This window comes from Pseudomonas sp. J452, assembly GCF_024666525.1.
Lineage (GTDB): Bacteria > Pseudomonadota > Gammaproteobacteria > Pseudomonadales > Pseudomonadaceae > Aquipseudomonas.
On the sequence record NZ_CP088294.1, the window covers coordinates 2,720,864 to 2,836,206 of the forward strand.

Below are 115,343 nucleotides of genomic sequence, written 5' to 3' on the forward strand. Positions count from 1 at the left end.
CAATCGCGCGGGTGAACAGGCCGCCATCGAGCTGCAGCAGCGCATGGCCCTGGGCGACCCGGAAGCTGCCTGCCACGCCGCGCAGCAAGGCCTGGGCATCACCCTGGTGAGCACCGCGCATGCCTTGCCCTACCTGCAGAGCGGCGCGCTGCAGCGGGTATTGCCGGACTGGTACGTGGACAGCGGGGCAATATCGATCTACTTCTCCGGGCACAAACTGCTGCCGCAGAAGACCCGGGTGTTCGTCGACTTCATCGTCGAGCAGTTCCGCCGCCAGGGCCTGGCCGAGCAGTTTTCCTCACACTGAAAGGATGCCGTCATGTGCCCGATTACTGCATGGATAGAGAGCTGCCGCGCTTGTACGTGAGCTGGGTCAGATCCAGGCGCAGGTCGTAGTACCAGATGCAGTCGACGACCTGGCCCTGCAGTTTGATCAGCGCCAGTTGCTCGCCTCTGGGTACCAGCAGCAGGCTGGGCGGCTGGCTATTGCCCCTGTTGTAGAGACGGTTGAAGCCTTGCAGGCGATCGGCGAGTCGCGTGCTGGACAGCGGTGTACCGTCGCTGGCGATGAACAGCAGACTGCCGTCGGAAGTCCAGGCCGCGTAGCGATCGGCCAGTTCATCGTAGGCCAGCGAACTGATATCGATATTGTCCAGTGAGCGGAAGTCCAGCCATTTACCGTTGTTGGCATCGAAACGGTAAAGGAAGCCTTCGCCCCCCAGCGAGGCAAGGGTGACGTAGTGGCGTTTGCTGTCGTAGGCCACATCCATGGGCCAGGACAGGCTGGGGAAGTTGCTGGGCATTTCCAGCAGGGTCTTCTGCCGAGTCTGCGGATCGATCACGTGCAGCTGGTGGCTGTCTATCTGGTAGATGCGCTGATCCTGCATGGCCTTGACCGCCTTGTCGCTCGCGATGGCAACCTGTAGCTCGGGCTCCACGGGGCCTTCCAGCGACCACTGGCTCTTGCCGTAGTCGCGGGTGGTCAGCTCGAACTGCAAGGGTTTGAGCGGCGCCTGCGGCATGTCGCCAGCCAGGGTCAGGTCCTGCTGCGGCTGGTCTGGTTCGGTCACGACAATGGCATTGGGCAGGGCATATTCGCCGCGAAAAGCGTCTACCTGCTGAATGCCGAACAGGTCGTGCAAGCCCTTGAGCAGGGCGACGAAGTTGCCGCTGTCCTTTTCGTAGCTGTAGGGCAATTGGCTCAGGAAACCCTGGGTAGCAAAGCTGCTGTACACGCTGGGGCGTTCGTAACCGGAGACGAGGATGCCCTTGACCAGGGTGTCGGCACTTGCATCCACCTGCCAGGCAATCTTCTCGTAGCTAGTCAGCACCAGTAGCACCGCTTTGCCCGGCCGATCGATCGACACCTTGACCCTGGTGCCCTGGCTGGCCTGGTTTGCCGCCTCGTATCCGGAAATCACGATAACTTCCGCGTTCTCGGCCAGGTCGGCCGGTGGCCGGGACTTGCTCAGCGGCAGTTCGCTGCCCGTCGGCATAAAGGCATCCGCTCGAATGGCAGGGGCCGGGTTGCTGATTGGCGCTGCGGGAGTGCGATCGCGTTGGCTCAGTAACACCTGGTTCAGGTGCTTTTCCTGGTAATACAGCGTCCCCAGGATTGCGCTCGCGCTGGCCAGCACGATGCAGCCGAGCAGAGCGAGCCATAACAGGCTGTTTGCCGGGCGCGGCTCGCTCGGGCTGGCTGGTTCGACCGCGATGATGCTGGCCTGTAGCTGCTGGGTAGTCTTCAGCGCCTGCTCGACCTTGGCATAAATGGCGCCGCAGTTCGGGCAGGCGTGGGTCGGCAAGTCTTCGGCAAATGCTTGTGCATGGCCGCACTTCAAGCAGGTTTTGTTCATCGCCACATCCTTGTGTTGTTTGTGGGAAAGATCCATTCAACGCTAGGAATAGCCCAGTCGGCTACACCACTTGGCCCAGGCTCAGCAGCGGCAGATAAACCGCAACGATCTGCAGGGCAACCAGGAGCCATGCCACCAGGCTCGCCAGCAGCAGGCCGACATGGGCCCAGCGCTCGCGCACTGCAACCCACAGCAGCAACCAGGCCAGTTGATGGGCCAGGCCGCCGCGCAGGACGCTCCATACCGCTTGCGGGTAATCCACGACCAACTGGGTCAGCAGGGGTAGCTCGGCACCGAAGCTGCTGAAAACGTCGGCGAAAGCCGGCAGGCTGGACCAGAAGCTGTAGGCCACCAAGGCCGCTGCGAGTAGCGACAGGCCATGCAGCACCAGCTTGAGTTTGGACAGGGCAGGACGAGTGGCAGGTGTGGCGGCGGGTGATTGCGCGTGCATCGCAGGAACTTCCTTGTGGCTTGCAGTGGTCGGGCGCAGTTTCCATGGCGTGGCAGGTTTTGAATAGTGAATTTCTGCCAGTGTCGGGCAGCGGGATTCCGTTTGATGGCGTTGGTTTTGGCTGCCGCTCGGATGACTGGCAAGCCTAATACTTGGCCGATTCAGTCGGTATAGCGGGCGTAGCGCGCCTGGATACGTGCCACTTCGCCGGACGCCTGCATCAGCTGCAGGCGCCGGCGCAGGCGCTCGACCAGGTCCGGGTCGCATTCCAGCGAGCAGGCCAGGTAGAGGTCGTTGCTGACCAGGGGCGGGCTGCTGAGCAGTTCGTGCTTGCCGACCTTTTCCCAGAAGTAACGCGCTTCGGGGATGCCATTGAACCAGGCATCCAGGCGGCCCATTTCCAGCATCAGCGCCGGGTTCTCATCGATCTTCAACACCAGCAGCTGGTCTTCGCGAAAGCCGGCGTCGAGCAGTTGCTGGTGCTGCGCGCTGCCCAGGCCGACGCCAACCTGGCGCAGCTGCAGGCGCGCTTCGGCCATTGAGCGTACGGGCGTGCCGAGGCTGAAGAAGGCCCGTTGTATGTGGAAAATCGGGGTGATCCAGGTGTACAGCTTTTCCCGCGAGGGAATGCGTGACAGCGGCATGATCAGCAGGTCGCGGCCTTCCTGCACCTGCTTCTGGGCTCGTGGCCAGGGTGGCGTGTGCAGCCTGTAGTCGAGCTTTTCCGCAGCCAGGGCGGCCAGCACCACTTCACCCACCAGGCCGTGCTGGCCTGGCTCGCTTGAGGTCAGCGGTGGCGCTTGCACGCTGAACAGCTGCACGGCTTCGGCCCAGGCGGGCAACGGCAGCAGCAGGATGAGCAGGCAGAGTAGGCGAGCGGAGGCTGTAGGCATGCGTGGCAATCAGGGTTGCTGTGCAGCCAGTATAGGCGGGTGGGGAGGGCGGTCGGATTGGGTGTGTTGCGGGATCTAGCGGAGTGAGAACCCGCCCCGGGCGCGCGGCCAGGGCGGGTGGGGCCATCAGTCCTGGCGGCTGGTGACTTCCAGCAGGTGGTAGCCGAACTGGGTCTTCACCGGGCCTTGCACCACGTTGATCGGTGCGCTGAATACCACGGTGTCGAATTCCTTGACCATCTGGCCCGGGCCGAAGGAGCCGAGGTCGCCGCCCTGGCGGCTGGACGGGCAGGTGGAGTTATCTTTGGCGACCTGGGCGAAGTCGGCACCACCTTCGATGGCGGCTTTCAGTTCGTTGCACTTGGCTTCGCTGGCAACCAGGATGTGACGGGCAGTGGCTCGGGCCATGGGGTGTACTCCTCTGAAGAAAGGTGCTGAGCCTACCGGATTCGATGGGCTATTCAAGGCAGTTCATCGGCTGGGGGCGGTGCTCTGCGCCCCGAGGCCGTGCGTGCAGCTAGTCGCTGCTGGGGGCGAGCAGCTGGCTGGGGTCCAGGTAGAACATCTTCTTCCAGCCCTGCGCACTGCCATCGGCGCGCCAGAAATAGGGCAGCAGGCTGACGATGGAATAGTGCAGGTGCGGTGGCTTGCCCCGCGCATTGCCGCTATCGCCGACCGTGCCCAGCAGGCTGCCGGGCAGCACGGGTTGGCCGGGCCAGGCGCCGTGGCTGTCGAGATGGGCGAAGTAGTGCAGGCGCCATTTCGGCCCGAGTACCACCAGCACCTTGCCACCCATATCGATTTCACCGCGCAGCAGCACCAGGCCGTAGCTCGGCGCTACTACAGGCGTACCGGTGCGGGCGAAGATGTCGATGCCCTTGTGCACGCCGGAGCGGCCCCAGGGTTCGAACCAGAAACTCTTGGGGTGCCAGTCTTTGCTGCTGGCGCCCTGCACGGGCACCTGTGGCCACTCGGGGGCGAGCAGCCAGGCGAGACACAGGGCGAGCAGCAGATAGCGTTTGCGTGGGCGTTTCATAGGGCGGCATCCATGCGGCGGGGTTGATGTTCAGCTTTCCTGATGCGCGCGATAGGCGCCGGGGGTCAGCCCGGTCCATTTCTTGAAGGCGCGGTGGAAGGCCGAGGGTTCGGAGAAGCCGAGCTGTTCGGCCAGATCCTGGATCGACAGTTCGTCGCGGCCCAGGTGGTAGATGGCCAGGTCGCGGCGCAGGTGGTCCTTGAGTTCCTGGAAGCTGCTGCCTTCCTCGCGCAGGTGGCGGCGCAGGGTCTGCGGGCTGATATGCAGTTGCTGGGCGACCTGTTCCAGATCGGGCCAGTTGGCACAGTCGCGGCCGAGCAGGCGGCGGATACGGCTGGTCAGGCTGTCACCGCCATCGGGGCGGGCCAGCAGGTCGGCCGGTGAGTGTTCGAGGAACTGCTTGAGCGTGCGCTCGTCCTGCAGCAGCGGCATGTTCAGGTAGCGGCTGTGAAACAGCAGGCTAGTGCTGGCTGCGTCGAAGCGCCGTGGGCAGGGGAACAGCAGGTCGTACTCGCCGCTGTGCGCCGGCTCGGCATAGGCGAAGCTGGCTTCTTCCAGGCGGATGCGCTGGCCGATCAGCCAGCTGCCGAGGCGGTGCCAGATCACCAGCAGGCTCTCGGTGAGGAAGTGGTCCGGGTCCCACAGCACCGAGCTGTCGATACTCAGGCGGACCCACTCGTCCTCGCGCTGCAGGTGCACGCGGGGGGCGTCGGGGAACAGGCCGTAGAACAGCATGCCGCGCACCAGGGCTTTTTCCAGGGTGCGGCAGTGGATGATGGCGTGGCCCATCATGGCGAAGGTGCCGCGCTTGCTCGGGCGCTGGCCGAAGCCCATGTACTCGTCATCGAGTAGTGCCCACAGGCCTTGCAGCAGGCGGGTGAACTGCTCGGGGGCGAGGCGTGCGCGCGGCTCTTCCAGCAGCGCCGGCTGGATGCCCAGCTCGCGCAGCAGGGCGCTGTAGTCCAGGCCCTGGCGCTCGGCGCCGCGCAGGGCGGCGCGGATGAAATGGCTGGCGATAGTGCGTTCGCGCATGACAGGGCTCGGCGAAAGTGTGGGCCGGATGGTAGGGCGCTCGGCGGCGGTGGACAAGCATGGGCTGCTCCCTCTGCCGTTTACGGGAGACGACTGCTGGGATGCCGGAGGTAGGGGGACGCAGGAAGCCAAAGCCGAGGGTTGGGGGGAGGGGGAGTGGGCCGACTCCCTCTCCCCCAGCCCCTCTCCCACAAGTGGGAGAGGGGAGTGTCCGTGGGCCGAGTCAGCCTTCAGGCCAGCAGCGCCACCGACTTGATCTGCGCCCACAGTTGCTGGCCATCGTGCAGGCCGAGCTGGTCGCGCGAGTAGCGGGTGATGCGCGCCAGCAGCAGCGTGCCGTGCATGTCCAGGCGTACCAGCACATGGGCCGGGTTGTCCGCTGGCGCCTGGCTGTGCACGGTGACCGGCAGCAGGTTGAGGATGCTGCTGTGCTGCGGCTTATCCAGGCTCAGGCTGACGTCGCGGGCCTGCACCTTGACCCGCAGCAGCTTGCCGCTGGCCACCGGGGCATGGGCGATGCGCAGGCCAATCGGGCTGCCGGGAAAGGCCAGGCTAAGCAGTTGATAGTGCGCATCGTGGTCGCTGACCCGCGCCTGCACCACCACGCCGGCATCCTCGCTGTGGGCCATGGGCAGATCGAGGCGTGCCAGCAACTCGTCGACCGGGCCGCTGGCCTGCACCTGGCCGTGGTCCAGCAGCACCAGGTGATCGGCCAGGCGTGCCACCTCGTCCGGCGCGTGGCTGACGTAGAGCACGGGTATCTCCAGTTCGTCGTGCAGGCGCTCCAGATAGGGCAGGATTTCGGCCTTGCGCTGCGGGTCGAGGGCGGCCAGCGGTTCGTCCAGCAACAGCAGGCGCGGGCTGGTCAGCAGTGCGCGGGCGATGGCGACCCGTTGCCGTTCACCACCGGACAGTTTGCCTGGCAGGCGTTCGAGCAGGTGCTCGATGCCGAGCAGCGCCAACGCCTGCTCCAGGCTGACGCGGCGCTGCTCGGCAGGAATGCGTTTGCGGCCGTATTCCAGATTGCCGCGCACCGACAGGTGCTCGAACAGGCTGGCTTCCTGGAACACATAACCCAGGGCGCGCTGGTGCGGGGCGAGGAAGTGGCCGCGGGCGCTGTCCTGCCAGCACTCACCGTTGACCCGCAGCTGGCCGATTTCGGCGCGCTCCAGACCGGCCACGCAGCGCAGCAGGCTGGTCTTGCCCGAGCCGGACGGGCCGAACAGCGCGGTGACGCCGCGCCCCGGCAGGTCCAGATCGACATCCAGGCGGAACTCGCCACGGCTCAGGCGAAAGCGGGCCTGCAGACGCTTATCGGGCGAAACAGCGTTATGGCTCATGGCTCAGACCCGTACCGGCTGCAGGCGACCTTTGAGGTGCAGGGCCAGCAGGATAAGGAAGGAGAACAGCAGCATGCCGCCGGCCAGCCAGTGGGCCTGGGCGTATTCCATGGCCTCGACGTGGTTGAAGATCTGCACCGAGACCACGCTGGTCTTGCCGGGAATATTGCCGCCGATCATCAGCACCACGCCGAACTCGCCGATGGTGTGGGCAAAGCCCAGCACCGCGGCGGTGATGAAACCGGGTTTGGCCAGCGGCAAGGCGACTGTAAAGAAGCTGTCCCAGGGACTGGCGCGCAGGGTGGCGGCGACTTCCAGGGGGCGCTCGCCGATGGCCGCGAAGGCGTTTTGCAGCGGCTGCACGACGAAGGGCATGGAGTAGATGATCGAACCCACCACCAGGCCGGCGAAGCTGAAGGGCAGGGTGCCCAGCCCCAGGCTCTGGGTGAGCTGGCCGATCGGCCCGTGCGGGCCCATGGTCACCAGCAGGTAGAAGCCGATCACCGTCGGCGGCAGCACCAGGGGCAGGGTGACCACGGCGCTGACCGGGCCCTTCCACCAGGAACGGGTGCGCGCCAGCCACCAGGCGATAGGCGTGCCGATCAGCAGCAAGAGCACTGTGGTCAGCGTGGCCAGCTGCAGGGTCAACCAGATCGCGGCGAAGTCGGCGCTGGTGAGGGGCATCGCGGGTTTTCCTTGTCGTCAGGCAGCTGCAGGTGCGCCCGGCGCACCCTACAAGAAGCCGGGCGCCGCTGGCTACAGCTGGTAGCCGTAGGAGCGCAGCACCGCTACTGCGGGTTCGCTGCGCAGATATTCCAGTAGCGCCTTGGCCGCTGGGTTGTCCTTGCCCTGGTTGAGGATTAGCGCGTCCTGGCGGATCGGCGCATGCAACTCGGCCGGAACACGCCAGGCCGAGCCGCTGCTGAGTCGGCCGTCCTTGTACACCTGTGACAGGGCGACGAAGCCCAGTTCGGCATTGCCACTGGCGACAAACTGAATGGTCTGGGCGATGTTCTGGCCTTCGACCAGCTTGGGCGCCATGGCCTGACTCAGACCCAGCTTGGCCAGCACCTGGGTGGCGGCCAGGCCGTATGGGGCGGTTTTCGGATTGGCAATGGCCAGGTGTTGGAACTGGTTGGCCTTGAGCACCGCACCTTGCGCGTCGACATAACCGGCCTGCGCCGACCACAGGGCCAGGGCGCCGATGGCATAGGTGAAGCGTGAATCGGCCACGCTCTCGCCTTCGCGTTCCAGCTTGGCCGGGGTGCTGTCATCGGCGGCGAGAAAGACTTCGAAAGGCGCGCCGTGCTTGATCTGTGCGTAGAGCTGCCCGGTGGCGCCGTAGGCGGCGACCAGGGTGTGTCCGGTGGCCTGCTCGAAACCCTCGGCGATGGCCGGCATGGGCGCGCTGAAATTGGTGGCGACGGCCACCTGGACTTGTTCGGCTTGCACGCTGGCAATGCCGCTGAGGCTGAGGCTGAGGGTGAACAGGGCGTGGCGCAGAGGGTGGAGCATGCAGTGGCTTCCTTGGCGTCGGGGCAAGGTGGGCGGGTTGGGCAGTGGCGCAGCCTGATGGTGGATAAGTACCGCGTTATCCCCCGCATGGCGGCGTTGAGCTGCTGGCTGGTCATCCTAATACGCTTTGCCCAGCACGGCCATGCAACGCAAAAGCCCGCGACCCGCACCTTGCAAGGGTGCCGGCCGCGGGCTCGCGGTGGGCTACTGGGTGGAGCGATCAGGCCAGGCCGATTTCCACCGTGTCACCCTGCAGGCGCACCGGCCAGGTACGCAGCTGCTGCTCCGGGTATTCCAGGCAGGTGCCGTCTTCCAGGCGGTAGTGCTGCTTGTACAGCGGTGCGGCGATCACCAGGTCGCCACCCAGGCTGCCGACAATGCCGCGACCGATGACGTTGGCGCCGGACTTGGGGTCGCGGTTGTCCACGGCATACAGCTGCTTGTCGCTGGCCTCGTTTGGCAGATAGAACAGCGCCACCTGGGCGCCGTCGACCCAGGCGACCACGCCGGAGTTGGCCACCAGGTCGGCACGGCTGCACAGGGCGCGCCACTGCACGCTGGTTTGCTCGACTATTGCGGTTGCGCTCGACTGGCCCATCAGACCACCTCCTCGGCTGGAATAAGTTGCAGTTCGGTGGCGCTGATCGGGCGACGCTGGCCACGCTCCTCGACGAACTGGATATCCGGGTCGCCGCCTTGCTGGTTGACGAAGGTGCGGAAGCGCTTGAGCTTCTCCGGGTCCTTGAGGGCGTTGGCCCATTCGCACTCGTAGCGGTCGATCACCAGCTGCATCTGCGCTTCCAGTTCGGCGGCGAGATTCAGGCTGTCGTCGATGATCACTTCCTTCAGGTAGTCCAGGCCGCCTTCCAGCGACTCACGCCACACCGAGGTGCGTTGCAGACGGTCGGCGGTTTGCACGTAGAACATCAGGAAGCGGTCGATGTAGCGCACCAGGGTGGCGTCATCCAGGTCGGTGGCGAACAGCTCGGCGTGGCGTGGGCGCATGCCGCCGTTGCCAGCGACATACAGGTTCCAGCCGTTCTCGGTGGCGATCACGCCGACGTCCTTGCTCTGCGCCTCGGCGCATTCGCGGGTGCAGCCGGAGACGGCGAACTTGATCTTGTGCGGCGAACGCAGGCCCTTGTAGCGATCCTCCAGCAGCAGCGCCATGCCGACGCTGTCCTGCACACCGTAGCGGCACCAGGTGCTGCCCACGCAGGACTTCACCGTGCGCAGCGACTTGCCGTAGGCGTGGCCGGTTTCGAAGCCGGCGGCGATCAGTTCGGCCCAGATGTCCGGCAGTTCGTGCAGCTGCGCGCCGAACAGGTCGATGCGCTGGCCGCCGGTGATCTTGGTGTAGAGGTCGTATTTCTTCGCCACCGCGCCGATGGCCAGCAGGCCGTCCGGGGTGATCTCGCCACCGGGAATACGCGGCACCACCGAGTAGGTGCCGTTCTTCTGCATGTTGGCCATGAAGGTGTCGTTGGTGTCCTGCAGCGGTACCAGCGCCGGGTCGGTGATCGAGCGGTTCCAGCAGGAGGCGAGGATCGAACCCACCGCCGGCTTGCAGATATCGCAACCGACATGGCCGCGGCCGTGCTTGGCCAGCAGCGCCTCGAAGCTCTCGATGCCTTCGACGCGAACGATGCCGTACAGCTCCTGGCGGGTGTAGGCGAAGTGCTCGCAGAGGCTCTTGTCCACCACCACGCCGCGCGCAGTCAGCTCGTGCTCGAACACCTGCTTGAGCAGCGCGGAGCAGCCGCCGCAGCCGGTGGCCGCCTTGGTGCAGGCCTTGAGCCCGGCCAGGTCGCCGCAGCCGGCGTCGATCGCCGAGCAGATCGCACCCTTGCTGACGTTGTGGCAGGAACAGATGGTGGCGGTGTCCGGCAGGGCATCGGCGCCCAGCGCCGGGGCGCCTTCGCCTTGCGGCAGGATCAGGCAGGACGGGTCGGCCGGCAGCTTGATGCCGTTCTGCACGTACTGCAGCAGGGTGTCGTAGTAGCTGTTGTCGCCGACCAGCACGGCGCCGAGGGCCTGCTTGCCGTCGGCCGAGACCACCAGACGGCGGTAGCTGGCGGTGGCTTCGTCGATGAAGCGGTAGCTGCGCGAACCGGCGGTGGCGCCGTGGGCATCGCCGATGGAGCCGACGTCGACGCCGAGCAGCTTGAGCTTGGTCGACATATCCGCGCCCATGAACGGCTCGCTGTCTTCGCCGCACAGCTGGGTGGCGACGCTGCGGGCCATCTGGTAGCCCGGTGCGACCAGGCCGAAGATGCCGCCGTTCCACGCCGCGCACTCGCCGATGGCGTAGATCGCCGGGTCGCTGGTGCGGCACTGGCTGTCGATGGCCACGCCGCCGCGCGGGCCGAGTTCCAGGCCACACTGCTTGGCGATGGCGTCCTGTGGGCGGATGCCGGCGGAGAACACGATCAGGTCGGTTTCCAGGAATTCCTCACCGGCGAAGTTCATCCGGTAGCGGTACTCGCTGCCGGGGGTGATCGACTGGGTGCCGCGCGACAGGTGCACGCTGACGCCCAGGGCTTCGATCTGTGCCTTCAGTGCCAGGCCGCCGTGGTCGTCCAGCTGTACCGGCATCAGGCGCGGGGCGAACTCCACCACATGGGCTTCCAGGCCCAGAGACTTCAGCGCGTTGGCCGCTTCCAGGCCGAGCAGGCCGCCACCGACCACCACGCCACGGCGCGCGCTCTTGGCGGCAGCCTGAATGGTGTCGAGGTCGGCCAGGGTGCGGTAGACCAGGCGCGAATCGCCTTCGGCGCCTTCAATCGGCGGCACGAAGGGGTAGGAGCCGCTGGCCAGCACCAGCTGGTCGTAGGGGAAGCTGCCTTCGGCGGTGATCACTTCGCGGCGCTCGCGGTCGATCTCCAGCACGGGCACGCCCAGGTGCAGGGTCACGCCCGGCGTCTGGTACAGCTCGGCACCGCTGAGGGCCAGGGATTCGGCATCGCGGCCGGTGAAATACTCGGAGAGGTGCACGCGGTCATAGGCGCGCAGCGGCTCTTCACTGAACACATGCACGCGGTACTGCGCCAGCGCGCCACGCTCGATCAGTTGCTCGACGCAGTGATGGCCGACCATGCCGTTGCCGATGATGATCAGCCGCTGCTGGTCTGTGGAGGTATCTGTGCTGTTCATGGCATTTCCCGGCCGAAGCTCATCAGGTTTTTCTGCGGCAATAAAAAAAGCGCCTGAAACCTTGCGGTTTCAGGCGCCTTTGCCTGTTCATTCGCGATGGATAACCAGGCTGCTGTGCCTCGCTCACCGCCACACCCATGGCCGTTGGGCCGTCGATCACCGTTGATCGCTGGGTGGCCCGGCCGCTTGTGTGCGCCGGGTTTGCCTGAGCTATGCAGCGCTTGTGCCAGGTTTGCCAAAGGCCCTGTTCATGGGGCCTAAAGCCGCTGTGTACGGGCTTTTTCAGTGGCTGAAGCTGGTTCGCAGGCCTGGCGTGAACCCTGATTATCGGTTCGCGGAGTGTGCAGAAATGGGGCGTATGCCTTGAGTTGGTGCGTGCTGGGGCTGGGGCGAAGCTGTGCGTGCCTGGCCTGGCGAGTTGCTGCAGATCAGCACCGCTGCCGTATCTTAGCGGGCCAGACCCTCGGCATGCCTGGGCAGGCCCAGGGAGATCAGCGCCGCCGCCAGCACGAAGGCCGAGGAAATCCACAGGCAGGCTTCCAGCCCATAAGCCTGGTAGACCCAGCCGGAGAGCAGGGTGCCGAGCAGGCGGCCGAGGGCGTTGGACATGTAATAGAAGCCGACGTCCAGCGACACGCCGTCTTCATTGGCGTAGCTGACGATCAGGTAGCTGTGCAGCGAGGAGTTCACCGCGAACAGCACGCCGAACAGCAGCAGGCCGCCGAGCAGCACCCAGTGCGCCGATGCGTCGGTCTGCAAGCCAAGGGCGATGGCTGCTGGTAGGCCCGCCAGCAGCGCAGCCCAGACGAAGGCGGCGCGGCCGTCCGGGACCTGGCCGCTGCGCTTGCCGGTGATTGCCGGGGCGAACGACTGGACGATGCCGTAGCCGATCACCCAGCAGGCGAGGAAACCGCCGACCAGCCAGAAGTCCCAGCCGAACACGCTGGACAGGTACACCGGCAGGGCCACCACGAACCACACATCGCGGGCACCGAACAGAAACAGGCGGGCGGCCGAGAGGATGTTGATCGCCCGGCTCTTCGACAGCAGCTCGCGGAACTTGGGTTTGGCCTTGGCCTTGCCCAGGTCCTTCTGCAGCAGCCACAGGCTGGCCAGCCAGATCAGCGCCAGCCCGGCTGCCATGCCCAGCACCGCGCCGGTGAAACCGAGCAGGGCGAGCAGAGCGCCGCCGAGGAAGAAGCCGACGCCCTTGAGCGCGTTCTTCGAGCCGGTGAGGAGCGCCACCCACTTGTACAGCGTGCCTTGCTCGCCAGCGGGCACCAGCAACTTGATCGAGCTCTTGGCGCTCATCTTGTTGAGGTCCTTGGCGATGCCCGACAGCGCCTGCGCGCCCATCACCCAGGGCACTGTCAGCCAGGCGGCCGGTACGGTGAGCATCAACAGCGCCGCCACCTGCAGGCCGAGGCCGAGGTTCATGGTGCGATTCAGGCCCAGGCGCGCGCCCAGGTAGCCACCGACCAGGTTGGTGACCACGCCAAAGATTTCGTAGAACAGGAACAGCGCGGCGATCTGCAGCGGCGAGTAGCCGAGGCTGTGGAAGTGCAGCACCACCAGCATGCGCAGGGCGCCGTCGGTGAGGGTGAAGGCCCAGTAGTTGCCGGTTACCAGCAGGTACTGGCGCACGGCGGGCGATAGCTGCGAGAGCGGGCGCATGAGAGTTTCCTGAGCGTTAAGTGGGGCTTGAACCCCTCTCCCCAACCCTCATCCCGTGGGGGAGAGGGGGATGTTCGTGTGGGCTGGATGCTGCGTGGGCTTGTCTCCCCTCTCCCGTTCACGGGAGAGGGGCCGGGGGAGAGGGGGGTAGCCCGGAGGTATCCGGGGTGGACACCTCCCGCAACCTCCCGGATTGCATCCGGGCTACGTTTAGCCAGCCAATCCAACCATCCGTGCCAGCTCCACGGTTCGGTTGGCGTAGCCCCACTCGTTGTCGTACCAGGCGTAGATCTTCACCTGGGTGCCGTTGACCACCAGGGTCGACAGCGCATCGATGATCGAGGAACGCGGGTCGGTGCGGTAGTCGATGGACACCAGCGGCCGTTCCTCGTAACCAAGGATACCTGCCAGCGGGCCCGCAGCCGCGGCCTTGAGCAGGGCATTGACCTCGTCCACGGTGGTGGCGCGCTCGACCTCGAACACGCAGTCGGTCAGCGAGGCATTGGCCAGCGGTACGCGCACGGCGTGGCCGTTCAGCTTGCCGCGCAGCTCGGGGAAGATCTCGGCAATCGCCGTGGCCGAGCCGGTGGTGGTGGGAATCAGGCTCATGCCCGAGGCGCGGGCGCGGCGCAGATCCTTGTGCGGCTGGTCGAGGATGCTCTGGGTGTTGGTCAGGTCGTGGATGGTGGTGATCGAGCCGTGGCGGATGCCGAGGTGCTCGTGGATCACCTTGACCACTGGCGCCAGGCAGTTGGTGGTGCAGGAGGCGGCGGTGACGATGCGGTGCACGGTCGGGTCGAACAGCTGCTGGTTGACCCCCAGCACCACGTTCAGCGCGCCGGCCTCTTTCACCGGCGCGCTGACCACCACGCGCTTCACGCCCTGGTTCAGGTAACCCTGCAGCACGGCGACGGTCTTCATCTTGCCGCTGGCCTCGATCACCAGGTCGCAGCCGCTCCAGTCGGTGTCGGCGATGGCCTTGTTGGCCGTGACCTTGATCGACTTGCCGTCGATCACTACGCAGTCGCCAGTGCTGCTCGCTTCATGCTGCCAGCGGCCGTGCACCGAGTCGAAATTCAGCAGGTGGGCGTGGGTGGCGGCGTCGCCGGCGGGGTCGTTGATCTGTACGAACTCCAGCTCCGGCCAGCCCCAGGCGGCGCGCAGGGCCAGGCGTCCGATGCGGCCGAAACCGTTGATACCGACTTTGATGGTCATAGGGGTATTTCCTAAGGGGACGAGAGGGTTGCGTTATCTAGCAGCAGGCATTGGCGCGCGCGGGGCGGCCGTCCATGCATTGCAGGCGTTGGGCGCTGGGGCTGAGCCAGTCGCGGTTGGCTTCCAGAGTAGTGCGCAGGATGTTCAGCACCCACTCCGGCAATTCTGGATGCAGGCGGTAATACACCCACTGGCCCTGGCGACGGTCGGCTAGCAGGCCGCCGTTACGCAGTTGCGCCAGGTGGCGGGAGATTTTCGGCTGACTCTCACCAAGGGCGCAGGTCAGTTCGCACACGCACAGCTCGTCTTCGCGGGTGGCCAGCAGCAGCAGACGGATGCGGGTTTCGTCGGCCAGGCATTTGAAGACGCTGGTCGGGGTCAGGGCTTCGCTCATGGATGGCGACTCCTAATATACGTTTTTTCGAATATATGAAATTTCGAATATTAGGTAAAGCCGGCAAGAATACTCAGCTGACTGGCGGCACAGTAGTCAGGTGCAGTTGGTAGCGGGGGAAACCCGCCACGGGCTTGGCGGTTTCCCGCCAAAAAGCGTGGTTAAAGTTGTGCATATTATTATTAACTAATTGATTTTAAAGGTTTTAAAATATTTTCATGAAGTGGCACAGGCCCTGCAATTAGCGCTACAGCTCCCCAGTGGAGCCCACAACAAATCCCTCCAGTGCAGGAGGGTTAGCGCTAAACGCGGCTGCGCACCTCGCAGATATCGAGGCCGGCGCGGCAAGAGAGGAACTGCCATGACCCGCAAACCGCTGTACAAGAGTCTGTACGCCCAGGTGCTGGTGGCCATTGCCATCGGTATCGCCATCGGACATTTCTACCCGGAGGCGGGCGTCGCCCTGAAGCCGCTGGGTGATGGCTTCGTCAAGCTGATCAAGATGGCCATCGCGCCGATCATCTTCTGCACCGTGGTCAGCGGTATCGCTGGCATGCAGGACATGAAGGCGGTGGGCAAGACCGGCGGTTATGCGCTGCTGTACTTCGAGATTGTCTCCACCCTGGCCCTGGTGATCGGCCTGGTCGTGGTCAACCTGGTCGAGCCGGGCGTGGGCATGCATATCGACCCTGCCACCCTAGATACCAAGGGCATTGCCGCCTATGCCGCGGCGGGTGAGTCGCAGAGCACCATCGCCTTCCTGCTCAACGTGATCCCCAGCACCATCGTCGGCGCCTTCGCCACGGGTGACATCCTGCAGGTGCTGTTCTTCTCGGTGATCTTCGCCTTCGCCCTGCAGCGCATGGGTGACTACGGCAAGCCGGTACTGGAGTTCATCGACCGCATCGCCCAGGTGATGTTCGGCATCATCAACATGATCATGAAGGTCGCGCCCATCGGTGCCTTCGGTGCCATGGCCTTCACCATCGGCCAGTACGGCGTCGGTTCGCTGGTGCAGCTGGGCCAGCTGATGATCTGCTTCTATGTCACCTGCCTGCTGTTCGTCCTGGTGGTGCTCGGCGGTATCGCCAGGGCCCATGGCTTCAGCATCCTCAAGTTCATCAAGTACATCCGCGAAGAGCTGCTGATCGTGCTCGGCACTTCGTCCTCGGAGTCGGCCCTGCCGCGCATGCTGGGCAAGATGGAGAAGCTCGGCGCGAACAAATCGGTGGTCGGCCTGGTGATTCCCACCGGCTACTCGTTCAACCTCGACGGCACCTCGATCTACCTGACCATGGCCGCGGTGTTCATCGCCCAGGCCACCGATACGCCGATGGACATCACCCATCAGCTGACCTTGCTGGCAGTGCTGCTGATCGCCTCCAAGGGCGCGGCGGGCGTGACCGGCAGCGGCTTCATCGTGTTGGCCGCGACCCTGTCGGCCGTGGGTCATCTGCCGGTGGCCGGCCTGGCGCTGATCCTCGGTATCGACCGTTTCATGTCGGAAGCTCGCGCCCTGACCAACCTGGTTGGCAATGGCGTGGCGACCCTCGTGGTGGCCAAGTGGTGCAAACAGCTCGATGAAAACACCCTGCAGCGTGAGCTGAACGGCAAGCCGGAACTGCCGGAAGTGAGTTTCGCGCGCGAAACCGCCTGATATCGACCCGCGCCGCCCCTGTTCGGGCGGTGCTTTTCTGGCCCGTCCGGTGACGGGCTTTTTTGTCTGTGCGTACATGTTTTCAGAAATGCCTCACAGTCCGGCCATTCCAGCCGGCCAGGCCATCGCTTTTGCGCGTAGAATCGGCGCCTCAATAACGACTGTGGAAAGGATGCCATGTCGACTTCGCTGCACTCGCCTGCGCCTTTTGCGCGGCCCCCTCTCCTGATTGTTCTGCCATGCCTTCCCTGTGAATGTACTGCGCGCCCTCGCCTGATCGAGGTCCACGTCCTGATCTAACAGTCTTATCTGACCGACCTGGCATGTTGCTGGGCGGCTCGGCGGTCTATCTGCTGCTGATCTGAACCCAGGGTTCAATTCGTCAGTGCTTTAAGGCGGTGCTCCTTTCCCCGGACACCGCCTTCTTTTTGCCCGATGACTTTGTCTCGGCTGGCGAATCCAGGCGCTAGGGTCTGTTCCCGTTTCGTTCGCGAACCGCGTTGCTGCGCAAAATCGCGCCAGGCTAGGCGCGGGACGCCGGCAATGGTCATTCCCTTGGCAAGTCCCGCAACGACGCATGGCGCGATTTTCCGCGCAACCCGAAGGGACGGGCCTGTTTTCGCGCGGGACGTCGTTACTCGACGGCTCATTTGGACGACCAAACCTCGCGTCTCGCGCCTAGCCCCGCGCAAAAACAGGCTCCGTCGCGGCCGTGAACGAAACGGGAGCAGACCCTAGGGAGTGGTTTGTGGCTTTCCCTGGCGCGCGGCTCTGGCTAAGCTCGCGTCTTCGCATACGCAGCAGAGGCTTTCCCATGGCGCAGCAACGGCCAGCCGCAGATATCGCCCGTCTGATCCTCGACGGCTTCGACGACTATCGCGAGCATTTCCGTGAGATCACCAATGGCGCCCGGGCGCGCTTCGAGCAGGCGCTGTGGCAGGAGGCGCAGGCCGCTTCGGCTGCGCGGATCAACCTCTACGAAGAGAAAGTCAGTGAAGTGGGTGAGCGTCTGCGCGCCAGTTTCAGCGACGAATTCCTGCTGGATGTCGATTTGTGGCCGCTGGTAAAAAGCGCCTACATCACCCTGATCGACCAGCGTTTCGATGATGAGCTGGCGGAAACCTGGTTCAACTCGATCTTCTGCGGCCTGTTCAGCCATGACCAGATCAGCGATGGCTGCATGTTCATCCACACCACGCGGCCGTCCCTGCGCCCGCAGGCCAGTGCTCCGCAGACGCGCAGCTACAAGCCGCAGGGCAATTTGCAGCAGGCCCTGCATGCGGTGTTCAGCGATTACCGTTTCAGCGTCGGCTTCGAGAACCTCGAACGCGATATCAACCGCCTGGAAGGGCAGTTGCGCAACAACCTGCCGGACTGGGTGTGCAAGGATCCGGAGCTGTGCATCGAGCTGTTCTCCTTCACCCTCTACCGCAACAAGGGCGCCTACCTGGTCGGGCGCATCTTCACCCGCGACGAGCAGTGGCCGCTGGTGATCCCGTTGCTGCACCGCGAGGGGCAGGGCATCCAGATCGATACGCTGATCACCGACGAGGCGGAAGTCTCGATCATCTTCTCCTTCACTCGTTCCTATTTCATGGTGCGGGTGGAGATCCCGGCGGAATTCATCGGCTTCCTCAAGCGCATCCTGCCGGGCAAGCACATCGCCGAGCTGTACACCTCGATCGGCTTCTACAAGCACGGCAAGTCGGAGTTCTACCGCTCGCTGATCAACCATCTGGCCAGCACCGACGACAAGTTCATCATGGCGCCGGGCGTGCGCGGCATGGTCATGAGCGTGTTCACCCTGCCGGGCTTCAACACGGTGTTCAAGATCATCAAGGATCGCTTCTCGCCGTCGAAGAACGTCGACCGCGCCACGGTGATCGAGAAGTACCGCCTGGTGAAGAGTGTCGACCGGGTCGGACGCATGGCCGATACCCAGGAGTTCGCTGACTTCCGCTTCCCCAAGGCCAAGTTCGATCCCGAGTGCCTGGCCGAACTGCTGGAAGTGGCGCCGTCCACCGTGGCCATCGAAAACGACGACACCGTGTTGATCCGCCACTGCTGGACCGAGCGGCGCATGACCCCGCTGAACATCTACCTGGAAAGCGCCAACGAGGCCCAGGTGCGCGAAGCCCTGGAGGACTACGGTCTGGCCATCAAGCAGCTGGCCGCGGCGAATATCTTCCCCGGCGACATGCTGCTGAAGAACTTCGGCGTCACCCGCCATGGCCGCGTGGTGTTCTACGACTACGACGAGATCTGCTACCTGACCGAGGCCAACTTCCGGCGTATTCCGCCGCCGCGTTATCCGGAAGACGAAATGGCCTCCGAGCCCTGGTATTCGGTGGCGCCGCTGGATGTGTTCCCCGAGGAGTTCCCGCCGTTCCTGTTCGCCGATATCGGCCAGCGTCGGCTGTTCAGCCAGTTGCATGGCGACCTGTACGACGCCGACTACTGGAAGGGCCTGCAGGAGGCGATTCGGGCGGGCAAGGTGATCGACGTGTTCCCCTACCGGCGCAAGGAGTTCGCCGACAGCATCCAGTGATGGTCAGGGTCTGTTGCGTTCCTTTCGCGCAACCCGCATGGATTCCGTCGCGGCCGTGAGCGAAGCGGCAACCGCCCCTGAACTGATCTGCGACAACTGGCTTCGTCCTGGTGCGAGCTAGCCTATGCTCAAGGGTAGTGGCTGCAGTTGCAGCCCACGCCGCTTTGCTTATGGCAGGAGGACGTTGTATGAAAGCCAGATTGCACAATGTTGTTCGCCAGTTTCTCATCGCACTGGGCTTGATCGAGCCGCCGCGCCTGCAACCGATCCCCGTGCGTAGAGAACCATCGCGTGATGCACGCAAGCCCACGCATTTACGCTAGATCGTCAGTGCACAGGTAGGCGCAAGGCCTACCTGTCTTGGATCGGTTTTTCTCTGCCTGGCAGAGAGCAGACGCTTGTCTGTGATATGGGCATGGCTCGGCTGGCGCTGGACTAATGCCACACTTTTAATGGTGTTTTTGCACGGCTGTGCTAGACCCTATTTGTGTGAGCTTGGAAGTCCACCGTCAACCTTGTCCAAGGATGATTCCCATGCGCCAAAACCTCCCCGTATCCCAGCGGGAAAGAACTTTCCCAGCGACTGAACGCCTGATTTCCACGACCGACCTGAACAGCCATATCACCTACTGCAACGATGCTTTTGTCGAGATCAGCGGCTTTACCCGCGAAGAATTGATCGGTCAGCCGCACAACATGGTGCGTCACCCGGATATGCCACCCTCGGTGTTTGCCCATATGTGGGAAACCATCAAACAGGGCAAGCCCTGGATGGGGGTGGTCAAGAATCGCTCGAAGAATGGTGATTACTACTGGGTCAGTGCCTATGTCACGCCGGTCTATGAGAACGGCAAGATGTCCGGCTACGAGTCGGTGCGCTCGGTGCCCAGTGAGGAACAGAAAAGGCGGGCCGAGAATCTCTATGCGCGTTTGCGCGCTGGCAAACCACCGGTGCCCAAGCTGGAATACCTGACCTATGACCTGCTGCGTTCCTGGCCGCTGATCCTCGCCGGTCTGGTGATCCTCGGTGGTCATTGGGTAATGAGTGGTTGGTGGTTGCTTCTATTCATTTTCGTGGTGATGTTTGGCCTGGGCTCTTATCAGCTGTACAGCAAGCGCCAACTGATCCGGCAGACCCTGGCCGAGCACCCCAAGGCCTTTACCAGTGCGCTGGTGGCGTTGACCTATAGCGATAATCGCGGCGCTCAGGCGCTGCTCGACATGGCCATGATCAGCGAGGAGGCGCGTCTGCAGACCGCCCTGACGCGCCTGGAAGATGCGGGTGAGAGCGTGCGCAAGCGTGCCGCGCAGTCAGCCGAGCTGTCGCGTTCTGGTGCCGAACTGCTGGATCAGCAACGCAGCGAGACGGATCAGTCGGCCACGGCGATCAACCAGATGGCGGCCACCATTCAGGAAGTAACGCACAACGTGCAGAACACCTCGCATGCCGCCGAAGAGGCGGATCGTCTGGCGCAGCAGGGCCGTCATCTTGCCGATAGCAGCCTGCAGGCCATGCAGCATATGGCGGGTGCCGTACAGGAGATCGGCCAGGCGGTGAATGACCTGGCCAGCTCCACCCAGTCGATTGGCAGTGTGGCCGATGTGATCACTTCGATCGCCGAGCAGACCAATCTATTGGCCCTCAATGCCGCGATCGAGGCGGCGCGAGCGGGTGAGCAGGGCCGAGGTTTTGCCGTGGTGGCCGATGAGGTACGGGCGCTGGCCGGGCGTACGCGGGAGTCCACGGAGCAGATCCACCAGATCATTTCCTCCTTGCGCAGTGGCGCCGAGCGAGCGGTGCAAACCGCCGGCAAGGGCGAGACGATTTCCCGCGAGAGCGTGCAAAGCGTCGAAGAGGTGCGTGAGGCGCTGGTGGGCATCAGCACGGCGGTGACCCGTATCACCGGCATGAGCCAGCAGATGGCCGCGGCTTCGGAACAACAGAGCCATGTCGCCGAGGACATCAGTCGGCAGATTACCCGCATCGCCCAGCTCTCCGATCACAGCGCGGGTCAGGCGCAGCAAGGGGCGACGATTGGGCGGGAGCTGGAGCAGATGGCCGAGTACCTGCACAGCCTGGCGGAACGCTTTAACCGCTGAAGCAGTTAGAGGTTGGACGACAAGACCCGGCATTGACCGGGTCTTGTTTTTTCAGCTGCGTAGTTGTGTTGTTTGCCCATAACCCGTGGCTGAGGCGCAGGCTCGGCGGTATATGTTCAGGCTTGCCGCTTTGCTGGCGCCGAATAGATTTCTCTCGCGGCTGGTGAGCGGTTGCCGTGCTGCAACTGCGTGGGCTGAAGCAGCTATGGCACACTGCGTGGCCCAAGGAGTGTGCGTATGTCCCGACCCCGCTGCGAGCGTTGTGCTCGACCGCAGAACCATTGCCTGTGTCACCTGATTCCGAGCCTGCCGAGCCGTACACGGGTGTTGATCTTGCAGCATCCGGACGAGGTGGCGCATGCCCTCAACACCGCTCGGTTGGCGGCATTGGGCCTGATGAATGCCGAACTCAAGGTGGGTGAGGTGTTTGCCGATCTGCAGCAGTGGCTGAATAACGAGTACCGCGCTTGCCTGCTGTTCCCCGGGGAGCAGGCGCAGGAACTGCCATTGGCCAGCGTGCCGGGGGATGATCGTCCGCTATTGCTGGTGGTGCCGGATGGTACCTGGCGCAAGGCGCGCAAGTTGCTGCACCTGAATCCGCTGTTGGCTGAGTTGCCACGGGTCTGTTTGCCGGCGGGGCTGCAGTCACGCTATCGCCTGCGCAAGGCGCCAGGGGAGGGGGCGCTGGCGACCATCGAGGCCATAGTCGTTGCGCTCAATCTGCAGGAGGCACCGGCCTGTTTCGATGAGCTGCTGCGCCCGTTCGACGCGCTGATCGAGGGACAGATCGCCGCGATGGGCGAGGAAACCTTTCTGCGCAATCACCAGAAATCGTAGCCCGGATGCAATCCGGGGCCCTGTTGCATCCGGCACGAAAATTCCCGGATTGCATCCGGGCTACCTCAGTACTCAACGTTCGCGCAGTGCTTCCGAGCGGGCTTTGAGCACGGGCTTGAGCAGGTAGTCCAGCACGCTCTTCTCGCCGGTGATGATGTCGACGGTGGCCACCATGCCGGGAATGATCAGCAGGGGATGTTCCTTGGTGCCCAGGTGGCTCTGGTCGGTGCGTACCTGGATCAGGTAGAAGCTGTTGCCTTCCTCGTCGGTGATGGTGTCGGCGCTGATCAGTTCCAGTTTGGCCTTCAGTCCGCCATAGATGGTGTAGTCGTAGGCGGTGAACTTGACCATGGCCTTCTGGCCGGGATGGAGGAAGGCCACATCCTGCGGGCGCACCTTGGCTTCGATCAGCAGGTTGTCTTCCAGCGGTACTACTTCGACCATGGCATCACCGGGCTGCACCACGCCACCAATGGTGTTGACCTTGAGCAGCTTGATGATCCCGTGCACGGGTGAAACCACCGTGGTGCGGGTCACCCGGTCGTCGATGGCGACGCTGGTAGAGGTGATCTTCTTCAGCTCGGTGCGCATCTCGTTGAGTTCCTTGAAGGCATCCGAGCGGAAGGCCAGTTCGGACTCCTGAATGCGGCTCTTGATTTCTTCGATGGCCGATTCGGCGCGCGGGATGGCCAGGTTGGTTGCATCCAGCGAGCCGCGCACCTCCACGGCGCTGCGGCGCAGGCGGAGGATTTCCACCTGAGAGATCGCTCCGGTTTCCACCAGCGGCTGCGACATGTTCAGCTCCTGTTGGAGCAGCCCAAGACTGGAGCGATATTGCTGGGATTTGGCGCGGAATTCGGCGAGCTCCTGGGTTTTCTGCTGCAACTGCTCCTGCAGGGTGTTTTGCTCACTGTGCAGGCGCTGCTGGCGCGAGCGATACAACGCCATTTCGTCTTCAACCAGTTGCGGGGCCTGTTTCACCAGCTCCTCCGGCAAGGCCAGGGGGCGACCCTCGGCTTCGGCGCTGAGGCGTTCCACGCGGGCGACCAGGGCCATGCGATCGGCTTCGGTTTCGCCACGGTTGGAGAGGAAGCGGGTGTCGTCGAGGCGCAGCAGGGTGTCGCCCTTGTTCACTACTTGGCCTTCACGCACGAAGATCTCAGTGACGATACCGCCTTCCAGGTTCTGGATGACTTGTATCTTGCTGGATGGGATGGCTTTGCCTTCGCCGGTGGTGACCTCTTCCAATACGGCGAACTTGGCCCAGATCAGCGCCACCAGCAGGCAGGCGCTGACCGACCACACCGTGGCCCGGGCCAGCCAGGGCGAATCTTCCAGAATGGCGCCGTCTACTTCGGGCATGAACTCGGTGTCCTGCTTGTTTTTCTGCAGGCTGCCGAAGTAATCGCGGATCGATTGAGTCAGTTCCATGCACGACCTCCACAGGGTGGCGCGCTTTACACCGCCGCCGGACCGACGCGACCCTTGCGCAGGGCTTCGATCACGGCTTCTTTAGGGCCATCGGCGACGACATGGCCATTGTCGAGTACCACCAGGCGGTCGACCATGCTGAGCATCGAGGCGCGGTGGGTGATCAGCAGTACGGTCTTGCCCTGCGCCAGGCTGTGCAGGCGGTTGCGCAGGATGTCTTCGCTGGTGTTGTCCATGGCGCTGGTCGGTTCGTCGAACAGCAGGATGGGCGGGTCGAGCAGCAGGGCCCTGGCTAGCAATACTGCCTGGCGTTGGCCGCTGGACAGCAGTTGCCCGCGTTCCCCTACCGGGCGATCGAAGCCTTGCGGGTGTTGCCGGGCCAGTTCGGAAACCCCGGTCATTTCCGCCACTTCGAGCATGCGCGCGTCGCTGACATAACGGGCGCCCAAGGTCAGGTTGTCGCGCAAGCTGCCCGACAACAGGGGCAGGTCGTGGGCGACGTAACCGATCTGGTGGCGCAGGTCGGCGACATCCAGCTGGCGCAGATCGAGGCCGTCGAGAAGAATCTGGCCTTCGTCCGGGCTGTAGAAGTTCATCACCAGGCGCGCGAGTGTGCTTTTGCCCGAACCGCTACGACCGATGATGCCGATTCGCTCTCCGGCATTCATGCGCAGGCTGACTTTGACCAGGGCCGGGGTGCTCTGGCCGGGATAACTGAAGCTGACCTGGCGTACATCGAGCGCGCCTTTCAGATGGGTGCGTTCCAGTGGGCGCTGCTTGGCCTCGCGTTCCTGGGGCAAAGCCATCAGCGCATCGGTGCTGGTCATGGTCAGGCGGGCTTGCTGGTAGCGGGTAATCAATCCGGCGATTTGCCCTAATGGGGAAAGTACTCGGCTGCCGAGCATGTAGCAGGCCACCAGGGCACCAACGCTGAGGTGCCCGGCGATGATGATGTAGACCCCGGCGACTATGGTGGCCATACCGGCAAACTGCTGGAAGAACATGGTGCCGTTGGTGGCCAGTGAGGCGAGGAAGCGGCTGTGGTTATCCAGGCGGGTGAGAGCGCCATGGGTTTTTTCCCAGTGATGCTGGCGCTCGCTTTCGGCGCTGCAGGCCTTGAGGGTTTCCAGGCCGCTGAGGGTCTCGATCAGTAGCGCCTGGCGTTCGGCGCCCAGGGCGAGGCTTTTCTGTACGGTGTCGCGCAGGCGAGACTGGATCACCAGGGCGAAAATGGCGGTAATCGGGAAGGCCAGCAGGGGAATGACCACCAGCCAGCCACCCAGCAGGCCAATGACCACGATCATGAGGATGGAGAAGGGCAGGTCGATCAGGCTGGTCAGGGTCACGGCGGTGAGAAATTCACGCAGCCCCTGGAAGTCGTGGATGCTCTGGGCGAACCCGCCGACGGTGGCCGGTCGCGCCTTCATCGACATGCCGGTGATGCGCTCGAACAGCGTGGCGGACAACACCACGTCGGTCTTCTTGCCGGCAATGTCGAGCAGATGTGCTCGCAGTACACGCAGCAGCAGTTCGAAGCCGCTGCCGATGAACAGACCGATGACCAGTACCCACAGAGTCGACGTGGCCTGGTTGGGTACCACGCGGTCATAGGTTTGCATGACGAACAGCGGCACCATCAGGCCCAGCAGGTTGATCAGCAGGCTGGCGAGCACCGCGTCGGTATACAGCCAGCGTGACAGCTTGAGCGTGTCACGAAACCAGGCATCGATGCGTGGTACCAGCGGTGTGCGGACATCTTCCAGCTCATGCCGCGGACGGGCGAAGAAGGCCTGGCCGGAATACTCCAGCAGCAGGTGTTCACGACTGACCCATTGCTCGCCGCCTTCGGCTTCGCACGGCAGGATCAGCAGCTGGTTCTTTGGCCCGAACTTGCGCAATACGGCGCTGCGACCGTCTTTCAGCAATAGCAGGACGGGCAGGTTGAGGGGTGAGATGGCGTTGAGGTCGCGGCGCAATATGCGCCCTTGCAGACCCGCCCTGGCGGCTGCGCGTGGCAGGAGTTCAGCGCTCAGGCATTGTTCCGGCATTGGCAGGCCGGCGGTAAGGCTGGCCCGGCTGGCGGAGCATTCATGCAGGTTGCAGAGAATCAGTAATCCATCCAGTAGCGGGTCATCGTGACTTTGCCGCTGGTCGTCGGAAGGCTTCCGTTCCATGGTGGTCAAGGTCACTACTCCTGAGAGGTTGCCTGGAAACAGTGGATGAATCGTTTCCAGGCAATCTCTTCGCCGGGTTTACTTCATTTCCGGCAGGCGCGCCTCACTTTTGATTTCGGTGAGTGCTACAGCTTCAGCCGGGAGTACGACGTTCTGCTTCTTCAGCAGATCGCCCGTGGCGGAGATCACGCGGTACATGGAGAACTCTTCGGTGTAGCGCACCTCGGTGTAACGGCGGTTGGCGGTGAAGAGTTCGTTTTCACTGTCCAGCAGGTCGAGCAGGGTGCGTTGGCCGAGGCTGAACTGCTGCTGATACGCCTCGCGTACGCGTGAGGTGTAATCAGCATAGTCGCGCGCCTTGGGAGTTTGCAGGCGGGCGTTCTCCATGGCGTTCCAGGCCAGGGCCAGGTTCTCGTTGAGAACGCGCAGGGCATTGTTGCGAATGTCCATCGACTGGTTGATCTGGTGCGCCGCTGATTGCAGGCGGGCCTTGTCGCGCAGGCCGTTGAACAGGTTGTAGTTCATCACCACGGCGGCACGCCAGGTGTTGTAGTGGCCTTCATCGCCCTGGGTGTTGTCATCGGCGGTGGTGGCCAGCTCCAGATCGAAGCGCGGGTAGAAGGGCGACTTGGCCACTTCATACTGCTTCTCTGCGGCATACACATCGGCTTGTGCCGATTTCAGGTAAGGGTTGTTGTCCATTACCGTTTGCCGGGCAACGCCCAGATCCTCGGGGACTTCACCCTTGATCGTGCCTGGTTGCTCCAGCTCGTCGGGCATGCGTCCGGTAGCGCTGAAGAAGTTGGCTTCGGCGTCGGCGAGGTTGACTTGTTCGGTGTAGAGGTTGTTCTCCGCCAGTGCCAAACGCGCTTCGGACTGATCGAGGTCGGCAGTGCTGCCCACGCCCCGCTCGCTACGCAGGCGGATCTGATCATGGATGCGCTGGTGGGCCTGCAGGTTGTTCTCGGCCAGGGTCACCATTTCGCGGCGCTTGAGTATGTCCAGGTAGACCTCGACGGTACGCAGGGCCAGGCTCTCGGAGGTGCCTAATACATAGTAGGCGCGGGAGTTCACCACGGCTTCAGTGCGCGCCACCTCGTTTGGGGTGTTGAAACCATCGAACAGCATCTGCCGCAGGCGCAGTTCGGCGTCGCGGTAGTTCAGGGTTTCCTTGTTGTGATCGCCAAGAGCACGAGTGCTTGGGCTGTCGGTTTGCTCGCGACCATAGCCGGCTAGCAGATCGACGGTTGGCAGGTAGCCGCCCTTGGCAACCTTGACCTCTTCATCGGAGACAAGGCGGTCATTCATGCTGGCGTGCAGTTCGGGGTGGTTGTCTACCGTGCTTTGAATCGCCTCGGAGAGGGTCATTGCCTGTGCCTGGGTACAGGCAATCGCTAGCAATATGCCTTGGCAGAGCGGTGTAAGAACGCGCATGGGGTAGTTCTCCTTATTTATATGCTCAGTTCCTGTCGCCAGAATATTGACGCTTTCCCTGAAAAAGCGTTTCAGGTCTGTAACATCACAGCTAAGAACATCTTTAAGAGTAGCTAAGAAAAAATTGGCGCAAGATTTATGAGAAAAAAGTCTTATGCACTCTGTGAAAACCAGCACATTGTTTCCCCTGTAAGCCGCGAGAAATGAGGCTTTCAGCTCATTTTGCGGTGAAGGTTGGTGGTCAAGCGCAGTTTGGAGCATAAGGGCGAAGAGGTATCTGAGGGAATAGGTCGGTGCAGTTGGGGCGACACTTTTTTGTCGCGTTGGCGAAATGGGTTGATAGCACCGTAGCTTTTTCCGGCAATTTTCTTCGCACAATCCTCTGATTCGAAAGGCGATTGACCCTTTTGAAACGTGTCGGCAGCGGCCGACGGTGTGGTGTGGAGGAAGGAATCATGGCTACTTTGATTGGTGTCGTCAGCCAGGTTGTCGGCGAGGTCTATGCGGTAGCTGGCGACGGAACGCGTCGGCCGCTAGTCGAGGGTGATCGTGTCTATGCCGGTGAGCAGCTTGTAACCGGTGCCAGCGGTGCGATTGCCATCACCATGACCAACGGTCAGGAACTGACCGTTGGGCGCGATAGCAGTCTGACCCTCAACGAGCAGATGCTCGCCGGCGCAGAGGGTACGCCTCCTGCTTCACCTGAAGATGCGGCCCCTGCCGCTCCCTCCGATTCCGAACTGACTGATGTCGAACAATTGCAGGCTGCGATCGAGGCGGGTGTCGACCCGACCCTTGAGGGCGAAGCGACTGCTGCTGGTCCCGGTGCAGGCGGCGGTGGTGCTGGTGGTGCTGGTGGCATAGGTGGCGGCCATAGCTTTGTACTGCTCGGCGAGACCGGCGGTGCACTCGATCCGGTTATCGGTTTCCCCACCGAGGGGCTGAGTAGTGGTCCGGAGTTCCCGGATGCCGAACCCATTGTGACCCCTGACCCGGAAGCGCCGGTTGTAATACCGGATTTCACCCCGGACATCGACATCGAATACGAGGACGAGAGCGGTACGCTGGTTGCCGGGCCGGCCATTGTTGACGAGGAAGGGCTGGCCGATGGCACCAACCCTGGCAGCAATGCCGAGCAGGCCAGCGGTACGATCATTATCGATTCGCCGGATGGCATTTCTGTACTGGAAATCCAGGACGTCAATGGTAACTGGATAGATGTAACCGATGGCGGCGTAGTGCAGGGGCAGTATGGGACCCTGACGGTGGATGCAGCCGGTAACTGGACCTATACCCTTAGTGATAACACCTTCGACCACAGCAATCCTAACGCCACGGGTGCAGCTGATCAGGTTGGCGAAAGCTTCCCTGTGCGGATGTTCGACCTTGATGGTGATGTATCGCCTACGGTGTCTATTGATGTGCTGGTCAACGACGATGGCCCGATTCTGCTAGAGGGCGAGGGCGCACTGGTCTCTGCCGTTGTCGATGAAGACGAAACCTCTGATGGCATCAGCGATGGCGACGGCGTTACCAACTCGGTTTCCGGTGGTGCCGGTACCCTCACCGCACTGGTCAACTTCGGTGCCGATGGCGTTGGCAGCTTTGGTCTGAGTGGAAGCCCGGCTGCTATCGCCTCTCTGGAGGCACAAGGTCTGACCTCGGGTGGAGTCGCGCTGACCTACAGCGTCGTTGGCAATGTGCTGACCGCTTCGGCAGGTGGTGAAACCATTTTCACCCTGCAGGTGGGTGGTAACGGCAGTTACAGCTTCACTCTGGTTGGTCAGCTCGATCATCCGACCCCAGATGGCAATGACGATGAACTGCTCGATTCGGGCATCGACTTCTCTGGCGTGCTGGCCGCGACTGATGGTGACGGTGACTCGGTGGGAACCTTCAACCAAGGTAGCTTCGTCATCAATGTTGAGGACGATGTGCCGCAACTGGTGGAGTTGCGCGAAGTTGGCGTAATCGCGCAGGTACAGGAGGACGCACTGACCACTGCTGGTGGTGCCCCCTATGAAGGCAATGACGAGGGTGGCCAGGTAACCACCGTCAGTGGCGGCCCAGGTACTCTTTCGGCCTTGGTCGATTTTGGTGCCGATGGCCCTGGTGGTTTTGGTCTGTCCGCTGATGTCAGCTCGCTGGATGCCCAATCCCTGAGTAGTGGCGGCATAGCGCTGAGCTATAGCGTCGTAGGTAATGTGCTGACCGCTTCGGCAGGTGGCGAGACCATCTTTACCCTGACCGTGAACCCGGATGGTAGCTTCAGCTTTGTACTCAGCGGTCCGCTTGATCACCCGGACCAGGATGGCAATGACTCCGAAGATCTCCCCGGCCTGGGTATCGACTTCTCTGCAGTACTGACTGCGGTAGATGGAGATGGCGACCCGCTGCCTGGCGGCTTCCCACCGGGTAGTTTCGCTATCGATGTTGAGGATGATGTGCCCGAGTTGGCCGGCAACCCTGAACAGGAAGAAGGTGGTTTGCTCTCGGTCAGTGGCCAGGTGCATGAAGATGCTCTGAGCCTGGGTGATGGTGCGCCCTACGAGGGCAATAACGACAGCCTGGGGCAAACCACTACGGCCAGTGCTCCGGATGGCACCTTGTCGGCCCTGGTCAACTTTGGTGCTGATGGCCCAGGCAGCTTCGGTCTGTCGACCGATGTCAGCTCGCTTGATACGCAGGGGCTGAGTAGTGGCGGTATCGCTCTGACTTACAACGTAGTGGGCAATGTACTGACGGCCTCTGCCGGTGGTGAAACCATCTTCACCCTGACCGTGACAGCCGGAGGTGGCTACGAATTTGTGCTCAGCGGCCCGCTGGATCATCCCAACGCCGATGGCGATGACAGCGAAAATATCAATGGCCTGGGCGTCGATTTTTCCGGAATTCTTACGGCTACCGATGGAGATGGCGACCCCTTGGGCGCTGGTTTTCCGCGCGGTAGCTTCACCGTCAACATTGAAGACGATGTACCGCGGCCGGTGGTGGACGGTGAGGCCGGTGTGCACGCAGCTGTGCAGGAAGATGCATTGACATTGGGCGATGGTGCGCCCCATGAAGGCAATGATGAAGGTGGTCAGAGCACTACCATTACCGCGCCTGACGGCACGCTGTCCGGCCTGGTTGAATTCGGCGCGGATGGCCCCGGTAGTTTCGGTCTGTCGACGGATGTCAGTTCACTCGATACACAGAACCTGAGCAGTGGTGGTGTGCCCCTGACCTACGATGTGGTCGGCAATGTGCTGACCGCCTCAGCTGGTGGTGAAACGATTTTCACCCTGACTGTGACGGCTGGTGGCGGCTACGAGTTTGTCCTCGAAGGCCCACTCGACCATCCGATGATGGATGGCAATGACAGTGAAACCCTTGTGGGTCTGGGCATCGACTTCTCACACATGATCACTGTCACCGATGGCGACGGCGACCCCATGCTGGTAGCACTGCCAGAGGACAGCTTTACCATCGATGTGGAAGACGATGTACCCGAACTGGACAGTGTTGAAGGCAAGCAGCCCACGGTGAATGCCGTGGTACACGAGGATGCTTTGGCGGTGGGCGATGGTGCGCCCTATGAAGGCAACGATGAAGGTGGTCAGACAACGAGCATCACTGCGCCCGACGGTACCCTCTCGGCGATGGTCGAGTTCGGTGCGGATGGCCCCGGTAGCTTCGGTCTGTCGACGGATGTCAGCTCGCTCAATACACAGAACCTGAGCAGCGGTGGTGTGCCGCTGACCTACAACGTGGTCGGCAATGTGCTGACGGCCTCGGCCGGTGGTGAAACGATCTTCACCCTGACCGTGACGGCCGGTGGTGGCTACGAGTTTGTCCTCGAAGGACCGATCGACCACCCGATGACCGATGGCAATGACAGTGAAACCCTCGCAGGCCTGGGTATCGACTTCTCCGCGCTACTGACCGCCACCGATGGTGACGGCGACCCTCTGGTCAATGGTTTTCCCCAAGGCAGCTTCACGGTCGATGTGGAAGATGACGTACCAGAGCTGGCTGGTAGTGAGCGCGAACATCCGACCGTCAATAGTGCCGTGCAAGAGGATGCATTGAGCCTTGGGGATGGCGCGCCCCATGAGGGCAACGATGAGGGTGGTCAAAGCACTAGCATCACCGCACCTGACGGCACCCTGTCGGCAATGGTTGAGTTCGGTGCCGATGGCCCCGGCAGCTTCGGCTTGTCGACCGATGTCAGCTCGCTCGTTACACAGGACCTGAGCAGCGGTGGTGTGCCGCTGACCTATAACGTGGTCGGCAATGTGCTGACGGCCTCGGCCGGTGGCGAGACCATCTTCACCTTGACTGTGACGGCGGGTGGCGGCTACGAGTTTGTCCTCGAAGGCCCGATCGATCATCCGGTTATGGATGGCAATGACAGCGAAAGCTTGCCCGGCCTGGGCATTGATTTCTCCGCGGTACTGACCGTCACCGACGGCGATGGTGACCCTCTGGTCGGCGGTTTCCCGTCAGGCAGCTTCACCATCGATATCGAGGATGACGTACCGCGCGATGCTGTGGGCGAAGGCTCGACCATCAATGGTCTGGTCCATGAGGATGTTCTCAGCACCGGCTCCGGAGCACCTTATCAGGGCAATCCCGAAGGGCTTGGGCAAACCACCACGATCAGTGGCGGTACTGGCGCGCTGCATGCGCTGGTCAGCTTTGGCGCAGACGGTCCCGGTACGTTCAACCTGTCCAGTGATGTCAGCTCGCTTGATCTACAGGCTCTGACTTCCGAAGGCACGCCATTGAGCTACAGCGTGGTGGGCGATGTGCTCACGGCCACTGCCAATGGCAACACCATCTTTACCCTGACAGTGAGTGATGACGGCAGCTATGAGTTTGTCCTCGGTGGTCCTATCGATCATCCAGTGGCAGATGGCACCCTCGATGGTGAGCAGCTGGCAGGTTTGGGTATCGACTTCTCTGCTCTGCTGATCGCCACCGATGGCGATGGCGATCCTCTGGCTGCGGGCTTCCCTGCGGGCAGCTTCACCGTCAATGTTCAGGATGATGTGCCTCTGCCAACGCAGGACGACCAGGCGGATATCAACCTGGTTGTTCAGGAAGATGCCTTGACCCTGGGTGGTGGTGCCCCCTACGAGGGTAACGAGGAGGGCGTTGGCCAGAGCACTACGGTTTCTGGTGGGCCGGGTGCGCTCTTTGCGCTGATCGACTTTGGTGCCGATGGCCCGGGTACGGTTGGCCTGTCTAGCGATGTCAGCTCGCTGACCTTGCAGGCGTTGACCTCTGAAGGTACGGCGCTGAGCTACAGCGTGGTCGGTGGAGTGCTGACTGCTACGGCTAATGGCAACACGATATTCACACTCACTATTGGGGGCGATGGCAGTTACGAGTTCGTCCTCAGTGGGCCGCTGGATCACCCGGTCGCTGATAGCGCCCTGGACGGTGAAACCCTTGCGGGCTTGGGTATCGACTTCTCGAAGATGATTACCGCCACCGATGGTGACGATGACCCGATGGTGATTGCCTTGCCCAATGGCAGCTTCGCTATCGATGTCGAAGATGATGTGCCCGAGGCTCGTGACATCGGTCAGCGGCCGTGGGTCAGCAATCAGGTCGATGAGGATGAGCTGCCGGCTGGTATCGGCGATGGCGATGGGGTCAACACCGTTGCTAACGGTGGGGCCGGTGCCCTGTATGCAGCAATCAATTTCGGTGCCGATGGCCCGGGTACGATCGGCTTGTCCAACAGCCCGGCTGGTATCGCGGCCATGGAAGCCCAAGGGCTGACCTCCGGTGGTGTGGCACTGAGCTTCGCAGTGGTGGGTAATCTGCTCACCGCCACAGCTGGCGCAGAGCCCATCTTCACCTTGCAGGTGAACCCGGATGGCAGCTACACCTTCACCCTGCTTGGCCCGCTGGATCACCCGGTGGCCGATGGCACGCCGGCCGGCGATAACGAACAGCTTGGTTCGCCGATCGACTTCTCGGCCTTGATTACCGCGACCGATGGCGACAATGACCCGCTCAGCGGCTTGAATCCGGGCAGCTTCGTGATTCAGGTGGAAGACGACATCCCAGTCGCCATGCCACTGCAGTACGACCAGACGCAGCAACCGATCCCACTGGTTTCCGGTCAGGTGGATGAGGATGAATTGCCCGGCGGCATCGCTGACGGTGACGCTACCGGCACCAGTACCAGTGCGCCTGACGGCACCCTGGACGCCTTGGTCAACTTTGGCGCTGACGGCGCTGGCGACTTCGGCCTGAGCGACGACCCGCTGGACATCGCGACCCTCGAAGCCCAGGGGCTGACCTCGGACGGTACGCCACTGACGTTCTCGGTGGTGGGCAATGTGCTGACTGCCATGGCCGGTGTCGATCCGGTCTTCACCCTGACCGTGACGGCAGGTGGCGGTTATTCCTTCGAACTGCTCGGGCCGCTGGATCACCCTCTGCCAGGTAGCACCGACGATGGCCAGTTGCTCGGCCTGCCGATCGATTTCTCCGGCGTGCTGACCGCCACCGATGGCGACGGCGACCCGGTCGACGGTTTCGTACCCGGCAGCTTCGTCATCAATGTCGAGGACGACGTGCCTGAGGCTCAGGACGACTACGCCGTGGTGGAGTCTGGGCAACCGCTCGACGTCAACGCAGTGTTCGTGCTGGACTTCAGCGGCAGCATCGACAACACCGAGCTGAACCAGATGCTGGAGGCCGTGCGTGCCGCGGCTCAGGCGTTGTTCAATGGCGCGTCCGACGTCAACGTGCAGATCGTGGCCTTCTCCGGCACGGCCCTGTCCTATCCGGTGATCAGCGACTTCGCCAGCTTCTCCGCGCTGATCGACAGCATCAATCCGGATGACGGCGGAACCCGGCCGTTCAATGGTAATACCGACTTCACCGCCGCCATCGAAGAAACCATGAGTGACTACACGCCGATTCCGGGGTGGAGCAACCAGGTGTTCTTCATCAGCGACGGCAATCCCAACGAGCAGCTGGGCACTGGAGGTAATTCCCTCGAGGACGACACCGCCAGCGACTGGCTGGACTTCATCAACGATAACGACCTCAACGTCACCACCATCGGCGTGGGTGGCGGCATCGACGAGGATCGGCTGCAGGATGTCGATCTCGATGGCAGCGGGGCACCGATTCTGGTGGGTGACTTCGACGACCTGATCGATGCCCTGCTGGATGCCGTTCTCGGTGGCCTGGTGGACGGTAATGTGCTTGAGGGCAACGATGAAGCACCGAATACAAGTGATGACGACGCCTTTGGTGCCGATGGCCCCGGGCAGATCCTCTCCATCGAGATCAATGGCACCACCTACACCTGGGACGGCACGGCTGATGGTGACGAACAGCTGACCGATATCGCTACTGCGGAAGGCGGCAAGTTGAGCTTCAACTTCGCCACCGGCGCCTGGAGCTATCAGGCTGCTGGGGATATCGATGGCGACAAGACCGAGACCTTCGAGTACGTGATCGTCGATAACGACGGCGACCCCTCGACCGCAACCCTGACGATCCACGTCGAAGACACCGGTCCGGTTGAGGGCTATGTGGATGAAGACAATCTGCCCGACGGCATCGACGACCTGGATAGCGTCACCGATGTTGCCACCGGTACTGTGGCCGACTTGGTGGTAGGGCCGGATGCGGGTTCGCATTTCACCCTGTCCACCGACGCCAGTGGCGTTACCCCGGCCACCTCGGGTGGCGTGGCCCTGGTTTACACCGTGCTTGGCGATACCCTGACGGCTACGGCCGGCCCGGCTGGTCCGGTGGTGTTCACCCTGCAGGTAGCGGATGACGGCAGCTATACCTTCAATCTGGAGCAGTCTCTGGACCATCCTCTGGATGGTAGCGATGACAATCAGCTGTTGACTCTCGACTTCACCAGCATCCTGCAGGCCAACGATGGCAGCGATCCGCTGACTCTGTCGGGTGACTTCCTGATCCACGTCGAGGATGACGTGCCGTTGATCGATGTCGGCCGCAGTGGGCAGGATGCCGACGATCTCAATACCCAGGATGCCGAGACCATTGGGGCTGGGGTTTCCGATACCGCGACCAGTGACTTCAGCGGCGCTTTCACGGCGACGCCCAACCACGGAGCCGATGGCCCCGGCGCGGTGACCTGGAGTTACTCCATGGCGCTGCTGGTGGCCGAGGGTACGCTGTCCGGGCTGAGCAGCGATGGCAATGCCATCCGCCTCTACCAGGACGGCAGTGGGCAGATAGTGGGTTCCACCGCAGGCAGCGAAGGTGCGATCACTCTCGGCAACACCATCTTCACTCTGTCGGTGGACAGCGCTACCGGCCTGGTCACCCTGACCCAGCGCCAGGAGATCGACCATGACCTGCCGGGCGATACCAGCAACTACGATGCCCAGGAAGCCGTACTCAATGCTGGATTGGTGGGCCTGAAGGGTACTGCCACCATCACCGACTACGACCAGGACACTGACAGCGACAGCCTGACCCTGGATCTGGGCGGCAAAGTGCTGTTCGATGACGATGGCCCGAGCATCAGCCTGGGCTTCGGCCAGAACACCGAAGTCCTCAATACCCAGGATGCCGAGACTATCGGCGGCGCCTCGGACAGTGACAGCGACAGCTTCTCCAGCGCGTTCAGTGTGACCAGCTCCAGCTACGGTGCAGATGGTCCTGGCACCGTGAGTGCCAGCTATGCGCTGGTGCTGTTGGCAGCGGAGGGCAGTTCGTCCGGCCTCAGCAGTGATGGCGCGACCATCTACCTCTATGAGACGGGTGGGGTGATCTACGGTTCGACTTCCGCCACCGAAGGGGGTGTCGATCCAAGCAACACCATCTTCAGCCTGTCGGTGAATGGCTCTGGTCAGGTAACCCTGACTCAGTTCGAGGAGGTCGACCACAGCCTGCCGGGCGTCGGCAGTAACTATGAAGCGCAGGAAGCTCTGCTTGGTGCGGGGCTGGTGGGCCTGAAAGGCACTGTCGTCATCACCGATGATGATGGTGATAGCGCCACCGACAACAAGACCCTCGATCTCGGTGGCCGGGTAGCCTTCGACGACCATGGACCGAGCATCAGCGTGGTCTTCGGCACTGCACCGAATCCGTCGCTGAACACCCAGGATGCCCAGACCATAGGCGGGGCTTCCGATACCGACTCCGGCAGCTTCTCGGGTGCCTTCGTCGTAACGCCCAACCATGGCGCGGATGGCCCCGGTACGGTCACTCAGACCTACAGCCTCAACCTGCTGGCAGGTGGTAACGGCCCGCTGGCATCCGGCATGAACAGTGCCGCCGGCCCAATCTATCTGTACAAGATCGGTGGTGAGATCGTCGGTTCCTCGTCGGCATCCCTGGTAGGGGTAGCAGTGGGCAACACTGTCTTCTCACTGGCGGTAGATGCCGGAACCGGGCAGGTGACCCTGACCCAGTTCCAGGAGATCTCCCACGATCTGCCAGGCGCCAACAGCAACTACAGCAATCAGGAAGAAGTGCTGCTGGCCGGCAAGATCGGCCTGACCCTCACTGCGACCATTACCGACGGTGACGGCGACTTCGCCAGTGCCGACAAGACCCTGGATCTCGGTGGCAAGATTGCCTTCGACGACGACGGTCCGTCCGTGGGCAGCAACCTCATGGTGCAACTGGACGATGATGCACTGACCAATGGCATCCCAGGCGGACCTGGTGGTACCGACGATGCCAACGGACTCAATACCGGTGGCGCTCTCGTTCACAACTTCGGTGCCGATGGTGCTGGTACGGTGCAATGGCTGACCACGGGAGCTCCGCTAGGCTTCACCTATGAAGCCGGTCCTGCGGGTTCGCTGCTGGTCAAACAGGGCACCACCACAGTCCTGACGGTGACGCTGAACAGCGCCACGGGTGCCTACAACGTCACTCAGAACGCGCCGATCCAGCATGCCGATGCCGACCTGGAGAACAATCAGGCGTTCACCCTGAACTATCAGGTGACCGACAAGGATGGTGACAAGGCCGATGGCACCCTGTCGATCAACGTCGACGACGACACCCCAGTGGCTCAGGACGATCATGCGGTGGCCCAGGACAGCAATACCGAGGACATCAACCTGGTGTTCGTACTGGACTTCAGCGGCAGTATCAGCAATACCGAGCTGAACCAGATGCTGGATGCCGTGCGCACCGCTGGCCAGGCGCTGTTCTCCAGCGCCACGGGCGATGTGAAGATCCAGTTGGTAGTGTTCTCGGAAAGTGCGCTGTCGTACGGTCCGTTCACCACCGCGGCGTCGTTCACTACCCAAGTCAATGCCCTCAACCCATCCGAGGTGGGCGGCGTTCGTCCCAATACCATCGGCAATGGCACTGACTTCACCGATGCCATCGAGAAGGCCATGGACGACTATGATCCGCTGCCGGGCTGGAGCAATCAGGTCGTCTTCGTCAGTGACGGTAACCCCAACCAGCAGACCGGCCCTGGTGGCACCTCACTGCTGGCTGGCACGGCCACTGACTGGAACACCTTCCTCAACAATCCGGCCAACCCCGTCAATGTCACCACCATCGGTATCGGTGACGGCATCATCGATGCCCGCCTGGAGGATGTGGATCTTGACGCCAACCCGAACAAGGATCCGCTGCGGGTAGATGACTTCGACGAGCTGGTTGACACCCTGCTCGACGCGGTGCTCGGTGCGGTGGTCAACGGCAACGTCCTGCTGGGCGACAACAACGCTGTTGGCGGTGGCGATGATGACGCCTTTGGTGCCGATGGCCCTGGCCGGATCCTGTCCATCGAGGTCGATGGCACCACCTATACCTGGGATGGCATTGCCGACGGCGATCACCTGTTGACCAATGTCGCAACGGATCTGGGCGGCACCTTCTCCTTCAACTTCACCACTGGCGCCTGGACTTATCGGGCTCCCTCGAACGTCATCGGTGATCAGGCCGAGAGCTTCGAGTACGTCATCGTGGACAAGGACGGCGACCCTTCGACAGCGACCCTCAGCATCCATGTCGAAGACACCGCTCCGGTGATCGGCAAGGTCGACGAGGATGAGCTGCCCGGCGGCATTACCGACAACGACGGTCAGACCACTACGGTTTCCGGTAGTTTGGTCGAGCTGCTGGTGGGCACCAACAGTGGGCAGTTCAGCCTGGACAACACGCCGACCGGTATGCCAGTGCTGACCTCGGACGGGGTTGCCGTTACCTATGGCTTCTCTGGTAATACGCTGACGGCGATGGCTGGGGCGACCAGCATCTTCACCTTGGTGGTGCAGAGCAATGGCGCCTACACCTTCACCCTGCTCGGGCCGCTGGATCACCCCGGTGCCAATGGCGATGACAACGAGATCCTGACGCTGAACCTTACCGGGGCCATACAGGCTTCCGATGGCGTCAACCCGCTGCCGCTGGCAGGTAGTCTGTTGATCCAGGTCGAGGATGATGTGCCGGCCATCCTGGCTACTTCCAATCTGGTGTACGCCAACAGCAGCAATCCGGCAGGGGGCACAGGGATTTTTGACTACAGCACCGGAGCCGATACCCGTGGTACTGGCCCGTTCAGTGCAGCCGATTCGGACTTCAAGACGATTAGCCTGAGCGGCACTGTCGGCGGCACGGCCATCAGCTCGCAGTCGGTGACCTGGCTGTCGGAGAGCGCCACCACGGCAACCTTCGAGGTCGAGTTCAGGTATGCGCCGAATCCGGCCACCCCAGGGACGACTGTTGAGGCCACAGGTACGCTGGTGTTCGACAAGGTCAACGGCACCTATACGGTATCGTTGAGCGAACCGGTCGAGGGCTTCAGTGTCCTGAAAACCAGTGCGTCGCTGAGCATCACGGGCTACGAGTCGGGTGGCAATGTGCTGGATAACACCCAACCGGCCGTGTCGGTGGCACAACTGGACAATGACTTCTATGTCCAGTTCCGCAGCGCCGCGGAGCCAGGAGCAGGCACCGGTGGCAATAACCTGCAGACGGGTGGGGTTGACACCAGCATATACGTCAACGGTGAGCAGTTCACCCAGGCGGCTTCCTGGGTCAGTGTCTCGAATACGGCGAACGGTGTGGGCGGCGACACCATCGGCAAGGGTGAGGTGCTGGATCTGACATTCCATACCACCAACCCGACCGGCACCGTGGTGGCCAATCCCGATGGTCGGGCGGAGGGCGTCTACCTCAAGTTCGACGGTATCAACAGCGAAGACCTGGTGGTGGTGCTGAAGCTGATTGGCGACGGTGGCGTAAAAACCACCCGGGCTCTGGTGATCAGCAATAGCGATATCGCCACATCCGGTAGTAGTGCAGCAACACTGGCGGCACTGTTGGCCTACGGCATCACGCTGGATAACAACGATGGTGCCATCGTTATTGAGCGCAATGACTACAACGGCGTGGGTGAAAACTGGCAGATCTACGGTGCGCAGATTCTGACCAGTGTTGAAAGCATTACCACCTCGTCCGCACTGAACTTCAATGCGGCCTTCGGTGATACGGGTGGATCGAGTTCGACCACCAACTTCAATAACCAGACCGACAGCGATGTGGTGAAAGTCTCCGATATCGGCCTGATCACCTCGGAGAACACCACACTGGATGCCGAACTGGACTTCCAGGTGGCGGTGCAGGACGCCGACAACGATGCCACGTCCAGTGTGAACCTGCATGTGACCATCGAAGCCGGAACCACCTTCACCGGGTCGGCACTGGCGGATGCCATTCAGGGCAGCACGGGCAACGACACCTTGTCCGGTCTGGCGGGCGACGATGTGCTGATTGGTGGGCTGGGTAATGACACGCTGATCGGCGGTGCCGACAACGATACCTACCTATGGAAGGCTGGTACGACCGGGACAGATACGGTCCAGGGCTTTGTCCATAACTTCAATGGCAATGTTAATGGTGATCGTTTGGACCTCTCCGATCTGCTCAGTGGGGAGAACCAGATCGGCAATGGAGGGCTCGGCAACCTGCTGAACTTCATCGACATCAGTACGGCCAACCTCGGAGGCGGCGCGGCGCTGGATACGGTGATCAAGGTCAGCGCTACTTCGGCGGCCGATCCGGCTACCTCGACCGAGCAGACTGTCGTGCTGCAGGACGTCAACCTCTACACCAGTTACGCCACTGGCAGTGAGGGCAGCGTGATCCTGGGCATGCTTGGCGATGGCACCCTCAAGGTCGATGTGGCCTAGCAGTTAGGCCTTATCCGAGCCTACCGTGGAGGCGGTAGGCTCGGGGGCTGTATGGCACAGTCGACACCGCTCGAACTGCACTTATATGATCAAGCCCGCTACCCTTCCCGGTAGCGGGCTTTTTCATGCCTGGAGGATGTCGCATGGTGTATGTGCTGAGGGACGAGGACGGTCGGCTGCTGCGGGTTGAGCATGAGCCTTTCGAGGGGATGACGGAAACCCTGGCGGTTGAAAGCCCGGAACTGGAGAACTGGCTGACAGCCAGGGAAGAAGTGAAGTCGCGCCTGACCAGCCTGAAAGAGTCAGACCTTGAACTGGTACGGGTACTGGAAGACGTGGTCAGCGTGCTGGTACAGAAGGGCGTGATTCGCTACACCGACCTGCCCGAGCCGGCGCGGCGCAAACTCGATCAGCGGGCGGTGACCCGTGCCGAGATCGAAGGTTTGAGTGGTCTGCTGGGTGACGACGAGCATCAGTTGATCTGAGAGATTGTGCCAAGCGTTGCGGTTGACCAGCTTTGGCCCTGGCGCTGCCCGAGCTTACAGGGCTGCCAGCGACTCGGTGCCACTCACTCCCATTTCTGGGAGTGGGGCAATATCCGCAAATACGCTCGTGAACTGATCTTTCCCGGATTGCATCCGGGCTACTTGTCAGCCCTGCCAGGGTGCTGGTGCACCAATCAGGCGACCCATGGCGCCGTGGATACCCAGTTCGTTCAGCACCGCTAGTTCACCTTCGGTCTCCACCATCTCGGCAATCAACGGCAGGTCAATGCTGTTGGTGGCGCGGAAGATGGCTTCGATGAACATGCGCTTGTCGCTTTCCTGGTCGATGGCGCGGATGTAGGTGCCATCGATCTTCAGGTAGGCCAGGCCCAGGTGGGTCAGGTTGCCGATCAGGCTGAAACGTCCACCGAAGTGCTGCAGGCCCAGGTGGAAACCGGCTTCACGCACGGCCTGGCTGAGTTTTTCCAGTTCTGCCGATGGCGGCAGGTAGCGCTCGTCCAGCTCCAGGGTCATCAGCGGACCCTGTTCCGGGTGCTCCCGGAGAATGGCAAGCATCTTCGCCAGGCTGGCCGGCTCACGCAGGGTTGCCGCAGACAGGCTGAGTGCCAGTGGTTGGGGGTTCTGCGTGAGGTGCGCCAGGCTGTGTTCGAGCATGGCCAGGTCGAAGCGCGCGGCCCAGCCGAGGCGCTCGATCCAGGGCAGGAAGCGGCCCGCGGCGATGGCTTCGCCCTGTGGGTCGATCAGGCGGGCGAGTACCTTCTGGTGCAGCGGCTGGCTGCGATCGGCGCACTGGGTGACCGGCTGGAAGTAGAGTTGCAGCTTGCTTTGTTTGAGCGCGTCGTCGATCCAGGCACGCCAGTCGTGCAGGCCTTGGCCGGGCATCGCGTTGAAGTCGTCCAGGCGTTCCCAGGGCTTGCCGGCATTGCTTTGTGCCTGGGCCAGGGCCTGGTCGGCGCGGCCGATCACGCTGCCCGGCTCCTCGCCGGGTTTGAATGCGGCAATGCCCAGGTGGGCGACTGGAGTGCAGTCGCTGGCACCGGTCTGGCGCAGGCTTTCCAGGCCTTCGACCAACTCCTGGGCCAGGCGGTCGGCATCTTCGCCAGCCAGGCCAGGGGCGAGCAGGGTAAATTCGCCGCCACGGCTACGTGAAGCCAGCCAATCCGGGGTGCCCTGCTCATCCAGCAGGCGTTTGAGCAGGTCGCCAATCGCGCTGATCAGGGCGTCGGTTTTCTGGCCGCCCATGCGCTGGTTGAGCCCGCCGAGGTCGTTGACGCGCAGGAACATCAGATAGCCTTCAGCGTTCTGTTCGGTAACGGCCAGTTGGTCGGCCAGGCGGATATCGAACAGGCGGCGATTGGCCAGGCCGGTAAGGCTGTCCTGATAGGCTTCTTCGCGCAGTTTCTCGCTGCGTGCGGCTTCTTCGGCGAACAGGTTTTTCAGCTTTTCGACCATCTGGTTCATGGCCATGACCACGCGCTTCAGCTCGGGGGTGCGTGGCACCTTGGGCAAGGAGAGAAACTCGCGACGGCTGATGGCCTGGGCCTGCTGCACCATGTTGTCGAGAGGGCGCAACTGGGTGCGCAGCAGCCAGCCACCGAGGATGGCGCTGACCACGCCGCACAACAGCAGCCAGAGCAGGCTGCCGATGGCGCTGTCCCACAGCTTGGCCAGGGCGAATTGCGGGTGGCTGAGCACCTCGACCCGCGCGGCCTGTTCCCAGCCCCGCATGATCAGGGCATCACCACCCTGGGGCTCCAGGTCGACCATGTCGACGAACCAGGCCGGGACATTATCCGAGGTGATGGTGGTGCGCCGCTCGACTATCACTTCCTCGCTGGGAATGCGCACCACGCGGATGGTGGCGAAGTAGCCGCTGTCGAAGATCGAGCTGACCATCAGTTCGATCATCGCCGGGTCATCGACGTGCGGGGTCATGGACAGGCCGAGCGCCGTGGCGGCGTCCTGGGCATGGGAGCGCAGTTGGCTGAGCAGTTGCTCGCGCGAGCTCTCCACCCCGGCGATGAAGCTGCCGGTGAAGGCCACTACCAGGAATAGGCAGATGGCGAGAAAAAGTTGTTTTAACAAGGACATAGAGTTCTCCTAACCCTCACCAACGGCGAAACCTTCGGCGCGCATTTTCTTCAATAGATCCTGCCAGCGCGAGAGCTTCTTGCTATCGCTTTTCTTGCTGTTGGAGCCCGGTAGATACAGCCCTTCGGCGTTGAAGGCATAGACCGGCAAGAGGTCTTTGCGCTGGGACGCCGGGCGGATTTCGCTGATCAGGTTGTCCAGCACCAGGGGCACTGCCGAGGGGCTTGAGTAATACGTGAGGACCATGTGTGCCTGGTTGTACTTCAGGGCCTTGACGTAGGTGATGCGCATCTTCTCGCTGGGGATGCCGAGGCGGCGCAGGGTGAAGTATTTGGCGATGGAGTAGTCCTCGCAGTCGCCGGCGCCTTTCACCAGCGCTTCCACCGGGGTGGCCCAGTAGTCTTCCTGGCGCCAGTTGCGGATGTCATCGGAGAAACGGAACTGGCGGTTGAAGAAGCGATTGACCGTGGCGAGCTTCTCGCTTTCAGAGAGGTTGGCGCTGGCCTGGATCAACTCGTCCCAGGCCTCGATACGGCCCTTGGCCACGCCCAGCTTGCCGTAGCGCTGCTCGGCGTTCTGGATGACCACGCCGAAGTCCCAGTTGGCCTTGGCGGCTACGCCGAGCAGCAAGCCCAGCAACAGGCCGAGCGCAAGCCAGGCCGCCGGCCGGCGCTGCGCTCGTCCTTGAATGCTCGACCGAGAATGCATGGCTTGTCTCTGCGCTGAAAGTGCCAAAAGTTTAGGCGCTACGTCACACTTTTGCCGCTTTTGTTTGTCGGCCAGCGGGTTCAACGAACTGGCAGGGTCTTCTGCTTGAGGATGTAGAGGCTGACCAGCACCGCGCTGGTGAGCATGAAGGCGCGGGCCCAGGGTAGCGGCACCAGGTAGCAGGACAGGCCGATGCTCAGCCACATCAGACCGATGGCGTAGACCTTGCCCTTGAGCGGAATGCCATTGCCTTCCAGGTAGTCACGAATCCACGGCCCGAGGTGGCGGTGATTGACCAGCCACTGGTAGAAACGCCGTGAACTGCGCACGAAACAGGCGGCAGCCAGGAGCAGGAACGGGGTAGTCGGCAGGACGGGGACGAAAATGCCGACCACCCCCAACACCACGCTCAGCCAGCCGACCGCCAGCAGTACATAACGTACGCTGCGGTGGCGGCTTTGCGGGATGTCGCTGTGCGCCATCGGCGCGGCTTAGTGGTGGCGGGGCTTGAGCAGGGCTGGCTTCTCTTCCGGCGCATGGCAGAGCAGGAACAGGGCGGTGAGCAGTTCAGGGATCTGGTCGACCATGCTGTCCACCAGGTCGCGGTCACGGGCGATCTCGGCGAACTCGGGTTGTTCGTCGAACAGGCCGGAGGCCACCATGATCGGCAGCAGCAGTTCGCTGACTTCGTCTTCGGCGTCTTCGAACCACACCGACTCACGCAGGAACACGCCTTCCATGAAGCCGATGCACCAGCCGCGCAGGTCGGAATCGTCCGGATCTTCACCAAGGTCGACGTCGCAGGGGAATTCCGGGTCGTCGTCACTGGCCAGCTGACGGCCGATGTGGGCCTTGAGCTGTTGCAGGGTGGCTTCGATGTCCACGCGCTCGGCGTCGCTGCGGTAGTGCGGCGGTTCGGCGAACAGGGCGTCGATCCATTCGCGCTCCGGCACCTGATCGGGGCAGATCGACAGGGCAGTCAGGTAGCCGTGGGCGGCCACGTAGTCCAAGGCCTCCTCATGCAGTTCATCGGCATCGAGGAAGGCTTGCAGGCGGGACAATTGCTCGGCGAAGGACATCGTGGCACTACCTTGAGGGAGTAATCACCGGGATTCTAGCCGCCTGGGCCGGCAAAAGCACGGCCGACGGGCGAGGGCGCCGCGGCTTGCTGGCTCGCGTATACTGCGCGCCCGCTTCTTCAGTCTTCGGATGATCCCGCCACTCATGTCCGCCGCCCTCCGCATTCTCAAAGATGTCTTCGGTTATGACGCCTTCCGCGGCAAGCAGGCGGCGATCATCGAGCGCGTGGCCGGCGGCGGCGATGCGCTGGTGCTGATGCCCACCGGCGGCGGCAAGTCGCTGTGCTTTCAGGTGCCGGGATTGCTGCGCGAAGGCCTGGCGGTGGTGGTATCGCCGCTGATTGCGCTGATGGAAGACCAGGTCTCCACCCTCGACGAGCTAGGCGTGGCCGCCGTGGCGCTGAATTCCACCCTGGGCAACGATGAGCAGCGCGATATCGCCGAGCGCATCCGCCGCGGTGAGATCAAGTTCCTTTATGTGGCCCCTGAACGCCTGGTCCAGCCGCGCATGCTGGCCTTTCTGCAGGGCCTGCAGATCGGCCTGTTCGCCATCGACGAGGCGCATTGCGTGTCGCAGTGGGGCCATGATTTCCGCCCGGAATACCTGCAGCTGGGCCAGCTCGCCGAGCTGTTTCCCAATGTACCGCGCATCGCCCTGACCGCCACGGCGGACATGCGTACCCGCGAGGAAATCGTTCAGCGCCTGCACCTGGAAAACGCCGAGCGCTTTCTCTCCAGCTTCGACCGACCGAACATCTTCTACCGCATCCTGCCCAAGGATCAGCCGCGCAAGCAGTTGCTGGCCTTTCTCACCGCGCGCAAGGGCGATGCCGGCATCGTTTATTGCCTGTCGCGCAAGAAGGTCGAGGAGGTCGCCGAGTTTCTCAGCGGCCAGGGTTACCCGGCGCTGCCGTACCACGCCGGCCTGCCCAACGAATTGCGCGCCTACAACCAGAAGCGCTTCCTCAATGAGGAAGGCCTGATCATGGTCGCCACCATCGCCTTCGGTATGGGCATCGACAAACCCAACGTGCGCTTTGTTGCCCACCTCGACCTGCCCAAGTCGCTGGAGGCCTACTACCAGGAAACCGGTCGCGCCGGCCGTGACGGCCTGCCAGCCGATGCCTGGATGGCTTACGGTCTGCAGGATGTGATCTTCCTCAAGCAGATGCTCAGCAACTCCGAAGGTGACGAGCGGCACAAGCGCGTCGAGCAGCACAAGCTGGATGCCATGCTCGCTCTCTGCGAGGAAACCCGCTGCCGCCGCCAGGCGCTGCTGGCCTATTTCGACGAGGAACTGCCGCAGCCCTGCGGGCATTGCGACAACTGCATCGACGGCGTACAGACCTGGGATGCCACCGAGCCGGCACGTCAGGCGCTGTCGGCCATCTACCGCAGTGGCCAGCGTTATGGTGTCGGCCATCTGGTGGATATCCTCCTCGGCCGCGAAAACGACAAGATTCGTGCCCCAGGCCACCAGCACCTGACGGTGTTCGGCATGGGCAAGGCGCTCAACGAAGGTGAGTGGCGCACCCTGTTCCGCCAACTGGTGGCACGTGGTCTGGCTGATGTCGATCTGGACGGCTATGGCGGCCTGCGCCTGTCCGACAGCTGCCGCCCGCTGCTGCGCGGCGAGGTGACTCTGCAGCTGCGTCGTGACCTCAAGCCGCAGCAGGCGGCCAAGGCTTCCGGCAGCAGTGCCAGCCAGCTGGTGCGTGCCGAGGAGCGCGAACAGTGGGAAGCCCTGCGCAGCCTGCGCCGCAAGCTGGCTGAAGAGCACAGCGTGCCGCCTTATGTGATCTTCCCCGATTCCACCCTGCTGGAGATGCTGCGCAGCAAACCGGCCTCGCTGAGCGACATGGCGCAGGTCAGTGGCGTCGGCGCGCGCAAGCTGGAGCGCTACGGCGAGGCCTTCCTCGAAGTGCTCAATGGCGCCGCAGAAGCGCCGCAGGTGGTGGTCGACCTGCGCCACGAGCTGGTCAGCCTGGCGCGTGCCGGGATGACCCCGCTGCAGATCGCCGCCCAGCTCAAATGCACCGAGAAGAACGTCTACAGCCTGCTGGCCGAAGCCATCGGCCGCCAGCAACTGAGCCTGGAGCAGGCGCTGGATCTGCCGGACGACCTGCTCGGTGAAATCCAGGATGCCTTCCTCGATGGCGAAGGCGAGCTGCCGCCGGTTGCGGCCATCGCCGAACAGTTTGCCGGGAAAGTGCCGGAAGGCGTGCTGTATTGTGTGCGGGCGGCCCTGCAGGCGGAGTTCGAGGTCTAGCAGGCTGTTGAAAACTACCTGCGTTGCCATCGCGGCGTTAAAAACAGGCTCAAAATGCTCATTTACAACTCGTAAACTGCGCTTTTTCGCCTGTTTTTGCCTTGCGCTGGCTGCCTCGCCTACGTTTTCAACAGCCTGCTAGAGCGACCGACGGTGTGGCTTTGTGCGCCAAACTCTCGGCGCTGACGGGTGACAAACTTGTGACGCATGTCGCAAGTGGCTATGGTGGCGCCGTGCCATCCATTTGCGAGGTTCTGGTGTCGTCCCATCTTGCCTGGCTTGACGATGTAAGCCCCAATCCCTACGCCGACCAGCTTGCCAAAGGCTATCGTCGGCTGCGCTTCAGCGCGCCACTGGAGCAGGAATACCGCGCCTATGCGCTGCGTGACAGTGTCGAGCTGAAGCGTGTTTCCGTGGTGTTCGCCCTGTTCGTCTGGATGGCCTTCCTGGTGGTGGACGTGTGGATGATCAGTGCGCCGTTGCTCTACGGGCTGTTGGTCATCCGCCTGGGCGTGGCAGTGCTGCTGGTTGTCTGTGGCCGTCTGATCCTGTTGAACCGCCATCCGCGCCTGATGGTGCCGCTGAGCCTCGCCTGTATCGGGGCAATGGGGCTGGGGGCCGCGGCGATCATCGCCATCGGCCATGGTCAGAATCCGTTTTTCCCCTATGAAGGTGTACTCCTGGTCTGCATTGCCGCCTACTTCCTGGTAGGGCTGCGGCTGGTCGAGGCGCTGGCCATTTCCTTTCTGGTGCTGCTTGCCTATGGCCTGTTCGAATGGCTGGGCGGTTTGCCAGCGGAGCGCCTGTTCAACAATCTGGTGTTCCTGCTGTTCGGCAACCTGATCGGTGCGGTTGGCTGTTACCTGCTGGAATTCAAGTCGCGCCAGCATTTCCTGATTAGCCGTCTGATGCGCGTGCTGGCCGACCACGACAGCCTGACCGGCCTGCACAACCGGCGCAGCTTCAATCGCCAGTTGGCCCGGCTGTGGCGCCAGGCGCAGCGCGAAGAGGTCGAGCTGGCGCTGCTGCTGTGCGATGTCGACCATTTCAAGGCGTACAACGACCACTATGGCCACCAGGCTGGCGACCGCGCCTTGCAGCGGGTCGGTGCAGTGCTCTCCGACTCGGCCCGGCGGCCGCTGGACATGGCGGTGCGCCTGGGCGGCGAAGAGTTTGCCGTGCTGCTGTATGGCATCGGCGCCAGCGAGGCGCACCAGCGCGGTGAAGCATTGCGTCAGGCCGTGCAGGATCAGCAGCTGGCTCACGCCGGTTCGTCGACCGCGGCGGTGCTGACCATTTCCGTCGGGGTGTCCTGCCTGCGCCCGCAAGACGGAATGGCGCTCGATCTGCTGTTCGAACATGCCGACCGGGCTCTTTACGAGGCCAAGGCGTTTGGCCGCAACCAGGTAGTGACTTGAAGTGTCAGCCAGACTGGCGCGAATCGTCGCTTCAACGCTGAGACTCGGCTGCTAGGATCACGGCTTTCCCGCCGAGCAGTAACGATGGAACGACTGATCCAGGCCAACGGCCAGCCCCACTACGGCATCTTCCCGGCGGCACCGGGCGAGGTGAACTACCGCGATTTCGACTTCCGCTCACCGATGGGCCGCCGTCTCGGCGCGCTGGCCAAGTGGCGGCGCTTTCACCAGTTCCAGTATTTCGGCCTGGTCAGCCACGAGCTGATCGGCGGCTGCGCGCTGGGCAACCTGAGCCTGCTCGGCATCGGCTTCGTCTACCTGTTCCATCCGCCCAGCGGGCGCATGATCGAGCGTCAGTTCCGCCTGCCGCTGGGCTTTGGTAGCCGCTTCTCGCAGCAGCCGGATAGCGGTATTTGCGAGCTGCGCAGCGGCGGCAACCTGTTGCGTCTGGAAAACAGCGCGCAGCCCAGGGAGAAGCGCCTGCTGGTGGAGTTGGACGATGGCACGCGCATCGAGGCGCACTTCTCCGAGCAGCAGCCAGCCTTCCAGCCGATGTGCATCTGTACGCCCACGGCGGTGAATGGCTGGGTCTATGCGCAGAAGGTCGCCGGGGTGCGCTGCCAGGGCTCGGTGCAGAGTGCCCTGGGCGATTTCGACCTGGCGGGGATCGATGCCTTCGCCCACCACGACTGGTCGGCCGGCTACATGCGCCCGGAGACCTTCTGGAACTGGGCCTGCCTGTCCGGTGAGGTGGCGGGCGTGCGGGTCGGTCTCAACCTGTCCTGCGGGGTCAACGAAACCAGTTTCAGTGAGAACTGCTACTGGCTGGATGGCGAGCTGCTGCCGGTCAGCGGCGTGCATTTCCAGTTCGACCGCGATGAGCCGCTGCAACCCTGGCGGATCGTCTCTGCCGATGGCCAGGTCGAGCTGAATTTCCGTGGCCATGGCCTGCACCGCGAGCGCCTCAATCTGGGTGTTCTGGCGAGCAACTTCAAGCAGGTCTTCGGCTGTTTCCAGGGCACCTTGCGCCCACCGGGCCGGGCTCCAGTGGTGATCGACAACCTCTGGGGCTTCGTCGAAGACCAGTACGTCAAATGGTGAAAACGGACTTGGCGACGGGCGCGCCACGGGGTTATGGTTAGGCGACTAATAATTAGGTTTTTCTGCTGTCTGCGCAGTATTGGGGCGTGCAGACAGGGGCAAAAACCGCCATGACACGGTCGCACGAATCGCTATGCACACCTTTGCGCAACACAGTTTCGGCATGCAGTTGGCCCAGTTATCCCGCGCCTGGCGCGCCGAACTGGATCGACGTCTCTCCGGCCTAGGCTTGTCCCAGGCACGCTGGCTGGTGCTGTTACACCTGGCTCTGCTGGAGGAGCCACCGACCCAGCGTGAGCTGGCCAAGACCGTGGGCGTCGAGGGGCCGACCCTGGCCCGTCTGCTCGATGGTCTGGAGTCCCAGGGGTTGGTGCAGCGTCATGCCGTGCCGGAAGACCGGCGGGCGAAGAAGATCGTCCTGAGCCCGCAGGCCCGGCCTCTTATCGAACAGATCGAAAGCATCGCCCTGGGGCTGCGCAAGGAGCTGTTTGCCGGCGTCAGTGATGAAGACATGCAACTCTGCCAGCGCGTGCATGCCCAGGTACTGGCCAATCTGGAGAAGGGCTAGGGTCTGCCGCCTGCAGTCCGCCCAAGATGCCCCTGTTCGGCCAGATAACTCCCCAGCCCCCCAGGGTTGCCGGGACAGCCTGCTGCCGGGCTGGTTTCCACAGGCCCTAGTCAATTTAGCTGTTAGCTGCGGCCGACTTATCTCAATACAGAATGAGTGATAGTTGGCATTTTTAGGCTCCTATTTCCTATGCTGGTTTTATGCCTTGATCGTTGTATCGGTTGGTACCGCTTGGTACCCGTTGGTCTGCCGAGGCATGGCGAAGCCGGGCGACAGGGACGCCCTCCCGACATAAAACAGCGTTGCGTTGCTCGCTAGCCAGGGATACTCGCTCTATCAGGGAGGCTACTGAGGGCAGCGTGCGAGCTGGAAATCCGTGGAGGGTGTATGGCTCGGGTACGTCAACTTCTATTGACCCTGGCATCGGGCTCAGCGCTCTATTCCGGTATGGTTCCAGCCCTCGGTCTGGGCGAGATCAGCTTGCACTCGGCGCTTAACCAGCCACTGGAGGCCGAGATCGAGTTGCTGCAGATCGGCGATCTGAACTCCGATGAGATCAAGGTGCGCCTGGCCTCAGCCGAAGACTTCAGCCGCTCCGGCGTCGACCGCTTCGTGTTCCTCAATGATCTGCGCTTCACCCCGATTCTGCGCGGTGGGCAGAGCATGATCCGCGTGGAGTCGAGCAAACCGGTGCGCGAGCCGTATCTCAATTTCATCGTCGAAGTGCAGCGCCCAGGCGGCAGCCTGCTGCGTGAATACACCTTGCTCATCGACCCGCCAGGCTCATCGGCCTATAACCCGGTGGCCAGTACTACAGAGATGCCGCGTTACACCGAGCCTGCTGCTGTCGCCCCGGTGGCTCGGACGCCAGCCCCGCGTGCGGCGGCACCAGCCCGGCCGCTGCCGGCAGTGGCAGAGGGGCAGCGCTATCAGGTGCAACGTGGCGATAGCCTGTGGAGCATTGCCGGGCGTCTGCGCGAAGCCGGTAGCGAGGCGTCGCGGCAGACCCTGATGAGTGATATCCATGCCTTGAACCCCAGTGCTTTCATCGCCGGAGACCGCGATCGCCTGCGTCTGGCGGCCGAGCTGCGGTTGCCGGTAAGCGCCGTACCTAACTGGATTGCCCCGACTCCAGCACAACCGGTGTCTGCCACCGAGCCAGCCGCTGAACCCTTCGTCGAGTCGGCTGCCGAAGCACCAGTTCAATCTGCCGCACAGTCAGTGCCCGAGCCGGCCGCAAGCCTTGCGCCGGTATCCGAAGAGGCTAATGAGATAGCGCAAATCGAAGCGGCGCAGCTGCAGGTGGATCAGCAACTGGCCAGCGAGAGCGCGGCGAATCAGCAGTTGCAAGCCTCCATCGGTGAGCTGCAGGCCCAGTTGGCACAACTGCAGGCGCAGATGAGCGAGAAGGATCGTCAGCTGGCCAGTATTCGCGCCGAGCTGGAGCAGCAGCGTCAGGCTCCCAGCGAGCCCGCGGAAGCTGCGCCAAGCGCACAGGAACAAATGGCTCCAGCTGTAATGGCGCCACGCAGTGAGGCGGCCGCTCAGTCGGACAGCGGTTCGTTGCCGTTCTGGCTCAGCGCGGGCGGTTTGTGCCTGGTACTGATCGGTGGCATGTGGTTACTGCGGCGCAAAACCACAGGGCCGGCGCCGCAACCCTATCGCCAGCCCCGCGTGCACGTGCAGCCGACTATCAAGGCTCCGACCATGCAGGAGCGGCGGCCTGCGGCGGCATTCGCGACTGCGCAAGCGCCGGGTGCTGCAGCGCCGGTACGGGCCGCCAGTGTCCCGGCCGACCCGCTCGAAGGCGTCAACATCTACATCGCCTATGGCCACTTTGGCGAAGCCCTGGTCGCGTTGCGCAAGGCAGTCGAACAGGAACCGCAGCGTATCGATCTGCGTCTGCGTCTGTTCGAGGTATTGGGCGAACTGGGAGATGCCAGTGGCTTCTTTGCCCAGGAGCAGCAGTTGCTGGATATGGGCGCCAGCCATGTACAGGTCGACCAGATCCGCGTGCGCTATGCCAGCCTGCAACGCCCGACGCAGGCGGACGAGCTGGCTGCCGTACTGCCCCTCGATGAAGTGCTGGAGCCGGTACCTGCTGCCCAGCCAGCGCAGGATGACTTCCAGCTCAACCTCGATGACCTGTCCCTGGATGCTGATTGGGATCTGGTCAGCCCGTTCAAGAACGAAGCACCGCCGCGGGCCAAGGTCGCCAGCGCAGATGCGCTCGATCCGTCGTTCCGCTCGGACCTGCGCGAGCTCCCCGAGGTGTTCGAGCTGACGGTCGACAAGGATGGCCTCAGTCCTTTCGGCGATATGCCGATGCCTGAGGGCGCGGGCGATGAGGTATTGCAGGAGGAATTCGTCGACGCGTTCTCGCGGGAGGAACCACAGAGACGTGCCGACAAGCCGCTGGAGTCCAATCTCGAGCATCTGGCCGGTAACCGTGAGCACCTGGCCCAGCTGAACATGGCCCTGGCCTATATCGAGCAGGGCAACCTGGGCGCGGCCTGCGACATTCTCAATGCCCTGATCGACGAGGGGGATGATCAGGAGAAGGCGAGGGCACGGGAGCTGTTGGCCCGGATCGCCTGAGTTGTTTAGGGTCTGTTGCCGTTTCGTTCGCGAACCGCGTTGCTGCGCAAAATCGCGCCAGGCTAGGCGCGGGACGCAGGCAATGGCATTCCCTTGGCAAGTCCCGCAACGACGCATGGCGCGATTTTGCGCGCAACCCGAAGGGACGGGCCTGTTTTTGCGCGGGACGTCGTTACTCGACGGCTCATTTGGACGACCAAACCTCGCGTCTCGCGCCTAGCCCCGCGCAAAAACAGGCTCCGTCGCGGCCGTGAACGAAACGGCAACAGACCCTAGCCACAACGCCGCGCAGGAGACTTCGCGGCGTTGTCGTTTGGGCGGCGCTATCATGGCGTTTTCTGCGCAGCGGAGCCCTTGGCATGTCCGGCAAACCCGAAGTTACCATCACCTATTGCACCCAGTGCCAGTGGCTGCTGCGAGCCGCCTGGCTGGCCCAGGAACTGCTCAGCACCTTCAGCGACGAGCTCGGTAAGGTCAGCCTGGAGCCGAGCACCGGTGGCGTGTTCCGGATTGCCTGCGACGGCGTTCAGTTGTGGGAGCGCAAGGCCGATGCTGGTTTCCCCGAGGCCAAGGTGCTCAAGCAGCGCCTGCGCGATCTGATCGATCCTGCCCGCGACCTGGGCCACAGCGACCGCTGAAACCCAGACCCGAACCTGTTCAAAGTCTGCTGCGTATCGGCTATGCAGCGTTACACGCAGTAATACCGCAGGCTAGTTAACGGGATCAGCAAGCCGCTTGCGGCTAACGCCCAAGGGAGAGTGGAATCACATACAGTCTGTAAACTGCGTTTCTTCTCTCGATTTAATCGCTGGCGCTTACCCATCGGGCGCAACTTTCGGCTAATACTCACGTTAGTCGTTGCCCCTTACCCGACTCTAGCTCACGAGTCTTTGAACTCATGGTTCACGCGACCGCAAAAGCGGTGCACAAATGTTTGAAAGAAACACAAAGCCTGCGCCACTTTATGTGTTCGTCTGGAGCTGATAGCTAGGCACTAACTTGTTGCCGACAATAGAGCTCGGCGCTTTTAAATAGCCCTTTCGTGAAACGCTGTTTCTTACTTGTTTTCTCGAAACCGTTGAACTCCATGATTACCGCTGTAACAGTTCCTACAAACTGTTTCTCGTGCCACGACAACGGTTGGATATCTCCGCGCTCAATGGCTGCCTGCAGTTTCGACTCGTGAACTGTTACGGGTGAGCTGCCAGTCTCTTCTGCAACGACGAGAGCTGCCTGAATATTTGCAGGCAAGGTCAGTATTCGAAAAATCGCTTTCTTTTGCTCGCTGTTGCAGGGAATACGCGGATACAGCTCCTCATAGTCATGAATGTCCGGCTGCCTGATTTTGATGATCAGTTCTATTTCTTTCATGTAGTCACCTTGGCGTGAGGGCGCGAATGATTGCTGTCGAGATGCACTATACCGTATCTCGTTTTGGGGTGTAAACAAGGTGCGGTAATTGGTACCTTGTTTGACCGGGTTGGTCGAACGAATGCCTAGCTAGTTCTTATCCTGTCAACCGAGGTCTTCCACGCTCGGACCATGCCGGCTCATGCGCGCCGAGATCAGCGTGGCCAGGACGATCAGCGCGCCGCCACAGAGCATGCGCAGCCCCGGTTGCTCGTGGAACAGCCACCAGGCGAAGACGATGCCGTAGACCGGCTCCAGGGCGAACACCAGTGAGGCACTGCGTGCGTTGAGCGTACGCAGGCTGGCGACGAACAGGCTGTGTGCCAGGGCCGTGCAGAGCACACCGAGCAGGCCGATCCACAGCCAGTCCAGCGCCCGTACCTCGGGCAGCAGGCTCCAGGCAAAAGGCAGGCTGCACAGCAGGATGCTGATGTTCTGCCACAGCGCCGCCTGGGCCGGGTTGAGGTCGCGGGTGGTGGCGCGGTTGCTCAACGAGACCAGGGCGAACAGCAGGCCGGACAGTACGGCCCAGCCGAGGCCCAGGGTTGCTTGATCGTTGAAGTCGAAGTTCGGCGTGACCAGCACCAGGCCCAGGCAGACCAGGGTGACCACGGCCCATTCGCTGCGCCGCACGCGCTCCTTGAACAGCAGGCCTTCAAGCAGCACGGTGAAGGCCGGGAAGCTGGCGAAACCCAGGGTGGCGACCGCCACGCCGGAGACTTTCACCGCGATAAAAAAGCTCCACCAGTGCCCGCCCAGCAGCAGGCCGATGCCCGCCAGGGCCAAGCGGCGCTGCCAGCTGGGACGTGTCTGCGTGGCACTGGGCCGGGCGAACGGGGCGAGGGCGGCCACGGCAAACAATGCGCGCCCGAAGACGATCACCACCGGAGCGGCCAGGGCCAGCTTGCCGAAAATGCCGGACAGACCGAAGAGCAGCGCGCCCAGATGCAGGGCGATTAGTGCAGTACGGTGTTGCATGGGGATTCCGAAATTCGTAGGGCGGGTGAAATCCGCCAGGGTGCAGCGCGGGTTGCACCCGCCCTACAGGATCAAGCCAGGCGTGCGCCATTCGGTAGGGGATGATCGAAGCTGGCCAGCACCACCTTGCCATCCGCGTCGTAGACGCCGGTAACCAGGATCTCCGAGCGAATGCCGGCGATGCGCTTGGGCGCGAAGTTGCACACGCAGAGCACCTGGCGGCCAATCAGTTGCTCGGCTGAGTAGTGCGCGGTGAGCTGGGCGCTGGAGGTCTTGATCCCCCATTCACCAAGGTCGACTTCCAGGACGTAGGCGGGTTTCACGGCTTTTCCGTTGCGGCTTGCGCTGAGCAGGGTGCCGACGCGCAGTTCCACGCGCTCAAAATCCTGCCATTCGATGGTGTGCATAAGAGCTCCCTGACTATCCGCAGAGTCTAGGCAGGTAGCGCGCACTCAGTCTGTCGCGCTAGTCGCGGCGTTTGTCGCGCCACTCGCGGCGCAACTGGCGCGGCGTACTACCCAACTGGCGTGCCAGGGCCGCGGTGAAGGCGCTCTGCGAGGCGTAGCCGACCCGCGCGGCGATCTCGCCGACGGCCAGGTTGCTGCCGAGCAGCAACTCACGGCCCAGCTGCAGGCGGCGGTTGCGCACATGCTCCATGGGTGTCTGCCCGGTCTCGGCGAGAAAGCGCGCATGGAAGCGCGCCGCTGATAGGCCGCACAGGCGCGCCAGATCCGCCACCTGCAGCGGGTGGGCGCAGTGGCGTTCGATATGCGCGTCGAGCACCGCCAGCGGCAGACCGTTGCTGGGCAGGGGCTCGCTACTGCTCAGGCTGGCGAGCAGCAGGGCCGCGCCTTGTTGGGCGATGACGTCGTCGTTGATCGGGCTGGCCGCCAGCCAGTTGACCAGCTGGCTCTGCGCCGGGTTGAGCAGCAGGCGGCCGGGGCGGTCGAGCAGGCGCCGGCCAGCGTCGGCATGCCGGCCCAGGCGTTGCTGCAGCCAGCCCTCGGCCGGCACATCGAGCACCAGGCACTGGCTGCCCGCTGGGCTGGCGCAGGCATGGTGGGCCGTTGGCGGCACTACTGCCAGGCTGTGGCTGAGCACCTGGCAACCCTGGCCGGCCACTTCGAAATCCAGGCAGCCGCTCAGGCCGAACACCAGTTGGGCGTGCTCGTGGCTGTGGGCGATCTGTTCGTGGCGGTAGTGGCGCAGGGATAAGACCGGGTGCATGGCTGGCTCCTCAAACAAGCAGGAAGTCTACACCGCGCTCGCGGCTTGTCACCGCATTGCCATAGGGCTGTCACAGTGTTTTCACCGCTAGGGTGCACGCTCGCGCTAAACCCAGCGGAGAACGCCGATGAGCATCGCCGAGCGCAGCACACCCAGCCGCAAGCAACGAGTCCGCACCCTGTGGATTTCCGATGTGCACCTGGGCACCCGCGATTGCCAGGCCGAGCGCCTGGCGGAGTTCCTCAAGCGCTACCAGGCGGACAAGGTCTACCTGGTCGGTGACATCATCGATGGCTGGAAGCTGCGCAGCGGTATCTACTGGCCGCAGGCGCATACCAACGTGATCCGCCGCCTGCTGACCATGAGCAAGCGCGGCACCGAGGTGATCTACGTCACCGGCAACCATGACGAATTCCTGCGGCGTTACTCGACGCTGATCCTCGGCAATATCCAGCTGGTCGACGAGGCCGAGCACCTCACCGCCGACGGGCGCAAGCTGCTGGTGATCCACGGTGACCAGTTCGACGTGATCACCCGTTACCACCGCTGGCTGGCCTTCCTCGGCGACAGCGCCTACGAGTTCACCCTGACCCTCAATCGCTGGCTCAACCACTGGCGCGAGCGCTACGGCTACGGCTACTGGTCGCTGTCGGCCTACCTCAAGCACAAGGTCAAGACTGCGGTGAGCTTCATCAGCGACTTCGAGGAAGCGATCGCCCACGAATGCGTCAAGCGCGGCTTCGACGGCGTGGTCTGCGGGCACATCCACCACGCCGAGATCCGCAAAGTCGGTGAGGTGGAGTACCTCAACTGTGGTGACTGGGTGGAGTCCTGCACGGCGCTGATCGAGCACCTGGACGGCAGCATCGAGCTGTACCGCCTGGCCGAGGCCCAGGCACGTGAGGCTGAGCTGGCCATCGGGCAGGTGGCATGAGGATTCTGATCGTTAGCGATGCCTGGCTGCCGCAGGTCAATGGTGTGGTGACCAGCCTGCAGGCGCTGGTCAGTGAACTGCGCGGTCTGGGCCATCTGGTCAAGCTGCTGTCACCCGCCGATTTTCGCGCCTTGCCCTGTCCCAGTTACCCGGAGATTCCGTTGGCCTGGGATCTATGGAAGGTCGGCCCGGCGATCCGCGAGTTCCGCCCGGACTGCGTACACCTGGCTACCGAAGGCCCGCTCGGCTGGGCCGCCCGGCGTTGGCTGAGCCAGCGTGGGCTGGCGTTCTCCAGCGCGATCCACACGCGTTTCCCCGAGTATGTGCACAGCCGCTGGCCGCGGATTCCATTGAGTTGGGGCTACGCCTACCTGCACCGCTTCCACCGCCCGAGCCAGGCGGTGCTGGTGAGCACCGAGCGCATGCGCGAGGAGTTCGCTGCCCAGGGCCTGCGCCGCCTGCAGCTGTGGCGCAAAGGCGTGGATTGCAACCTGTTCCGGCCGCAGGGCGGGGCGCCAGAGCAACCAGCATTCCTCTACGTCGGGCGCCTGGCAGCGGAGAAGAACCTGCGCGCCTTTCTCGACCTGGATCTGCCGGGAGAAAAGCGCGTGGTCGGTGATGGGCCGCAGCGCGCCGAGTTGCAGGCGGCCTATCCGCAGGCGCGCTTTCTCGGCTACCAGCAGGGCGCCGAGCTGGCGCAAGCCTTCGCCACGGCCAGTGTGCTGGTGTTCCCCTCGCGCACCGACACCTATGGCCTGGTGATGCTCGAGGCCCTGGCCTGCGGCACACCGGTGGCGGCCTTCCCGGTGGCGGGACCGCTGGATGTACTGGAGCAGGGGCTGACTGGAGTAATGAGCGAGGATCTGCGTCAGGCCTGTCTGGACGCCTTGCAACTGGATCGCGGGCGCTGCGCCGAACGGGCGGCGCGCCAGTCCTGGCGCGCCTCGGCGCTGGAGTTCCTGACCCACCAGCCGTTGCTGGATGGCGAACTGGTGGCGGTCGAGCAGTTTGCCGGAGCCTAAACCATCTGATCTGGCCATGTGCACGGCGCACCCTACAGGTCAGCCGGCGCCTCTACATACAACCTGATTGCCAGGTACCTTTGCATCGGAGTCCGCGGCCACACAGACTTGTGGCCGGTGCAGCAGTGAGCGGCTAAATGGCCATGAAAAAGCCGGCCTGCCAAATGGCAGGCCGGCTTTCTTTTAGCGCGGACCTTGCTGCCCGGATGGGCGGGTCAGTGATCCAGTTTCACGGTCGGGTCGGAGCCGGCGATCAGCGAGTTGATGATCGCGGCCGGTGTGGCACCCAGGTTCAGGCTTGGCTCGCTGAGGTTTACCCCTTCCAGTTGGATGCTGACGTCGGCATTGCTGCCGGTGGCATCGAGGCTGCCGGTGCTGCTCACCAGCAGGGTGTCGCCGCTGGCGCTGAGCTTGATGTAATCGCCGATATCGCTGGCATTTTCTTCGCCCTGCAGCAGGTCGCTGAGGTCGATCTTGTCCTGCGCCAGATCGAAGTCCTTGATCACATCGGCGCCGGTATCGCCGGCATGCCAGACGAAGGTGTCGCTGCCACCTTCACCCCACAGGTTGTCGTTGCCGGTGCCGCCGATAAGGATGTCGTCACCCTCGCCGCCGAGCAGGTTGTCGACGCCACCTTTGCCTTCCAGATGGTCGTTGCCACCCAGGCCGCTGAGGGTGTCGGCCGTCGCGCCGCCCAGCAGGACATCGGTGCTCGAGCCGCCCGTCAGAGCACCATCGCCGCTGATGGGAGTGAGGGTGCTGGGGCTGGCAACGATGTCGAACACCAGCTGTGCCGTGGAGCTGTCGAGATCCGGTTGGGTCAGGGTGTAGCTGAAGGCCTCGCTCTGGCCCTGGTTCGTCACGTTGGCGAAGGGGGTGTAGGTGTATTGGCCGGTGTCGCTGATAGTCAGCGAACCATAGAGGCCGGTGACATTGGTCGAGCCGCTGAAGCCGACGCCATTGATGGCGCTGACAATCGCCCCCTCACTGCCCAGGCTGTCCTGCGCGCCCCAGGCATCGCTGCTACCGGCATGGTTGTTGGGGTTGTCGATGACATTGCCAGTAATGGCCGGGGCGTTCATCGTGGTGGTGCTGATGATGTCCAGGCTGATGTCGTCGATGCGTACTTCGGCGGTTTTATTGCCGCTGGCTGCGCGGGTGTTGTCGGTCAGGCTGAACACCAGGCGATAGGTCTCGCTGGTGGCGCCGCTGGTGAGCGTACGCGTGATGGTGCCATCGCTACTGGCTGCGGTGAGCGTACCGGTCTGCACTTCGACGCCGCTGCTATTGACCAGTGCCCAGCGGAAGATATCGCCACTCTGGAACTGGTTGCCGCTGGAGTCCGTGTCCAGATCGACGAAGAAGCTCACGCTGGCCGTCTGGTTGGCGGCAAGGGTGAAGGTCGGCGTGGTGACAGTGCTGCCGCTGGTGTCGCTATCGCTGGTTTTGCTGTCAGTGATACGCAGCTCGCTGTCAGCGTCACCATCATCGCTGGTGTCGCCAACGGTGGCTGAGCCGATCAGTTGCCACTGGGCGCCGGTTGGGGTCTGCCCTTGGCCCACCACATTCGTCGTGCTGGAGTTACCGCTGGTGTCGAAGGCCCACTGCGAGCCATTGGTGCTCGACATGTTGGTGCTGCTGAAATCGGCCAGGACAATGGCGGCTGCGCCATCCAGGGTGGTGGACTGTTGCACCTGGGCTTGGGCTGCGTTGTCGTAGGCGTTGACTTCGCTGCTGTCACGCAGGGTCAGGTTGAGCGTAGCGCTGTCCTGGCTGCCGTCGGCATCCTCGATGGTGTAGCGAATCTTGAAACTGGTGTCGTCCGCGATATCGAAGCCGGCCACCGGATTGAACACATAGTTGCCAGTTACCGCATTGATGCTCAGGGTGCCGATGGTGGCGCCGAGGTCGAGGGTGTAGCTGGTGCCATCGAAGCTGGCGCTGATGTCGCCCACACCGTTGCCATCGCTGTCCAGGGCCACGGCGACGATCTTCGGTGTCGCCGCACCATCAGCTCCGAAGTTATCGGCGATGCTGCCGGAGATGCTGCCGTTGAGCAGTTCGCCCTCGAATACCTGCACCGTGCCTTGCAGCACGGATTCGAGGTCGAACGGGTCGGCCACCACGATGGTGTTGCTGTTGTGGGTGCTGCTGGCCTGCACGATATCGCCCGGGTTGTAGAACAGGCTGTCGTTGCTGTTCCAGGTCAGGGCTGGGTTGTCAGCCGGGTCCGGAGACCAGGCCACGGTATCCAGATTGCTTTTTGCGTAATCGCTGTTCAGGTCGCTGCCAATACCGACCGCATAGGCCGCGTCGATAGCGTTGCTTTCGAGGAAGTCGACCCAGTCCTCCCGCTCGCTCGCGGACACCGAAGCGCTGCCGGAGGTGAGGCCCAGCGAAGTTGCCGGGAAACCGTCGGAGACGAAGTACACATAGGTATGGTCGACGTCAGCTGGGGTGCCGTAGTTCTGCTGCACCTGCTGCAGGGCGCCGTCGAAGTCCGTGCCGTTGGCAGTGCCGAGGCCCTGGATGGTGCTGATAGCGCTGCTCGGGTCGAACCAGCCCTGGAAGGTGGCGCTGCCGTTGAAGGTCACCAGCATCACGTTCTGCAGCGAGTTGCCGTAGCTGTTGATCAGATTTTCCAGAGCATCCTTGGCCAGCTCGAAGCGCGTGGTGGTGCCGCCGCCCGGCAGGCTGATGACTCCGCCATAGGCGGCGTCGACCATGCTGCTTGAGGTGTCGAGCATGATCACCAGGTTGACAGTGCTGGCCTGGGTGCCTTCGGTCAGGCTGGCAAAGTCGTCGATGGCGGTGGGCGTGGCATCGGCGACATTGAGGGTGACGGTGGCTGGGTCGCTGTAGCTTTCGCCATCGTAGGCCTGGAACGTGAAGGTCGGCGCCGGGCCGTCGTTCTGCGAGTCGAAGCTGTTGTTCGGCTGGTAGGTGAGCAGACCAGCGGCGATCTGGGTGCTGGTCACGATGGCGGTTCCAGTCGCGACCGCCGCTGCGCTGATGGCCACGCCATTGAGCAGCAGGCTGCCTTCCTCGGGCAAGGCGGTGATGCGGAACGACTCGACACTGTCGCCTGCGTCCTGGTCGCTGCCACTTAGCGCAATCACTACAGGGCTGCCGCCTTGCGTTGCGTTGAACGAGGCACTGTCGGCGCTTGGGGCGTCGTTGACCGGGGTAACGCCGACGGTCACGGTGACCGGATTGGAGACCTGGCCGCTGGCATCCTTGATGGTGTAGGTGAAGCTGTCGCCGGTGGTTTCGCTGCCGTCGTGCTGGTAGCTGACGGTGCCGTCGGCGTTGACGGTGATGGTGCCATTGGCCGGGTCGGCGGTGATGACGATGCTGCTCAGGTCGAGGCCGTCATCGCTGTCGCTGTCGTTGTCGGCCAGGTCGATCAGCACGCTGCCGCCTTCGGCAACGGTGGCGGCATCGGCGACGGCGACCGGGGCGTCGTTGCTCGGGGTAACGCCGAGGGTGACGGTGACCGGATTGGAGACCTGGCCGCTGGCATCCTTGATGGTGTAGGTGAAGCTGTCGCCGGTGGTTTCGCTGCCGTCGTGCTGGTAGCTGACGGTGCCGTCGGCATTGACGGTGACGGTGCCATTGGCCGGGTCGGCGGTGATGACGATGCTGGTCAGGTCGAGGCCGTCGTCGCTGTCGCTGTCGTTGTCGGCCAGATCGATCAGCACGCTGCCGCCTTCGGCGACGGTGGCGGCATCGGCGACGGCCACCGGGCCATCGTTGCTAGGGGTAACACCGACGGTCACGGTGACCGGATTGGAGACCTGGCCGCTGGCATCCTTGATGGTGTAGGTGAAGCTGTCGCCGGTGGTCTCGGAGCCGTCGTGCTGGTAGCTGACGGTGCCGTCGGCGTTGACGGTGACGGTGCCATTGGCCGGGTCGGCGGTGATCACGATGCTGGTCAGGTCGAGGCCGTCGTCGCTGTCGCTGTCGTTGTCGGCCAGATCGATCAGCACGCTGCCGCCTTCGGCGACGGTGGCGGCATCGGCGACGGCCACCGGGGCATCGTTGCTTGGGGTGACGCCGAGGGTGACGGTGACCGGGTTGGAGACCTGGCCGCTGGCATCCTTGATGGTGTAGGTGAAGCTGTCGCCTGTGGTCTCGGAGCCGTCGTGCTGGTAGCTGATGGTGCCGTCGGCATTGACGGTGACGGTGCCATTGGCCGGGTCGGCGGTGATAACGATGCTGCTCAGGTCGAGGCCGTCGTCGCTGTCGCTGTCGTTGTCGGCCAGATCGATCAGCACACTGCCGCCTTCGGCGACGGTGGCGGCATCGGCGACGGCGACCGGGGCGTCGTTGCTTGGGGTGACGCCGACGGTCACGGTGACCGGGTTGGAGACCTGGCCGCTGGCGTCCTTGATGGTGTAGGTGAAGCTGTCGCCGGTGGTCTCGCTGCCGTCGTGCTGGTAGCTGACGGTGCCGTCGGCGTTTACGGTGACGGTGCCATTGGCCGGGTCGGCGGTGATGACGATGCTGGTCAGGTCGAGGCCGTCGTCGCTGTCGCTGTCGTTGTCGGCGAGGTCGATCAGCACGCTGCCGCCTTCGGCGACGGTGGCGGCATCGGCGACGGCGACCGGCGTCTCATTGACCGGGCTGATGTCCAGGGTAGCGCTAGCGGTGACGGACTTCGGATCGCTCAAGCCGTTGCTGGTGCCATCGTCGGTGATGGTGTAACTGAAGGACACCGAGCTGTCGTCGTTGGCTGCCGGAGTGTAGAGCCAGGTCCCGTCGCCAAGATCAGTCAGCGAACCATTGCCGGCAGTGATCGCCAGGTTGCTCGCCACCAGGTTGTCCGACTCGATGTCACTGCCATTGGCCAGCAGCTCAGCCTGGGTAATGACACGGCCGCCGCTGTCTTCGGCGATGGCTGCCAGGGTGATGGGGGTAGTGGTCGGTGCATCGTTGACCGGTGTTACGGTGATAGCTACCGAATCGTTAACCGTTGTCTGGCCATCGCTTGCGCTGATTTGCAGGTTGTCCGGGCCGAAATAGTCGGCGCCTGGAACGTAGTTGAGTTGGGCCATGGCATTGTTGATGGCGGCCGCGCTACCGGTAATGGTGAGGGTGGTTGTGCCACTGCCAGTGTGGCTGGCACCGAGCAGGTTGAGGCCGATGTTGAGAACGCCATGCTCGACGCTGAGGGTGACACTCAGGTTGTCCTGTTCAGCGTCGAAGACACCCAGAGCATTTTGCATCAGCAGGGAGAAGGTTTTGCTGGTGTCTTCCGCGGTGGTCTGCGTATCCGGTACACGGATCAACGGCGCGTCGTTGGCCGGGGTGACGCCGACGGTCACGGTGACTGGATTGGAGGTCTGGCCGCTGGCGTCCTTGATGGTGTAGGTGAAGCTGTCGCCCGTGGTCTCGGAACCGTTGTGCTGGTAGCTGACGGTGCCGTCGGCGTTGACGGTGACGGTGCCATTGGCCGGGTCGGCGGTGATGACGATGCTGGTCAGGTCGAGGCCGTCATCGCTGTCGCTGTCGTTGTCGGCGAGGTCGATCAGCACGCTGCCGCCTTCGGCGACGGTGGCGGCATCGGCGACGGCGACTGGCGCGTCATTGGCCGGGGTGACGCCTACGGTCACGGTGACCGGATTGGAGACCTGGCCGCTGGCGTCCTTGATGGTGTAGGTGAAGCTGTCGCCGGTGGTCTCGCTGCCGTTGTGCTGGTAGCTGACGGTGCCGTCGGCGTTGACGGTGATGGTGCCGTTGGCTGGGTCGGCAGTGATGACGATGCTGCTCAGGTCGAGGCCGTCATCGCTGTCGCTGTCGTTGTCGGCCAGATCGATCAGCACGCTGCCGCCTTCGGCGACGGTGGCGGCATCGGCGAGGGCGACCGGGGCATCGTTGCTTGGGGTGACGCCGAGGGTGACGGTGACCGGGTTGGAGGTCTGGCCGCTGGCGTCCTTGATGGTGTAGGTGAAGCTGTCGCCGGTGGTTTCGCTGCCGTCGTGCTGGTAGCTGACGGTGCCGTCGGCGTTGACGGTGATGGTGCCGTTGGCCGGGTCGGCGGTGATCACGATGCTGCTCAGGTCGAGGCCGTCATCGCTGTCGCTGTCGTTGTCGGCGAGGTCGATCAGCACGCTGCCGCCTTCGGCGACGGTGGCGGCATCGGCGACGGCGACTGGCGCGTCATTGGCCGGGGTGACGCCTACGGTCACGGTGACCGGATTGGAGACCTGGCCGCTGGCGTCCTTGATGGTGTAGGTGAAGCTGTCGCCGGTGGTCTCGCTGCCGTTGTGCTGGTAGCTGACGGTGCCGTCGGCGTTGACGGTGATGGTGCCGTTGGCTGGGTCGGCAGTGATGACGATGCTGCTCAGGTCGAGGCCGTCATCGCTGTCGCTGTCGTTGTCGGCCAGATCGATCAGCACGCTGCCGCCTTCGGCGACGGTGGCGGCATCGGCGAGGGCGACCGGGGCATCGTTGCTTGGGGTGACGCCGAGGGTGACGGTGACCGGGTTGGAGGTCTGGCCGCTGGCGTCCTTGATGGTGTAGGTGAAGCTGTCGCCGGTGGTTTCGCTGCCGTCGTGCTGGTAGCTGACGGTGCCGTCGGCGTTGACGGTGATGGTGCCGTTGGCCGGGTCGGCGGTGATCACGATGCTGCTCAGGTCGAGGCCGTCATCGCTGTCGCTGTCGTTGTCGGCGAGGTCGATCAGCACGCTGCCGCCTTCGGCGACGGTGGCGGCATCGGCGACGGCGACTGGCGCGTCATTGGCCGGGGTGACGCCTACGGTCACGGTGACCGGATTGGAGACCTGGCCGCTGGCGTCCTTGATGGTGTAGGTGAAGCTATCGCCGGTGGTCTCGGAGCCGTCGTGCTGGTAGCTGACGGTGCCGTCGGCATTGACGGTGATGGTGCCATTGGCCGGGTCGGCGGTGATCACGATGCTGCTCAGGTCGAGGCCGTCATCGCTGTCGCTGTCGTTGTCGGCGAGGTCGATCAGCACGCTGCCGCCTTCGGCGACGGTGGCGGCATCGACGACGGCGACCGGGGCGTCGTTGCTCGGGGTGACGCCGAGGGTGACGGTGACCGGGTTGGAGGTCTGGCCGCTAGCGTCCTTGATGGTGTAGGTGAAGCTGTCGCCCGTGGTCTCGGAGCCATTGTGCTGGTAGCTGACGGTGCCGTCGGCGTTGACGGTGACGGTGCCATTGGCCGGGCCACTGGTGATGACGATGCTGGCCAGATCGAGGCCGTCGTCGCTGTCGCTGTCGTTGCCAGCGAGGTCGATCAGCACGCTGCCGCCTTCGGCAACGGTGGCGGCATCGGCGACGGCGACTGGCGCGTCATTGACCGGGGTGACGCCGATATTGACCACCAGGGTGTTGAGTCCCCCCCGGCCATCGCTGACCTGGACCTGGAAACTGTCCGGACCGTTGTAATCGGGGTTGGGGGTGTACAGCCAGCTGCCATCCGGGTTCAGGGTCAGTTGGCCATTGTCCGGTGCGTCGAGCAGGCTGAAGGTCAAGCTGTCGCCATCTGCATCTTCGAGTTGGAAGCTGCCTTCGAACGGCGTGTCTTCGGGGGTCTCGACGTTGAGTGAACCACCTGGCGGTGGGGTGTTCTCAGCGGCTGGTGGCGTGGCGTCTGTGGCGGCTGCGGTTGCAGGCGTGGGTGCGGGCGTCTCGTCTTCGATGGCCACGAAAGCGTTATCCAGGCCTTCGGTGACAAAACCTACCGTCGGATCAAGCTGCTCTGCGGTTTCGCTGAGCAGCACGAAGCTGTGGCCACCACCGATTCCCCCAGCACCGCCGCCGGCGCCACCGGCACCCGGGCCGGCCGCAGTGGCAGCCAGCTCAGCGGTGGGGTCGACACCCGCGGCGATGGCTTGTTGCAGCTCTTTTACCGCGAGTTCGTCCTCGGATGGGGGCTGGGTCGCCTGCGTGGGCTGGGTATCGGTTTCGGTGTTGGCGAGCCACTGGCTGTTCTGACCGATTTCGAGCTCTTGGCCACCCTGCATTTGCAGGCTGAGCATGCCTTGTTGTCCGGTCATGACCTGATCGCCGCGGAACAGGCGATCGCCCTCAACGAGCAGGCGTTGGATGCCTTCGGGTGAAAGTGCAATGACCTGACCGACAACGCCTTTGACGACCGCAACGACATTGCTCATGAGGACTCTCCTTTGTCTGACTACAACAGGCTTCCGGGCCGGCTACCGCGAGGCGCCTACACCGACAGTTTTGTGAGGTGTGACATAAAACAAGCGTCAAACTATTGTTTTATAGTTGTTTGCTATTGACTTTATGCCATTTTGTTGACCGAACAGGAATCATGCTAAACAATCAATCCTGTTATGTCACTTTGCTATCGCAGGTGATTTTGGCAGTCTCCGATCAACGGTCATGGCCAGTTGCCATGCGGCGGCAGGCGGCGGCTGTGCTGGTTGACTGGTTGGTCATGATTCATCTGGCAAGTGCCTGATTCTTTGAGTCTTCGCCTGGAACAAAGGCAGTCGAAGCAAAACTCTGCTCGGTGGTGTCGGTTGAGTGGTGGTGGATGAAAGGTTGGCGCTCAAGTGATTGTCGGGATTTTGCTGTCGGTTTACCGGCACTGTTCTGGCGGCTTTCAGGCGTGCACTACAGAGTCCCTGCAGGGGCGGGTTCAGGATGTGTCAGATTGTCTGCACCAGGGAAGGTGCATGGCCCATACAAGGAATGTCCGGGCTGAGTCGGCGGCGAGCTGCAGGTGCAGTACTTGCCGGATGTAAGTGAAAAAGAACCGAGAGTGTTCCCGCGTGACCGCAGAAACCAGCCAGACCAAGCCAGTGGGTGATCCACGGGCGCGTTACGATGACCCCCTGCTGGACAGCCTGCTGTCGCTCTGTGCCCTGCACCAGCGCCCGGCTACCCGTGCCATGCTGACGGCCGGTTTGCCCTTGCCGGCGCAGCGCCTGAGTGCCGAGTTGCTGCCGCGTGCCGCTGCCCGTGCGGGTCTGCAGGGGCGCTGGTTGCGCCGTGAGCTGCAGCAGATTCCCGCCATGGCCTTGCCGGCCCTGCTGCTGTTGAAGGATGGCCGCAGTGCCATCCTGCTGGCGTGCGAGGCCGAACATGCGCGCTTGCTGCTCAGCGAAAGCGACGGTGGCGAGGTGCGGGTCAAGCTGGATCTGCTGCTCGCGGATTACTCCGGCGAGGTGTTCTTTGCCCAGCCGCGGCACAAGCACGATCTGGATCGGGAAAGCCTGATCCCGCGCACCCGCTCCTGGTTCCGCGACACCCTCAAGCGCTCGCGCTGGCTGTATATCGATGCGGTGGCGGCCAGCGTACTGATCAACCTGATCGGCCTGTTCGCTCCGCTGTTCGTGATGAACGTCTACGACCGGGTGGTGCCCAACCAGGCGGCGGCGACTCTGTGGGTGCTGGCCATCGGCATCTCCGGCGCCTACCTGTTCGACCTGCTGCTCAAGACCATGCGCGGTCTGTGTCTGGACCTGGCCGGCAAGAAGACCGATCTGATCATTTCCGCCACGCTGTTCGAGCGCATCGTCGGCATGACCATGAAGGTGCGCCCGGCGCGGATCGGCAGCTTCGCGCAGAACATCCACGAGTTCCAGGTGCTGCGCGACTTCCTCGCCTCGCTGACGCTGACCAGCCTGATCGACCTGCCATTCACCCTGCTGGTATTGCTGGTGATCGCCGTGCTCGGCGGCCATCTGGTGTGGATTCCGCTGCTGGCCTTCCCCCTGGCGCTGGGCATCGGCTGGCTGTTGCAGAAACCCCTGGCCGAGACCATGGAGCGCACCATGGCGCTGTCCGCCGAGCGCCAGTCGAGCCTGATCGAGACCCTCGCAGGGCTCGACGCGGTCAAGGTCAACAACGCCGAGAGCGAGCGCCAGTACCAGTGGGAGCAGACCATCGGCACCCTCAGCCGCCTGGAACTGCGCGCGCGCATGCTATCCAGCCTGGCACTGAACATCACCGGGCTGATCCAGCAGTTGGCCGGTGTGGTGATGATTGTCTGCGGCGTCTACCTGATCATCGCCGGCGATCTCAGCATGGGTGGCCTGATCGCCTGCTACATGCTCAACAGCCGCGCGCTCAGTCCGCTGGGCCAGCTCTCCGGCTTGCTCACCCGCTATCAGCAGGCGCGGGTGACCATGCTCAATATCGACCAGATGATGGAGCTGCCGCAGGAGCACGAGGAGCACGAGCGGCCCCTGGCGCGTCCACAGCTGCGCGGCGCCATCGAGTGCCGTGACCTGGAGTTTCACTACCCGCAGCAGCAGGGCGCGGCGCTCAAGGACATCAGCCTGCAGATCCGCCCCGGCGAGAAGGTCGGCATCATCGGCCGCAGTGGTTCGGGCAAGAGTTCCCTGGCCAAACTGCTGGTCGGCCTCTACCAGGCCGACTCCGGCAGCCTGCTGGTGGACGGCGTGGACATCCGCCAGCTGGACGTCAGCGACCTGCGCCACAACATCGGTTATGTACCGCAGGACATCCAGCTGTTCAGCGGCAGCCTGCGCGACAACCTGGTCAGCGGCGCGCGCTACGTCGAGGACAGCCTGGTTCTGCATGCCGCCGAACTGGCCGGTGTGCACGAGTTCGCCCGGATCCATCCGCAGGGCTACGAGCTGCCGGTCGGCGAACGGGGGCAGCAGTTGTCCGGCGGCCAGCGGCAGAACGTGGCCCTGGCCCGTGCATTGCTGCTCGACCCGCCAATCCTGCTGCTCGACGAGCCGACCAGCGCCATGGACAACTCCGGCGAGGAACGCCTCAAGCAGCGCCTGCTGCCGGTGATCGCCGACAAGACCCTGCTGCTGGTCACCCACCGCACTTCGCTGCTCAGCCTGGTGGAGCGGCTGATCATCATCGACCGCGGGCGCATCGTCGCCGACGGGCCGAAAGCCGAGGTGATGGATGCTTTGCGCGGAGGGCGGATCAATGTCGCTTGAGTCCTTCAAGGCGCAATTGCGCAGCTATTTCCAGGGCCGCGCCTCGCTTGACGGGCAACCCATGCCCGAAGTCCGCAAGGCCCTGGTGGAAGACGCCCCGCGCCTGGTGCGCCTGACCATCTGGAGCCTGATCGCCTTCTTCGCCTTCGGCCTGTTGTGGGCGCACTTTGCCGTGGTCGACGAAGTCACCCGCGGTGATGGCAAGGCGATTCCCTCGTCCAAGCTGCAGAAGATCCAGAACCTGGAGGGCGGCATCGTCGCCGAACTGTTCGTCCGCGAAGGCCAGGTGGTGGAGGCGGGCGCGCCGCTGCTGCGCCTGGACGACACGCGCTTTGCCTCCAACGTCGGTGAGACCGAGGCCGATCGTTTCGCCCTGCTGCTGCGCATCGAGCGCCTCAGCGCGGAGATCGAGGGCCGGCCGTTGAGCATGCCGGCCAAGGCGGTCGAGGCCGTGCCGCACCTGGCGGCCAGCGAACAGGCACTGTTCGAGAGTCGCCAGCAGCAATTGCGTGACGAAGTGGCGGGGCTGGAAGAGCAGCTGATCCAGCGCCAGCAGGAACTGCGTGAATTCGCCTCCAAGCGCGAGCAGTACAGCCGCAGCCTCGGTTTCCTGCGTCAGGAGATCGAGATGTCTGAGCCGCTGGTGGCGCAGGGTGCCATGTCCCAGGTCGAGCTGCTGCGCCTGCGCCGTACCGAGGCGGAGAACCGTGGTCAGCTGGATGCCACCAGCCTGGCGATTCCACGGGCCGAGTCGGCGATCAAGGAAGTGCAGCGCAAGATCGACGAGACCCGTGGGCGCTTCCGCAGCGATGCGCTGACCGAGCTGAACGAGGCGCGTACCGAACTGAGCAAGATCCAGGCGACCGGCAAGGCCCTGGAAGACCGGGTCAACCGCACCCTGGTCACCTCGCCGGTGCGCGGCATCGTCAAGCAGTTGCTGGTCAACACCATCGGCGGGGTGATCCAGCCGGGCAGCGACCTGGTGGAAATCGTGCCGCTGGACGACAGCCTGCTGGTCGAGGCGCGCATCCGTCCGCAGGACATCGCCTTCCTCCATCCGGGGCAGAAGGCCGTGGTCAAGTTCACCGCCTACGACTACACCATCTACGGCGGTCTGCAGGGCAAGCTGGAGCAGATCGGTGCCGACACCATCACCGATGAGGAAGGCAACAGCTTCTACCTGATCCAGCTGCGCACCGACAAAAGCCACCTGGGGACTGAAGAGCGCCCGCTGCTGATCATTCCCGGCATGGTCGCCTCGGTGGACATCATCACCGGCAAGAAGAGTGTGCTGAGCTACCTGCTCAAACCGATCATCCGCGCCCAGTCCGAGGCACTGCGCGAGCGCTGAGTGGCCTGCGTTTCCTCTCCCCCGGCTCCTCTCCCATTCTTTGTTTGTGAAGAGTGGGAGAGGGGTGACTATTGGTCCACGCCGTGAAGTTTCACCTGACGGTCGCAGGGCACGCTTGCGTCTCAACCAATACTTCAATGGGGCCGATCAATAGGCTTCAGGCATCGCAGGGACTGCCCCCTCTCCCATTTATGGGAGAGGGTTGGGGAGAGGGGCGGTGTCGAAGGTAGCCCGGATGCAATCCGGAAGTGGGATTGCCCCGGATTCCATCCGGGCTACGGTCGGTGAAGGCGCTCGGCTACTCGACAAACAACTTCTGCACCGCCGAGAAGTCCAGCTTGCCGTTACCCTGCTTGAGCAACAGGCGATACAGCTGCAGGGCCAGCGCGCCCATCGGCGTGCTGCTGGCTGTGGCTTGCGCGGCTTCCTGGGCCAGGCCCAGGTCCTTGGCCATCAGTTCGGCCATAAAGCCGCCGCTGTAACCCTTGCTGGCCGGTGCATTTTCCATCACCCCGGGCCAGGGGTTGTACTTCTCCAGGGTCCAGTTGCCGCCCGAACTCTGCCGCATGATCTCGGCCAGCACGGCCGGGTCCAGGCCGCTGGCCACGCCTAGGGCCATGGCTTCGGCGGTGCCGATCATCTGCACCGCGAGCAGCTGGTTGTTGCACACCTTGGCCACCTGGCCGGCACCGTCGGGGCCGGCGTGGAAGATGTTCTTGCCCATGGCGGCGAGAATCGGTCGTGCCTTTTCCAGGGCCTCGGCCTTACCGCCAACCATAAAGGTCAGGGTGCCGGCTGCCGCACCGGCGGTGCCACCGGATACCGGCGCATCGAGCAGGCCGATACCGCGCGCCGCCGCCGCCGCGTGTACCTTGCGCGCCGAGTCCGGGGCGATGGTCGAGCATTCCAGCACCAGGCTGCCGGGGGTGATCTGGGTCAGCAGTCCCTGGTCGCCCAGGTACAGGCTTTCCACATGGCGACTGGCCGGCAGCATGCTGATCACGATCGTGGCATCGCGCACCGCGTCCACCGCACTATCGGCAGCCTTGGCGCCTTCGGCGGCGATGCTGGCCACGGTCTCCTGGACCAGGTCGAAGACGCTGATGGCAAAGCCGGCCTTGAGCAGGTTGCGGGCCATGGGTAGGCCCATGTGGCCGAGGCCGATAAAGGCGATCTGAGTCATTGTTCTTGTTCTCCTCGTAGCGAATGCCAGGTGTCGCGTTCGTAGGAGCCAGCTTGCTGGCGATCAGGGGGGGCGATCGCCAGCAAGCTGGCTCCTACAGGAAATTTACAGCGCGTAGCCCGGATGCAATCCGGGACGTTTTCGCAGAGCTCTCCCGGATTGCATCCGGGCTACAGGGCGGGTCATTACAAATCCGCCAGCGGGTGCTCGCCTTCCCAGACCGCTTCGAAGTGCGCTTCGATCACCGCCGTCGGGATGGTCGCGACATCGGGCCAGTGCCAGCGCGGCGCCTGGTCCTTGTCGATCAGGCGGGCACGCACGCCTTCTGGGAATTCCGGGTGGCGGCAGCAGTTCAGGCTGATGGCGTATTCCATGCGGAATACTTCGGCCAGTGACAGGTGCCGGGCGCGCTGGATCTGTTGCCAGACCAGGTGCGCGGTCAGCGGGCAGCCCTCGCTGAGGGTCTTGGCGGCGCGCGCCAGGAGCAGGTCGCTGTCGCCCTGCAGGGCGGTGAGGGCGTGCCAGGCGCTGGCCAGATCGGCCACGTCGAGCAGGGCGTCGAGGCGCTCGCGGCGCGGCAGCCACTGCGCCTGCGGCAGGTCGGGGCGGGCTTCCTGTTCCAGGGCGCGCAGCAGGCTGGTGAGTTGTGCCGGCGCCTGTTCCTGCCAGTTCATCTGCGCCAGGCCTTCAATCAGCACGTCCTGCTGGTCGTCACGCAGGAAGCGGTCGGCCAGGTTCAGGTCGAGGGCGTCGCGGGCATTGATCTGCGCGGCGCTGAGGCCGAGGAACAGGCCGAGCTTGCCCGGCAGGCGGGCGAGGAACCAGCTGCCGCCAACATCCGGGTACAGGCCGATATTGATCTCCGGCATGGCCAGGCGACTGCTCGGCGTGACGATGCGCATCCCGGCGCCCTGCATCAGGCCCATGCCGCCGCCCAGCACATGGCCATGGGCCCAGCAGATCAGCGGTTTGGGGTAGGTGTGGATGCGGTGGTCGAGGCGGTATTCGTCGGCGAAGAAGCGCCGCGCCAGCGCGGGGATCTCGCCCGGATGTTCGCGGCACTGTTGCACCAGCTGCACCACATCGCCGCCAGCGCAGAAGGCCTTGGGCCCGTTGCCGCGCAGCAGCACGCAGGCGATGCTCGGGTCAGCCGCCCAGGCGCTCAGCTTGGCATCCAACGCCTCGATCATTGGCAGGGTCAGGGCATTCAGGCTTTTTTCCGCATCCAGGCTGGCGATGCCGATGCGGTAGCCATGCTGGCCGTGACGTTCTTCGAAATGCACGTTCATCGTCGGGGGTTCCTGGTGCGCACGGCGCACCCTACAAGGAGGGGCGCCGTCAGGTTAGTTCGGGTAGGGCGGGTGCAACCCGCAGCTTTTGCTGTGTGCCCAGCACGCGGGTTGCACCCGCTCTACGCGGTTTCAGATCACTTGTTGCGCCACTGCGGATCGCGTTTCTCGAGGAAGGCGTTGACCCCTTCGCGGGTGTCGTCGGCATCGAACAGGTCGACGAAGCGCTCGCGCTCTTCCGGCAGCCAGGTATTCGCGCCGCGCTCGCGGGCGCCCTGGATCAGCGGCTTGATGGTGCGTACCGCCACCGGGCTCTGCCGCGCCACCTTGGCCGCCAGCAGCAGGGCATGGCCACGGGCTTCGCCGTTGTCCACTACCTGTTCGACCAGGCCGATGCGCAGGGCGGTCTCGGCGTCGATGCGCTCGCCGCAGAGGATCATGCGCTTGGCCCAGCCTTCGCCGATCAGCCAGGGCAACGCCTGGGTGCCGCCGGCGCAGGGCAGCAGGCCGACCGTGGCTTCCGGTAGGGCCAGCTGCGCCTGGCGCTCGGCGATGCGGATGTCGCAGGCCAGCGCGCATTCAAGGCCGCCACCCATGGCGTAGCCGTTGATCGCGGCAATTGATACGCCGCGGAAATCGCGCAGCGCCTCGAAGGCCTCGCCGAAGCGCCGGGCCATCTCGCGGGCACGGGCCTTGTCGCCGTCGGCGAACAGGTTGAGGTCGGCGCCGGCGCTGAAGAACTTGCCGCCCTGGCCAGTCACCACCAGGGCGTAGATGTCGTCGTCATGGTTGAGGTGCTCGACCAGCTGCTTGAGGCCGATCAGCGAGTCGCGGTCCCAGGTGTTGGCCGGTGGGTGGTTGATGGTGATCAGCGCGGTGTGGCCGTGTTTTTCCACGGTCAGCTTGTGGGTCAGGTCGAAAACCCCGGGCTTGTAGGCTTCGATGGCGTTGCTCATAAAACGTCCTCGTTTCTGTAGTGTGCTTAGAGCCTGTTTAGGATTTGGCGAGCTAGAGCCATGCAAGGCGCTACGTTAGTAACAGCCTTCGGCTGGTCAAAGCGGCGAGGAAGCGGAATGTACTTTTGTACATGAGCATTCCGAGCCTGTTTTTAACGCAGCAGGGCCGACGCGCAGCAAATCCTATGCAGGTTCTTACAACAGGCGATCGAGCATGCCGCCCTGGTCCAGCAGGCGGCGGGCGATGATCACCCGCATGATCTCGTTGGTGCCTTCCAGAATCTGGTGCACGCGGCTGTCGCGCACCCAGCGCTCCAGCGGGTAGTCGTTGAGGTAACCGTAGCCGCCATGCAGCTGCAGCGCCTCGTTGCACAGGGTGAAGCAATGGTCGGTGGCGAAGCGCTTGGCCATGGCGCAGTACAGGCTGGCCTCGCCGTCGGCGTGGTCCAGCTTGTGCGCGGCCAGGCGCACCATCTGCCGGCTGGCGGTCAGGTCGGTGAGCATGTCGGCCAGCTTGAACTGCAGGGCCTGGAACTCGCTGAGCGCCTTGCCGAACTGCTTGCGCTCCTCGACATAGCGCAGCGATTGCTCCAGCGCCGCCTGGGCCGCGCCCAGCGAGCAGCTGGCGATATTGATGCGACCGCCGTCCAGGCCCTTCATCGCGTAGACGAAGCCCTGGCCTTCCGGGCCGATGCGGTTGCCCGCCGGGATGCGCACGCCTTCGAAGGTGATGGTGCGGGTCGGCTGGGCGCGCCAGCCCATCTTCAGTTCGTTGCGGCCGTACTTCACGCCCGGCGCATCGCCCGGCACCAGGAAGCACGACACGCCCTTGGCGCCGTCCTCGCCGGTACGCGCCATGACGATCAGCACGTCGGTGCTGCCGGCGCCGGAGATAAAGCACTTGCTGCCATCGATCACGTAGTCGTCGCCGTCGCGTTTGGCGCGGGTGCGCAGGCGGGCGGCGTCGGAGCCGGCGTCCGGCTCGGTCAGGCAGTAGGAGGCCAGCAGCTCGCCCGAAGTCAGGCGCGGCAGCCAGGCATCCTTGAGCGCGGCATCGCCGAACGAGGCGAGCATCCAGGAAGCCATGTTGTGGATGGTCAGGAAGGCCGTGGTGGCCACGCAGCCGGCGGACAGCTGCTCGAAGATCAGCGAGCTGGAGAGGCGCGACAGGCCCAGGCCGCCGTCCTCTTCTTTTATGTACAGGGCCAGGTAGCCCTGCGAGGCGGCACGCTTGATCACGTCCACCGGGAAGTGGTGGTCGCGGTCCCAGTCGGCGGCGTGCGGCGCCAGTTCGTGGGCGGCAAAGGCGCTGGCACTGTGCACCAGCAGGCGTTGTTCGTCGCTCAGTTCAAAATCCATTGTGGCTCCTCAGGCTGGCGCCAGTGTGCAAAAAAAGAGGCAGGGGAGGGGCGCGCTGGATGGCCTGCACCCCCCGCCCGATCCATCACTTGAGAGTGATGGTGGTGTTGACGTGACCGACTTCGTCCTCGTCCAGCCAGCGCTGGGTGACGGTCTTGGTCTGGGTATAGAACAGTACCACCTGCTTGCCGTAGGGGCCGAGGTCGCCCAGCTTGGAACCGCGCGAGCCGGTGAAGGAGAACAGCGGCACCGGCACCGGGATCGGCACGTTGATGCCGACCTGGCCGACGTCGATCTCTTCCTGGAAGTGCCGGGCGGCGGCACCGGAGCGGGTGAAGATGGCGGTGCCGTTGCCGTTCGGGTTGGCGTTGATCAGCTCGATGGCGTCGTCCAGGGTGGCGGCGTGCATCACGCACAGCGCCGGGCCGAAGATCTCCTCCTGGTACACGCTCATCGCCGCGGTGACCCCGGAGAAGATGGTCGGGCCGATGAAGTTGCCGTTCTCGTAGCCCGGCACCTGCGGGTTGCGCCCGTCCAGTTCGAGGGTGGCGCCTTCGCTGAGGCCCTTGGCGATCAGCCCGTCGATGCGGTCGAGGGCGGCGCAGGACACCACCGGGCCAACGTCGGTGCCCGGTTCCACGCCGGCGCCGATCTTCAGGGTCTTGGCCTTGGCCACCAGCTCGGGCAGCCAGCTCTGCGCCTCGCCGACCAGCACCACCACCGGCAAGGCCATGCAGCGCTGGCCGGCGGCGCCGAAGGAGGCGCCGACCAGGTTGTTCAGGGTCTGCTGCTTGGGTGCGTCGGGCATCACGATGGCGTGGTTCTTCGCGCCCATCATGCACTGCGCGCGCTTGCCGTTCTGCGTGGCGCGGTTGTAGACATGGGTGCCGACCTTGGTCGAGCCGACGAAGGACACCGCCTTGATGTCCGGGTGATCGCAGATCAGGTTCACCGCCTCGGCGCCGCCGTGGATCACGTTGAGCACACCGGCCGGGATGCCGGCTTCCAGGGCCAGTTCGACCAGGCGCATGGTCACCATCGGGTCCTGCTCGGACGGCTTGAGCACGAAGGTGTTGCCGCAGGCGATGGCCATCGGGAACATCCACAGCGGGATCATCGCCGGGAAGTTGAACGGGGTGATGCCGGCACACACGCCCAGCGGCTGCTGCAGGGTGTAGGTATCGACCCCGGCGGCGACGTTGTTGGCCAGCTCGCCCATCTGTAGGCTGCCGATATTGGCGGCATGCTCGACCACTTCCAGGCCGCGGAACACATCGCCCTCGGCGTCGGCCAGGGTCTTGCCCTGCTCGGCGGTGAGGATGGCGGCCAGCTCCTTGATGTTCTCGCGGATCAGCTGCTGGTACTTGAGGAAGATCCGCGCACGGGCGCCAATCGGCGTGCGCTTCCAGGTCTTGAAGGCGTTCTTCGCGGCAGCCACCGCGGCGTTCATTTCCTCGGGCGTGGCGAAGGGCACGCGGGCCAGCACCTGCTGGGTGGCCGGGTTGACGATGTCGCGCCACTGGCTGCTCTGGGATTCGACGAATTCACCGGCGATCAGCAATTTGACCGTGGGGATGGCGCTTGCTGGGGTTGTCATCTTGCGTACCTGCCGTTGGCTGCGTGGAGTGGGGCTCGGCGAGCCTTCTTAAGTTGATGCTAGCAGTGTATTTTTGCAGATGGCAGTCGGGGTATTTGCAAGTATATTCTGCGTTTTTGCACAGATAGGGGCCTCCGTGGATTGGGACAACCTGCGTTATTTCCTGGAGCTTTCCCGCGGCGGCAAGCTGACCGTCGCCGCCCGCCGCCTGGGCGTCGACCACACCACGGTGGCGCGGCGCATTCAGGCGCTGGAGAAGAGCCTGCAAACCCAGCTGTTCCTGCGCAGCGCCGCCGGTTACAGCCTGACCGAGGCCGGGCGCAACCTGCTGCCCCAGGCGGAAGCCATGGAGAGCGCCTGCAGCGGCATCGAGCGGGCCCGGCAGACGCCCAAGGACGGCCTGTCCGGGCTGGTGCGCATCGGCGTCACCGAAGGCTATGGCTCGATGATGCTGGCCCCGCAGCTGGCCGAACTGATCCGCCGCTACCCCAATCTGGGCATCGACCTGCTGGCGGCGCCGCGCATGCTGCAGCTGTCGCGCCGCGAGGCGGACATCGTGATCACCCTGGACCGCCCCGAACGCGGCCCCTTCATCATCACCCGGCTGACCGACTACTGCCTGCGCCTGTATGCCTCGCCCGACTACCTGGCCCGCCATGCGCCGATCCGCAGCCGCGACGACCTGCGCGAGCAGGCTTTCGTCAGCTACATCGACGACCTGCTGTACAGCAAGGAACTGCTCTACCTGGACGAGATCGGCAAGCCCAGCCATGTGCCGCTGCGCAGCACCAGCATCCTTATCCAGCAACAGGCGGCAGCGGCCGGCGCCGGCATCGCCATCCTGCCGTCCTTCGCCGCCGACGCCGACCCGCGTCTGCAGCGGGTGCTGGGCGACGAGGTGAAGTTCATCCGCACCTTCTGGATGCTGATGCCGATCGAACTCAAGGACATCGCGCGCATGCAGGCGACCTGGAACTTCCTGCGCGAGATGGCGCAGGCGAGCAGGGCGGTGCTGATGGGCGAGGGGGCTGAACGGTAAAGCCATGCTGGCTGAGCGACTCAGCAAACTCTTGCCAGATACCGCCGTTGGCCCAGGTGCCATGGATGAGGACTACGTGATGTTTGGTCACTTCTTTCGACTGCATGGAATTTAGGCCTTAGGGGGCTGGTTGATTGCTCTGCGCCGAAGTGGCTACCGGCCACCCCTTCGCAGCCACTGGCGGACGTATTGTGGGCACTCTCGCAAAGATGATCGACCAGCGTGGAGGCGGGCGAGGTCTGATCTCAATCTGTGCCGCTGGTGGCCAAGCCGTCACAGCCATTCTTGAACGATAATTACGGGAAACTCATGTCTGATCTACTGGTACAGCTTCACGGCAACCCGCTCACTGCATGGCTCGCGCGGGCTATAGGTTTGCCTAGTCCGGTGCCTCTGGCTCGGGAGGAAAACGGATAGCGCCCCAGGAGCTTCAAGCGATCTGCGGTTTTCTTGTCTACAGGCAATGTCTCAACGAGGCCGTGATCTACAGTAGGGCTAATCAAGAGCGCGTTTCTCTGCGCTCGATCTCGACCTTCCTGTAATTGTTCCGGCGTACAAATAAATACTGACAGCACCCCCGACCAGTTACCTACTCCTTCAAGCTCCGCATCCACATGAATAGACAGATATTGCTCGGCAAGCTCAAAGGTCGGAGTGCTAACGCTATTGACGCGATTGACCCAGGCAAGCGGTGCCACTTTCTTGTTAGCAACTCTGGAGTTCCGGGGGACAAACGAAAGGCGGATGATCTCCATCATAATGAGCCTGCTAAGCCAAGCGGAGTCTGCATACCTTTCGTGATAATCAGAGATAAAGCTGCCGCTCTGGAGGTCTGTAAACAACGTGCCGTGAGCCAAGCTCAGCACGTTGCCAAATAGCGACTCCATCGCTTCCATGCCACCGAGCATCCTGGCGGTCTCTCTGCACATGGTTTTGGTTGTCATTGCATTGCGACGGTCTGTGGCCGCTTGGATTTGGACGGTGACCTCGTGCCCAAACTCAGTTCGCTCAATTGCAGGCGCTTGGGAAAGCAGCCCGCCATAGCCCAGTTCATTTGAAAGGACGTATCGATCCTCATCTGGCCATTTGCTGAAATCCACGCTCAGTGCCCACAGCTCCCGGATGTTGCCTTCCAGGAAGTGAGAAATTCGGAATCGGCATCCGTCCGGACCGAACCGTAGTACCGCCCCTAGCGCTATCAGACTCGGGCCGATAGCGATGATGTCGTCGCGACTCACTTCACCTTGTCCTTGAAGGCGCCTTGATGCCTCGTGGCTGAGCTTCAGCTCATGAAGGTATTGAGCTGAGAATCGGGCTTCGTCCCTGTCGATGAGAACGCTACAGCTAGCGCACAGCCAAATCCCATTATCGATTGATCCGCGTTGCTCAGGAGTCATTGAGTGGTCGTAACGGCGCGCGCCAGGACCAGGCGCAGCTGCTGCAATGTGAGCAGCAAAGCGTGACTGCCAGACAAGAGCGAGGGTCGCTTGTGCCGCACAGACTGAATCCCGCCCAGCGAGAAAATTTATTGTCTGAGTGACTGCTCCTGGCCGACAGCAGCCGCTCATAAACGAGTGCTTCGGGTCGGTAGCCGCCAGCAAGTAGCCGAGATATCTGCCTGGTGGAAAACGCTTTGCGGTTTTCCACCCTACATACGGATCGGCTTTTGTAGGGTGGACAAGGGTTCTTTGTCCGCCCGCTTTTCGACAATCAGCGCGAGGTCGCTAGCAGCCAGTCCGCAACATTCGTCCGTTGGGTCGGATCCGCGATTTCACACCCGCGCAATGGTCGCCAACCCCGTCGCCACCAGCTTTTCCTGGCCATCCTTCACTGCGAACACATCGGCGCGGCACACCGCCTGGCGCTGGCCGGCCTTGAGTACCTCGCTGCGGCAGATCAGGCGTTCGCCCAGGGCCGGGGCGAGCAGGTTGAGTTTGTATTCGCTGGTGACCACGTCGCCAACCAGCGAGGCGGCGGCCCAGGCGCAGCCGCTGTCGACCATGAAGCCGACCACCGCGCCGTGCATGTAGCCATGGTGCTGGCACAGGTCGGGGCGACTGCGTACCTGCAGGCTGACTTTACCCGGCTCGAAGTCGAGCAGTTCGGCGCCGAGCAACTGGGCGAAGGTGGAGTTTTGCAGGGCCTGCTCCAGGCGTTCTCGGCTGATGCCGGTAGCTGTGTTCATGCGGGCGACTCCGTGGGGTGATGCCTGCAGTCTTGACCCGCCTGCAGGCATCGACAATCTGCATACAGGGGCGTGATGGTGGCGCATCAGGTTGTCGTGTTGGTCGTGCTCAACCCGACAGCGCGTTGGTTGCTCTTGCGCTGCAGTTTCCCGACCTTGACTTGCCCCTGCGCCTTCCTTAGCGTGCCGTTTCCGTTTTTTGCCGTGCAGGACTACCCATGAGCGTCGACGATCGCATCAAACTCGAACCGGGCTGGAAAGAGGCCCTGCGCGAGGAGTTCGACAAGCCCTACATGGCGCAGCTCAGCGAGTTTCTGCGGGCGGAGAAGGCGGCGGGCAAGGTGGTGTTTCCGCCGGGGCCGCTGATCTTCAATGCGCTGAATTCCACGCCGCTGGAGCAGGTCAAGGTGGTGATCATCGGCCAGGACCCCTACCACGGCCCTGGCCAGGCCCATGGCCTGTGCTTCTCGGTGCAGCCGGGGGTGCCGGCGCCGCCGTCGCTGGTGAATATCTTCAAGGAGCTGCAGCGCGACCTGAACATCGACATCCCCAAGCATGGCTGCCTGCAGAGCTGGGCCGAGCAGGGCGTGCTGCTGCTCAACACCTCGCTGACGGTGGAGCAGGCCAATGCCGGCTCGCATGCCGACAAGGGCTGGCAGCCGTTCACCGACAAGGTGATCGAGGTGGTCAATGCGCGGCCGGGCAACCTGGTGTTCCTGCTCTGGGGGGCGCATGCCCAGGGCAAGCAGAAGCTGATCGATGCCACCCGCCACCTGGTGCTGAAGTCGGCCCATCCGTCACCGCTGTCGGCTTACCGCGGCTTCCTCGGCAATGGCCACTTCAGCCGCACCAACAAGTACCTGGAGCAGTGCGGTCTCACTCCGATCGATTGGCGACTGCCGGCGCTGTAGTCGGCGCCTGGCAAGCCAGGCTGTCGAGATCCTGACGCAGGGCCGCCAGGCGTTGTTGCAGGTGCTGGCGCTGGGGGTTGTCGGCGGCATTCAGCAGGTTGCTGAACAGCTCGGCGAGTAGCTGTTGCGAGCGTTCGAATTGCTCGCGATAGGCCGGCGTCCAGTGCTGCGCCCGTTGCTGCAACAGGCTTTGCAGGCGTACGTCGAAATCGGCGCCGCGGCGGCTCTCCAGGGCGGCGCGCAGTTTGGCTTGCCAGTGCGCGCGGTTGTCTAGCCACAGCTGGTTCTGCTCGCCGAGCTGGTTGGCCCAGGTGGCCACGTATTGCCGCTGCGCCTCGTTCAGTTCGCCAAACCAGGGTTGCAGGCGTTCCTCCATGCGTTCGCGGCGACGGGCGATCTGCTCCTCCATCGCGGGTTCCAGGTACTCGGCGCGCAGCTCGGCATCCTCTTGGGCCATGGCCGCTTCCAGTTCCTGTATCTGCAACGGGTTGAGCCCGCGCAGCAGTGCGGTGCCGGTCGGGGTGATCTCCACGGCAATGGCGTCCAGCGCCTGGCGGAACTCGCCGAACTGCGCCTGCAGTTGCTCGGGTTGCAGCTGTGGCTGCTCGACCAGGGCTTCGCTGCGTTGCAGCCAGGCCGAGTAGGCCGGCAGCTGGGTGCTGCAGTGCCAGTCCAGGTGCTCGCGCAGGCGCGGCTTGAGCCAGTCCTTCTGGGTGCTGTTGAGTTGCAGGTAGTCGTCCAGCGACCAGCTGATCAGCCAGTCGAGGTTGCGATAGGCCAGGTCGATGCGGCTGCAGGCGCTCAGTAGCAAGGTGACGCAAAGCAGGGTAATGGTACGGCGGCGCAGGTGCATGGCGAGACCCGTCCTAGGATTCTGACCCAAGAATAGAGCAGTCAGGGGCCGTTGCGGTTCCCCATGCAGCGGATGGCGCGCGGCTGCATGACTGCCTAGAACCTGTTTCGGGTCTTTTGAGCTAGAGCCAGGCAAGGCGCAACGACCAGCGGGAGTAACAGCCGCAGGCTGGCCCAAAGGGTGAGCGCCAGCGAATCAAGTGGGCGAGGGTCGGTCGGAATAGCGGGCGACTTTACGAGCTGTAAATGAGCAGTACTCGTTTCACTCGCCCTTCGGGCCGCGCTAAAGCGCGTTAGCCGCAAGCGGCTTGCCGAGCCCAATTGATCAGCCTACGGCTGTTACTGCGTTGCAACGCAGCATGGCCGGCGATCAAGAGATCCGAGACAGGTTCTTAGTCCAGGCGCTTGCTGATCCGGGTCACCGCCAGCGCCAGCAGCAGCGCCGAGAACAGCAGCAGGACCAGCACCGGTGGCCACAGCTCCAGCAGGGTGGCCTCGCGCAGCATGATGCCGCGGGCCAGGCGCAGGTAGTGGGTCAGCGGCATCAGCTCGGCGATCCACTGCGCCGCCTTGGGCATGCCGGCGAAGGGGAACATGAAGCCGGACAGCAGGATCTGCGGCAGGAAGGTGAAGAAGGCCATCTGCATGGCCTGGAACTGAGTCTGCGACAGGGTCGACAGGTACACGCCGAGGGCCAGGCTGGCGACGATGAACAGCAGCGAGGCGGCGTACAGCTCCAGCAGCGAGCCGCGCACCGGTACGCCGAACAGCCAGTAGCCGACCACCAGGATTACCGTGATCTGCACCAGGCCGATGCCGACAAAGGGCAGCAGCTTGCCGATGGTCAGTTCCCAGGGCGATACCGGCGTGGCGATGAGCATTTCCAGGTTGCCGTGCTCGCGCTCGCGGACCAGGGCCACGGCGGTGAACAGCACCATGGTCATGGTCAGGATCACCCCGAGCAGCCCCGGCACCGTGTTCAGCGGTGCCAGGCGTTCGGGGTTGTAGAAGTTGACCACTTCGACGCCCTGGCGACTCTCCCAGCCGGGCAGCGGATAGGCCGCCAGCTGGCGCGCCGAGGCCTGTACGCTCTGGTCCGAGCCATCCACGATCAGCTGCAGCGGCGGGCGGTCCTGGCGTTGCAGGCGGGCGTCGAAGTCCGCCGGCACCACCAGCGCGGCGCTGATCTTGCCCTGGCGCAGCAACTGATCGATCTGCTGCGGCGAACTCAGGCGGTAGCGCAGGTCGAGCACCTGGCTGGAGGCAATTTCCGCCACCGCTTCGCGTGAGCTGGCAGTGTTGGCCTGGTCCAGCACGGCCGCTTCGATGCCGCGCACGTCCATGTTGATGGCGTAGCCGAACAGCACCAGTTGCAGCAGCGGGATGCCGGCGATCATGGCGAAGGTCAGCTTGTCGCGGCGCAGCTGGCGCAGCTCCTTGATCACGATGGCACTCAGGCGGCGCAGGTTCATGGCTGGGCCTGCACGGGCTTGCGGGTGACGCTGACGAAGACGTCTTCCAGGTTGGCCTCGCCGTCCTCGATCTGCGCGCTGATACCGGCGCTGCGCAGGCGCTGCTCGATGTGCTGGCGGGCATCGGGGTTGGCCACCAGCACGCGCAGGACGTTGCCGATCTGCGCCATGGCCAGCACGTCCGGGCTGCCTTGTAGAGTGCGCTGAACCAGGCGTGGCTGCGGGTGCTCAATCAGCAGCGGGTGGCCGGGCAGGGCGTCCATCAACTCGCGCGGGCTGCCGTCGGCCACCAGGCGACCGGCGTCGAGGATGCCCAGGCGCGTGCAGCGCTCGGCTTCGTCCATGTAGTGGGTGGACACCAGCAGGGTGGTGCCGGCGTCGGCCAGTTCGAACAGCGAGTCCCAGAACTCGCGGCGCGACTGTGGGTCGACCGCGCTGGTCGGTTCGTCGAGCAACAGCAGGTCGGGTTTGTGCAATACCGCGCCGGCCAGGGCCAGGCGCTGCTTCTGCCCGCCGCTGAGGGTGCCGGCCAGCTGCTTGCGTCGGTCGGCCAGCCAGTAGCGCTCCAGCACTTCGTTGATGCGCTGGCGGCTGCTGCGCCGGGGCACGCCATGCACGGCGGCGAGGAATTCGAGGTTCTCGCCCACCGTGAGGTCTTCGTAAAGCGAGAAACGCTGGGTCATGTAGCCGATGCGCCGCTTCAACTCTTCGGCGTCGCGCGGGATCTGGCAGCCGAGCACCTCGATCTCGCCGGCGCTGGGCAGCAGCAGGCCGCAGAGCATGCGGATGGTGGTGGACTTGCCGCAGCCGTTGGGGCCGAGGAAGCCGAACACTTCGGCGCGGCGCACGCTGAGGTCAAGCTGGTCGACCGCGGTTAGCTCGCCGAAGCGCTTGCTCAGGCCGCGCGCCTGGATCACCAGGTCACTGCTGGTCATGGCCCGCTCGTTCGGCGCGCAGCGGCAGACCGGCCGGCAGCTGCTGTGCGGCGGCGTCCTGCAGGCGCAGCTCGGCGCGGTACACCAGGCGGCTGGCGTCGTCGCCGGTGAGGGCGTAGTAGGGAGTGAAGCTGGCTTCGCTGCGGATCACGCTGACGCTGGCGGCGAAAGGCTGCTCGATGCCTTCGACGAACACGCGCATGGCGTCGCCGATCTTGAGCCCTGCACGCTGCCAGGCTGGCACGAAGACCCGCGCGTAGGGCTGCTCACCGACCAGCAGGCTGACCACCTCGGCGCCTGCGGGCGGCTGGTCGCCAGGCTTGAAGGGCAGGGCGTCGACGCGCCCGGCCCGCGGTGCACGTACGCTCAGGTGTTCACGACCGACCTGCAGCTGGGCCAGGTTGCCGCGGGCGGCGGCCAGGGCGGCGCTAGCTTGGTCGAGCTGCTCGGGGCGGGTGCCATTGGTCAGCTCGCGCAGTTGGGCATCGGCATTGCGCGTGGCTGCGCTGGTCTGGTCGCGGGCGGCGCGGGCGCGGTCCAGTTCGGCGATGGCCACCTGCTTGCGCTGGTAGAGGGCGGCGATGCGCTGGAAGTTGCGCTCGCTATCGAGCTGTTCGGCGCGGCTGCGCGCCAGGCTGGCCTGGGCCGCTTCGATGCTTTCTGCACGCGCGCCGTTGCGCAGTTCGCTCAGCCGGGCCTCGGCTTGCGCCACTTCGCCCTGGGCCTGGGCGATGCGCGCGTCCTGGCGGCGCGGGTCGAGTTCCAGCAGCAATTGCCCGGCGGCGACGCGGTCACCTTCGGCCACGTGCCAGTCGAGGATGCGCTCCGAGGCTTCGGCGGGCAGGCCGATGCGGTCCCATTCCAGGGTGCCGAGCAGCACCTCGTCGGCGGACGGGTTGCAGCCGGCGAGCAGGGCCAGGGGCAGCAGGCAGAGCAGCAGTCTGCTCATTTCAGGTCTCCATCCCGTTATGCAACAGGGCCAGGGTGTGCGCGATCAGCGCTTCGTCACCGATCTGCGGGTTGGCGAAGATGCCGCGCCAGAGCGGTGCGGCGGCGTAGGGCAGCATGGTTACGCCGATCAGCGAGACCACCAGCAGGCGCGGCTCCAGCGCCGGATTGAGGGCGCCACGGGCCTGGGCAGCGGCGAAGCGCTGGGCCAGCAGCAGAGGAATTAGCGGGGCGATGCGCGCGGTCAGTTGCTCGCGCAGCTGGCCGCCTTCACAGAGGATTTCGCGCACCCACAGCGGCGGAATCCACGGGTTGCTCGCGACCATTGCGCTCATGCTGCGGACGAAGCGCTCGACCAGCTCGTGCGGGTCGTCGCCCGCGGCCTGCAGGCCCTCGGCCACACTGCGGATCAGCGGCAGGAAGCGTTCCTCGACCAGGGCATCGACCAGGCGCTGCTTGCTGCCGAAGTAATAGTTGACCAGGGCCGGGGTGACCCCGGCCTGCTGGGCGATGCTGCGCAGGCTGGAGGCCTGGATGCCGGTATGGGCGAAGGCCTGGGCGGCCGCATCGAGCAGGCGTTCGCGCTGCAATTGGGCATCGCCGGCGGGGCGGCCCGGTGCGCGGGGAGGCTGTTTGGGGTGGGGGCTCTTGGTCATGGCTTAATAATTAAATGAGTAATTAATTAACGGCAAGCACCGTTGATCAGATGGAGTGCATGGATGAGGCATCCAGGCTCGCACCTGAGGGGCTCAGCCCCTCATTTGTCGTAGTTGGAGATGATCGTAAACAGCCGGCGGATAAGGATGCTTAGTGCCGCCAGAAGGACGGCATCAGCAACACCAGCACGGTGAGGATTTCCAGGCGGCCGATCAGCATGCCCAGGGTCAGCGCCCACTTGGCCAGGTCGGGCATGGCGGCATAGTTGCCGGCCGGTCCGATCATTTCGCCCATGCCCGGGCCGACCCCGGAAACCATGGCGGCTGCACCCGACAGCGAGGTGATCCAGTCCATGCCGGTCATTGCCACGATAAGCGCCAGGCTGGCAATGGTGATGGTGTAGAAGAAGGCGAAGGCGAGAATCGAACGGGCGATCTCTTCATCCAGGCGGTGACGGTTGTACTGCTGCTTGATCACCGCGCGCGGGTGCACCAGTTGCAGCAGGTTGGCCTTGAGCAGGATGTAGGCGACCTGGAAGCGGAACACCTTGAGGCCGCCGGCGGTGGAGCCGGAGCAGCCGCCGACAAAGCCCAGGTAGAAGAACATCATGCTGGCGAAGGGGCCCCACAGGTGGTAATCGCCGAGGGCGAAGCCGGTGGTGGTCATCACCGAGGTGATGTTCACCGCTACATGGCGCAAGGTATCCAGCCAGTGCAGGTCGGTAGTGCTCCACTTCCAGCAGGCCAGGATCAGCCAGCTGCTCAGCAGCAGGATGAAGAAACCTTGTACCTGCTGATCGCGCAGCAGCGCCTTGAGATTGCCGCGCAGGGTGGAAACGTAGAGCACGAAGGGCAGGCTGCCGAGGATCATCACCACCACGGCCACCCAGTGCACCGCTGGTTCCTGCCATTTCGCCAGGGACGCGTCTGAGGTGGAGAAACCGCCGGTGGCGATGGCCGACATGGCATGGTTGATCGCGTCGAACAGGTTCATCCCGGCCAGCCAGAAGGCCAGCACCGACAAGCTGCTGAGGCCGACATAGGCCAGCACCATGTACTTGGCGACCATGTGCGAACGCGGCATGACCTTGTCCGAGCGATCCGACGATTCGGTCTGGAACAGACGCATGCCGCCGATGCGCAGCATCGGCAGGATGGCCACGGCCATGGCGATGAAGCCGATACCGCCGAGCCAGTGCAGCAGCGAGCGCCAGATCAGCACGCCGCGCGACATGCCGTCCAGGCCGGTGAAGATGGTGGCGCCGGTGGCGGTGATGCCGGACATGCTCTCGAAGTAGGCGTCGGTGAAGCTGACCTGCTGGGTAAAGACAAACGGCAGGGCGGCGAAGATCGACACCAGTACCCAGCTCGATACCGTCAGCATGTACATGTCGCGCGGGCGCAGTTGCGTGTTTTGCGGGCGTCCCTGGGCGACCATGGTGATACCGGCGATAAAGGTGATCAGGCTCGACCAGAGGAATGCATTGATGCCCTGCGGCTGCTGGTAAACCAGCAAGGTGGCGATCGGCACCAGCATGGCGATGGCCAGGGTGACCAGGAAGATGCCGTTGATGAACGCCAGGGTGCGCAGGGTCGGCAGGGTCATGGCTGGCCTTTGGCGCAGGCGCTCAGGGTGGTGGCAGACTGGCGCATCAGTGTTTCCAGAAGGCGCGGGTGAACAGCACCAGCACGGTGAGAATTTCCAGACGGCCGAGCAGCATGCCGATGGTCAGCAGCCACTTGGCCGCATCCGGCAGGGTGGAGAAGTTGCCGGCCGGGCCGATGGTCGGACCGAGGCCCGGGCCGACGTTGCATACCGCCGTGGCCGCGCCGGTCAGGGCGGTGACCCAGTCGAGGCCGACCAGGGTCAGGCCGAGGGCGATCACGCCGATGGTGATGGTGAAGAAGAACGAGAAGGTGATCAGCGAGCGGACGATGTCTTCGTCCAGGTTGTGGTTGTTGTACTGCTGCTTGATCACCGCCCGTGGGTGCACCAGCTGCTGCAGGTTGGCCTTGAGCAGGACGAAGGCGACCTGGAAACGGAAGATCTTCAGGCCGCCCGAGGTAGAGCCGGAACAGCCGCCGACAAAGGTCAGGTAGAAGAACAGCAGCACCGCGAAGCTGCCCCAGGTGGTGTAATCACCGAGGGCAAAGCCGGTGGTGGTGACCACCGAGGTGACGTTGACCGCGACGATGCGGAAGGCGTCCAGCCAGGCGTGATCGGAGTTGGCCCATAGCCAGGTGCCGAACACCAGCCAGGTCAGCAGCAGGAAACCGAGGAAGCCGCGGACTTGATGGTCGCGCAGCAGCGCTCGGCGATGACCGCGCAGGGTGGCGACATAGAGGGTGAAGGGCAGGCCGCCGACAATCATGAACAACACGGCGACCCAGTGCACCGCCGGTTGCTGCCAGTTGGCCAGGGACGAGTCAGAGGTGGAGAAGCCGCCGGTGGAAATCGAGGCCATCGAGTGGTTGATCGCCTCGAACGGGGTCATGCCGGCGGCCCAGAAGGCCAGGAAACCGAGCAAGGTGAACGCCAGGTAGATCAGCAGAATGTACTTGGCTGCCATGTGCGAGCGCGGCATGACCTTCTCGCCCCAGTCCGAGGACTCGGTCTGGAACAGGCGCATGCCGCCGACGCGCAGCAGCGGCAGGATCGCCACCGCCATGCCGATGAAGCCGATGCCGCCGAGCCAGTGCAGCATCGAGCGCCAGATCAGGATGCCCGGCGACATGCTGTCCAGGCCGACAAAGATCGTGGAGCCGGTGGTGGTGATGCCCGACATGGTCTCGAAGAAGGCGTCGGTGTAGCTGATATGGGCGATCAGCACCATTGGCAGGGCGGCGAAGGCGCACACCACCACCCAACTGGCAGTGGTCAGCAGGTACATGTCGCGCGGGCGCAGGTGCATGTGCTGCGGTCGGCCGCGAATCACCAGGGCCAGGCCGGCGATAAAGGTGATCAGGCTCGACCAGAGGAATTCGTTCAGGTCATCGGTGCGGTCGAATGCCAGCAGAGTGAGCATGGGCAGAGCCATGCTCACGGCCAGGGTGATGAGGAAAATGCCGATGATGAAACCGATGATGCGCAGCGTCGAGAAAGCCATGAAGCAGCTCGGTGGGCGAGGAAGGCGGCATTCTACCTGCAGGCGCGTTGCTCTAGAAGCGTTGGCGCTCTGCGCTGGCAGGCTGTCCGGTACGGGGATGTTTGACCATAGCAGGGCGAGGCGCAGGCTGCGTCGCGGTCGCGCCGAAACGGCAATAGACCCTAGAATGCCAGCCTGACCTGCCTGGAGATGACCGATGCAAGCTCTCGATCTATTGCTCAACCGTGTTTCCGTCGGCCGTCTGCTGGAGCCGGCGCCGGATGCGGCGCAGCGTGAGCTGCTGTTTCGGGCCGCGCTGCGTGCGCCGGATCATGGTCAGCTGCGGCCCTGGCGTTTCCTCACTATCGAAGGTGCGGCCCGCGCCAAGCTCGGCGAACTGTTCGCCAGCGCGCTGCAGGCGGGCAATTCGGAGGTCAAGAGCGAGGCACTGGACAAGGCCCGCGCCATGCCACTGCGTGCGCCCCTGCTGGTAGCGGTGATCGCCCGTCTGACGGCCCCGCACAAGGTGCCGGAGCAGGAGCAACTGCTGTCTGCCGGTTGCGCTGCCCACGGCATGCTGCTGGCCGCCCATGCGCAAGGCCTGGGCGCCATGTGGCGCACCGGTGAGCTGTGTTACAACGCCCAGGTCATGACCGGCCTGGGCCTGGCGGCCAATGAGCGCATCGTCGGCTTCCTCTACCTCGGCAGCGTCGAAGGCGAGCGGCGCACGCCGCCGGCGCTGGCCCCGGCCGATTTCGTCGACAGCTGGCAGGGCTGATGCAAACCGTAGCCCGGATGTAATCCGGGGACGGAGTTAGCTGTTCCCCGGATTGCATCCGGGCTACGGTCATTCGAGCCTACCGGCCAGGCACTGAGCTGCAATCGCTATTTCTACCCTAGAGTTCTGACACCTCAGCCCTTGCTTTGCATATAGGCCTTCCAGCCGCCGAAGTGGGTGATGTCGACGGCCCCTGCGAGCCCGTACGGCTCGCAGATAAAACCGGTTTCCCAGCTGCCGTCGGCCAGCTGCACCTTGCCCAGGCCCAGCGGCGCGGGGATGCCGGTGAGGAACGAGCCCAGTTCGGCGCTCGGCAGTTCCCAGACTTCCACGGCGATGGCCACGCCGCCTTCGGCGACCCGGACCATGCCCGGACGAAACGGCGGGCCGCCGGCCAGGGCGTACAGCTGGTAGTCAGGCGAGCTCCGGGTGGCCTGCAGCAGGCGGCCGCCACGTTGCTTGAGCTGCCAGTTCAGCGGCAGGCCGTCCAGATGCGCGCCGCACACCACCACGCGGGCGCGGTCGTTACGGGCGAGGGTGGCCGGTACCTGGGCATCCAGGCTGCGCTCACCGGATAGCGGCAGGCCGTGCTGGCGCTGCAGGCCGTCGGCGAGGCCAAGCAGGTACTGGTCGGTGAAGGCGCGGCCGAACAGGGTCACGCCCCAGGGCAGGCCGTTGGCCATGAAACCGGCCGGTACCGCGACTGCGGCGTAGTCGAGCATGTTCATGAAGTTGGTGTAGTAGCCCAGGTCCGAATTGCGCTTGACCGGCTCGGCGTGCAGCTCGTCCAGCGTCACCGGACGCGGGTAGGCCGGGGTGAGGATGCAGTCGACCTCGGCGAGGATGCGGTCACAGATTGCCTTGAGCGCCTGCAGGCGGTACTGCGCGCGGAAGGTGTCGACGCCGCTGACGCCGGGCGCCTGTTCCAGCACGGCCTTGATCACCGGCAGCACGGCGTCCGGCTGCTGTTCGATCAGCGCGCCGGCGACGCTGTAGCGCTCGGCGACCCAGGGGCCTTCATAGAGCAGGCGCGCGGCTTCGAGGAAGGGCGCGAAGTCGATTTCAACCGCTTCGCCGCCGAGCGCTTTCAGCTGTTCGATAGTGTTGGCGAACAGCGCCGGGCTTTCTGCGCAGCCGAGAAATTCCAGCTGTGTGGGTACGCCGAAGCGGAAGCCCGCGCGCGGTTTGCCGAAGGCGCTGGCATCGTTCCACAGCGGGTTGGCGCGGCTGTATTCGTCACGCGCATCCAGCTTGGCGGTCAGCGCCAGCAGTTGGCTGGCTTCAAAGGCGGTGGCGGTGAAGTAGGTGACGCAGTCCAGGGTACGGCAGGCGGGCACCAGGCCAGCGGTGGAAATCAGGCCCTTGGTGGCTTTCAGGCCGACCAGGTTGTTCAGCGCCGCCGGCACGCGGCCGCTTCCAGCGGTATCGGTGCCGAGGGCGAAACTGGCCACACCGAGCGCCACGGCCAGGGCCGAGCCGGCGCTGGAGCCGCCGGACGGGTAGGCCGGGTGCAGGCTGTTGCGGCATTCGCCATACGGGGATCTTGTGCCGTTAAGGCCGGTGGCGAACTGGTCGAGGTTGGTCTTGCCCATGGGCACGGCGCCGAGGGCGATCAGCTGTGCGACCAGGGTGGCGCTGGTGTCCGGTACATAGGCGAAGGCCGGGCAGGCGGCGGTGGTCGGCACGCCGGCCAGGTCGATGTTGTCCTTGATGGCGAAGGGCACGCCGAACAGCGGCAGCTCGGCCGGCGATTTGCCGTCCAGCGCAGCCAGGTAGGGTTCCAGCTCTGCCAGGCTGAGCAGGTGGATAAACAGCTTGAACTCGGGGTTGAGCGCGGCGGCCTGCTCGTGCAGGGCGCTGATCAGCTGGCGCGGGGTCAGGCTGCCGTCGCTGTAGGCGGATTTCAGGGCGCCGAGGCGCAGATCGAATTGATGACTCATGCTCAGTTCCTTCTCGGAAATTCAGGCTTGCACAATCAATTCCCTCTCCCATTGATGGGAGAGGGTTAGGGAGAGGGTGGATGAGTCAGGCAACTGATTAGCCTGTCGGAAATCGCGCCCTCTCCCCCGGCCCCTCTCCCGCAAGCGGGAGAGGGGAGCAAAGCGGTTCACGCTTCTTCCAGCACCACCACGCGCTGCCCGGCGCGCACTGGCGAGCCAGGCTGCACGCGCACCTCGCGCACCACGCCGTCGCGTGGGGCGAGCAGGGGGATTTCCATCTTCATCGACTCGAGAATCACCAACACGTCGCCGGCTTTCACCGTGCTGCCTGCCTCGACCTGCACCTGCCAGAGGTTGCCGGCAATGTGGCTGTCGATGCTGTGCTGGCCGGCCGAAAGCGGCGCGTCGTCGTCCAGTTCAGCGACTACTTCCTCGCTTTCGTAGTGGGCCTGGCCGGAGGCGATCCAGCGCTGGCGTTCGGCGTCGAAGGCGGCGCGTTGCTGGGTGCGGAAGGCGTCGATGCCCTCGGCTTCCTCGGTGAGGAAGTCTTGATAATCGGCCAGGGCCAGTTCGCTGTCTTCGATGCGCAGCTCATAACGGCCGAGCGGGAAGTCGCGGCGGATCTGCAGCAGTTCCTCGGCCCCCACCGGGTAGAAGCGGATCTGGTCGAAGAAGCGCAGCAGCCAGGGCTTGCCGTGGAAGGCGGCGACTTCGCGGTAGCGGTTCCACATCTGCAGGGTGCGGCCGACGAACTGGTAGCCGCCGGGGCCTTCCATGCCGTACACGCACATGTAGGCGCCGCCGATGCCCACCGAGTTCTCGGCGGTCCAGGTGCGCGCCGGGTTGTACTTGGTGGTGACCAGGCGGTGGCGCGGGTCCAGCGGGGTGGCCACCGGCGCGCCAAGGTAGACGTCGCCGAGGCCCATCACCAGGTAGCTGGCGTCGAACACGGTGCGGTACACCTCGTCGAGATTGGGCAGGTCGTTGATGCGGCGGATAAATTCCAGGTTGCTCGGGCACCAGGGCGCGTCCTTGCGCACCGTGGTCATGTACTTGTCGATGGCCAGCTGGCAGGCCGGGTCATCCCAGGACAGCGGCAGGTGCACGATGCGCGACGGCACCTTGAGGTCCTGGGCATTGCACACCGCGTCCCATTCGCCGGCGACGGTGTCGAGCAGTTGCTGCAGGGGCAGGGTTTCCGGCTGGTAGTGCACCTGCAGTGAGCGGATGCCGGGCGTCAGGTCGATCACGCCCTTGAGCTGCTTGGCTTCCAGCGCCTGCATCAGTGCATGGCCACGGAAGCGCAGCACCAGGTCCAGCTCGGCCTGGCCGATTTCCAGCAGCAGGTGGGTGTCGCCGGAGAGGCGAGCGACCAGGCGTTTGTCGGCTTGGCCTATGTCGAGGACGATGGGGGAGGTGAGCGCACTTGCTTGTGTAGGAGCGAGCTTGCTCGCGATCAGCGATACCGAAGGATCGCCAGCAAGCTGGCTCCTACAAAGGCTCGCGCATTCGAGGCTTTTCGCTTTGGCCAGCTCCCGCGCCGTAGCGATATCAACCGGGATGAACCGGACCTTGTCGCCCGCCTTGAGCTGCCCCAGCTGCCACAAATCCGCCTCGATGATGGTCACCGGACAGACGAAGCCGCCCAGGCTCGGGCCGTCCGGGCCGAGGATCACCGGCATATCGCCAGTGAAGTCCACCGCACCGATGGCGTAGGGGTTGTCGTGGATATTCGACGGGTGCAGGCCGGCTTCGCCGCCGCTGTCGCGCACCCACTCCGGTTTCGGGCCGATCAGGCGCACGCCGGTGCGGCTGGAGTTGAAATGCACTTCCCAGTCGGTGGTGAGGAAGGTGTCGATATAGGCCGGGGTGAAGTATTCCGGTGCGCCGTGCGGGCCGTAGATCACGCGGATTTCGCGGACGGCGGGCAGGGCAGTGCACAGCGCGGTGGGCAGTTGCGCGCCAGCCTTCAGATCGCTCAATGCCGGGATATGCAGCACATCGCCGGCACGCAGGGCGCGGCCGCCGTGGCCGCCGAACTGGCCGAGGGTGAAGGTGCTTTTGCTGCCCAGGTACTCGGGCACCTGCAGGCCGCCGCGGAGGGTCAGATAAGAGCGTGCGCCTGAACCAGCGATAGTGCCGAGGCTCAGGGTGCTGCCGGCCTTGATCAGCAGCGCGGTGTTCATCGGTTGCTCGGCGCCATCCAGGGTCAGCGGAATCGCCGCGCCGGTTACTGCGACCACCGCATCGGTATTGAAGCGCAGCAGCGGGCCACTCATGGTGATTTCCAGGCCGGCGGCGCCTTCGTTATTGCCCAGCAGGCGGTTGCCCAGGCGCAGCGCGCGGTCGTCCATCGGTCCCGATGGCGGCACGCCGACGGCCCAGTAGCCGAGGCGGCCGGGGAAGTCCTGCACGGTGGTCTGGGTGCCGGCGCTGAGCACCTCGAAGGTGTTGGCCTGATAAACCAGACCTTCCAGGCAGCGGGTCCAGGGCGAGCCGCTGGCGAACGGCGCGTCGACCAGGATCTGCCGCAGGTAGTCGCGGTTGGATTCCACGCCGTACAGCACCGAGTCGGCCAGGGCCTGGTTCAGTGCGGCGCTGGCTTGGTCGCGGGTCGCTGCCCAGGTGATGACCTTGGCGATCATCGGGTCGAAGTAGGGCGGAATCTCGCAACCGGCTTCGACCCAGGTGTCGATGCGCAGGGCTTTGCCATCGGCCTTGGGGAAGTCCACGGCGGTGAGCAGGCCGGGGCTCGGCTGGAAGTCGCGGCCCGGATCTTCGGCATACAGGCGCGCCTGGATGGCGTGGCCGCTGGGTTTCAATCCTTCGCTCAATTCACTAAGTGGCGCCAGGTCACCGGCCGCCAGTTCGATCATCCAGCGCACCAGATCGACGCCCCACACCTGTTCGGTGACGCCGTGCTCGACCTGCAGGCGGGTGTTCACTTCGAGGAAATAAAAGCGCGCTGCTTCGCTGTCGTAGACAAACTCCACGGTGCCGGCGCTGCGGTAGCTGACTGCCTTGGCCAGTTTGATCGCCGCCGCGCACAACTCATCGGCCATGCCGGCCGGCAGGTTGGGCGCCGGGGTTTCTTCCAGCACCTTCTGGTTGCGCCGTTGCACCGAGCAGTCGCGCACGCCGAGGGCCAGCACGTCGCCGCGACCATCGCCAAATACCTGCACTTCCAGGTGACGGGCACGCTGGATGTACTTCTCGATAAACACGCCGCTGTCGCTGAAGTTGTTCTGCCCCAGGCGCTTGACCGCCTCGAAGGCGTCGCTCAGCTCGGCGGCGCTGTTGCACACACGCATGCCGATGCCGCCGCCGCCGGCGGTGCTTTTCAGCATCACCGGGTAGCCGACTTGCTCGCCGGCGATCAGCGCGGCGTCGAGGTTTTCCAGCAGCTCGGTGCCTTCCAGCATCGGCACGCCGTGCTGCTTGGCCAGGGCGCGGGCCGTGTGCTTCAGGCCGAACACGCGCAGCTGCTCGGGTGTCGGGCCGACGAAGGCGATGCCGGCGGCTTCGCAGGCTTCGGCGAAGGCAGCGTTCTCCGAGAGGAAACCGTAGCCCGGGTGAATGGCTTTGGCGCCGGTCTGCTTGGCGACGGCAAGGATTTTGTCGACCACCAGGTAGGTGCCGGCGGCCGGGCCTTCGCCGAGGCTGAAAGCTTCATCGGCCTGTTGGATATGCAGACTGGCGGCGTCGGCCTCGGAATACACGGCCACGCCCTGTACATCGAGGGTGCGCAGGGTGCGCAGGATGCGGCAGGCAATGGCGCCGCGGTTGGCGATCAGGAGTTTGTCGAACATGGAGGTTGCCCCATGCAGTGGCGGGCCGTCCCGTCTTTAGTCGTCTGCACCGCGGTCGTCCACGGCTGAAATTCTGTTGCTAGCTGTCCGTAGGGTGGAAAACCGCGAAGCGTTTTCCACCGTGCTCTGGTGGATGTGAAAAGCGACATCCACCCTACGGCTGTTGGTCCTGCTTCTGCTGCTGTGCGGGTTGCTGCTCCAGGCACTGGCCCGAGCGGCTCTGGCACAGGCGGAACAGCCATTCGCGAAGCTGCTTCAGTCCCATACCAGCACCTCGGCCGGGGTCGGGTTCCAGCCGTTGCAGGGGTTGTTCAGTTGCGGGCAGTTGGAGATCAGCACGATGACGTCCATATGCGCGACCAGTTCGACGTACTTGCCTGGCGCGGAGATGCCGTCCTCGAAGGTCAGGCCGCCCTCGGGTGTCACCGGCACGTTCATGAAGAAGTTGATATTGGCGCCGATGTCGCGCTTCTCCAGGCGGCCGTCGTGCAGGCTGGCGCGCAGGAAGTTGTCGCGGCAGCTGTGCATATAGCGCTTGTCCAGGGCGTACCTGACCGTGTTGCTCTCCTGGGCGCAGGCACCGCCGAGGGTGTCGTGGCGCCCGCACGTGTCGGCGCTGATGGTCAGCAGCGGGTTGCCCAGGTTGGAGTAGAGAACGGTGCCGGTGGTCAGGTACACGCTGTTCTGCTTGCGCAGGGTGCGTTGCGGGTCGTAGCGCTCGCGTGGGTTCTTGGCGCTGAAGAACAGCGTGTCGACCGCTTGGTTACCTTCCAGGTCGAGCAGGCGCACGGTCTGCCCGGCTTTGACTTCGCAGAGGAACGGCTCGCCGGCTGGGATCTCGTGGCGGTAGACGGCGGCTTCGGGGTGCTTGTCGCTATGGGTAAGAGTCATGCTGGCAGCCCTTAGATATACAGACGTTCGGTGTTGTGGAAGCCGCGGCCGTTTTCCGGGCGCGAGGTGCGGCAGAGCACGCTGATGCCGTCGCTCTCGACGCGGCTCCAGCTCAGCTGCACCGGCTTGGGTGCGTACTCGGGATTCGGGTCCATTGGGTGCTGCAGGGCGGTGAGCACCACCAGGGTGTCCATCGGTGCGTACAGCTCGATGTAGTCGCCGGCCTTGGAGTTGCCGGGTTCGAAATGGAAGCGGCCGTCGCCGTCGACGCTGACTTTGCTGAACAGGTTGAGCGCCATCAGCAGGTCCTGCAGGTTCAGGTTCCACTTGCCCATTTCCACCAGCAGGTTGTCCACGCCGTTGCGGAAGTAGCCGTTGCGCAGCTCCTGGTAGCGCCCGGCACCGTACTTCTCGGTGACTTCCTCGGCATTCAGCACGCCGCCGAAGCTGTCATGCCAGCCGCAGGTGTCGGCGGTAATCGCAGCGAGCACGCGGCCCATGTCCGAGTACAGGCAGTGGCCGGCGGTGAGCTTGGCGGTGTGCTGGCACTTGAGGGTGTCCGGCAGGTTGAGGCGCTCGCTTTTCTCGGCGGCGGAAAGCAGCAGCAGGCTGACGTTGGCGCCACCTTCGAGATCGGTGATGCGCAGCAGCTGGCCACGCTTGAGGACGAAGGAGGTGTGGCCGCCGCCGGGTACGAGTTCCTCGTACAGGCTGGGGCGCAGGGTCAGGGATGCGGTCATGGTTGCTCCTTACAGGGCCGGTTGCGGGGTGCCGGTGATGTGCGCCGGCAGCGCCTCGACGGCGGCGCGGGTGGCGCGGCGGTCGCTGTTCAGGGGGATGTCATAGGTGATGCGCGCGCCGAAGGCGTTCGGTGCGTGCGGGTCGATACGGGTCTTGTCGAACACCAGCAGGCGGGTGCCGAGGCTGAAGCCTTCACTCAGGTCGTGGGTGACCATAAATACGGTCAGCTTGGTCTCGTTCCACAGCTCCAGCAGCAGGGCGTGCATGTCCTTGCGAATGCCCGGGTCCAGCGCGCCGAAGGGCTCGTCGAGCAGCAGCACGCGCGGCTTCATGATCAGCGCCTGGGCGATGGCCAGGCGTTGCTGCATGCCGCCGGAGAGCTGGCTGGGGTATTTGTCCAGGGCGTGGCCGAGGCCGACTTTCTTGAGGATGACTGCCGCCTGTTCGCGGGCGTCGCGCTTGGCGGCGCCGAACAGGCGACCGAGCAGCGGTGAACGTGGCAGCTCCAGGCCGATGGCGACGTTGTCCAGCACGCTCAGGTGCGGGAACACCGAGTAGCGCTGGAACACCACGCCACGGCTGCTATCCGGCTCGCCGGCCAGCGGCTGGCCAGCCAGCAGAATCTCGCCACGGCTGGCGCGCTCCTGGCCCAGCAGCAGGCGCAGAAAGGTCGACTTGCCGCAGCCGGACGCGCCGACCAGGGTGCAGAACTCGCCCTCGTTGATGCTCAGGTTCAGGCGCTCCAGAACAACCTGATCGGCGTATTCCTGCCACACGTTTTTGACTTCGATGAAGGCGCTCATGCTTTTGCTCCTTCATACCAGGGGAAGACCAAGCGGGTGGTCTGCCGCAGGCCCAGGTCCATCAGCCAGGCGAGCAGGGTGATCCACACCACGTACGGCAGGATCACGTCCATCGCCATATAGCGACGCACGAGGAAGATGCGGTAACCCAGGCCGTCGGTGGCGGCGATGGCTTCGGCGGCGATCAGGAACAGCCAGGCCGAGCCCAGCACCAGGCGCAGGGCGATCAGCAGGCGCGGCAGCAACTGCGGCAGCACCACGCGCAGGATCAGGGTCCAGGTGCTGGCGCCGAGGGTCTGCGCCTTGATCAGGATTTCCTGGGGGATTTCGCGGGCGCGCTGTTCCAGGTCGCGGGCTAATACGGGGGTAATGCCGATCACGATCAGCATCACTTTGGATAATTCGCCGAGGCCGAAAACGATAAACAGGATCGGCAGGATCGCCAGCGGTGGCACCATCGACAGCACGGTCAGCAGCGGCGACAGCGGCGCGCGGAACAACGGCAGGATGCCCGCCGCGATGCCCAGGCACAGGCCGACCAGCGCGGCGATGCCAATGCCCATGCCGAGGCGGGCCAGGCTGGCGGCACTGTCCTGCCAGAACAGGTAGTTTCCGCTGCGTTTGTCCTCGGTAAAGGCCAGGCGGTCGATGGCGTCGGCCATCTGCGCCGCGCTGGGCAGCAGCTTGTCGTTGGGGTTGTCCGTCAGCCGCGCCGCCGAACCCATGAAGTAGGCGAACAGCAGCAGGGCGAAGGGCAGCAGGATCAGCAGCAGGCGGCCGCCGCGGTCCGGGTGTCGGTTGATCAGGCGCATGGATGCATCTCTGAGAGCAGATTCCCTCTCCCCCGGCCCCTCTCCCATGAATGGGAGAGGGGGAGGGAAAGCCTTAGAACCGGTCTCGGATCTCTTGATCGTCGGCCATCCTGCGTTGAAATTGGGCTCGGGCTGCTCATTTACAGCTCGTAAACTCCGCGCCCTCGCCCAATTTCGCCTTGCCTGGCTCTAGCTCAAAAAATCCTAAACAGGTTCTTACAGCGTGCCGTCGGCTGCCATCTGCATAAACGAAGGGTCGAAGCGCAGCTTGAGGTTGCCTTGGTCGCCGGTGGTCACATCCTTGGCGAAGCCCATGCCGATGGCGTCGGCACTTTTCGCGCCTTCACCGAGCAGGCCGTGGCTGAAGGAGAACTCGGCCACCTTGCTCATGGTCGCCGGCAGTTTCGGGCTGTTGGCGAAGGCCACGGCATCCTTGGCGCTGTAGAACATCTTGGTGGCAGCCAGCTGCGCTTCGTAGCCGGCCAGGTCGGTGCCGGAGGTCTTGGCCATGTGCTCGCGGGCGGCCTTGCCTGCGTCGGTGTCGGCACTCATGGTCGCCATGATTTCGTACCAGGCGCCGGTCAGGGCTTTGCCCAGGGCGGGGTTGTCTTTCAGGGTGTCGCTGTTGACCACCATCAGGTCGATGATCTCGCCGGGGATCTGGCTGGAGTCGAAGACCTTGGTCACGCCCGGGGTGGCTTCGATTTCGGCCAACAGCGGGTTCCAGGTGGTCACGGCGGTGACGTCGTCGGTGGCGAAGGCGGCCACCAGGTCGGCGTCGGAGGTGTTGACCACTTTCAGGTCTTTTTCGCTGAGGTTGGCCTTTTCCAGGCCACGGGCGAGCAGGTAGTGCGACACCGACAGTTCGACTAGGTTGACGCTCTGGCCCTTGAGGTCGCCGAGGGTCTTCTTCTCACCTTTGAGCACCACGCCATCGTTGCCGTTGGAGAAGTCGCCGATGATCAGCGCTGTGGAGTCGACGCCACCGGCGGCGGGAATGGTCAGGGCGTCCATGTTGGTCATGGTGCAGCCATCGAACTGGCCGGCGGTGTACTGGTTGATCGACTCGACGTAGTCATTGAGCTGCACCACATCGATGTTGATGTCGTACTTCTTCGCCCACTTGTCGACGATGCCTTCGGCCTGGCCGTATTCCCAAGGCATCCAGCCGGCATAGATGGTCCAGCAGACGCTGAAGTCGGTCTTCGGGGCAGCGAGGGCGGGGAAGCTCAGGGCGGCGGACAGGCCGGTAGCGATCAGCGAGGACAGCAGAGACTTGCGCATGGGTAGACCTCCAGTTCTAGGGAATGCGGGCAGGAGCAGCGCGGCACGTGCCTGGCTAGCCAGGTGGCGCGTTCTCCCGGGCTTTTATCCCGCCGTGTAACCCCGAACGAGGTCGCCAACTCTCGGACCAGTCACTTGCCGTTCTGTGGAGAGCGACGAGCCGGAACCCTAGTCAGCCATTGCAAATTGTCGTGCCGCGCCCCTTGCGGGGTGCTTCTGCATGTGTGAGCTAAAGCGAACATCGTGCCAGTTGGCGCAAAGCGCTTGGCCTGGCGCTTTGCGTGGTGAGCATGGTGGCGGATGGGATGGCTGGTTGCGCCATCCTGGTGCGCGGTGTTCGTTGTTGGTGCCTGGGCGCGTCCTTGGTCGCGCCATTCGCGAATAAATCCGCTGCCACAACAGCCTGTTAAAGCTTGGCTTCGGCGGCCTGTTGCATATAGCTGGGGTCGAAGCGCAGCTTGATCTGCGCCGGGTTGCCCAGCACGCGGTTGCCGCTGAAGCTGATGCCGAGCAAATCCAGGCCATTGCCCTGGTTGCCGAGCAGGTGGTGGACGTCGGCGAACTGGGCGACCCGCTGCATCAGCGCTGGCATCTTGTCGCTGCTGGCAAAGGCATGCGCCGAGCGGGGCGAGTAGAAGGAGCGGATGGTCTTCAGTTGCAGATCGAAGTCTTCCAGGGTGGTGCCCGCCGCAGTTGCCATCTGCGTGCGGGCGGCCTTGCCGTCGGCGGTCGGCATGCCCATCAGGCGCATGCCTTCGTACCAGGCGCCGGTCAGCGCTTTGCCCAGTTCAGGATGTTCGGTCAGGGTAGCACTGTTGATCACTAGCAGGTCGAGGATTTCGCCGGGGATATGGTGCGAACTGAACACCTGGGTGGTGTCGCCGTCCTGGCGCAGGTCGGAGAGGATCGGGTTCCAGGTCACCACCGCATCACCCTTGCCGCTGCGCCAGACCTGGGCCAGGTCCTTGTCCGAGACGTTCTCGATGATCACATCGCTTTCCTGCAGGTGCGCCCATTCCAGGGCGCGGCCGAGCAGGTAGTGGGAAACCGAGTTTTCCACCAGCAGGATGGTCTTGCCCTTGAGATCCTTGATGTCGCGATTGCCGCCACGCACCAGGATGCCGTCGGCGCCAGCGGAGAAGTCGCCGACGATCAGTGCGGTGGAGTCGACCCCGGCCGCAGCCGGGATGGTCAGGGCGTCCATGTTGGTCATGGCGCAGGCGGCGTAGTCGCCGGCGGTGTACTGCTCGATGGAGGCGACGTAGTCCGGCACCTGTTCGACCTCGATCTGGATGCCGTACTGCTTCGCCCATTTGTCGATGATGCCCTGTTCGGCCATCTGCCCCCAGAGCATCCAGCCGGCGTAGATCGACCAGCAGACCTTGAACTTGGGGTTTTCCGCGCTGGCGCCGAGTGGTTGCAGGAGTAGCAGGGCGAGCAGGCAGGGGAGCAGGGCGCGTAGTGACATGGGGGACCTCAGGCGGATTAACGAAAGACGCACGGGACGGCGGCAGTCATGTGCTGCGCGTTCTCCCGGGCTTTTGTCCCGCCGTGTAACCCCGATCGAGGTCGCCGACTCTCGGACCAGTCACTTGCCGTTTCTGTGTAGAGCGGCGAGCCGGAACCCTAGTCGACCATTGTGTTGCAGTGTTGAGGCGACTCCATGTGCCGCGGCAATCCTGTGCAGCGGCTGCATAGCGAATGGCGTGCCAACCCGTGAAATAGCCTTGCGGATGTGAGCGGGGTCTCGTTATGACACAGCGAATTGCAGGTGGGAGCACCGTAATAGAGCGGCTGGTGGGTCATTTCAGTGCGTCAGGCCTGGAAATGCATGGATACAACTTATCGAACCTGAGGTCGCTGCACTTCACGGCTGGTGGCGTGGTCAAACACAGTGGGAGCAATCCCAGGTGCCGACATTCGTCGGCGCCGTCCCAGCGGTCGAAGGAGGCCGCCATGTCCAGTCGATCAATCCTATTTGCAGTATTGGGTCTGACCTTGAGTGGTTGTGCCGTTTCTGATGATGGTCGTTACTACGGCGGCTATTACGGCGGCAGTAGTAGCTATAACGTGCAGCGTTATGAGGTGTATCCGACGTACCCCACGTACCGGGTTTACCGCTATGAGGATGACCGCCGTTACAACTGGCACCAGGATCGCTATCAGGAGCGGCGCCACCATCACTATGCGCCGGGTTACGACGGGCGCTACGGCTGGCAGGGGCATGATCGGCGCAATGATCGCCGGGATGAACACCGCGGCCATGAGCATGCGCGGCCGGTACCCAATGTCCACGGCTACAAGCCCTCGCGCCACGATGACAACCGCTACCAGCAGCGCGAGTACGGACGTAATCAGGTGCTCTCGCGCCCGCAGCCCGGCAAGCACTACCAGATCAGGCGCGAGGATCGACCGCGCCATCAGCAGCGCCATGACGATAGGGAAGTGCGTCGAGAACGCAATTAAACTGGCCAGTGGCCGAGCATGAAAAAGCCGGCCTGCTAAATGGCAGGCCGGCTCTCTGTTGGCCACCTTGCGTTGGCTGCTGCGCTACAGGATGACCTTGTCGCGCAGCTTCTCGGCGGCATGGTTGAGCGCCTGGATGACTTTCTCCTTGTCGTAGTTCTGGATGCCGTTGGTATCCAGGTACATGGAGAAACCGGGCAGTTCGTGCTCGACATAGCTGGACTTGGCGCCCAGGTCGCGGCGGAAGTCCACCACCTCGTAGATCTGCACCGGGCGGCTGAAGCCCTTGACCGTGATCTGGCCCTTGTCGCGGCACATGATCACGTCCTTGATCAGCGAGTAGGCTTCGTGGGAGATCAGAATCTCGCCGGCTTCGGCCGAACTTTCCAGGCGGCTGGCCAGGTTCACTTCGCGACCGATGATGGTGTAGTCCATGCGCGTGTCGGCGCCGAAGTTGCCCACCGTGCAGTAGCCGGTGTTGAGGCCCATGCGGATTTCCAGCGGCTTGGTGATGCCCTGGGCGCGCCACTGCTGGCGCAGTACCTTCATGTGCTTGCGCATGGCGATGGCCATGGACACGGCGTTGACGGCGTCCTGCTTGGCGCCTTGGGTCTTGGGGTCGCCGAAGAACACCAGCACGCTGTCGCCGACGAACTTGTCGATGGTACCGCCGTATTTCAGGGCGATCTTCGACATCTCGTTGAGGTAGGTGTTGAGGAGGTCGGTGAGCTGTTCGGCTTCCAGTTCCTCGGACAGCTCGGTGAAGCCTTTGATGTCGGAGAAGAACACGGTGAGTTTCTTGCGCTGGGTCTCCAGGCGCACGTGCTTCTTGCCGCTGAAGATCATTTCCCAGACCTGTGGCGACAGGTATTTGGCCAGGTTGCGCGCCAGGCGGGCGGCTTTTTCCTGCTCTTTCTTGATCTCGCTGCGAATCAGGGTCAGGCGTTGGCCCTGGGCATGCACGAAGAAGGCGGTGATGCAGATATACAGCGTGGCTAGCAGGATGCTGACCATGGCCACCAGGATCGGCGTGGCCGCATTGATTTTCGGCTGCAGCAGGGCGGTGTTCAAGGCCATGCTGCCAGCGGCGATCAGCAGGGTCAGACCCATGTAGCGCAGACCTCCGGAGATCAGCGCACTGAAACTGAGGGTCAGCAGGATCATCAGCCCCGGTACCACCGAGAAACCCATCAGCACGGCGGCAGCGCCTGCATGGGCAGAGTCGATGAACAGCAAGCTGAGGCGCGTCTGCTGCGGATAGTCCTGCTTGAAGCGGTTGCCCAGGTGATGGGCCAGGTGTGGGTAGAGCAGGGCGTAGGGCACCATCCACAGGATGTCGTAGGCGAAGTGCTGGGCGTAGGTGCCGGCGGCGATGCTGGCGGCGGTGGCGATGTAGGCCAGCACGCGTGAGTAGTATTCGCGCAGCAGCGGGGCGGACTGAACCTGGGCAGGTAACTTCATGAAGTGAAACGATCCCCGATAGTTTTCTGACGCTTCTAAGCGAGCGTTCAGACGGTCTGCAAAACCTGAACCAGTGTTGCGGCAGGAGGAGGATCATAACCAAGCGTATGCTCGGCGGCCAAGTGCGACCGCCGAATGGTGATTTTCGCAGGCTGCCTGGTTCAGCTGGCCGCAGGTTGCATGGCGGCCTTGTAGAGGGACTGCCGTGGCTGGGCGAAGACCCGGCGCAGCATGGGCTCGAAGAACGCCAGGGGCAGGGTTTCGCCCTGTGGGTCAAAGGCGGCGGCGTCGTAGCGGGCGCAGAACTCGATGGTGCGCTGGTACTGCGGGTGCTCCTTGAACTGTTCGCGCAGGTGGCGATCCAGGCCCAGGTGATGGAAGAAGTAGTAGCCCTGGAAGATCCCGTGTTTTTCCACCATCCACAGGTTTTCCGCGCTGACGAACGGCTTGAGGATGGCGGCGGCGATATCCGGGTGGTTGTAGCTGCCGAGGGTGTCGCCGATGTCGTGGAGCAGGGCACAGACCACGTATTCCTCATCTTCACCGGCGCGGTGGGCCAGGGTGGCGGCCTGCAGGGAGTGGCTCAGGCGATCCACCGGAAAGCCGCCGAAGTCGCCATCCAGCAGTTTGAGGTGGCTCAGGATACGGTCCGGCAAGTGCTTTGCGTAGGCAGCGAAATCCTCGGCGATGATGGCCCAGTCCTCGGCCTGGCCGTCTTGCATATGGGTGAAACGGGCGCGGCTGTTCATCAGGTCGGTCTCGTTCTTGTTGTAACCGATGACGGTGCGATCAGAAGCGGATGCGCCCGGTGAAGGCGTCCTTGAGCATCACCCAGTCGCCCATCAGGCTGTACAGCGGGTACTGGAAGGTGGCCGGGCGGTTCTTCTCGAAGACGAAGTGGCCAACCCAGGCAAAGCCATAGCCGGCGACCGGCAGGGCCAGCAGCCAGAGCCATTGCTGGGTCAGCAGGCTGTAGCCGAGGATGGTCAGGACCAGCAGGCTGCCGACATAGTGCAGGCGCCGGCAGATATCGTTGCTGTGTTCCTGCAGGTAATAGGGATAGAACTCGGCAAAGCTCTGGTAGCGTTCGGTGGGTGCGGCGCTCATGGCGTACCTCCTGTCATTGTCGACGGACAGTGTAGGGTGGCTGTCTTCTGCGGCCAGTGACATACAGTGCCAGTTTAGTATCCTTGCGCCGCCAGCCTGCGCTTGAACAGAACAAGAATTAGCCTATGAGCGAACGTACCACTTCATCCAGTTGGGCTTCCGGCATCGTTGCGGCGCTGGAGCTGGGCGGTGTCGACTGCCGCAGCCTGTTTGCCCGCCTGGGCCTGGATTACGCGGCACTCAGCGATGCCGATGCGCGCTTCCCGCAGGATGCCATGACCCGCCTGTGGCACCTGGCCGTGGAGGCCTCCGGCAATCCGGCGATCGGTCTGAACATGGCGAAGACCCTGCGTCCGTCGTCGTTCAACGTGGTCGGCTATGCGGTGATGTCCAGTCGCAACCTGCAGGAAGGCTTCGCCCGTCTGGTGCGCTATCAGCGGATCATCGGTGAGGGTGCCGACCTCAGCTTCCACCCCACGCCGGAAGGCTACGAGATCGTTCTGGCCATCCACGGTGATCGCCTGCCTTCCGCAAGCCAGAGTGCCGAAGCATCGCTGGCGTATTCCCTGGCGTTCTGTCGCTGGCTGACCGGCAAGCCACTGAGTCCGCGTCTGGCCAGCTTCATGGGCCCGCCGCCAGCGGATATGCAACCCTACCGTGAAGTATTCCAGTGCCCGCTGAAGTTCAACGCCGAGCGCTATGCGCTGTTGTTCGAACGGGCCGACCTGGATGCGCCGCTGCCCTCGGCCAACGAGGCGCTGGCGCAACTGCATGATCGTTTTGCCGGCGATTATCTGGCGCGCTTCTCGGGCAGCCGGGTGACCCATCAGGTGCGTCAGGTGCTGTGCCGCCTGCTACCGCAGGGTGAGCCCAAGCGCGAGACCGTGGCGCAGGCTCTGCTGCTGTCCGAGCGCACCTTGCAGCGCCGCTTGCAGGATGAAGGCACCAGCTATCAGCAGTTGCTCGACGATACGCGCCGCGAGCTGGCCGGCCAGTACCTGACCCAGCCCAACCTGACCTTGCTGGAGATTTCCTATCTGCTGGGTTTTGCCGATCCGAGCAATTTCTTCCGCGCATTTCGCCGCTGGTTCGATGTCACCCCAGGCGAGTATCGCGCGCGCTTATAAGGTTTGATCCGGCCGGGCAGCATTGCGCTGATCGGCTGTCAGCCCTCTGCGTCAGGCGCAGAGGGCTATCCACTCAGCCGACGGTCACCTGCGGCATGGCCGGCATGGTTACGGTCTGCTCGGCGCGCGGGGCTAGCACTTCGGCTTCGCCATCGACCACTTGCTCAGCGTTCTGGTTGAACACCCGGGTGGCCAGGCGCACGCGGCCCTTGGGCAGCTTTTCCAGCACTTCCAGTTTTACCGTCAGGGTGTCGCCCAGTTTCACCGGACGGGTGAACTTGAGCTGCTGGCCGAGGTAGATGGTGCCCGGGCCGGGCAGGCGGCAGGCGATGGCCGCGCTGATCAGTGCGCCGCTGAACATGCCGTGGGCGATACGTTCCTTGAACATCGTTTCGGCGGCGAAGGCGGCGTCCAAGTGGACCGGGTTGTTGTCGCCGGATACGGCGGCGAACAGCTGGATGTCGCGCTCTTCAACGGTCTTGTCGAAGCTGGCCTGCTGGCCGACCTCGAGGGCTTCGTAGGGGATATTGGTGACCTGGGTCATGCGGGCTCCTGGACAGGTGTGGGGCACTGACGGCTGTGGGCGAGGGTCGCGTCCAGCCAGTCGAGCAGGTAAGTGGTCACCTCGTCGCGGTTGCTCTCGTTGAGCAGCTCGTGGCGGGCGTCGGGGTAGATCTGCAGTTGCACGTCCTTGAGGCCGGCGGCGCGCAGCGCACCGGCCAGATCAGCAAGACGCTTGCCCTCGCTGACCGGGTCACGGTCACCGCCGATCACCAGCAGCGGCAGGTCGCTGTCGATCTGTGCCAGGTTGTCGACCTGGCTGATGTACTGCATGCCACCGAGCAGGTCGATCCACAGCTGGTTGCTGCAGGGGTGGCCGCAGAACGGGTCGTGGATGTACTTGTCGACTTCTGCCGGGTCGCGGCTGAGCCAGTCGAAGGCCGTACGGTTGGGCTTGAAGGCCTTGTTGAACGAGCCGAAGGAGAGGAAGTCGATCAGCTTGCTGTGGCCGCCCGGCCCCTGACGCCAGCGCTCGGCACGGGCAATCAGGCTAGCCAGCTTGTACAGCCGCGGCGACTGATAATTGGAGCCGGAGAGGATGGCGCCCTGCAGGCTGCAACTGTGGCGCATCAGGTAGGCCTGGCCGATGTAGCTGCCCATGCTGTGTGCCAGCAGGAAGATCGGCGCCTGCGGGTGCTGCTGGCGGATATGGTGATTGAGGCTGGCCAGGTCGCCGACCACCTTGCTCCAGCCGTCGGCATCGGCGTAATGGCCGAGTACGCCGCGTTCGGCGGTGCGGCCGTGGCCGCGTTGGTCGAGGGCGTACACGGCAAAGCCGTCGGCGACCAGGCTCTCGGCCAGGCGCGCATAGCGGGCGCTGTGCTCGGCCATGCCGTGGGCGATCATCACCACGGCCTTGGGCGGGCTCTCGCCATGCCAGTGGTTGACCAGCAGGGCGCTGCCGTCAGTGGCGCTGAGCCAGAAGTCTTGGTGCTGCATGGCGGGTCCTTGTGCCCAGGATGTCGCGGCATTGTGCATGGGCGGGGCGGGGCAGGCCAAGTACTGTTCAGCGCACTGGATTGGCGTATCGCTGGAGAATGCGCGTGTATTCGCCGCTGCTGTGCAGTTCGGCCAGGCCGCGGGCGAAGATGGCTGCCCAGTCCGGTTGTCCGGGTTTCTGGGCGGTGAAACCGACAAATAGCGGAATGCGCTCCAGGGCTGGCTCCTGCCAGTGCAGGCGGCCGCGCAAAGCGGCATCCTGGTTGATCAGGTAGTCGCCGACGGTACGTTCCAGCAACACCAGATCGAAACGCCGCGCCGCCAGTTTGCGCAGGTTGCTGATGTCGTCCACGGCTTCTTCGGCGCTGAAGCCCGAGCGCAGCAGGTTGGGTGGATAGCCATAGCCGCGCACGATGCCGACGCGCTGGCCACGCAATTCGCTCAGGCTCTGATAGGCCACCGGTTTGCTCTTGCGTACGAAGAAGCCCAGCTGGCTGTAGAACAGCGGGCGCGAAGCGATCAGCTGTTCCTCGATGATTTCCTGTGGCCACAAGGCCAGCGCGCCCTGGTAATTGCCACTGCGCAGGTCGGCGCGCACCCGTGCCCAGGGCAGGAAGTCCACCTGCGCGACATGGCCCTGGGTAGCGAAGGCGCGTACGGTCAGCTCGACGATGCTGCCGCCGGTCGGCAGCGCCTGCGAGCAGTACGGCGGGTATTCCAGGGTGGCTAGGCGCAGCTCTGCGGCCACAGGCAGGCTCAGGCAGAGGGAGAGCAGTAGGGCGGACAGGCTCAGGCGCATTAGGACGGGTCGTGATGACTAACTATTAGCTATAGCTCAACAGAGTGGTGATCGCTCTGCAATCATTGGCAAGATTCATGCGGTCAATGAGTCAGTCGTGGGTATTTGCCTGCGTCCGTGGAGCTGTTAAGTTCCGGGGCAGCCCGGCTGTTGTCTTGACGGTCGGTTAGGATTTTCAGGTCAAGGGGAATAACAACAATGCAACCTGACTTTTGGGACGACAAACGCCCGGCTGGGGTCTCCAATCAACTCGATCTCTCCACCTACCGCTCGGTGGTCGAAGTGTTCGAGCGTTCCTGCAAGAAGTTCGCTGACCGACCGGCGTTCAGCAACCTCGGTGTCACGCTGACCTATGCCGAGCTGGAGCGCCATTCAGCGGCGTTCGCCGGCTGGTTGCAGAAAAACACCGACCTCAAGCCCGGCGACCGTATCGCCGTGCAGATGCCCAATATCCTGCAGTACCCGATTGCCGTGTTCGGTGCCATGCGCGCCGGCCTGATCGTGGTCAACACCAACCCGTTGTACACCGTGCGCGAGATGCGTCACCAGTTCAATGATGCTGGTGTACGGGCCTTGGTTTACCTCAATACCTTCGGCAAGTCGGTGCAGGACGTGCTGCCCGACACCCCGATCGAGTACCTGATCGAAGCGCGCATGGGCGACCTGATGCCGAGCCTCAAGGGCTGGCTGGTCAATACCCTGGTGAATAAGGTCAAGAAGCTGGTGCCGGACTACAGCCTGCCGCAGGCACTGGCATTCAAGGACGTGCTGCGCAATGGTCGCGGGCATGCACTGAAACCGGCCAAGGTCGCTTTCGACGATGTCGCCGTGCTGCAGTACACCGGTGGCACCACGGGCGTGGCCAAGGGCGCCATGCTGACCCATGGCAACCTGATCGCCAACATGCAGCAGGTGCACAACTGCCTGCAGCAGACGGCGGAAGACGGCCAGCCGCTGATGAAGGAGGGTGGCGAGATCATGATCGCGCCGCTGCCGCTCTACCATATCTATGCCTTCACCGCGAACTGCATGTGCATGATGGTCAGCGGCAACCACAATGTGCTGATCACCAATCCGCGCGACATTCCGGGCTTCGTCAAGGAGCTCGGCAAGTGGCAGTTCTCCGCGTTTCTGGGGCTCAACACCCTGTTCGTTGCGCTGATGGACAATCCCGAGTTCAAGAACCTCGATTTCTCCCGGCTCAAGCTGACCAACTCCGGCGGCACCGCGCTGGTTAAGGCCACGGCCGAGCGCTGGCAGCAGATGACCGGTTGCGCCATTGTCGAAGGCTACGGCCTCACCGAAACTGCGCCGGTCGCCACCACCAACTGCTACGGCAAGCTGGCGCGCCTGGGCACCGTGGGCATTCCGGTGGCAGGCACGGCGCTCAAGGTGATCGATGACGACGGTGTCGAGCAGCCGATCGGCGAACGTGGCGAGCTGTGCATCAAGGGCCCGCAGGTGATGAAAGGCTACTGGCAGCGCCCGGAAGCCACCGCCGAGGTACTGGATGCCGAAGGCTGGTTCAAGACCGGTGACGTGGCGGTGATCGACCCGGACGGCTATGTACGCATCGTCGACCGCAAGAAGGACATGATCATCGTCTCTGGCTTCAACGTGTACCCCAACGAGATCGAGGACGTGGTCATGGCTCATCCGAAGGTTGCCAGCTGCGCGGCCATCGGTGTGCCGGACGAGAAATCCGGCGAGGCGGTCAAGCTGTTCGTCGTGCCGCGCGAGGGCGGTATCAGCGTGGAAGAGTTGAAGGCCTTCTGCCGGGAGAACTTCACCGGCTACAAGGTGCCCAAGCACATCGTCTTCAGGGACGCCTTGCCAATGACACCGGTCGGCAAGATTCTGCGTCGCGAACTGCGCGATATCGCCTAAAAGCCCTATGCTGCCTGCTGTCCGGAGAAGTTTTCCGGATAGTCAAGAAAATGACCGTCCAGCATTGGGTGGTCATTTTTATGACCGTTCGGGGCAGGTTTGGTGCTAGTCGGTGTTTGGCAAAGCTGCTACTCTCGGCCCGATTTTTTGCCGACCCGTCGGCGAAAACGCACACCAATCACAAAAAATAACCGCCATTGCGCGGTGTAAATAAGCTGTTGCTCAGGAGTAGGCTTTTCATGACCGAAAACTTCTGGAAGGACAAGTACCCTGTCGGGATCGCTGCCGAGATCGATGCCGACCAGTACCCCAATATTCAGACCGTACTGAAACAGTCCTGCCAACGCTTTGCCGACAAGCCTGCGTTCAGCAACCTGGGCAAGACACTCACCTACGGTGAGTTGTACGAGTTGTCCGGCGCCTTTGCCGCCTATCTGCAGAATCACACCGACCTTCAGCCCGGCGACCGCATCGCCGTGCAGCTGCCCAACGTCCTGCAATACCCGGTCGTGGTATTCGGTGCCCTGCGTGCCGGCCTGGTGGTGGTCAACACCAACCCGCTGTACACCGCGCGGGAGATGGAACACCAGTTCAACGACTCCGGCGCCAAGGCCCTGGTCTGCCTGGCCAACATGGCCCACCTGGCCGAGGAAGTGCTGCCCAAGACCGGCATCAAGCACGTGGTGGTCACCGAAGTCGCCGACATGCTGCCGCTGCTCAAGCGCACCCTGGTCAACTTCGTCGTCAAGCATGTGAAGAAGATGGTCCCGGCCTACAATCTGCCGCAGGCCGTATCGATCAACCAGGCCCTGGCCAAGGGCCGTGGCAAGCCGGTCAAGGAAGCCAGCCCGCACAACGGCGATGTCGCCGTACTGCAGTACACCGGCGGCACCACCGGCGTGGCCAAGGGTGCGATGCTGACCCACCGCAACCTGATCGCCAACATGCTGCAATCCAAGGCGCTGATGGGCTCCAACCTCAACGAGGGTTGTGAGATCGTCATCTGCCCGCTGCCGCTGTATCACATCTACGCCTTCACCTTCCATTGCATGGCGATGATGCTCACCGGCAACCACAACATCCTCATCACCAACCCGCGCGACCTGCCGGGCACCGTGAAGGAACTGGGCAACTGGAAGTTCAGCGCCTTCGTCGGCCTCAACACCCTGTTCGTCGCCCTGTGCAACAGCGAAGACTTCCGCAAGCTGGACTTCTCCGCGCTGAAGCTGACCCTGTCTGGCGGCATGGCCCTGCAACTGGCTGCGGCCGAGCGCTGGAAAGCCGTCACCGGCTGCGCCATCTGCGAAGGTTACGGCATGACCGAAACCAGCCCGGTGGTGTCGGTCAACCCGTTCCAGAACATCCAGATCGGCACCATCGGCATCCCGGTTCCGTCGACCCTGTGCAAGGTCATCGACGACGCCGGCAACGACCTGCCGATGGGCGAGCGTGGCGAGCTGTGCGTCAAGGGCCCGCAGGTGATGAAAGGCTACTGGCAGCGCCAGGAAGCCACCGACGAGATGCTCGACAAGGATGGCTGGCTGAAGACCGGCGACATCGCCGTGATCCAGGATGACGGCTTCATGCGCATCGTCGACCGCAAGAAGGACATGATTCTGGTGTCCGGCTTCAACGTCTACCCGAACGAGCTGGAAGACGTGCTGGTGACCCTGCCGGGCGTGCTGCTGTGCGCCGCCATCGGCGTGCCGGACGAGAAGTCCGGCGAGGCGATCAAGGTCTTCGTGGTGGTCAAACCAGGCGAAAGCCTGACCAAGGAGCAGGTGATGGAGCACATGCGTGCCAACCTTACCGGCTACAAGGTGCCGCGCACTGTCGAGTTCCGTGACAGCCTGCCGACCACCAACGTCGGCAAGATCCTGCGCCGCGAGCTGCGTGACGAAGAGCTGAAGAAGATCGCCGCCAAGGCCTGATGCCTGCGCTGCAATGATAAAGCCCCGCTTCGGCGGGGCTTTGTCGTTTCTGCGCGGTGCTGCTTCCAAGGAGGGCAGGGCCCGCGCCTGAAAAGAGGCATTCAGGGGCTGCTTATGATCTCGCGAGATAGAGAAAAACAGCCGAGGAAGCGAAGTTTACGAGCCGTAATGAGCATGGCTCGTTTCACTCGCCCTTTGGGGCGCGCTAAACAAGCCGCGCTCCAAGGCTGTTTTGCGCCGAATAGCCGGCGTGCCGCAGATCGTAGGCAGGTGCTCAGAGCTTCTTGGCAGAGATGATCAGCACCGGCTGGCGCGGTACGTTCTGGTGCATGCCGCGGTTGCCGGTCGGTACCTGGGCGATCTTGTCGACCACTTCCATGCCGCGCACTACCTTGCCGAACACCGCATAGCCGAAGTCGCGGCCGCCGTGGTCGAGGAAGGCGTTGTCCTTGTGGTTGATGAAGAACTGGCTGGTGGCCGAGTCGACGACCTGGGTGCGGGCCATGGCCAGGGTGCCGCGCAGGTTGCGCAGGCCGTTGTCGGCCTCGTTCTTGATCGGATCCTGGGTGTCTTTCTCGCCCATGTCGGCATCGAAGCCGCCGCCCTGGACCATGAAACCGGGGATCACCCGGTGGAACTGGGTGCCGTCGTAGAAACCGGATTCCACATAGGCGAGGAAGTTCTTGGCGCTGATCGGCGCCTTGTCGGCGGCCAGCTCGATCTCGACTTCACCGAGGCTGGTGGTCAGCAGCACATGGGGATTCTCGGTGGCAGTCTCGGCGGCCATCAGGTTGAGGCTGAGCAGCAGGCTGCAGGCGGCGAGGGCAAGTTTGTTCAGCATGGGTAGGTCCTTGTTTTCAGGGTTTTTCGACTGAGCCAATAAAACTCAGCAGGGTCGTGTTGAACTGATCGGGCTGATCCATCGGTGTGGCATGGCGCGACTGCGGGATGACCACCAGGCGCGCGTCGGGCAGCCGCTCGACATAGCGTTCCTTGTGCGCCACCGGGGTGTAGTCGCGGTCACCGCTGATCACCAGCGTAGGACAGGTGATATTGCCCAGGTGTTCCCAGACGCTCCAGCCGATGATGGCATCCAGGCTGGCCAAATAGGCGCGTTTGTCGTTCTGCGGCCAGCGCTGCTCGATCTTCTGCCGCAGCTCGGCCTGTTCCGGACGCGGGAAGAGGATGCGTCCCAGGCCCTTGCCGATGGTCTCCAGGCTGAGCAGGCGCGAGAGTGCCCAGCGCTTACCCAGCTGCCACCAGTCGCCCAGGCTCTTGGCGCGCACTTCCGGGGTGCTGTTGACGATGGTCAGGCTATGCAGCAGTTCAGGGCGCTCGACGCCAAGCTGGAAGGCAATCATGCCGCCCATGGAAATACCGACCAGGTGTACCTTGCCGAGCTTGAGGTGCTCGATCAGGGCGGCCACGTCGTCGGCAAACTGCGCAATGCTGTAGGCCTCGTGCGGCTTGCCGGAACGGCCGTGGCCACGCACGTCGAGGGCGATCACCCGGTGGCTGCGGCTGAGCAGCGGCACCTGGTATTCCCAGTCACGGATGCTTGAGCCCAGACCGTGTACCAGCAGCAGTGGTGTGCCCTGGCCATGGTCCTCGAAGTGCAACTGGCAGCCGGCGTGTTCGAAATAAGACATGGCTGGGCCCTCAGTTGGCGGGTAGGGGCGCGGCGAACGGCGCATCGAGTGGGGCGGCATCGAAGGTCTTGATCAGTTCGACGAGAATCTGCGTGGCCGGGCCCAGCGGCTTTTCCTTGTTGGCATACAGCGAGAAGGAGGGGTTGCGCGTGCCGCCCTGGGCCAATGGCAGGGGCTTGAGCAGGCCTTCGCGCAATTCGCGCTCGATCAGGTGACGCGGCAGCCAGGCGAAGCCCAGGCCGCTGCTGACGAATGAGGCGGCGGTGGGCAGGCTGCCAACCGTCCAGCGCTGCTCGGCGCCGAGCCAGCCGACATCGCGCGGCTGGGTGCGGCCGGAGTCGCGGATTACCACCTGCATCTGGCTCTCCAGGTCCTGGAAGGTCAGTTCGCGCTGCAGGCGGTGCAGGGCGTGATCAGGATGGGCGACGGCGACGAACTCGACGCTGCACAGCTCGGTGCCCAGATAGCCGGAGATATTTAGGCTGGTGACAGCCAGGTCGGCGGTGCCTTCCAGCAACACTTCCTCGACTCCCGACAGCACTTCTTCACGCAGGCGCACGCGGCAGCCGCGGCTTTGCGGGATAAAGGCGGAGAGGGCGCGCACCAGGCGTGCGTTGGGGTAGGCGGCGTCGACCACCAGGCGCACTTCGGCTTCCCAGCCCTGTTCCATGTAGTGGGCCAGGTCTTCCAGCTGGCTGGCCTGCTTGACCAGTTGCCGCGAGCGCCGTAGCAGCACTTCGCCGGCCTCGGTCAGCACCGCCTTGCGCCCGTCGATGCGCAGCAGCGGCACGCCGAGCTGTTCCTGCATGCGTGCCACCGTGTAGCTCACCGAGGATTGCGAGCGATGCAGCACATCGGCGGCCTGGGCGAAGCCGTTGTGGTCGACCACCGCCTGCAGCGTGCGCCATTGATCAAGGGTGACACGGGGCGCTTTCATCGTTGCTTCCTCTTCTCTACTCTTGGTGTCCCCTGAAGGAGACGCTGCATGAAAAAGCTTTGCCTGGCTCTGGTCACTCTGTTGCCGCTCACCGCCGTGGCTTATCCGGTAGAAATGAACAAGCAGATGAATGGCGCCGAAGTGTCGGCGACGCTTGAGGATATCGACAGCGATATCGGCTCGGTGATGCTCTACAACTACGGTCAGCGCGCTGCCCAGTGCAAGGCCACGTTCCGCAATGGCCCGGATGCGCCGCGTACGCGCAAGATCGATCTGGCGCCGGGGCAGAACAGCAACCTGACGGTGAAGTTCGGCCGTCAGGTGATCAAGCTGCGTGTCGACCTGACCTGCAAGCCCATCTGAGAACCTGTTTACGATCTCCTGGCCGTCGGCCATACGGCGTTAAAAACAGCCTCGAAATGCTCATTTACAGCTCGTAAACTCCGCTTCCTCGGCTATTTTTGCCTTGTCTGGCTCTAGTCCAAAAGATCGTAAACAGGTTCTGAAGCGTTAAGCAGAGCTGTTGGCAGCCTAGTGCGGGGCTGCCTACAAATCAACTTAATCGATAGGTAATAGCGGTTTTTTGCGCTTTTTAATCGATCTGTATCACCCTAATCTGCCCCCATCGACGCACAACAACCCCCGATGGAGGTAAGCCAAATGTCCCGTGTCCTGGTTATCGAAAGCAGCGCCCGTAAAGAAGGTTCCGTATCCCGTCAGCTGACCGCCGACTTCATCGGCCAGTGGCAAGCCGCCAATCCGCAGGATCAGATCCAGGTCCGCGACCTGGCCGTGGAGCAGGTGCCGCATCTGGATATCGACCTGCTCAGCGGTTGGATGAAGCCGACCGAGCAGCAGAACGAAGTGGAGAAGGCCG

At 63.6% G+C, this 115,343-nt stretch carries 84 protein-coding genes, 1 pseudogene and 2 riboswitches (2 of these 87 running past the window's edge); of the genes and pseudogenes, 28 read left to right on the plus strand and 57 right to left on the minus strand.

Annotated elements, in window-relative coordinates; genetic code table 11:
* Positions 1-307, plus strand: the 3' end of a protein-coding gene (locus LRS11_RS12365; protein WP_260496910.1) for a LysR family transcriptional regulator. It extends 617 nt beyond the left edge of the window; the window shows 307 of its 924 coding nt (coding positions 618-924); its start codon lies off the left edge, out of view; its stop codon occupies positions 305-307.
* A 22-nt stretch (positions 308-329) separates the two neighbouring features.
* On the opposite strand, the gene LRS11_RS12370 is transcribed toward LRS11_RS12365, so the two are convergent.
* The 14 genes from LRS11_RS12370 to LRS11_RS12435 form a co-directional block, all read right to left on the minus strand.
* Positions 330-1,856: a hypothetical protein gene (locus tag LRS11_RS12370; RefSeq protein WP_260493289.1), complete on the minus strand. Its 1,527-nt coding sequence runs from the start codon at positions 1,854-1,856 to the stop codon at positions 330-332.
* Between the two features lie 61 nt (positions 1,857-1,917).
* Complete coding sequence (locus tag LRS11_RS12375) at positions 1,918-2,307, minus strand: hypothetical protein (protein WP_260493290.1); 390 nt, start codon at positions 2,305-2,307, stop codon at positions 1,918-1,920.
* Between the two features lie 161 nt (positions 2,308-2,468).
* Positions 2,469-3,200, minus strand: a complete 732-nt coding sequence (locus LRS11_RS12380) for an ABC transporter substrate-binding protein (RefSeq protein WP_260493291.1) — start codon at positions 3,198-3,200, stop codon at positions 2,469-2,471.
* A gap of 126 nt (positions 3,201-3,326) precedes the next feature.
* A complete protein-coding gene (locus LRS11_RS12385) occupies positions 3,327-3,608 on the minus strand; it encodes a peptidylprolyl isomerase (protein WP_090231782.1) in 282 nt (93 codons plus the stop codon).
* Between the two features lie 109 nt (positions 3,609-3,717).
* Entirely contained in the window at positions 3,718-4,236 is a 519-nt protein-coding gene (locus LRS11_RS12390) for a M23 family metallopeptidase (protein ID WP_260493292.1), read from the minus strand.
* Between the two features lie 30 nt (positions 4,237-4,266).
* A complete protein-coding gene (locus LRS11_RS12395; RefSeq protein WP_260493293.1) occupies positions 4,267-5,268 on the minus strand; it encodes an AraC family transcriptional regulator in 1,002 nt (333 codons plus the stop codon).
* Positions 5,269-5,498: 230 nt separating this feature from the next.
* Positions 5,499-6,608, minus strand: coding sequence for a molybdenum ABC transporter ATP-binding protein (modC, locus tag LRS11_RS12400; protein WP_260493294.1), 1,110 nt, complete (start codon positions 6,606-6,608; stop codon positions 5,499-5,501).
* A 3-nt stretch (positions 6,609-6,611) separates the two neighbouring features.
* Positions 6,612-7,292: a molybdate ABC transporter permease subunit gene (modB, locus tag LRS11_RS12405; RefSeq protein WP_260493295.1), complete on the minus strand. Its 681-nt coding sequence runs from the start codon at positions 7,290-7,292 to the stop codon at positions 6,612-6,614.
* Between the two features lie 72 nt (positions 7,293-7,364).
* Entirely contained in the window at positions 7,365-8,123 is a 759-nt protein-coding gene (gene modA, locus LRS11_RS12410; RefSeq protein ID WP_260493296.1) for a molybdate ABC transporter substrate-binding protein, read from the minus strand.
* 220 nt (positions 8,124-8,343) lie between these two features.
* Positions 8,344-8,721: a nitrite reductase small subunit NirD gene (gene nirD, locus LRS11_RS12415; RefSeq protein WP_260493297.1), complete on the minus strand. Its 378-nt coding sequence runs from the start codon at positions 8,719-8,721 to the stop codon at positions 8,344-8,346.
* Positions 8,721-11,276, minus strand: coding sequence for a nitrite reductase large subunit NirB (nirB, locus tag LRS11_RS12420; RefSeq protein ID WP_260493298.1), 2,556 nt, complete (start codon positions 11,274-11,276; stop codon positions 8,721-8,723). Before nirB ends, nirD begins: the two co-directional genes overlap by 1 nt.
* Before the next feature lie 447 nt (positions 11,277-11,723).
* The gene (gene arsJ, locus LRS11_RS12425; protein ID WP_260493299.1) at positions 11,724-12,950 is read right to left on the minus strand and encodes an organoarsenical effux MFS transporter ArsJ; all 1,227 of its coding nucleotides are present in this window, start codon (positions 12,948-12,950) and stop codon (positions 11,724-11,726) included.
* 210 nt (positions 12,951-13,160) lie between these two features.
* Entirely contained in the window at positions 13,161-14,165 is a 1,005-nt protein-coding gene (locus LRS11_RS12430; RefSeq protein WP_260493300.1) for an ArsJ-associated glyceraldehyde-3-phosphate dehydrogenase, read from the minus strand.
* 37 nt (positions 14,166-14,202) lie between these two features.
* Complete coding sequence (locus LRS11_RS12435) at positions 14,203-14,559, minus strand: metalloregulator ArsR/SmtB family transcription factor (protein WP_260493301.1); 357 nt, start codon at positions 14,557-14,559, stop codon at positions 14,203-14,205.
* Between the two features lie 361 nt (positions 14,560-14,920).
* Here LRS11_RS12435 and LRS11_RS12440 point away from each other — a divergent pair, with 361 nt between their 5' ends.
* From LRS11_RS12440 to LRS11_RS12455, 5 genes are all read left to right on the plus strand, one after another.
* Positions 14,921-16,216, plus strand: coding sequence for a dicarboxylate/amino acid:cation symporter (locus LRS11_RS12440; RefSeq protein ID WP_260493302.1), 1,296 nt, complete (start codon positions 14,921-14,923; stop codon positions 16,214-16,216).
* Positions 16,217-17,030: 814 nt separating this feature from the next.
* Entirely contained in the window at positions 17,031-18,764 is a 1,734-nt protein-coding gene (aceK, locus tag LRS11_RS12445) for a bifunctional isocitrate dehydrogenase kinase/phosphatase (protein WP_260493303.1), read from the plus strand.
* 188 nt (positions 18,765-18,952) lie between these two features.
* Positions 18,953-19,087, plus strand: a complete 135-nt coding sequence (locus LRS11_RS22355; RefSeq protein WP_312026970.1) for a PA1414 family protein — start codon at positions 18,953-18,955, stop codon at positions 19,085-19,087.
* A gap of 211 nt (positions 19,088-19,298) precedes the next feature.
* Entirely contained in the window at positions 19,299-20,864 is a 1,566-nt protein-coding gene (locus LRS11_RS12450) for a PAS domain-containing methyl-accepting chemotaxis protein (RefSeq protein WP_260493304.1), read from the plus strand.
* 237 nt (positions 20,865-21,101) lie between these two features.
* Entirely contained in the window at positions 21,102-21,701 is a 600-nt protein-coding gene (locus LRS11_RS12455) for a tRNA-uridine aminocarboxypropyltransferase (protein WP_260493305.1), read from the plus strand.
* 72 nt (positions 21,702-21,773) lie between these two features.
* On the opposite strand, the gene LRS11_RS12460 is transcribed toward LRS11_RS12455, so the two are convergent.
* From LRS11_RS12460 to LRS11_RS12470, 3 genes are all read right to left on the minus strand, one after another.
* Entirely contained in the window at positions 21,774-23,132 is a 1,359-nt protein-coding gene (locus LRS11_RS12460; protein ID WP_260493306.1) for an HlyD family type I secretion periplasmic adaptor subunit, read from the minus strand.
* Between the two features lie 26 nt (positions 23,133-23,158).
* Entirely contained in the window at positions 23,159-25,306 is a 2,148-nt protein-coding gene (locus LRS11_RS12465) for a type I secretion system permease/ATPase (RefSeq protein WP_409519812.1), read from the minus strand.
* A 78-nt stretch (positions 25,307-25,384) separates the two neighbouring features.
* Positions 25,385-26,740: a TolC family outer membrane protein gene (locus LRS11_RS12470; RefSeq protein WP_260493308.1), complete on the minus strand. Its 1,356-nt coding sequence runs from the start codon at positions 26,738-26,740 to the stop codon at positions 25,385-25,387.
* 455 nt (positions 26,741-27,195) lie between these two features.
* Here LRS11_RS12470 and LRS11_RS12475 point away from each other — a divergent pair, with 455 nt between their 5' ends.
* On the plus strand, positions 27,196-39,900 hold the full coding sequence (locus tag LRS11_RS12475; RefSeq protein WP_260493309.1) for a retention module-containing protein: 12,705 nt from the start codon (positions 27,196-27,198) through the stop codon (positions 39,898-39,900).
* 143 nt (positions 39,901-40,043) lie between these two features.
* On the plus strand, positions 40,044-40,385 hold the full coding sequence (locus LRS11_RS12480; protein WP_260493310.1) for a tryptophan synthase subunit beta: 342 nt from the start codon (positions 40,044-40,046) through the stop codon (positions 40,383-40,385).
* Positions 40,386-40,550: 165 nt separating this feature from the next.
* Here LRS11_RS12480 and lapD read toward each other — a convergent pair whose 3' ends face one another.
* The 4 genes from lapD to LRS11_RS12500 form a co-directional block, all read right to left on the minus strand.
* Positions 40,551-42,497, minus strand: coding sequence for a cyclic di-GMP receptor LapD (gene lapD / locus LRS11_RS12485; protein WP_260493311.1), 1,947 nt, complete (start codon positions 42,495-42,497; stop codon positions 40,551-40,553).
* A gap of 9 nt (positions 42,498-42,506) precedes the next feature.
* Positions 42,507-43,205: a cysteine protease LapG gene (lapG, locus tag LRS11_RS12490; protein ID WP_260493312.1), complete on the minus strand. Its 699-nt coding sequence runs from the start codon at positions 43,203-43,205 to the stop codon at positions 42,507-42,509.
* A gap of 80 nt (positions 43,206-43,285) precedes the next feature.
* Positions 43,286-43,687: a YbaN family protein gene (locus LRS11_RS12495; protein WP_260493313.1), complete on the minus strand. Its 402-nt coding sequence runs from the start codon at positions 43,685-43,687 to the stop codon at positions 43,286-43,288.
* A 9-nt stretch (positions 43,688-43,696) separates the two neighbouring features.
* Positions 43,697-44,284, minus strand: a complete 588-nt coding sequence (locus LRS11_RS12500) for a YecA family protein (RefSeq protein ID WP_182835028.1) — start codon at positions 44,282-44,284, stop codon at positions 43,697-43,699.
* Between the two features lie 145 nt (positions 44,285-44,429).
* On the opposite strand from LRS11_RS12500, the gene recQ reads away from it, so the two are divergent.
* From recQ to LRS11_RS12530, 6 genes are all read left to right on the plus strand, one after another.
* Complete coding sequence (recQ, locus tag LRS11_RS12505) at positions 44,430-46,553, plus strand: DNA helicase RecQ (protein ID WP_409519730.1); 2,124 nt, start codon at positions 44,430-44,432, stop codon at positions 46,551-46,553.
* Positions 46,554-46,810: 257 nt separating this feature from the next.
* The gene (locus LRS11_RS12510; protein WP_260493315.1) at positions 46,811-47,971 is read left to right on the plus strand and encodes a diguanylate cyclase; all 1,161 of its coding nucleotides are present in this window, start codon (positions 46,811-46,813) and stop codon (positions 47,969-47,971) included.
* Positions 47,972-48,055: 84 nt separating this feature from the next.
* Positions 48,056-49,072, plus strand: a complete 1,017-nt coding sequence (locus LRS11_RS12515) for a DUF2804 domain-containing protein (protein WP_260493316.1) — start codon at positions 48,056-48,058, stop codon at positions 49,070-49,072.
* Positions 49,073-49,205: 133 nt separating this feature from the next.
* Positions 49,206-49,640, plus strand: a complete 435-nt coding sequence (locus LRS11_RS12520) for a MarR family transcriptional regulator (RefSeq protein WP_260493317.1) — start codon at positions 49,206-49,208, stop codon at positions 49,638-49,640.
* A 387-nt stretch (positions 49,641-50,027) separates the two neighbouring features.
* Positions 50,028-52,238, plus strand: coding sequence for a LysM peptidoglycan-binding domain-containing protein (locus LRS11_RS12525; RefSeq protein WP_260493318.1), 2,211 nt, complete (start codon positions 50,028-50,030; stop codon positions 52,236-52,238).
* Between the two features lie 359 nt (positions 52,239-52,597).
* On the plus strand, positions 52,598-52,876 hold the full coding sequence (locus tag LRS11_RS12530) for a SelT/SelW/SelH family protein (RefSeq protein WP_260493319.1): 279 nt from the start codon (positions 52,598-52,600) through the stop codon (positions 52,874-52,876).
* A gap of 349 nt (positions 52,877-53,225) precedes the next feature.
* Here the strand turns inward: LRS11_RS12530 and LRS11_RS12535 are convergent, their stop codons facing one another.
* The 4 genes from LRS11_RS12535 to LRS11_RS12550 all read right to left on the minus strand — a co-directional run bounded on the left by LRS11_RS12535 (position 53,226) and on the right by LRS11_RS12550 (position 55,853).
* Positions 53,226-53,609, minus strand: a complete 384-nt coding sequence (locus LRS11_RS12535; RefSeq protein WP_260493320.1) for a hypothetical protein — start codon at positions 53,607-53,609, stop codon at positions 53,226-53,228.
* Between the two features lie 144 nt (positions 53,610-53,753).
* On the minus strand, positions 53,754-54,626 hold the full coding sequence (locus LRS11_RS12540) for a DMT family transporter (protein ID WP_260493321.1): 873 nt from the start codon (positions 54,624-54,626) through the stop codon (positions 53,754-53,756).
* Between the two features lie 71 nt (positions 54,627-54,697).
* Entirely contained in the window at positions 54,698-55,033 is a 336-nt protein-coding gene (locus LRS11_RS12545) for a tRNA-binding protein (protein ID WP_260493322.1), read from the minus strand.
* Between the two features lie 58 nt (positions 55,034-55,091).
* Positions 55,092-55,853 (minus strand): AraC family transcriptional regulator, encoded by a 762-nt coding sequence (locus tag LRS11_RS12550; protein WP_260493323.1) that lies wholly within the window; start codon positions 55,851-55,853, stop codon positions 55,092-55,094.
* Positions 55,854-55,980: 127 nt separating this feature from the next.
* On the opposite strand from LRS11_RS12550, the gene LRS11_RS12555 reads away from it, so the two are divergent.
* Positions 55,981-56,787, plus strand: coding sequence for a UDP-2,3-diacylglucosamine diphosphatase (locus LRS11_RS12555; RefSeq protein ID WP_260493324.1), 807 nt, complete (start codon positions 55,981-55,983; stop codon positions 56,785-56,787).
* Complete coding sequence (locus tag LRS11_RS12560) at positions 56,784-57,809, plus strand: glycosyltransferase family 4 protein (RefSeq protein WP_260493325.1); 1,026 nt, start codon at positions 56,784-56,786, stop codon at positions 57,807-57,809. The genes LRS11_RS12555 and LRS11_RS12560 overlap by 4 nt, the downstream gene beginning before the upstream one ends.
* 215 nt (positions 57,810-58,024) lie before the next feature.
* On the opposite strand, the gene LRS11_RS12570 is transcribed toward LRS11_RS12560, so the two are convergent.
* A complete protein-coding gene (locus LRS11_RS12570) occupies positions 58,025-65,947 on the minus strand; it encodes a retention module-containing protein (protein WP_312026971.1) in 7,923 nt (2,640 codons plus the stop codon).
* A gap of 624 nt (positions 65,948-66,571) precedes the next feature.
* On the opposite strand from LRS11_RS12570, the gene LRS11_RS12575 reads away from it, so the two are divergent.
* Both LRS11_RS12575 and LRS11_RS12580 read left to right on the plus strand, forming a co-directional pair.
* Positions 66,572-68,725: a type I secretion system permease/ATPase gene (locus LRS11_RS12575; protein WP_260493326.1), complete on the plus strand. Its 2,154-nt coding sequence runs from the start codon at positions 66,572-66,574 to the stop codon at positions 68,723-68,725.
* Entirely contained in the window at positions 68,715-70,076 is a 1,362-nt protein-coding gene (locus LRS11_RS12580; protein WP_260493327.1) for an HlyD family type I secretion periplasmic adaptor subunit, read from the plus strand. Before LRS11_RS12575 ends, LRS11_RS12580 begins: the two co-directional genes overlap by 11 nt.
* Positions 70,077-70,374: 298 nt before the next feature.
* On the opposite strand, the gene mmsB is transcribed toward LRS11_RS12580, so the two are convergent.
* From mmsB to LRS11_RS12605, 5 genes are all read right to left on the minus strand, one after another.
* Positions 70,375-71,259, minus strand: a complete 885-nt coding sequence (gene mmsB, locus LRS11_RS12585) for a 3-hydroxyisobutyrate dehydrogenase (protein ID WP_260493328.1) — start codon at positions 71,257-71,259, stop codon at positions 70,375-70,377.
* Positions 71,260-71,444: 185 nt separating this feature from the next.
* On the minus strand, positions 71,445-72,548 hold the full coding sequence (locus LRS11_RS12590) for an enoyl-CoA hydratase/isomerase family protein (protein WP_260493329.1): 1,104 nt from the start codon (positions 72,546-72,548) through the stop codon (positions 71,445-71,447).
* Between the two features lie 137 nt (positions 72,549-72,685).
* On the minus strand, positions 72,686-73,504 hold the full coding sequence (locus LRS11_RS12595) for an enoyl-CoA hydratase (RefSeq protein ID WP_260493330.1): 819 nt from the start codon (positions 73,502-73,504) through the stop codon (positions 72,686-72,688).
* 195 nt (positions 73,505-73,699) lie between these two features.
* The gene (locus tag LRS11_RS12600) at positions 73,700-74,863 is read right to left on the minus strand and encodes an acyl-CoA dehydrogenase family protein (protein WP_260493331.1); all 1,164 of its coding nucleotides are present in this window, start codon (positions 74,861-74,863) and stop codon (positions 73,700-73,702) included.
* 85 nt (positions 74,864-74,948) lie between these two features.
* Positions 74,949-76,460 carry a CoA-acylating methylmalonate-semialdehyde dehydrogenase gene (locus tag LRS11_RS12605; RefSeq protein ID WP_260493332.1) on the minus strand — a complete coding sequence of 504 codons (1,512 nt, stop codon included), beginning with the start codon at positions 76,458-76,460 and terminating at the stop codon, positions 74,949-74,951.
* Positions 76,461-76,596: 136 nt separating this feature from the next.
* Here LRS11_RS12605 and LRS11_RS12610 point away from each other — a divergent pair, with 136 nt between their 5' ends.
* Positions 76,597-77,499 carry a LysR family transcriptional regulator gene (locus LRS11_RS12610; protein WP_260493333.1) on the plus strand — a complete coding sequence of 301 codons (903 nt, stop codon included), beginning with the start codon at positions 76,597-76,599 and terminating at the stop codon, positions 77,497-77,499.
* A gap of 143 nt (positions 77,500-77,642) precedes the next feature.
* Positions 77,643-77,795: pseudogene (locus LRS11_RS12615) on the plus strand (acetyl-CoA C-acyltransferase); the annotation flags it as partial.
* Positions 77,796-77,831: 36 nt separating this feature from the next.
* Here the strand turns inward: LRS11_RS12615 and LRS11_RS12620 are convergent.
* Entirely contained in the window at positions 77,832-78,737 is a 906-nt protein-coding gene (locus tag LRS11_RS12620) for a hypothetical protein (RefSeq protein ID WP_260493334.1), read from the minus strand.
* A gap of 533 nt (positions 78,738-79,270) precedes the next feature.
* Positions 79,271-79,684 carry a PaaI family thioesterase gene (locus LRS11_RS12625; protein WP_260493335.1) on the minus strand — a complete coding sequence of 138 codons (414 nt, stop codon included), beginning with the start codon at positions 79,682-79,684 and terminating at the stop codon, positions 79,271-79,273.
* A gap of 218 nt (positions 79,685-79,902) precedes the next feature.
* On the opposite strand from LRS11_RS12625, the gene ung reads away from it, so the two are divergent.
* The gene (ung, locus tag LRS11_RS12630; RefSeq protein ID WP_260493336.1) at positions 79,903-80,595 is read left to right on the plus strand and encodes a uracil-DNA glycosylase; all 693 of its coding nucleotides are present in this window, start codon (positions 79,903-79,905) and stop codon (positions 80,593-80,595) included.
* Here the strand turns inward: ung and LRS11_RS12635 are convergent.
* The 7 genes from LRS11_RS12635 to LRS11_RS12665 form a co-directional block, all read right to left on the minus strand.
* Positions 80,561-81,448: a DUF6279 family lipoprotein gene (locus LRS11_RS12635; protein ID WP_260493337.1), complete on the minus strand. Its 888-nt coding sequence runs from the start codon at positions 81,446-81,448 to the stop codon at positions 80,561-80,563. The genes ung and LRS11_RS12635 overlap by 35 nt on opposite strands.
* A 391-nt stretch (positions 81,449-81,839) precedes the next feature.
* Positions 81,840-82,919, minus strand: coding sequence for an ABC transporter permease (locus LRS11_RS12640; protein WP_182834579.1), 1,080 nt, complete (start codon positions 82,917-82,919; stop codon positions 81,840-81,842).
* Positions 82,916-83,854 (minus strand): ABC transporter ATP-binding protein, encoded by a 939-nt coding sequence (locus tag LRS11_RS12645; RefSeq protein ID WP_260493338.1) that lies wholly within the window; start codon positions 83,852-83,854, stop codon positions 82,916-82,918. Before LRS11_RS12645 ends, LRS11_RS12640 begins: the two co-directional genes overlap by 4 nt.
* Positions 83,841-84,803, minus strand: a complete 963-nt coding sequence (locus LRS11_RS12650) for an HlyD family secretion protein (protein WP_260493339.1) — start codon at positions 84,801-84,803, stop codon at positions 83,841-83,843. The genes LRS11_RS12645 and LRS11_RS12650 overlap by 14 nt, the downstream gene beginning before the upstream one ends.
* Position 84,804: 1 nt before the next feature.
* A complete protein-coding gene (locus tag LRS11_RS12655) occupies positions 84,805-85,458 on the minus strand; it encodes a TetR/AcrR family transcriptional regulator (protein WP_260493340.1) in 654 nt (217 codons plus the stop codon).
* Between the two features lie 151 nt (positions 85,459-85,609).
* Positions 85,610-87,064, minus strand: coding sequence for a TrkH family potassium uptake protein (locus tag LRS11_RS12660; RefSeq protein ID WP_260493341.1), 1,455 nt, complete (start codon positions 87,062-87,064; stop codon positions 85,610-85,612).
* A gap of 46 nt (positions 87,065-87,110) precedes the next feature.
* Positions 87,111-88,565: a TrkH family potassium uptake protein gene (locus tag LRS11_RS12665; RefSeq protein WP_260493342.1), complete on the minus strand. Its 1,455-nt coding sequence runs from the start codon at positions 88,563-88,565 to the stop codon at positions 87,111-87,113.
* A gap of 196 nt (positions 88,566-88,761) precedes the next feature.
* On the opposite strand from LRS11_RS12665, the gene LRS11_RS12670 reads away from it, so the two are divergent.
* Positions 88,762-89,322 (plus strand): nitroreductase family protein, encoded by a 561-nt coding sequence (locus LRS11_RS12670; RefSeq protein WP_260493343.1) that lies wholly within the window; start codon positions 88,762-88,764, stop codon positions 89,320-89,322.
* A 134-nt stretch (positions 89,323-89,456) separates the two neighbouring features.
* Here the strand turns inward: LRS11_RS12670 and atzF are convergent, their stop codons facing one another.
* From atzF to LRS11_RS12710, 8 genes are all read right to left on the minus strand, one after another.
* Positions 89,457-91,262 (minus strand): allophanate hydrolase, encoded by a 1,806-nt coding sequence (gene atzF / locus LRS11_RS12675; RefSeq protein ID WP_260493344.1) that lies wholly within the window; start codon positions 91,260-91,262, stop codon positions 89,457-89,459.
* Positions 91,263-91,429: 167 nt separating this feature from the next.
* Positions 91,430-95,071 carry an urea carboxylase gene (gene uca, locus LRS11_RS12680; RefSeq protein ID WP_260493345.1) on the minus strand — a complete coding sequence of 1,214 codons (3,642 nt, stop codon included), beginning with the start codon at positions 95,069-95,071 and terminating at the stop codon, positions 91,430-91,432.
* 255 nt (positions 95,072-95,326) lie between these two features.
* Entirely contained in the window at positions 95,327-95,962 is a 636-nt protein-coding gene (locus LRS11_RS12685) for an urea amidolyase associated protein UAAP2 (RefSeq protein ID WP_260493346.1), read from the minus strand.
* An 11-nt stretch (positions 95,963-95,973) separates the two neighbouring features.
* Positions 95,974-96,702, minus strand: a complete 729-nt coding sequence (locus tag LRS11_RS12690; protein WP_260493347.1) for an urea amidolyase associated protein UAAP1 — start codon at positions 96,700-96,702, stop codon at positions 95,974-95,976.
* Between the two features lie 9 nt (positions 96,703-96,711).
* Complete coding sequence (locus tag LRS11_RS12695) at positions 96,712-97,506, minus strand: ABC transporter ATP-binding protein (RefSeq protein ID WP_260493348.1); 795 nt, start codon at positions 97,504-97,506, stop codon at positions 96,712-96,714.
* Positions 97,503-98,318, minus strand: coding sequence for an ABC transporter permease (locus tag LRS11_RS12700; RefSeq protein WP_260493349.1), 816 nt, complete (start codon positions 98,316-98,318; stop codon positions 97,503-97,505). Before LRS11_RS12700 ends, LRS11_RS12695 begins: the two co-directional genes overlap by 4 nt.
* Positions 98,319-98,534: 216 nt before the next feature.
* Complete coding sequence (locus tag LRS11_RS12705; RefSeq protein ID WP_260493350.1) at positions 98,535-99,602, minus strand: putative urea ABC transporter substrate-binding protein; 1,068 nt, start codon at positions 99,600-99,602, stop codon at positions 98,535-98,537.
* Between the two features lie 71 nt (positions 99,603-99,673).
* A riboswitch (guanidine-I (ykkC/yxkD leader) is annotated at positions 99,674-99,785 on the minus strand.
* 223 nt (positions 99,786-100,008) lie between these two features.
* Positions 100,009-101,070, minus strand: a complete 1,062-nt coding sequence (locus LRS11_RS12710; protein WP_260493351.1) for a putative urea ABC transporter substrate-binding protein — start codon at positions 101,068-101,070, stop codon at positions 100,009-100,011.
* A gap of 60 nt (positions 101,071-101,130) precedes the next feature.
* Positions 101,131-101,243: riboswitch (guanidine-I (ykkC/yxkD leader) on the minus strand.
* 315 nt (positions 101,244-101,558) lie between these two features.
* Between LRS11_RS12710 and LRS11_RS12715 the strand changes: the two genes are divergently transcribed.
* Positions 101,559-102,068 (plus strand): hypothetical protein, encoded by a 510-nt coding sequence (locus tag LRS11_RS12715; RefSeq protein WP_260493352.1) that lies wholly within the window; start codon positions 101,559-101,561, stop codon positions 102,066-102,068.
* A gap of 84 nt (positions 102,069-102,152) precedes the next feature.
* Here the strand turns inward: LRS11_RS12715 and LRS11_RS12720 are convergent, their stop codons facing one another.
* The 3 genes from LRS11_RS12720 to LRS11_RS12730 all read right to left on the minus strand — a co-directional run bounded on the left by LRS11_RS12720 (position 102,153) and on the right by LRS11_RS12730 (position 104,636).
* Positions 102,153-103,529, minus strand: coding sequence for an adenylate/guanylate cyclase domain-containing protein (locus LRS11_RS12720; RefSeq protein WP_260493353.1), 1,377 nt, complete (start codon positions 103,527-103,529; stop codon positions 102,153-102,155).
* A gap of 161 nt (positions 103,530-103,690) precedes the next feature.
* The gene (locus tag LRS11_RS12725) at positions 103,691-104,278 is read right to left on the minus strand and encodes an HD domain-containing protein (RefSeq protein WP_260493354.1); all 588 of its coding nucleotides are present in this window, start codon (positions 104,276-104,278) and stop codon (positions 103,691-103,693) included.
* 40 nt (positions 104,279-104,318) lie between these two features.
* Entirely contained in the window at positions 104,319-104,636 is a 318-nt protein-coding gene (locus tag LRS11_RS12730; protein WP_260493355.1) for an Mpo1-like protein, read from the minus strand.
* Between the two features lie 125 nt (positions 104,637-104,761).
* Here LRS11_RS12730 and LRS11_RS12735 point away from each other — a divergent pair, with 125 nt between their 5' ends.
* Complete coding sequence (locus LRS11_RS12735) at positions 104,762-105,763, plus strand: AraC family transcriptional regulator (protein WP_260493356.1); 1,002 nt, start codon at positions 104,762-104,764, stop codon at positions 105,761-105,763.
* 73 nt (positions 105,764-105,836) lie between these two features.
* Here the strand turns inward: LRS11_RS12735 and LRS11_RS12740 are convergent, their stop codons facing one another.
* The 3 genes from LRS11_RS12740 to LRS11_RS12750 form a co-directional block, all read right to left on the minus strand.
* The gene (locus LRS11_RS12740; protein ID WP_260493357.1) at positions 105,837-106,307 is read right to left on the minus strand and encodes a MaoC family dehydratase; all 471 of its coding nucleotides are present in this window, start codon (positions 106,305-106,307) and stop codon (positions 105,837-105,839) included.
* Complete coding sequence (locus tag LRS11_RS12745; protein ID WP_260493358.1) at positions 106,304-107,263, minus strand: alpha/beta hydrolase; 960 nt, start codon at positions 107,261-107,263, stop codon at positions 106,304-106,306. The genes LRS11_RS12740 and LRS11_RS12745 overlap by 4 nt, the downstream gene beginning before the upstream one ends.
* A gap of 67 nt (positions 107,264-107,330) precedes the next feature.
* Complete coding sequence (locus LRS11_RS12750) at positions 107,331-108,062, minus strand: substrate-binding periplasmic protein (protein WP_260493359.1); 732 nt, start codon at positions 108,060-108,062, stop codon at positions 107,331-107,333.
* 198 nt (positions 108,063-108,260) lie between these two features.
* Between LRS11_RS12750 and fadD2 the strand changes: the two genes are divergently transcribed.
* Together fadD2 and fadD1 are read left to right on the plus strand one after the other, a co-directional pair.
* Positions 108,261-109,949, plus strand: coding sequence for a long-chain-fatty-acid--CoA ligase FadD2 (fadD2, locus tag LRS11_RS12755; RefSeq protein ID WP_260493360.1), 1,689 nt, complete (start codon positions 108,261-108,263; stop codon positions 109,947-109,949).
* A gap of 239 nt (positions 109,950-110,188) precedes the next feature.
* Positions 110,189-111,880, plus strand: a complete 1,692-nt coding sequence (gene fadD1, locus LRS11_RS12760; protein WP_260493361.1) for a long-chain-fatty-acid--CoA ligase FadD1 — start codon at positions 110,189-110,191, stop codon at positions 111,878-111,880.
* A gap of 274 nt (positions 111,881-112,154) precedes the next feature.
* Here fadD1 and LRS11_RS12765 read toward each other — a convergent pair whose 3' ends face one another.
* Genes LRS11_RS12765 through LRS11_RS12775 form a run of 3 tightly spaced genes read right to left on the minus strand, consistent with a single transcriptional unit; the run spans position 112,155 to position 114,466 of the window.
* Entirely contained in the window at positions 112,155-112,721 is a 567-nt protein-coding gene (locus LRS11_RS12765) for a peptidylprolyl isomerase (protein ID WP_260493362.1), read from the minus strand.
* 16 nt (positions 112,722-112,737) lie between these two features.
* Entirely contained in the window at positions 112,738-113,529 is a 792-nt protein-coding gene (locus tag LRS11_RS12770; RefSeq protein ID WP_260493363.1) for an alpha/beta fold hydrolase, read from the minus strand.
* A 10-nt stretch (positions 113,530-113,539) separates the two neighbouring features.
* A complete protein-coding gene (locus LRS11_RS12775) occupies positions 113,540-114,466 on the minus strand; it encodes a LysR family transcriptional regulator (protein WP_260493364.1) in 927 nt (308 codons plus the stop codon).
* Positions 114,467-114,514: 48 nt separating this feature from the next.
* Between LRS11_RS12775 and LRS11_RS12780 the strand changes: the two genes are divergently transcribed.
* Both LRS11_RS12780 and LRS11_RS12785 read left to right on the plus strand, forming a co-directional pair.
* Positions 114,515-114,829 (plus strand): 3-phosphoglycerate kinase, encoded by a 315-nt coding sequence (locus LRS11_RS12780; protein ID WP_173204716.1) that lies wholly within the window; start codon positions 114,515-114,517, stop codon positions 114,827-114,829.
* 297 nt (positions 114,830-115,126) lie between these two features.
* A protein-coding gene (locus LRS11_RS12785; RefSeq protein ID WP_260493365.1) for an FMN-dependent NADH-azoreductase crosses the window boundary here: on the plus strand, positions 115,127-115,343 show its start. It continues 383 nt past the right edge of the window; the window shows 217 of its 600 coding nt (coding positions 1-217); the start codon lies at positions 115,127-115,129; the stop codon falls past the right edge of the window.

Excerpts from the sequence above, each read along its gene's own strand:
- LRS11_RS12370 (WP_260493289.1), bottom strand. The coding sequence starts at position 1,856 with ATGAACAAAACCTGCTTGAAGTGCGGCCATGCACAAGCATTTGCCGAA.
- LRS11_RS12375 (WP_260493290.1), bottom strand. The coding sequence starts at position 2,307 with ATGCACGCGCAATCACCCGCCGCCACACCTGCCACTCGTCCTGCCCTG.
- LRS11_RS12380 (WP_260493291.1), bottom strand. The coding sequence starts at position 3,200 with ATGCCTACAGCCTCCGCTCGCCTACTCTGCCTGCTCATCCTGCTGCTG.
- LRS11_RS12385 (WP_090231782.1), bottom strand. The coding sequence starts at position 3,608 with ATGGCCCGAGCCACTGCCCGTCACATCCTGGTTGCCAGCGAAGCCAAG.
- LRS11_RS12390 (WP_260493292.1), bottom strand. The coding sequence starts at position 4,236 with ATGAAACGCCCACGCAAACGCTATCTGCTGCTCGCCCTGTGTCTCGCC.
- LRS11_RS12395 (WP_260493293.1), bottom strand. The coding sequence starts at position 5,268 with ATGCGCGAACGCACTATCGCCAGCCATTTCATCCGCGCCGCCCTGCGC.
- modC (WP_260493294.1), bottom strand. The coding sequence starts at position 6,608 with ATGAGCCATAACGCTGTTTCGCCCGATAAGCGTCTGCAGGCCCGCTTT.
- modB (WP_260493295.1), bottom strand. The coding sequence starts at position 7,292 with ATGCCCCTCACCAGCGCCGACTTCGCCGCGATCTGGTTGACCCTGCAG.
- modA (WP_260493296.1), bottom strand. The coding sequence starts at position 8,123 with ATGCTCCACCCTCTGCGCCACGCCCTGTTCACCCTCAGCCTCAGCCTC.
- nirD (WP_260493297.1), bottom strand. The coding sequence starts at position 8,721 with ATGGGCCAGTCGAGCGCAACCGCAATAGTCGAGCAAACCAGCGTGCAG.
- nirB (WP_260493298.1), bottom strand. The coding sequence starts at position 11,276 with ATGAACAGCACAGATACCTCCACAGACCAGCAGCGGCTGATCATCATC.
- arsJ (WP_260493299.1), bottom strand. The coding sequence starts at position 12,950 with ATGCGCCCGCTCTCGCAGCTATCGCCCGCCGTGCGCCAGTACCTGCTG.
- LRS11_RS12430 (WP_260493300.1), bottom strand. The coding sequence starts at position 14,165 with ATGACCATCAAAGTCGGTATCAACGGTTTCGGCCGCATCGGACGCCTG.
- LRS11_RS12435 (WP_260493301.1), bottom strand. The coding sequence starts at position 14,559 with ATGAGCGAAGCCCTGACCCCGACCAGCGTCTTCAAATGCCTGGCCGAC.
- LRS11_RS12440 (WP_260493302.1), top strand. The coding sequence starts at position 14,921 with ATGACCCGCAAACCGCTGTACAAGAGTCTGTACGCCCAGGTGCTGGTG.
- aceK (WP_260493303.1), top strand. The coding sequence starts at position 17,031 with ATGGCGCAGCAACGGCCAGCCGCAGATATCGCCCGTCTGATCCTCGAC.
- LRS11_RS22355 (WP_312026970.1), top strand. The coding sequence starts at position 18,953 with ATGAAAGCCAGATTGCACAATGTTGTTCGCCAGTTTCTCATCGCACTG.
- LRS11_RS12450 (WP_260493304.1), top strand. The coding sequence starts at position 19,299 with ATGCGCCAAAACCTCCCCGTATCCCAGCGGGAAAGAACTTTCCCAGCG.
- LRS11_RS12455 (WP_260493305.1), top strand. The coding sequence starts at position 21,102 with ATGTCCCGACCCCGCTGCGAGCGTTGTGCTCGACCGCAGAACCATTGC.
- LRS11_RS12460 (WP_260493306.1), bottom strand. The coding sequence starts at position 23,132 with ATGGAACTGACTCAATCGATCCGCGATTACTTCGGCAGCCTGCAGAAA.
- LRS11_RS12465 (WP_409519812.1), bottom strand. The coding sequence starts at position 25,306 with ATGGAACGGAAGCCTTCCGACGACCAGCGGCAAAGTCACGATGACCCG.
- LRS11_RS12470 (WP_260493308.1), bottom strand. The coding sequence starts at position 26,740 with ATGCGCGTTCTTACACCGCTCTGCCAAGGCATATTGCTAGCGATTGCC.
- LRS11_RS12475 (WP_260493309.1), top strand. The coding sequence starts at position 27,196 with ATGGCTACTTTGATTGGTGTCGTCAGCCAGGTTGTCGGCGAGGTCTAT.
- LRS11_RS12480 (WP_260493310.1), top strand. The coding sequence starts at position 40,044 with ATGGTGTATGTGCTGAGGGACGAGGACGGTCGGCTGCTGCGGGTTGAG.
- lapD (WP_260493311.1), bottom strand. The coding sequence starts at position 42,497 with ATGTCCTTGTTAAAACAACTTTTTCTCGCCATCTGCCTATTCCTGGTA.
- lapG (WP_260493312.1), bottom strand. The coding sequence starts at position 43,205 with ATGCATTCTCGGTCGAGCATTCAAGGACGAGCGCAGCGCCGGCCGGCG.
- LRS11_RS12495 (WP_260493313.1), bottom strand. The coding sequence starts at position 43,687 with ATGGCGCACAGCGACATCCCGCAAAGCCGCCACCGCAGCGTACGTTAT.
- LRS11_RS12500 (WP_182835028.1), bottom strand. The coding sequence starts at position 44,284 with ATGTCCTTCGCCGAGCAATTGTCCCGCCTGCAAGCCTTCCTCGATGCC.
- recQ (WP_409519730.1), top strand. The coding sequence starts at position 44,430 with ATGTCCGCCGCCCTCCGCATTCTCAAAGATGTCTTCGGTTATGACGCC.
- LRS11_RS12515 (WP_260493316.1), top strand. The coding sequence starts at position 48,056 with ATGGAACGACTGATCCAGGCCAACGGCCAGCCCCACTACGGCATCTTC.
- LRS11_RS12520 (WP_260493317.1), top strand. The coding sequence starts at position 49,206 with ATGCACACCTTTGCGCAACACAGTTTCGGCATGCAGTTGGCCCAGTTA.
- LRS11_RS12525 (WP_260493318.1), top strand. The coding sequence starts at position 50,028 with ATGGCTCGGGTACGTCAACTTCTATTGACCCTGGCATCGGGCTCAGCG.
- LRS11_RS12530 (WP_260493319.1), top strand. The coding sequence starts at position 52,598 with ATGTCCGGCAAACCCGAAGTTACCATCACCTATTGCACCCAGTGCCAG.
- LRS11_RS12535 (WP_260493320.1), bottom strand. The coding sequence starts at position 53,609 with ATGAAAGAAATAGAACTGATCATCAAAATCAGGCAGCCGGACATTCAT.
- LRS11_RS12540 (WP_260493321.1), bottom strand. The coding sequence starts at position 54,626 with ATGCAACACCGTACTGCACTAATCGCCCTGCATCTGGGCGCGCTGCTC.
- LRS11_RS12545 (WP_260493322.1), bottom strand. The coding sequence starts at position 55,033 with ATGCACACCATCGAATGGCAGGATTTTGAGCGCGTGGAACTGCGCGTC.
- LRS11_RS12550 (WP_260493323.1), bottom strand. The coding sequence starts at position 55,853 with ATGCACCCGGTCTTATCCCTGCGCCACTACCGCCACGAACAGATCGCC.
- LRS11_RS12555 (WP_260493324.1), top strand. The coding sequence starts at position 55,981 with ATGAGCATCGCCGAGCGCAGCACACCCAGCCGCAAGCAACGAGTCCGC.
- LRS11_RS12560 (WP_260493325.1), top strand. The coding sequence starts at position 56,784 with ATGAGGATTCTGATCGTTAGCGATGCCTGGCTGCCGCAGGTCAATGGT.
- LRS11_RS12570 (WP_312026971.1), bottom strand. The coding sequence starts at position 65,947 with ATGAGCAATGTCGTTGCGGTCGTCAAAGGCGTTGTCGGTCAGGTCATT.
- LRS11_RS12580 (WP_260493327.1), top strand. The coding sequence starts at position 68,715 with ATGTCGCTTGAGTCCTTCAAGGCGCAATTGCGCAGCTATTTCCAGGGC.
- mmsB (WP_260493328.1), bottom strand. The coding sequence starts at position 71,259 with ATGACTCAGATCGCCTTTATCGGCCTCGGCCACATGGGCCTACCCATG.
- LRS11_RS12590 (WP_260493329.1), bottom strand. The coding sequence starts at position 72,548 with ATGAACGTGCATTTCGAAGAACGTCACGGCCAGCATGGCTACCGCATC.
- LRS11_RS12595 (WP_260493330.1), bottom strand. The coding sequence starts at position 73,504 with ATGAGCAACGCCATCGAAGCCTACAAGCCCGGGGTTTTCGACCTGACC.
- LRS11_RS12600 (WP_260493331.1), bottom strand. The coding sequence starts at position 74,863 with ATGGATTTTGAACTGAGCGACGAACAACGCCTGCTGGTGCACAGTGCC.
- LRS11_RS12605 (WP_260493332.1), bottom strand. The coding sequence starts at position 76,460 with ATGACAACCCCAGCAAGCGCCATCCCCACGGTCAAATTGCTGATCGCC.
- LRS11_RS12625 (WP_260493335.1), bottom strand. The coding sequence starts at position 79,684 with ATGAACACAGCTACCGGCATCAGCCGAGAACGCCTGGAGCAGGCCCTG.
- ung (WP_260493336.1), top strand. The coding sequence starts at position 79,903 with ATGAGCGTCGACGATCGCATCAAACTCGAACCGGGCTGGAAAGAGGCC.
- LRS11_RS12635 (WP_260493337.1), bottom strand. The coding sequence starts at position 81,448 with ATGCACCTGCGCCGCCGTACCATTACCCTGCTTTGCGTCACCTTGCTA.
- LRS11_RS12640 (WP_182834579.1), bottom strand. The coding sequence starts at position 82,919 with ATGAACCTGCGCCGCCTGAGTGCCATCGTGATCAAGGAGCTGCGCCAG.
- LRS11_RS12645 (WP_260493338.1), bottom strand. The coding sequence starts at position 83,854 with ATGACCAGCAGTGACCTGGTGATCCAGGCGCGCGGCCTGAGCAAGCGC.
- LRS11_RS12650 (WP_260493339.1), bottom strand. The coding sequence starts at position 84,803 with ATGAGCAGACTGCTGCTCTGCCTGCTGCCCCTGGCCCTGCTCGCCGGC.
- LRS11_RS12655 (WP_260493340.1), bottom strand. The coding sequence starts at position 85,458 with ATGACCAAGAGCCCCCACCCCAAACAGCCTCCCCGCGCACCGGGCCGC.
- LRS11_RS12660 (WP_260493341.1), bottom strand. The coding sequence starts at position 87,064 with ATGACCCTGCCGACCCTGCGCACCCTGGCGTTCATCAACGGCATCTTC.
- LRS11_RS12665 (WP_260493342.1), bottom strand. The coding sequence starts at position 88,565 with ATGGCTTTCTCGACGCTGCGCATCATCGGTTTCATCATCGGCATTTTC.
- LRS11_RS12670 (WP_260493343.1), top strand. The coding sequence starts at position 88,762 with ATGCAAGCTCTCGATCTATTGCTCAACCGTGTTTCCGTCGGCCGTCTG.
- atzF (WP_260493344.1), bottom strand. The coding sequence starts at position 91,262 with ATGAGTCATCAATTCGATCTGCGCCTCGGCGCCCTGAAATCCGCCTAC.
- uca (WP_260493345.1), bottom strand. The coding sequence starts at position 95,071 with ATGTTCGACAAACTCCTGATCGCCAACCGCGGCGCCATTGCCTGCCGC.
- LRS11_RS12685 (WP_260493346.1), bottom strand. The coding sequence starts at position 95,962 with ATGACTCTTACCCATAGCGACAAGCACCCCGAAGCCGCCGTCTACCGC.
- LRS11_RS12690 (WP_260493347.1), bottom strand. The coding sequence starts at position 96,702 with ATGACCGCATCCCTGACCCTGCGCCCCAGCCTGTACGAGGAACTCGTA.
- LRS11_RS12695 (WP_260493348.1), bottom strand. The coding sequence starts at position 97,506 with ATGAGCGCCTTCATCGAAGTCAAAAACGTGTGGCAGGAATACGCCGAT.
- LRS11_RS12700 (WP_260493349.1), bottom strand. The coding sequence starts at position 98,318 with ATGCGCCTGATCAACCGACACCCGGACCGCGGCGGCCGCCTGCTGCTG.
- LRS11_RS12705 (WP_260493350.1), bottom strand. The coding sequence starts at position 99,602 with ATGCGCAAGTCTCTGCTGTCCTCGCTGATCGCTACCGGCCTGTCCGCC.
- LRS11_RS12710 (WP_260493351.1), bottom strand. The coding sequence starts at position 101,070 with ATGTCACTACGCGCCCTGCTCCCCTGCCTGCTCGCCCTGCTACTCCTG.
- LRS11_RS12715 (WP_260493352.1), top strand. The coding sequence starts at position 101,559 with ATGTCCAGTCGATCAATCCTATTTGCAGTATTGGGTCTGACCTTGAGT.
- LRS11_RS12720 (WP_260493353.1), bottom strand. The coding sequence starts at position 103,529 with ATGAAGTTACCTGCCCAGGTTCAGTCCGCCCCGCTGCTGCGCGAATAC.
- LRS11_RS12725 (WP_260493354.1), bottom strand. The coding sequence starts at position 104,278 with ATGAACAGCCGCGCCCGTTTCACCCATATGCAAGACGGCCAGGCCGAG.
- LRS11_RS12730 (WP_260493355.1), bottom strand. The coding sequence starts at position 104,636 with ATGAGCGCCGCACCCACCGAACGCTACCAGAGCTTTGCCGAGTTCTAT.
- LRS11_RS12735 (WP_260493356.1), top strand. The coding sequence starts at position 104,762 with ATGAGCGAACGTACCACTTCATCCAGTTGGGCTTCCGGCATCGTTGCG.
- LRS11_RS12740 (WP_260493357.1), bottom strand. The coding sequence starts at position 106,307 with ATGACCCAGGTCACCAATATCCCCTACGAAGCCCTCGAGGTCGGCCAG.
- LRS11_RS12745 (WP_260493358.1), bottom strand. The coding sequence starts at position 107,263 with ATGCAGCACCAAGACTTCTGGCTCAGCGCCACTGACGGCAGCGCCCTG.
- LRS11_RS12750 (WP_260493359.1), bottom strand. The coding sequence starts at position 108,062 with ATGCGCCTGAGCCTGTCCGCCCTACTGCTCTCCCTCTGCCTGAGCCTG.
- fadD2 (WP_260493360.1), top strand. The coding sequence starts at position 108,261 with ATGCAACCTGACTTTTGGGACGACAAACGCCCGGCTGGGGTCTCCAAT.
- fadD1 (WP_260493361.1), top strand. The coding sequence starts at position 110,189 with ATGACCGAAAACTTCTGGAAGGACAAGTACCCTGTCGGGATCGCTGCC.
- LRS11_RS12765 (WP_260493362.1), bottom strand. The coding sequence starts at position 112,721 with ATGCTGAACAAACTTGCCCTCGCCGCCTGCAGCCTGCTGCTCAGCCTC.
- LRS11_RS12770 (WP_260493363.1), bottom strand. The coding sequence starts at position 113,529 with ATGTCTTATTTCGAACACGCCGGCTGCCAGTTGCACTTCGAGGACCAT.
- LRS11_RS12775 (WP_260493364.1), bottom strand. The coding sequence starts at position 114,466 with ATGAAAGCGCCCCGTGTCACCCTTGATCAATGGCGCACGCTGCAGGCG.
- LRS11_RS12780 (WP_173204716.1), top strand. The coding sequence starts at position 114,515 with ATGAAAAAGCTTTGCCTGGCTCTGGTCACTCTGTTGCCGCTCACCGCC.